This window comes from Sphingomonas sp. AC435, assembly GCF_979253005.1.
Map to the genome: position 1 here is coordinate 282,386 of NZ_CEEDCJ010000004.1, position 113,529 is coordinate 395,914.

Sequence of the window (113,529 nt, forward strand, 5' to 3'; positions counted from 1 at the left end):
ACGGTGTCGTTCGCCTGATCAAAAAGGGCCGCGGCTTCGATGAAGCCGCGGCCCTTTTGCTACCGCCCTGCGACGCGGGCCGTGGACCCGCAGCGCGTCAGCGCGTCAGCTTCTTGTACGCCAATCGCGTCGGACGATCGGCGGCGTCGCCCAGCCGACGGCGCTTGTCCTCTTCGTAGCTCTCGTAATTGCCTTCGAACCACTCGACATGGCTGTCGCCCTCGAACGCCAGGATGTGCGTGCACAAGCGATCAAGGAAGAAGCGATCGTGGCTGATAACCACGGCGCAGCCCGCGAACGTCTCGAGCGCCTCCTCCAGCGCGCGCAGCGTCTCGACGTCGAGATCGTTGGTCGGTTCGTCGAGCAGCAGAACGTTGCCGCCCTCCTTCAGCATCTTGGCCATGTGAACGCGGTTGCGCTCACCGCCCGACAATTGGCCGACCTTCTTCTGCTGGTCGGCTCCGCGGAAGTTGAACGCGCCGACATAGGCGCGCGTGCCCATCTCCTGCTTGCCGAAGCGGAAGATCTCCAGCTCGTCGGAGATTTCCTGCCAGACGTTCTTGTTCGGATCGAGGTCGTCGCGGCTCTGGTCGACATAGCCGAGCTTCACCGTCGATCCGACTTCGATCGTGCCCTCGTCCGGTTTTTCCTGACCGGTGATGAGCTTGAACAGCGTCGACTTGCCCGCACCGTTCGGCCCGATCACCCCGACGATCCCGCCCGGGGGCAGGGTGAAATCCAGCCCGTCGAACAGCAGCTTGTCGCCATAGGCCTTGGTCAGGCCCTTCGCCTCGATGACCTTGCCGCCGAGGCGTGAGGGAAGCTGGATCAGGATCGCGGCCTTGCCGGCGACGCGGCTCTCCTGCTTTTCCATCAGCTCGTCGAACGCACGGATGCGCGCCTTGGACTTGGTCTGGCGGGCCTTGGGCGTCTGGCGCATCCACGCCAGTTCGTCGGCGATCGCCTTCTGCTTGCCGGCTTCCTCGCGCTCTTCCTGCTCCAGCCGCTTGGCCTTCTTCTCCAGATAGCCGGAATAGTTGGACTCGTAGGTGTAGTAACGGCCGCGATCCAGTTCGAGCACCCAGTTGACGACGTTATCGAGGAAGTAGCGGTCGTGCGTCACGAGGATGACGTTGCCGGTATATTCCTTCAGGTAATTTTCCAGCCACGACACGCTTTCGGCGTCGAGATGGTTGGTCGGCTCGTCGAGCAGCAGGATGTCGGGCTTCTCCAGCAGCAGCTTGCAGAGCGCGACGCGTCGCTTCTCACCGCCCGACAGGTTCGTGACGGCGGAGTCGCCCGGCGGGCAGCGCAACGCCTCCATCGCCTGCTCCAGCTGGCTGTCGAGCGACCAGCCGTCGACCGCGTCGATCTTGGCCTGAAGCTCGCCCATTTCCTCCATCAGCGCGTCGAAATCGGTGTCGTCCTGCGGATCGCCCATCTCGGCCGAGATCGCGTTGAACCGATCGACCAGATCCGCGACCGGGCGAACGCCGTCCTTGACGTTGCCCATCACGTCCTTGGTCGGATCGAGCTGCGGCTCCTGCGCCAGATACCCGACACGGATGCCTTCGGCGGCCCAGGCCTCGCCGACGAAATCGGGGTCCATACCGGCCATGATCTTCATCAGGGTCGACTTGCCCGAACCGTTCGGGCCGATGATCGCGATCTTCGCCGACGGGATGAACTGCAGGTGGATGTTGTTCAGGACGGGCTTGTTCGCGCCCGGGAAGGTCTTGGTCAGACCCTTCATGACGTAGGTGTACTGGACGGCCATGCTGGCACGCGCTCCGTATTCGAGAAGTGGCGGAAGTGTTGCGCGCGAGATAGCGACGGCGCGGGTTTTTGGCAACGCAGGGGCGGGGTGGAACCCTAGCGCACCCGCTTCACGTATAACCGCCCACCTTCGCGCGATTCCGACTGGAAGTTGGGCACCGCCCTGATGAGATCGGCCAGATTGCGATAGCCATAGTTGCGCGCATCGAAGCTCGACCGGTTGGCGGCCAGCTGCCCCATCGCCGATAGGCTGACGAAGCCCTTGTCGTCGCGCTTAGTCGCGTCATAGGCGTCGATCAGCAGCTTCAGCAGGTCCTCGCCCACCGGTGCCTTGGCCTTAGGCGCGGCACGGCCGGCGATGGCGGGGGGTAGCGACTGCTCGATCGGCACGTCTTCCGATGTCGGCGGTGTGGCGGCGGCCGGGGCAGGGCGCTCGGTCAGCAGCGCACCGACATCGATGAAGCGCGTACACGCCTGCCGGAACCCCTCCGGCGTCTTCGACCCGCCGAAACCGTAGACGGGCAGCCCGTCCTGCCGGATCCGCATCGCCAGCGGCATGAAGTCGCTGTCCGACGACATGATTCCGAACCCCTCGACCCGACCCCGGAACAGCAGGTCCATCGCGTCGATCGTCATCTTCATGTCGGTCGCGTTCTTCCCCTTCGTCAGGTCGAACTGCTGCTGCGGTTCGATGCCGTGGCGGATCGCCATGTCCTGCCACGGCTTCAGCCCGGATTTGGTCCAGTTGCCGTAGACGCGCCGGACGTTGACGGTGCCGAGCTCCGCCAGCACTGTCAGCACGGGGTCGAGGGTCGCAGCGGACGCGTTGTCGGCGTCGATCAACAGAGCGATGTTGCGGGTGGAGGTGTCTTCCATCCCGCCCTTGTCGCCGACCCGGCCCGCTCCCGCAAGGCGACCGCACGATCCGGCTCTATTTCGCTTCGAAAGCCGTGATGATGCGATCGCCGTTCCGGCACTGGGGGAAAACATGATGGCCGACGACTTCGATCCAAGGGACGCCAAGGGCACCGTCGGCACGCTGTTGAACTTCGATCACATGATCGGTCCATTGCTCATCCGCTTCATCTATTTCGCCGGACTGGTGCTGGTCGTGGTCTATGCGGTCGTCATCCTCGTCGGCGGACTGGGCGCGATGGTCTATTCTCCGGTCGCGGGTCTGCTCGGCATCCTTGGCGGTGCGATCCTGCTGGTATTCGGCGCGGTGATGTGGCGCTTCACCTGCGAGTTGTGGGTGCTGATGTTCAAGATCCACGATCGGATCGGCGAAGTCCGGGACCGCCTGCCGCCGCGCTGAGGGCGCACGGCGGCAGACCGGACGGGCTATTGCCGGTCCGGGCCGCGGGTCGAGGGGCGCGCCTGCCCGGTGTCGATGTCGTCCTGCTTGGTCGCGCGGGTGTGGCCCTGTGGATCGGCGGTGGCGCGGGTCAGGTCGTCGCGGCTGCCGACATCGTGGGCCAGCGCGCCGCCGCCGCCACTGCCGCCGGTGTTGCCGGTCGGCTGACCGCCGTCCGCGGAGTCGGCCACGGCCTGCTCGATCATTTCGCGATCGTCGGTGTCGCGCGCGGTGGTGGTGCGGGGATTTTCGGCCATTTCTCGTCTCCTTCGAGTGAGTTAACGGCCATCTCTCCCGCCGCGTTCCTCATTCGGTCGGGTAGGAGAGGGCGATCACCTCATACTCGCGCGCACCTGCAGGCAACTCGACGCGGCGCACATCGCCCACCGCAGCCCCCCGCAGCGCGCGGGCCAGAGGTGCGTTCCAGCCGATCCGCCCGGCCCCCGCATCCGTCTCGTCGTCGCCGACAAGCGTCAGCACGCGCTCGTGGTCGTCCTCGTCGGCGATCGTGATCGTCGCGCCGAACCACGCGCGGCCGCGGTCCTCCTGCCGGGCGGGGTCGACGACCCTGGCCGCCTTCATCCGCTTCGCCAGCCAACCGAGCCGCCGGTCGATTTCGCGCAGGCGTTTGCGCCCGTAGATATAGTCGCCATTCTCCGACCGGTCGCCGTTACCCGCGGCCCAGCTAATCGTCTCGACCAGCGCCGGCCGTTCGGTCGCGAACAGCTGCTCATATTCCGCGCGCAGGGCGGCGTATCCAGCGGGAGTGATGTAGTTAGGGCGGTCCATGCCGCGTTCCTACGCGGACCGCCGCATTCATCAACCCGGACGGTTCTTGCCCAGATACCAGCTCAGTCGCGTCGTGCCGCGGCTCTGCGCGCGTGCCGGGTTCATCAGGTCGTACACGACCGCATTCTCCAGCACGCGCTGAACATAGTTGCGCGTCTCGGTGTAGGGGATCGCCTCCACCCAATCGACCCACTCGATCGCCCCCGTACGCGGGTCGCCGAACTGCCGCAGCCACTTGTTCACGTTGCCGCCGCCCGCATTGTAGGCCGCGATCGCCAGTGGATAGCTGCCGTAATTGTTGAAGACGCGCTGGAAATAGCTCGATCCCAGCATGATCGACAGGTTGGGATCGGTCGTCAGCTGATCGGGCGAATAACTCAGCCCCATCTTGCCCGCCTGCTCCCGCGCGGTCGCCGGCATCAGCTGCATCAGCCCGCGCGCACCCGCGCCGCTGATCGCCGCCCGGTCGAACTGGCTCTCCTGCCGCGCGATGGCGTGGATCAGCGTCCACTGGCCCTCATATCCGCTCGGCACCGGCACCGTGGGAAACCCCGCGGCGGAATACTCCGTCAGGCCGTTCTGCATCGCGCTACGCCCGACCATCACCGCCAGATCGGGTCGCGCGATCTGCCGCGACAGGTCGGCGGCCAGCCAATGATCCGTATCGGTCGTCGCATCCGCCGCGATCTGGCGGACGAAGGCGGTCTGATCCTTCCAGTCGCCGATCTGGCCGAGGAAGCGCACCGCCTGCACCGTCTCGCGCGCGGCGAAGGCGTCGCGCTGCGCCCGCGCGATCAACGGCACCGGCGGAGCCGGCGGCGCGACCAGCGCCTGTCCGGTCCGCTCCAGCGCCAATTGCCCGTAATATTGGTCGCGATAACCCGCCGCCTGCGCGTAGAAGCTCGCCGCCTGGGTCGCCAGTCCGGCTGCCTCCGCGGCGCGTCCGGCCCAGTAGAAGCCCTTGGCGCGGGTCTGTGGCGCCATGCTGCCACGGCCGTATCGCTCGAACAGCGGCATCGCGTCGGCGGGGCGGCCGAGCTGCTTCATCGCCGTCTGCCCGGCGAGCCACACCAGCGACGTGTAATCGTCGCGCTCGCCATACGGCTTCTTCGAGACGTCGGTGCCGGCCGGATACGCGTCGTCGACCTGCCGCGCGATGTCGTAGGCCACCTGCCACTGGTTGTCCGCCGCCGCTCCGCGGGCGTTGACCAGCAGCACCTCGTACCATTTCTCGACGTTACCCGGCCGCTGCGCCAGTACCGGCCGCGACGCGAGATAGGGCCGCACGCTGGGGCTCAAGGTGTTGCGCAGCCACGTCGCGCGGTCCGCGACATAGCCCGGATCGTTGGCGTACAGCGCCTGCGTTGCCGCGGAGATCGCCGCCGCGTCGGGCGCCTTCGTCCGGAACGCCAGCCTTGCCGCAAAGATCGGGCGCTGCGCGGCGCTGGTATAGCCCAGTTGGCGCTGCGCCGTGCCGGTAGCGTCCTGCCACAGCAGCGCGTCCATCCGCGCGTCGTGGTCTTCGGGCGTCAGCGCGCCGGCGAACTGCGTCAGCATCAGACCCTCGTCCTGCGTCGACAGTGACCCCATCCGCCACGCCGCTTTCGCTGCGGCATTCGCGCCCGCGATGTCGCCGCTGGCCGCCAGCGCGCGGGCCAGCGCGACGTTGCCGGTGGCCGATTGCGGCGGATAGCGGCGGAAGAATGCGACGACGTTGCCCGGCGCGGCGGTCTGCGCCTGACGCTCCGCCGCGCGACGGTTCGCGGTTTCGCCCGGCCAGCCCGGATGCGCCATGACGAACCCGGCATAGCTGTCGAACGGCAGCGCGTCGGTCTGCTGCAACGCCCGCCACTGCGCGATCGCCGAGGCCAACGCCGGATTGCCGATCGCCGGCCGAGCTTGCGGAGAGGTCGGCGTCACCCCGGCCGCAGCGGCGGCGGCGCGGTTCGCGGCCTCCACGCTGGCGCGCTCGATCTGCTCCTGCGTCTGGGGCAGGCCGGCGGTACCGGCGAACAGGGCAAGGAGGACGGTCGACTTCAGGGATGCGATCATGTGGACAATGTAGGGCCGCGACCCGTATCTGTCCTGAACGAATTGACGCCGACCGGCGCGAAGAAGGTCATTTTCCCATGTTTTCCGGATCGATCCCTGCTCTCGTCACGCCGTTCGATTCGAGCGGTGCCTTTGACGAGGCGGCATTTCGCGATCTGGTCGAGTGGCAGATCGCGGAAGGCTCGTCCGGTCTCGTCGCCTGTGGCACCACCGGGGAGGCGGCGACGCTGACCAAGGACGAGCATTTCGAGGTCGTTCGCGTCTGCGTCGATCAGGCGAAGGGCCGCGTGCCGGTGATCGCGGGGGCGGGATCGAACGATACCCGGGTCGCAGCCACCAACCTCGTGGCCGCGAAGGACGCCGGGGCCGACGCCGCGCTGATGGTGCCCCCCTATTACAACCGGCCGGGGCAGGAGGGGATCTTCCGCCATTTCGAGGCTCTGGCGGCCGACACGCCGCTGCCGATCATCCTCTACAACGTGCCCGGCCGCACCGTCACCGACATCCTGCCGGCAACGGTGATCCGCATCGTGCAGGCATTTCCGGCGGTATTCGTCGGGATCAAGGACGCCAGCGGCGTCCTGCCGCGCGTGACGCAACACCGGCTGGCGCTCGGTAGCGGCTTCGCGCAGTTGTCGGGCAACGACGATCTGGCGCTGGCCTATAATGCGCTCGGTGGAACAGGCTGTATTTCGGTAACGGCCAATGCCGCGCCGCGGCTCTGCGCCGAGTTCCAGGCGGCCTGCGCGCGCGGGGATCATGATGCGGCATTGGCGCTGCACGACCGGCTATATGCCTTGCACGATGCGATGTTCGTCGACGCCTCGCCGGGCCCGGTCAAGTACGCGATGACACGGGTCCGGCCCGGCTTTCCGCCGCACCTGCGCCTGCCGATGACGCCAGCGGGCGATGCGGCGACGACGGCCGTGGACGAGGGGCTGGCGACGGCCGGGATCGCCTAACTCACGTCCCGTTTCGGGACATGACTGGTGGCCCCAGAAAATAATCGAGGTTACCTGGGAACATTAACAACCTGAAAACGTACCGCTTCCAAGTCGTTAACAGGAGGTTAACGGCTTCAGGGAGAGTACCGCTTATGAAGACCTACATCCTCGCCGCCGTTGCGGCGGCCGGTTTCATCGCGGCGTCGCCGTCGTTCGCGCAGACCACGGTGAACTTCGATCAGAGCACCGATACCAGCTTCTACACCACCCAAGGCCTCGTCCTGAACGACTTCACCATCCTGCCGGACACGTTCGGCGGCGCAGTGAACGTTCCGTCGAGCCCGAACTACGCCAACGTCAATTCGAGCGGCTCGACGATCAGCTTCGTCGATCCGACGACGGGTCGCGCCACGACCTCGAACGGCTTCGGCCTGACGGTCGCTGGTCTGAACGCCAGCGGTGGGTATTTCGCCGGCGGAACGCTGACGTTCCTCGACGCAGCCGGCGCAACGCTCGGCACGCAGTTCTTTGCGCCGGTCGGACCGAGCGAAGGCCGTTCGCCGATCGAATACTCGAACATCTTCAGCAACATCTCGCTGATTACCTTCACCCGCGCAGAGAACCAGAACGGCCCTGCGCTGTTCCCGATCGACAACGTCACCTTCTCGCTGAACGCAGCGGGCGCGGTGCCGGAGCCGGCGGCATGGGCGCTGATGATCCTGGGCGTCGGCATGGTTGGCGGCTCGATGCGCCGTCGGACCATGACGGTCCGCTACGCGCGCTAAGCGCTTACGCGGACATCGTTGCGGACGGCCCCCGGTGCAAGCGCACCGGGGGCCGTTTGCGTATCGGCCGCGCCACGATGCCGTGGCCGCGGGCCGGATCGTGCGATCGCCGCTTCCCAGCGGGGCAGCCGCTGCCTACATCGGACTTCCATGTCGCGTCCCAAACCTGCAACCTTCGACAAGAAGAAGATCGTCGCCGAGAACCGCAAGGCTCGCTTCGAATACAGCATCGAACAGGTGTTCGAGGCCGGCATCGCGCTGACCGGCACCGAGGTGAAGTCGCTCCGCTTCGGCGAGGGATCGATCGCCGAAAGCTATGCCGAGGTGAAGGAGTCGGAGATCTGGCTGGTCAACGCCAACGTCCCCGAATTCAGCCACGGCAACCGCTTCAACCACGAGGCGAAGCGGCCCCGTAAATTGCTCCTTCATGAGCGCGAGATAAACAAGCTCCACGGCGCGGTCGCGCGGGAGGGCATGACGCTCGTCCCGCTGTCCGTGTACTTCAACAGTCGGGGGAGGGCGAAGGTGGAGCTGGCGTTGGCCAAGGGCCGCAAGGATCACGACAAGCGCGCCGCCATCAAGGAGCGCGAGTGGAAGCGAGAGGCCGGGCGCATCATGCGCGAGCGCGGCTGATGGCGCGCGGACCGGACGTCGTAGCCCCGCCGACCGTCTGGCAGCGTTCGGCGGCGTGGTGCCACCGCAACCTGCCGACGCGTGAGTCGATGGAGCGCAACCGCATGCTGCGCCCCGTTGCGCACCGGGTACTCGCGCCCGAACTGTGGCGCTTCACCCGCCGGTCGGTGCCGCGCGGCGTCGCGCTGGGAATGGTCGCCGGCTTCCTGTTCCCGGTCGCGCAGATCGCCATCGCCGCGATTTTCGCCCTGCCTTTCCGTGCCAACGTGCCCGTCGCGGCGCTGACGACATTCATCACCAACCCGCTGACCACGCCGATCCTGTGGATCATGGCGTATCAGATTGGCGCGTGGCTGCTGCGGACCGACGTGCCCATCCTCACCCAACCTGCGGCGGAGGCAGCGACCGGCTGGTTGCAATGGGCGACGCAGGCTTTGCACTGGCTTTGGGACAAGGGGCCGGCCTTTGGCCTCGGCCTGATCGTGATGACGGCGGCCGCGTCGGTCCTCGGCTATGCGCTGTCGGCGCTCGGCTGGCGGCTCTGGATCGCGCGCAAATGGCGGCACCGCCACGATCGCCACAAGCCGGTCTGACCTCGCCGTCACATTACGTGTTATTTAATTTCGTCCTGTTTGACGGGCCGTGATGGAAGAGTAAGACACCGCGCATTCACAGCCTTCAAGGGATGTTAGATGCGTAAGCCGGTCATTGGTTTCGTTCTGTTCGCTTCCACGGTATCCTCTCTCGCCATAGCCCAAACCACCCCGGCCCGTCAGGCGGAGCAAACGCGCACCGTCGCGCAGGCCGCACAGGGTCCGGTCGCTCCCGCCTCCGCCGACAAGCCGCAACTCGGCACCTTCGGGTTCGATATGGCCGGCCGCGACATGGCGGTTCAGCCCGGTGTCGACTTCTTCGACTATGCCAACGGCACGTGGTTCAAGAACACGGAGATCCCCGCCGATCGCTCCACCTACGGCATGTTCCACGTCTTGCAGGACCTGTCGCTGACCCGCACGCGCGGCATTCTGGAGGATGCGTCGAAGCGTCCCGGCGATAAGATCGGCGATTATTACGCCAGCTTCATGGATCAGGCCGCGGCCGATGCGAAGGGCGTCACGCCCGTCAAGCCGTGGCTGGCATCGATCAAGGCCGCGCCGACCAAGGACGCGCTGCTGCTGGAAATGGCGAAGCTTCAGCGTCAGGGTGTCGGCGGATTCTTCGGCATGGGCGTCGGCCCGGACGACAAGGACCCGAACACCTATGCGGTCAGCTTCGGTCAGGCCGGCCTCGGTCTTCCCGATCGCGATTATTATCTGAAGGACGACGCGAAGCTCGCTGCCGTCCGCACGGCTTATCAGGCCTATGTCGCGAAGATGCTCGGGTTCGCCGGCGAACCGGGCGCGGAGGCGCGCGCCGCTGCGGTCGTGAACCTCGAAAAGGCGATCGCGACGGCGCACTGGACGCGCATCGAAAGCCGCGACGCGGACAAGACCTATAATCGCTGGACCGCCGCCGACTTCGCCACAAAGGCTCCCGGCATCGCCTGGGCACCGTACATGACGGCGCTCGGCGTCGCGGGCCGCCCCTATTATATCGTGTCGCAGCCAAGCGCCGTGACCGGCGAGGCGAAGGTTTTTGCCGACGCGCCTCTGGCCGTGCTGCGCGACTACGCCGCGCTGCGCGTGATGCGGGCTTTCGCGCCCTATCTGTCGAACGACATCGAAAAGGCGAACTTCGCCTTCTACGGCACGACGCTGTCGGGCGCACCGCAGCAGCAGGATCGCTGGAAGCGTGGCGTCGGCACCGTCTCCGGCGGACTGGGCGAGGCGATCGGCCAGCAATATGTCGCGAAATACTTCCCGCCCGAGTCCAAGGCGGCGATCGACGCGCTGGTCAAGAACGTCATCGTCGCGATGGGCGATCGTCTCGACAAGCTGGAGTGGATGGCGCCCGAGACCAAGGCCAAGGCGCGCCGGAAGCTGGCCGCCTTCACCCCGAAGATCGGCTATCCCGAGACGTGGCGCGACTTTTCGGCGCTCCAGATCAAGCGGGACGACCTCGTCGGCAACGTCGCGCGCGCCAACGCCTTCGATTTCCAGCGCGACCTGAACAAGCTCGGCCGGCCGATCGATCGCGGCGAGTGGTTCATGACGCCGATGACGATCAACGCCTACGCCAACCCGGTGATGAACGAGATCGTGTTCCCCGCCGCGATCCTCCAGCCGCCCTTCTTCGACCCGAAGGCGGACCCGGCGGTCAACTATGGCGGCATCGGCGCGGTGATCGGCCACGAGATCAGCCACCATTTCGACGACCAGGGCCGCAAATATGACGAGACCGGCAAACTAACCGACTGGTGGACACCGCAGGACGTAACCCGCTTCAAAGCCTTCACCGATGCACTGGTGGCGCAGTATGACGCGTACGAGCCCTTGCCGGGCCAGCACATTCAGGGCGGCCTGACACTAGGTGAGAACATCGCCGATCTCGCCGGCCTGACGGTGGCGCTCGACGCGTATCACCGCTCGCTCGGTGGCAACCCCGCGCCGGTGATCGACGGCACGACGGGCGACCAGCGCTTCTATTACGGCTGGGCGCAGGTGTGGCGGATCAAGTTTCGCGAGCAGGCGCTGCAACAGACGTTGCTGTCCGACCCGCATTCGCCCGGTCACTATCGGGCCTGGACGGTCCGCAATCTCGATCCCTGGTATGCGGCGTTCGGTGCCAAGCCGGGGCAGGCGATGTATCTGCCGCCCGCCCAGCGCATCCGCATCTGGTGATGCCGCTATCCCCTCCCGCGGAGCTCCGCGGGAGGGGATATGCTTGACGAGCCCTCTACTTCCGCCCGAAGGCTGGCGCGATGACATCCCTCGGCCTGTCCCCCGTCCGTCTCGCTGCGCTGATCGCTGTCGCTGCCGGCATCGCGGCGGCGGTGCTGGTGCTGCTGCTGACCGGAAGCTGGATCGCAGCGGCGGGCTTTCTCGGCGGTGCGGTAGTGCTGATCGGGATCGCCGCGGCGTGGCGACTGCTTGCTCCGCCCCGCGCGCCGGAGGGCAGGGCGGTCGACTGGAACATCACGCGCGCCGTTGCCGCCGCTAGCACGGATGCCGTCGCGGTCACCGATCGCGCCGGACGGCTGGTGTGCGCCAACGATGCCTATGAACATCTGTTCGGCGACTTTCCCACGCCGCCCTCGCTGCCGATCGGGGAGAGTGGGGTCGACGCGCTCAGCCAGGCGGGGCGGCTCGCCTGGCGGGACGGGAACGCTACGATCGACCGCCTGGTGGTCGAGGGCAGCGTGATGATCGCCAGCGTCACCCGCGCCGGCGAGGAAGCGGACATGCTCGTCTGGCGCTTCGCCGCCGCACCGGAGCAGGATGTTACCACCACCGCCGAGCAACTGATCGCGGGCGAGTCCGGTGAGCGGCTGGGACAGGTCGGGATCATGGCCGCGCTGCTGCATAGCGACGGCCGGGTCCGTGCCGCCAATCGTGCGCTGACGCTGCGCGCGACCGGTGGCGAGGCAACGATCCGCCACCGCGACTTCGCGCATTTCCTGATCACCGACAGCCGTGGCCTGCTGCGGTTCGAGCGCGAGGGGCTGGAGGGCACACCGCTGCGCCTGTTGCAGGTGCCGTTCCTGGAGGGCGACGATTCCCCGATCCTGATCGTCCTGCTCGACGACCGCGAGGATGCGCCCGCGATCGGCGCGTCGGCGTCGGCGCATGTCCGCAGCCTGGTTTCGCTGATGCCGTTCGGCATGGCGCTGGTCGATCGCGACGGGCGCTTCCTGCAGATGAACGATTCGTTCGTCCGCGCCGCCTCCGTCGATCCGCATGCGCCGCCGCTCTATCCCGGTGATCTCGTGGTGCGGGAGGACAAGGCGGCGGTGGCTGACGCGATCCGCCGGTTCGCGGGCGGGGCGACGCACTCGGCCGACATGGCGGTGCGGCTGAAGGATCATCCCGACGAGCCGGTCGCGTTGACGATCGCCGGCGCACGGGGGCTGGGCGATGCCGCGGTGCTGCTGAGCCTGAAGGACAATAGCGAGGAGAGCCGCCTGAAGCGCGAGGTGGCGCAGGCGACCAAGATGCAGGCGGTCGGCCAGCTCGCCGGTGGTGTCGCGCATGATTTCAACAACATCCTGACTGCGATCCTCGGCCATTGCGACCTGATGCTGATGCGCCACTCGCCGGGCGACAGCGATTATGACGACATCCAGCAGATCCGCACCAACTCCAACCGCGCTGCCGGCCTGACCCGCCAGTTGCTCGCATTCAGTCGCCAGCAGACGCTGCGTCCGCAGGTGTTGCAGCTGCCGGACGTCGTCTCCGAGGTGTCGAACCTGCTCAAGCGGCTGATGGGCGAGACGGTGAAGCTCGACGTCACGCACGGCCGCAACCTGGGGCCCGTCCGCGCCGATCCGGGGCAGCTGGAGCAGGTCGTCGTCAACCTCGCGGTCAATGCGCGCGACGCGATCATGACCGCGCACCCGCGCGGCGGCGGCACGCTGACGATCCAGACCCGCTCCGTGACCGCGGCCGAGGTGCGGGCGATGGGGTCCGACATCCTGCCCGCCGCCGACTATACGACGCTATCCGTCACCGACACCGGCACCGGCATCCCCGCCGACATCCTGCCGAAGATCTTCGAGCCGTTCTTCACGACGAAGGAACTCGGCAAGGGCACGGGGCTGGGCCTCTCGACGGTGTATGGCATCGTCAAGCAGTCGGGCGGCTGGATCTTCGCGGACTCGCGGCCGGGGCAGGGCGCCACCTTCACCATGTACCTCCCCGTCCACACCGCACCGGAGGCACCCGTTCTCCCGACCAAGCCCGCCATCCGCGAGATGCCCAAGAGCGAGGCGTGGGCGCAGGGCACCGTGCTGCTGGTGGAGGACGAGGACATGGTCCGCGCAGTCGCCGAGCGCGCGCTCGCGCGGCAGGGCTATACCGTGGTCACCGCCGACAATGGCGAGGCGGCGCTGGAGGTGCTCGACCGGATCGATCGTCCAGACCTGCTGATTTCCGACGTGGTCATGCCGACGATGGACGGCCCGACGATGGTCCGCCACGCCCGCGAACGCTATCCCGACCTGCCCGTGCTGTTCATGTCCGGCTATGCGGAGGAGCAACTGCGCAAATCGATCGATCTCGATAACGTCGCATTCCTGCCTAAGCCCTTCTCCGTGCAGCAATTATGGGAAGCCGCTCGGGATGCGCTCGCCAATCGGTGACGTGCGTTACCGGGGCGGCGCGCAACCGTTGCGTCACCGTCCCAATCAAGGCTAAGGCATCAGGCGATGACTGCCCCGAAGCACATCCTCATCGTTGAGGACGAACCCCTGATCGCCATGATGCTCGAGGATTTCCTCGAGGTGCTCGACCAGAGCGTCGCCGGCAGCGTCGACAGCGTGGCGACCGCACTGGGCCGGATTGACGGTGGCGGCATCGACGCCGCGATCCTCGACGTCAACCTGCGCGGCGGTGAGAAGAGCACTCCCGTCGCCGAAGCGCTCGACGCGGCGGGGATCCCCTTCGTGTTCGCGACCGGCGGCAGCGATGACAGCGTCGACCAGCGCTTCCGCGATCGCCCGGTCCTGCAAAAGCCGTTCACGATGGACGGCGTCGCGAAAGCCCTCGCCGCATTGTAATCCGTTGCGATCGCCTGCGTTGGCGGCGATCCTCGTTCATCACAAATACCGCGCACGTAAAAAAGGCCCCCACCACAAGGGTGGAGGCCGCAAGTTGAGCCGTCGCTCGGGGGAACGACGGCTGTCCGTGATTAGAAATTCACCGATGCGCCCAGCGTGATCTGCCGCCCGAGCAAATCGTAACGGAAGACCGTGTTGGCGCGGAGCAGGCCGAGCACGGCCCGACTGTTGGGAACGATCGGCGGGGCTGTGTCAAAGACGTTGTTGACGCCAACCCGCAATGAGAACTGCTTGGCGATAGAGACGTTCATCGACAGATCGATGTAGTCATAGGCTGCGATGCCGGCAAAGGTATTCCGGAACTGGTTAGGGTCGATGGGAATGCCCAGATCTGGATCCGTGACGTTGGTGTCGAGCGTCGTCGGTGCGGTATGACGCCAATTGACGGACGTGTTGAAGTTGCCGTCTACCGTCGTCCAGGTCGTGCGAAGACTGTGCGACCATCTCGGCAGGCTCTCGCCGCACAACCGACCATAATAGCCACTGCAATTCCGTGATGCGACGTCAGGCGAGTCCTGACCGCCCACGAGTGTCGCGAGCGATCCGTTGAAGTCGAAGCTCAGGCGTCCCGCGCTGCTCAGGCCCAGGCCGTACTGGCCCTGAAAGTCCCAGCTGTGGAATTTGGACTTGAACCCGTTGGACAGCCCCTGAGCCAGGAAGCCGGTGGCCGGGTCGCCCGTCGTGGGGCTGGACAGCGTGAAGGTGCCAGGATTGCGGACCACCCCGCGGCAGTAATAGTCGATCCGGAATTCCAGGCATCCGTTCAGGAAGCTGGCCGCCGAGAAGAAGTTGATGGAGTCCCTCAGGTTGACGATGACCCGGTCGACCGACAGGCTCAGCCCCGGCAAAAAGCGGGGTCGCACCACCACGCCGAACGTCGTGGTATAGGCCGTCTCCGGCGTCAGTCCGAACCCGCCGTTGCGGATCGTGCAGGACTGATCCGGGCAATTCAGCGTCTGGCTGCCATAAAGGTTGTCGGGCAGTCCGGTCGCACGGCACTGCTCGATGGTCGCCGTCGGCGGCAGGAGCGCGTCGGGATTGTTCGGGTTGGGGGTGCTTGCGCACGGATCGTTTGGCGAATTGGTGTTTACGTAGTTGATATCGACTGCGGAACTCGCCTGCGTAATCGTCGGTGCGCGCTGCGCCTTGTTATAGGCACCGCGAAACGTGATGTCGTCGATCGGCGACCAGAGCGCCTCCAGCTTCCAGGTATTGAACCGTCCGCTCAGACGATTGTATTCGGACAGGCGATATCCGGCGTTGACCTGAAGCAATTGCGTCCAGCTCTTGTCCTCGACCAACGGGGCCTGAAGCTCCGCGTTCACCTCCCAAACATTTTGCGTCAGCGGTACCCCGTTGGTTCCGCCGAACGCGGCGCGATAGGCGGCGTTCGCCGAGTTCGCCTGCCGTTCGGCGCGGAACTCCGAGCCCACTGCGACCGCGACGCCCTGATTCGCGAAAGGCGACGTGATGCCGTATTTGCCGAGATCGCCGCTGAGGGTCGTCAGCACCTGCCACAGGCGTGGCAGGGTCGTGAACCGGGTATTGGAAAAGTTGAACTCCCCGGGCCCGAACAGATATTCGTTGAACGCGGTGTCGCTGTTGCCGGGAATGAACGCGTTGAACGGGACGCAGGCGGGATCGGTCCCGTTCACCACCGAGCGACACGTCGGCACTCCACCGACCAGCGTCACGTCCAGCGCGCGGTTGACGCGGGCATAATCGGGATTGGCGCGACCGAACGCGCTCTGCTTGCTCTTGGCGTAGACGAAGGCGACGTCGTAGTTCCAGACGTTGTCGAGGACGCGGCCTCTCAGCCCGCCCTGGATCCGCATGCCCTTGTTGACGAACCGGTCATAGACGGGCTGCGTCCCGTCGAACCGGTAGCGCAGGTCGATCGGGGCCACCGTCGCCGTGCCCGCGGCGGCGCCGCAGATCGTCTGGGCCTGCGCGGCGGAGAGGAACGGGTTGTTGCAGGGCAGCGAATAGGGCGCCAATCCATAGGCGCCGAAATTGAGCGTACGGTTGAGTTGAGGGTTGCGCGACTTGTCACGGTAGAACAGTGCCGAGGAATAAAGCTCGATATCGCTGGAAACCCTGACGTTCAAGAAGCCGCCGGTGTTGATCCGTTCGAATTCACGTTGAAAACTGAAGCCGTCGAAGGGGTTCGCGGCGGTTCCCGGCCGGGAATTGATCGGGACGAGGGTTCGCGAACCATCGGGGTTGTTGACGAGCACGCGACCGCGGTTCGGGCCCGATTGCGGAATGATGGTTCCCGCCCCCGTGAACGTCGCCGCCGAACAGGATAGCGGTCCGTCCCGGACGGATTGAACGGCTTCGCAGGCCGCGTAGGAGCGGTCGGCGAGGCGGAGAAGGTTCGATTGGCGGTAATTGGCGAACCCGGTCAGATTGACCGCGCCGCCGAACAGATTCTTGCCGAGCGACAGTGTGACGTTGGATCGACCGCCGTCGTTCGTCATGCCCGACACTGACGGAAAGAATGACCGCGCCGCGGCATCGGTAACGGCGTTCGGCTTGTTGTTGTGGTTGTAGAAGCTGTAATTGGCGTCCAGCCGGATGCCGTCGAAGTTCTTCTTCAGGATGAAGTTCACCACGCCCGACACGGCGTCCGACCCGTAAACCGACGACGCGCCGCCACTCAGTACGTCGATCCGCTCGACCAGTGCATTGGGTACGATCCCGACATCGCTGGATGCGTTGCCGATTCCGAGCCGCATGCCGTCGATGAGGGTTAATGTCCGCTCGTAGCCGAGGCTCCGGAGTTTCACCCGCTGCAGGCCGTTCGAATCGGCATAGTTCTGTTCGGAATTCGGCTGAACCTGGGGCAGACGGTTCAGTACTTCCTCGATCGTCGTCGCGCCCTGTGCCGCTATTTCCGCCGCGGTGACCGTGACGATGGGCGCGGCCGATTTTATGTTGGGGCGTACGATGCGCGTCCCGGTGACGATGATCTCGTCCGCACTTGGCGGTCCGGTGCGATCACGTTCCGCGATCAGCTTCGCGTCCGCGACCGGATCGCCCGTTACCGACGGCACCGTCTCTGCCGTCTGCCCCCAGCTCGGCGTCGCCGCCACCGCAACGAGACAACTCGTCGCCATCAACCTCATGATCGTCTTCACGTCGTTTCCCCCCTTCGGATCGACGCCCGCATCGCGGTGCGCCGATCCAGCGACCGCCCCCTGCGGCCGCTTGATCCGTCAACTTCGCCTGAGACTGTCGGCCGGCACGATCGTCGTCGCGCCGTCGCCGTCCGTCATTGCGTAAGTAAATCCCGGTTGCAGCGCGAACGCGCCGACGCCGCCATGCCGATCGATCGCCAGGAAGCCGACCTGCGCGTCCCGCACGGCATCGCCGCGCAGTCGCACGATATGCTCCACCGCTTCCCGGCAGGCCGCCTTGGCGCCCATCCCGCCGCGCATGGACGCGACGACGCGCGCCGTGCCTGCGATCCGTGTGACCTCTTCGCCGACACCCGTCGCGGTGGCCGCACCGACGCCGGCCTCCACGAACAGGCCGGACCCGACCTGTGGACTGTCGCCCACCCGGCCCCGCATCTTGAAGGCCATGCCCGATGTCGTGCACGCTCCGGCGAACCGGCCGTCCGCGCCGCGCCCGATGATGCCAATCGTATCGTGATCCAGCGCCGATCCGCGCGTCCCGCCGATGCGGTTCTCGATATTCGCTTCCGGTTTGTAGCGCGCGGTCTTCAGCCACTCGCGCCACGCCTTCTCCGACTCCGGTGTCAGCAGGTTGCGGGTGGGGAAGCCCTGCGCCAGCGCGAACTGCTTCGCGCCCGGTCCGACCAGGAAGGTGTGCGGCGTCTTGTCCATCACCGCGCGGGCGACAGACACCGCGTGCATCACGTCCTCCAGTGCGGCGACCGCGCCGACATGGCCGCGGTCGTCCATGATGACGGCGTCGAGCGTGACATGGCCGTCGCGATCGGGATAACCACTATAGCCCACCGAATGATTCGAGGGGTCCGCCTCCGGCACGCGAGCGCCCGCTTCGATCGCGTCGAGCAGTGTGCCGCCCGCCTTCAGCCGCGCGATCGCCGCCGCATTGGCGGCAGCGCCGAAGTCCCAGGTCGACACAATGACAGTGCTGCCCGACGATGTGTCTGCCGCTCCTGCCCGGGTGCCCCCCAGCACCGCGAGCGGGAGCGTTCCGATGGCCGCACCCAGCAGAACGCCACGGCGGGCAAGGCCGCTCACGCTGGCATCTCCCTCGTTGCGGCGCCCGGCCAGATCATTGCCCCTATTTCCCCTGCCAAGGTCGTTGGCGCGATCATTGATATACATTGGTTCTATCCTTTCAAGAGAAGAAGCCTGTTTCAAATAACAAAAGTGACGTGGCGTTCATCGGGGCGGGTCGATGACGCGCACCGTGAAAGAAGCTTGCGCCACGGACCCTCGGCGCGACATAGGCTGTCGCCATGACTCAGTTCGATAAGGCCCGGCTCCCCAGCCGTCATGTCTCCGTCGGTCCGGAACGCGCTCCGCACCGCTCCTATTACTACGCGATGGGAATCACCGAGGAGGAGATTGCGCGTCCGTTCGTCGCACTGGCCTCGGCCGGCAACAACTCCGCACCGTGCAACACCACGCTTGATGGGCAGGCGGATGCGGCGCAAGCCGGCGTGATCCAGGGCGGCGGCCTGCCGCGTCGCTTCAACACCATCACCGTCACCGACGGCATCGCGATGGGTCATCAGGGCATGAAGGCGTCGCTGGTCAGCCGCGAGGTGATCGCGGACTCGGTCGAACTATCGGTGCGCGGCCACTGTTACGACGCGCTGGTGGGCTTTGCGGGGTGCGACAAGTCGCTGCCGGGCATGATGATGGCGATGCTCCGCCTGAACATTCCGTCGATCTTCGTCTATGGCGGATCGATCCTGCCCGGCCGGTACAAGGAGCGCGACGTGACCGTCGTCGACGTGTTCGAGGTCGTCGGAAAATACGCCGCCGGCGCATGCCCGATCGAGGAGGTGCACGCGCTTGAAAAGGTCGCTTGCCCCGGCCATGGCGCATGCGGGGGGCAGTTCACCGCGAACACGATGGCCTGCGTCGGCGAGGCGATCGGCCTCTCGCTGCCCAACAGCAACATGGTGCCGGCGCCCTATTCCACGCGGGAGCAGATCGCGGTGGCGGCGGGTGCGCAGGTGATGGAACTGGTCGCCCGCAATCTCCGCCCGCGTGACATCTGCACGCGCGAAGCCTTCATCAACGCCGCGCGCGTGGTGGCCGCCACCGGCGGCTCCACCAACGCCGCGCTGCATCTGCCGGCGATGGCGAGCGAGGCGGGGATCGATTTCGACCTGTTCGACGTGGCGGAGGCGTTCAAGTCCACGCCCTACATCGCCGACCTGAAGCCCGGCGGGCAGTATGTCGCCAAGGATATGTACGAGGCCGGCGGCGTCTACATGCTGATGAAGACGATGCTGGCCGGCGGACTGCTGAACGGCGACTGCATCACGGTGACCGGCAAGACGCTGGGCGAGAATATCGATCAAGTGACGTGGAATCCCGACCAGAAGGTCATCTACGACGTCAAGACGCCGCTCAGCCCGACCGGCGGGGTCGTCGGCCTGCGCGGCAGCCTCGCCCCCGATGGTGCGATCGTGAAGGTCGCAGGCATGCATCGCCTCCAGTTCGAGGGCCCTGCGCGCTGTTTCGACTGCGAGGAGGACGCCTTCGCCGCGGTCGAGGCCCGCTCGATCGTCGAGGGCGAAGTCGTCATCATCCGCTACGAAGGGCCGAAGGGTGGCCCCGGCATGCGCGAGATGCTGTCGACCACCGCGGCGCTTTACGGATTGGGCATGGGCGAGAAGGTGGCGCTCATCACCGACGGCCGTTTCTCGGGCGCGACACGTGGCTTCTGCATCGGCCATGTCGGCCCCGAAGCGGCCGAGGGGGGCCCGATCGCCCTTGTCGAGGACGGCGACACGATCCGTATCGACGCGGAGGTCGGGACGATCGACCTGCTGGTCGACGATGCCGTGCTGACCGAACGCCGCGCCCGCTGGCAGCCGCGAACCAACGACTATCAGTCGGGCGTGCTGTGGCGCTACGCCCGCAACGTCGGCCCTGCTTACAAGGGCGCGCTGACGCATCCGGGCGCGCAGGCGGAGACGCATGTCTATGCCGACATCTGATATGTTTGCCCCCGAAGGCGGGCATCCAGTGAGGCAGGCAGGGCTGCGGACGGACGACCAATCGCAGTACTCCCGCCTGCGCGGAAGCATTGGGCCGGTGGTCGGCGCTCTTATGCTCGCCGCGTGCAGCCAGGGCAGCACCACCGACACGGAGGTGCTGGCCAACGCCGAGGCGCAGCAGGGTGTCGCCGCGGCGGAGGATGGCCGTATTCTCTGCGCGCGCGGCAACGCTCCGCTCGCGCGCAGTTGCACCGTCGAACAGACGCAGGGCGAAGCGGGGAAGGACGGCACCGTCCTGACGCTGCGCCACCCGGACGGCGCGTTCCGGCGCTTCACCGTCACCACCGACGGCCGCGGCGTCATTCCAGCGGATGGAGCCGAGGACGCCAGGGTATCGATCGTCGAGCCCGGCATCATCGAGGTGAACGTCGCCGGTGATCGCTACCGCTTGCCGGCCACGGTGAAGGCGAACCCGTGATCCCGCTCGCCGGGCGCCCGATCCTCACCGCCGTGCAGATGCGGGCGGCGGAAGCGGCGCATGGCGATCTCGCCGGACTGATGGAGCGGGCCGGGCAGGGGGTGGCCACAGCCGTCCGCCGCCTCGCTGCGGGGGCGGAAGTCTTGATCCTCTGCGGCCCCGGCAACAATGGCGGCGACGGCTATGTCGCGGCGCTTCGGCTTGCGGAGTCGGGGCACCCGGTGCGCGTGGCCGCGTCCGCTCCACCCGCCACCGATCTCGCCCGCGCCGCTGCCGACCGCTGGACCGGCGCGGTCGAGCGGCTGGCGGATGCCGCGCCCGCACCGATCCTTGTCGACGCGCTGTTCGGCACCGGCCTGTCGCGCCCGCTCGCCGACGATGTCGCGCACCATCTTCATCGGCTGGCCGCGTCCGCGCGCCTGTTGATCGCGGTCGACCTGCCCAGCGGCGTCGCCACCGACGACGGCGGCGTCCTGACCAAACCGCCCGCCGCCGACCTGACGCTGGCGCTCGGCCACGCCAAGCCCGCACACCTCCTCCAGCCCGCCGCCCGCTACAGCCGTAACGTTCGCATCATCGACATCCTGGCTCCCTCCGGGAAAGGGGAGGGTGAGGGCAGCACAACCTTCGTCTTGTCGGCCCCCGATCTCCCAGAACCCGGGCCCGACTCGCACAAGTTCACGCGCGGCATGGTCGCGGTCGTCGCGGGCGCGATGCCGGGCGCGAGCGATCTCGCCAGTCTCGCCGCGATGCATGCCGGCGCGGGCTACGTCCTGCATCTCGGCGACGCCGACGGCATCCCGCACGCGCTCGTCCGCAAGACCTACAGCGACGCCGCCCTCGACGATCCCCGCATCGGCGCGGTCGTGATCGGCCCCGGCCTCGGCCGCGACGATACCGCCCGCGCGCGCCTCACCGCCGCGCTCGCCAGCCGCCGCCCGCTGGTGATCGACGGCGACGCGCTGCATCTGTTCGACCCCGACGCATCGCGCCATGCGCCGGCGATCCTCACACCCCATGCCGGCGAGTTCAAGGCGCTGTTCGGCCACACCCATTCGAGCAAGATCGACCGTGCCCGCGCCGCCTCCGCCCGCGCCGACGCCATCGTGATCTACAAAGGCCCCAACACCGTCATCGCCGCACCTGACGGCCGCGCGGTGGTCGCCGGCGACGCCAACGACTGGCTCTCGACCGCCGGCACCGGCGACGTGCTGGCCGGCGCGACCGGGGCGATGCTGGCGAGCGGCCTCGATCCGTTCGCCGCCGCCTGCGCCGCGGTATGGCTGCACGGAGAGGCCGCGAGGCGTTGTGGACGGTCCTTCATTGCCGACGACCTCGCCGCCGCGCTATCGCGCGTCCGATGAGCACCATCCTCCGCGTCGCCGCGCCCGGCGACGGCGTCGCCGACGACGGCCGCCACGCCCCCTTCGCCGCCCCCGGCGACACGCTGACCGACAATTTCGAGGTCATCCCCGGCCCGCACCATCAGGTGCCGCCATGCCGCCATTTCCCGCAATGCGGCGGCTGTCAGCTCCAGCATCTCGACGAGGAGAGCTATGCCGGCTTCGTCACCGACCGCATCGCATCGGCGCTGGACGGGCAGGGGCTGAGCGCACCGATCCGCCCCGCGATCGTCTCGCCGCCCAACACCCGCCGCCGCGCGACGCTCCACGCGGAACGCGGAGTGCTCGGCTTCACCGCCGAGGGCAGCCACCGCGTCGTCGACATGCGCGAATGCCACATCCTCGCGCCCGAACTGTTCGCCCTCGTCGCCCCGCTGCGTGCGCTGTTCCAGAAGCTGGGCCTCAAGCGGCGCGCCGATGTGCACCTGACGCTGTCCGATCAAGGGCCCGACGTCCTCGTCAGCGGCTTCGCGCCGGAGGGACTGACCGCCGCCGAGGCGCTCACCAGCTTCTGCGACCGGCACAAGGTCGCGCGCTTCTGCGTCGACGACGGCCAAGGTCCCGAAGCGCGCTGGGAGCCGCAGCCGGTGACGATCACGCTCGGCGGCATCCCTGTCGCGCTGCCCCCCGGATCGTTCCTGCAAGCCACGCGCGAGGGGGAGGACGCGCTGGTCGCCTCCGTCCGCGAAGCGACGGCCGGAGCGCGCACCGTCGCCGACCTGTTTGCGGGCCTCGGCACCTTCGCGCTCGCGTTGCCGTCAAAGGTCTACGCGGCGGAGGGCGCCCGCGACGCGCTGATGGGGCTGAAGGCCGCCGCGCATGCCCGCCAGTTGCCGGTCTTCACCGAACATCGCGACCTCTATCGCCGGCCCCTGACGGTGGCGGAACTCGATCGCTTCGATGCAATCGTCATCGACCCGCCCCGCGCCGGTGCGCGCGAACAGGCCGCCGCGCTCGCCGCCTGCAAGACGCCGCGTCTCGCCTATGTATCCTGTAATCCCGCGACGTTCGCCCGCGATGCGAAGTCGATGGTCGAGGAGGGCTGGCGCATCGACTGGGTCCAGCCGGTCGGCCAGTTCCGCTGGTCCACCCACGTCGAACTCGCAGCCTGCCTGAGCCGTTGATCCAGACCCGACCGATCCCGTCGGGGAGATTGTCACGCACGACGTAAAGGCAGGAAAGAGGTTCTGGGTAATCAGGCCGAAGGAAATCTTGGCCCTTGGCGGCCCGTTCCTATTCCTTTTCGCGCAAAACCTCGCAGCGTGGTCACATCGGCTTGATCCGTTCGCGGTGAGCCTGTTGAAGCACAGATGATGCGCGAACCCCTCGACAAGTTTGGTGCGCTCCGACCGGATGGGCCAACGTCACGTCGTTACGCTATTGGGATACACCGCCCCGACAAAGAACAACCCGTCGGGCGGCGCATTCAGCCCCAGCCGCGACCGGTCGCGCGCCGCCAGCGCAGCCCCTACATCGTCCACCGCCCACCGCCCCATGCCGACCAGTGCCAGACACCCGACCATCGACCGCACCTGATGATGCAGGAACGACCGTGCCGCCGCCTTCACCGCGAGCCGGTCGCCGTTGCGCTCCACCGCCAGCACGTCCAGCGTCCGCACCGGGCTGTCCGCCTGACAATGCGCCGACCGGAAGGTGGTGAAGTCATGCCGCCCCACCAGCATCGCCGCCGCTGCCGCCATCGCGTCCTCGTCCAGCGGCTGCGGGACCTGCCATGCCAGCCCGGCCTCCCATGTCAGCGGCGCACGCCGGTTGACGATCCGATACTCATACGCCCGCCCGATGCAGGAGAAGCGCGCATGCCAATCGTCCGCGACCTCCTCGCACGCCATCACCGCCACCGGATGCGGCCGCAAGCGCGCATTCAGCGCCTCCATTAGGCGGAACGCCGCAAACGGCTTCGCGACATCGCAATGCGCCCGCATCGCAAGCCCATGCACGCCGGCATCGGTCCGCCCCGCAGCATGCACCGCCACCTCTTCGCCAGTCACCGCGAACGCCGCCGCCTCCAGCGCACCCTGAACGGACGGTCCGTGCGACTGCCGCTGCCAGCCCATGAAGGGCCGGCCGTCAAACTCCACCGTCAACGCGAACCGCGTCAAAGCTGGGTCCCGACGGGGATCGGAAAGCCCCGCAGCAGATCGTCGGCAGAGGTCACCCCGCGCCCGGCCCGCTGCACCAGCGTCGGCCGGATCGCGCCCGAGCCGCACGCGATCGTCAGCGCGTCGTCGAGGGTGATGCCGGGGCCTATAGCGATCCCGTCATCCCCGCTCTCCCCGTCACAGCCGCCGTCACCCCAGAGAAAGCTGGGGTCTCGCGCGGCAGTCGTCTCGCTCTTCCCGGAAAGACCCCAGCTTTTGCCGGGGAGACTGGCGGAGTGACCGGGATGGCTAAGCGCGGGGATCGCACCCATCACCTCCGCCGCCAGCACCTTGACCCGCTCGCCCGCCACCTCGAACCACGCCCCCGGCGCCGGGTTCATCGCCCGCACCAGCCGCTCGATCTCCACCGCATCCTGCGCGAAGTCGATCCGCGCCTCGGCCTTGTCGATCTTCGCGGCATAGGTGACGCCGTCCTCCGGCTGCGGCACGGGCGGGTGCCCGGCAAGGTCACCCAGCACCGCGACCATCAACCGCGCGCCGAGCGTCGCCAACTCGGCCGTCAGTTCACCCGCCGTCTTGGCGTCGATCGGGGTCCGCCCCTCCAGCCGTACGGGACCGGTATCCAGCCCGGTCTCCATCTGCATGATCCCGACGCCCGTCTCGGCATCGCCCGCCAGGATCGCCCGCTGCACCGGCGCCGCCCCGCGCCACCGCGGCAACAGCGATCCGTGCACGTTCAGACAGCCATGCACCGGCGCATCCAGTACCGCGCGCGGCAGGATCAGCCCGTACGCCGCGACGACCGCGACATCGGCGTTCCAGCCCGCGAACTCCGCCTGCGCCTCCGCGGTCCGGAGCGACACCGGCGTCCGCACCGCGATGCCGAGCACCTCGGCGCGTCGCTGCACCGGCGACGCGACCAATTCGCGACCGCGTCGTCCGCCCGGTCGCGGCGGTTGGCTGTATGTTGCCACCACGTCGTGTCCGGCCGCGACCAGCGCGTCGAGCGTCGGCACCGCAAATTCCGGCGTTCCCATGAAAACGATCCGCATGGGCACGCTCTCGACACGCTGGCGGAGGCGGACGCAACCCCCTATCTGTTCCCGACATGGCCTCTCCCGAGATCGAAGCATTGACCCAGGCGCTCGCCCGCCTGCCCGGGCTCGGCCCCCGATCCGCCCGTCGCGCGGTGCTGCATCTGCTCAAGAAGCGGGAGGCGGCGCTCGGTCCGTTGCTGACCGCGCTGGCTGCGGTCGAGGAGCGGCTGGCGACCTGCTCCACCTGCGGCAACGTCGACACCACGGATCCCTGCTCGATCTGCGCCGACCAGCGCCGCGATTCCCGCGCGTTGTGCGTGGTGGAGGAGGTGGCCGACCTCTGGGCGCTCGACCGCTCGCGCCTGTTCCCCGGCCGCTTCCACGTGCTCGGCGGCCGGCTGTCCGCGCTCGAAGGTGTTCGCCCCGAGGACCTGTCGATCGACGCGCTCGTCCGCCGCATCGAACAGGGCGGCATCGACGAGGTCGTGCTGGCGATGAACGCCACGCTGGAGGGGCAGACGACCGCCCACTATCTCGCCGAGCGGATCGAGCGCTTCCCGGTGCGCGTCACCCAGCTCGCCCACGGCCTGCCGGTCGGCGGCGAACTCGACTATCTCGACGAAGGCACGCTGGCGCAGGCGCTCAGAGCGCGGCGCCCCGTATCCTGACCGACGCGCGTCGACGGATCGCGCCGCCGACCATCCCGAACCCGGCGATCATCAGTGCCCAGCTCGCCGGCTCGGGAACCGTTGCGGCGTCGGTGATGGCGATCGAATAGCGGCTGTTGAGCGTCTTGCCCGTCGATGCGCCCAACGCGTCGTCGGGATCGTTGCCGACCACATTCGTCGTCAGGTCGCCGACGAACATACTGTAGCGACCCGCACCCAGCGTCACCGTCGAGGCGAACGGGCCAGCGATCCGGCCGCTGTCGAACAGCGCAGCGCCACCGCTGCCCGTAATGCCGATCCTCTGCCCCAGCGGCACCGCGTCTTCGCCGCTGGTCGCGACCGTTCCGTTCAGCAAGATGTCGGACCGCGTCGTCAGCACGAAATCGTAGAACAGCACGCCGACCGCCACTGCGACGGCGGTGCCCGGTCCGGTATAGCCCGTCGCCTGATCGAAGGCGATCGTCGCCGACGCGGACGACGTAAACTCCGCGATGATGCTGGACGCCGCACGGGCGGTCGAGGATGTTCCCATCCGACTGGCCGCATCGACGATCGACAGCGTTCCGGGGGCGGTGATCCCGTCATTGATCGACGACACGTCGGGACGGCCACCATCGACCCGCACGACGATGTTGGTGGCGCCCGTGGCGCGTTCGAAGATCACCGCCGCCGTGGCCGTACCCGGGACCACGACCGACGCTGCGCTCATGGCCGCAAGTTTGAATAGCCTGTTCATTGATGAAACCCCTTTGCACGGCCGCCTACAAATGATCGTGTACCGGGTAAAGCAGGATGATCGCGGCCGGTCCCGGAACGGGGCATGCTTGACGGTTCGGCGGTTCGTCGGCATCCGGCGCGCATGACCGTCCTCACCATTCTCGAAGTTCCCGATCCCGGCCTCCGCGCCGTCGCAGCACCGGTGGAGACCGTCGACGACACCGTCCGCACCCTCGTCGCCGACATGACCGAGACGATGTACGCCGCGCACGGCATCGGCCTCGCCGCGACGCAGGTCGGCGTCGAACGCCGCGTCGTCGTCATCGATCTCCAGTCGGAGGAGGACGAGGAGGGCAAGCCGGTCCGCGACCCGCACGCCTATATCAACCCCGAACTCCTGTCGGTCAGCGAGGATGTCGCCCGCTACAACGAGGGCTGCCTGTCGATCCCGGAGCAATATGCCGAGGTCGAGCGCCCCGCGCGCTGCCGGGTCCGCTGGCTCGATCTCGACGGCCAGACGCATGAAGAGGAACTGGACGGGCTGCTCTCGACCTGCATGCAGCATGAGATCGACCATCTCGACGGCATCCTCTTCATCGACCACATCTCCCGCCTGAAGCGCGACATGCTCATGAAGAAGCTGACGAAGATGCGCCGCAACGGCTGACGCGGTTTTGCGCTGTCGCACCGGCGGCGTTCCTGCTACGTTCCCTGCGCCGGTCCGATATCGGACGGGTCGCGTCCCTGCATGCCGCGAACGAAAGACGAAACGATGCGCCAGACCCTCCACTTCCTCCACTTCGGGGCCTGACGCATGACCCCGGACCTTTTGATCGTCGGCATCCTCGCGGTGCTGGTCGGCCTCGCGATCGGCTGGATCGTCGCCAGCCGCAGCGTCGCCAAGCTCGCCAGCGACCTCGCCGTCGCCAACACCCGCGCCGCCGATCTCGACATCGTCCGGCAGGCGCGTGACGCGGTTGAGCGCGAACGCAACGACGCGCTGCAGGAACTCGCCTGGCACCGCGCGCAGGCGGCCGAACGCATCGCCGCGCACGAAGCGGTCGTCGATCAATTGGAGCAGGCCCGCGGCGCGATGCAGGACCTCGCCTCCTTGCGCGCGCAGAGCGAGGAGCGTCAGGCCGCCGCCGAACAGACGATCCGCCACCTCGTCGAGGCGCGCGAAGCCATGACCGCGCAGTTCGGTGCCGCCGCCGCCCGTGCGCTGGAGGGTGCACAGGCGCAGTTCCTCGAACGTGCGCAGGCCCGCTTCACCGAATCCGAGCATACGTCGGGCCAGCGGCTTGCCGCGCTGCTGCAACCGGTCCACGACCGCCTGCAACGCTACGAGGAGGGCGTCGGGAAGGCGGAGGCGGAGCGCCGCGACGCGTTCGGCAATCTCACCGGTTTGATGGAATCGATGCGTGTCGGACAGGAAACCGTCCGCAACGAGGCATCGAAGCTGGTCAACGCGCTGCGCAACGCCCCCAAGGCACGCGGTCGCTGGGGCGAGCAGCAGTTGCGCAACGTGCTCGAGAATTGCGGCCTTTCAGAACACACCGACTTCCAGACCGAGGTCAGCGTGTCGGACGGGGAGGGTGGTCGCCTCCGCCCCGACGCCATCGTCCGCGTGCCCGGTGGCAAGTCACTGGTGATCGACGCCAAGGTGTCGCTCAACGACTATCAGGACGCGTTCGGCGCGGTCGACGATGCCGAACGGCAACTCGGGCTCTCGCGCCACGCCGCCTCGATGCGCGCGCACGTCAACGGCCTTGGCAACAAGAGCTACTGGAACCAGTTCGACGACGCCCCCGATTATGTCGTTATGTTCGTCCCCGGCGAACATTTCCTGTCCGCCGCGCTGGAGCATGACCCGACCCTCTGGGACTTCGCCTTCGACAAGCGCGTGCTGCTCGCCACCCCGACCAACCTCATCGCCATCGCCCGCACCGTCTCGGCCGTCTGGCGACAGGAAAAGCTGGCCAAGCAGGCGGAGGAGATCGGCGCGCTTGGAAAGGAGCTTTACATCCGCCTGTCCAAGATGGGCGAGCACATCACCAAGCTCGGCCGCAACCTCGAAACCGCAAACACCGCCTACAACGCATTTGTCGGCAGCCTCGAAAGCCAGGTCCTGACCTCCGCGAAGCGGTTCGAGGCGCTGAATATCGATACGGCCGGCAAGACGATCGAACCGTTGCCGCTGGTCGAGAGCAGCCCGCGCCCGCTCGCCAAACTCATCAGCGCGGTGGAATAGGGATGGCGCGGGGCCGTCACACCACGCTCCCGCCACCCTATCTCAAGCGCGTGTGGATCGACCCGGACGCCTTGGTCGATCACGCCGCCTACCCGTTCTGCCTGCCGCTGTTCGCGCGCGGGCCGTTCGAGCTGCAATTCGACGCACCCGTCACGATCCTCGTCGGCGAGAACGGCGTCGGCAAGTCGACGCTGCTCGAAGGGATCGCCGTCCTTGCCGGATTTGACGAGGGCGGCGGCGGTCCCGGCTATCGTGCCGTCGACCACAGCACCGCCATCGAACGTGGCGGCGGCGACCTGGCCCGTGCGTTGAAGGCCGCATGGCTGCCCCGGATCGGGCAGGGCTGGTTCTTCCGCGCCGAGAGTTTCTTCACCGTCGCCCGATATCTGGACGCGGCCGGCAGTCCGTCAGCGGACTTCCTGTCCCACTCCCACGGCGAAGGCTTCCTGCGCTTCTTCGAGGAACGCTGTACCCGCCCCGGTCTTTTCATCTTCGACGAACCCGAGTCCGCACTGTCGCCCAAGCGCCAGTTCGACTTCCTGAAACTGCTGCGACGGATGCAGAACGAGGGCCGGACGCAGGTCATCATGGCGACCCACTCGCCCATCCTGATGGCGCTGCCGGGCGCGGCGCTGCTCCAGATGTCGCGCGGCGGCCTCGACGCGGTGGAACTGGAGGAGACCGATCATTATCGCCTGACCCGCGAATTCATCCTCGACCCGCACGGCATCACCTCGGCGATGCTGGACGAGTGATTACCCCCGCTGCTGGGCCAGCACCTCGTACGCCATCACCGCCGTCGCGACCGCGGCGTTCAGGCTGTCCGCCTTGCCCAGCATCGGGATCTTGACCAGCAAATCGCACGCCGCGGCATAGCCGTCCGGCATCCCCTGCGCTTCGTTGCCCGTCAGCAGAAAGGTCGGTGCGGCGTATTCAGCGGCACGGTAGTCATCTTCGGTGTCGAGGCTCAGGCCGACCAACTGCCCCGGACCCTTTCGCAGCCACACGAGAAAATCCCCCCACTCGCACCGGACGACCGGCACCGTGAACAGCGCCCCCATGCTCGCGCGGACCGCCTCGACAGAAAAAGGATCGACGCACTCGCCAACCAGGATCAGCCCCCCCGCACCGACAGCGTCGCCGGTGCGCAGGATCGTGCCGAGATTACCCGGATCGCGCAGTCGCTCCGCAACCAGCCAGATGCCCGCCTGCGTCCGGTCGAGATCGGCCAATCCGATCTCGAACTCCTCGAACACCCCGACCACCGCCTGCGGATTATCCTTGCCCGACAATTTCGACAGGATGTCCGGCGTCGTCTCGATCGCGTCGCCGCCCGCGCGCTCCACCTCGTCGACCAGCGTGCGGACTAGCGGATGCCCCGCGCTCGCCGCGGCGAAGAACAGCATCACCGGCAACCGCCCGGCCTCGCGTGCCTCGGTCAGGATGCGCAGTCCCTCGGCCAGGAACCGCCGCTGCTCCCGCCGGTGACGCTTGTCGCGCAGGTCGCGGACGCTCTTCACGAGCGGGTTGGAATAGGCGGTGATCTGGCGCGGCATGACGGTGACGATCGGAGAGGTCAGTCCTCGCCGAACTTGGCCTCGACCAGTTCGGCGAGCTTGCCGACCGCTTCCTCGGCGCCGTCGCCGGTCGCGCGGATCGTGATGCTGTCGCCCATCGCGGCGCCCAGCATCATCAGCCCCATGATCGACGTGCCCGTCACCGAACCGTCGTCCTTGCAGACATGGACCTCGCACGGCAGCGCGGCGGCGAGCGTCACGAACTTGGCGGAGGCGCGCGCATGAAGGCCACGCCGATTGGTGATCTGCACCGTGCGCTGCACGCTCATGCCGCGGCCTCTCCCAGAACCTCGGACGCCACCGAAATATATTTACGACCCGCCTCGCGCGCGGCGGCGACCGCATCGACCACCTTCATGGATTTGCGCGCGGAGCCCAGCCGGATCAGCATCGGCAGGTTCATGCCCGCGATCACCTCGACCCGGCCACGTTCCATCAGGCTGATCGCGAGATTGGACGGGGTGCCGCCGAACAGGTCGGTCAGCACGATCACGCCGCGGCCGGCATCGACCGCCGCGATCGCCGCGGCGATGTCGGCGCGGCGTTCCTCCATATCGTCGTCCGGACCGATCGCGATCGTCGCCACACGCTCCTGCGGGCCGACGACGTGCACCATCGCGGTCACGAACTCGTCCGCGAGTCGCCCGTGGGTCACAAGAACCAACCCGATCATAAACTGGCTATTCTATCCTTGCCGACGCAACCGTGGACCCTCCAGCGAGTCCTGCGGTGCCGCCTCCAAATCACGATGCCGGACCGTGGGGGAAAATCCGCGTCCGCGCAAGAAGCCGCCGATCCGTTCGGCGACATGGACCGACCGGTGTCTCCCTCCGGTACACCCGATCGCCACCGTTACGTACGCCTTCCCCTCCGCGCGGTAGCGGGGGATCAGCAGCGCCAGCAGTCCCTCGATCCGCGATACCGCCTCCTCGTACGCCGGGTCCGCGGCAACATAATCGGCCACCGCCGCGTCCAGCCCGGTGCCCGGCCGCAGGTCCGGCACCCAGTGCGGGTTGCGCAGGAATCGCATGTCGAACACCAGATCGGCATCGCGGGGCAGGCCGCGCGAAAAACCGAACGACATCACCGACAGCACCGGCTCGCCACCCTGCTCGTCTCCGAACGACCGCCGCACCTGCAAGCCCAATGCGTGCGCGTTCAGGCTGGTCGTGTCGATCAGGCGGTTGGCGAAATCCCGCAAGGGCGCGAGCAACTCGCGCTCATACGCGATCCCGTCCGCCGCCGGGCGATCGAGCGCCAGCGGATGCCGCCGCCGCGTTTCCGAATAGCGCCGCTCCAGTTCCGCGCCGGCGCAGTCGAGGAACAGCATCCCGACCTCCAGCCCGTGATCCTCACGCATCCGCCCGATCCGGTCGACGATCCGCGCCGGATCGAAGTCGCGTGTCCGCGCACCGATCCCCAGCGCCAGCCGCTGCCGCCGCCCGTCCACACCCGCCGGCAGCGGCGCGTCGAGCAACCGGTCGAGCAGGACCAGCGGCAGATTGTCGACGACCTCCCAGCCCAGATCCTCCAGCGTCTTCAACACCGTCGACTTGCCGGCCCCCGACAGGCCGGTGACGAGCAGGACTTCCTGGCTCATGCTGCCTGACTCATGCTGATGGTATCCCGCCCACTTCGCGTCGCAACGCCATCTCCAGCTTGATCGGCGCGCTGGCCTCGAACGGCGCGAGCGCCACCTGCGGCACCTCGATGCCGGCGAGCCGCCGCGCACGCCGCTCGGGCATCCGCAGCACGTCGTCGTCGATCCGCACGATCAGCACCACCGGCACATCCTCGACATGCGGCATCGGCAGGATGCCGAGACCGCGCACCTCGATTCGTCCCGCGATCGTCGCGGGCGGTCGCGCCAGCAACCGCCCGTCGCGGCGGACGAGGAGGGTATAATCGTCACTGACCAGCACCGCACCACGATCGATCAGTCTCAGCGCGAGATCGGACTTGCCGCTGCCAGACCGGCCCTCGATCAACACGGCGTGGCCCTCGATCGCGATGCTCGTCGCGTGCAGCGTCTCGGACGACAGCGAAGTCATGGCAGCATCCTCAAGTCGCGTCGGCGAGCGGCAGGCGAACGACGAACCGCGCACCGGCGACGCCGTTCCCGCGCGCCTCTACCGCGATCGTGCCGCCATGCCCATCGACGATCGCCCGCGCGATCGCGAGACCGAGGCCGGAATGCTGCCCGAATGCTTCCCCGGCCGGGCGGATCGACTGGAACCGGCGGAAGATCGCCTCGCGCTCCTCCTCCGGTACGCCCGGCCCGTCATCCTCGACCGCGACCACCAGCTCGTCGCCATCGGCCTCTGCGGCGATCGTCACCAGCCCGTCATCGGGAGAGAAGGACACGGCATTGTCTAGCAGGTTCTCGAATACCCGCTCCAGCCGCATGCCTTCCCCCAGCGCCACCAGCGGCTCGTCATGATCGTCCAGCCGGAACCGCACGCCGCGCTCGGCCCCGCGCGCCTCGCGCTGGTCGAGCAGGCCGGCGATCATCCGGCCGATGTCGACCGGCTCGAACTTGGCGCGGCTGAGCTGCGCGTCGAGCCGCGACGCCTCCGAGATATCGGTGATCAGCCGATCGAGCCGGCGCACATCGTCCTGCACGATCGCCAGCAACTGCGCCTGAAAGCCGGGGTCCTTGACGCTCGCCAGCCCATCGACGGCGGAGCGCAGGCTGGCGAGGGGGTTCTTCAATTCGTGGGTCACGTCCGCCGCGAACGCCTCGGTCGCGTCGATCCTGACCCGCAGGGCGCTGCTCATATCCGACAGCGCCCGTGCGAGCATCCCGAGCTCGTCGCGCCGCGACGGCAGGCGGGGCACCACCACTTCGCGCGCACGTCCCCGCCGGACCCGCACGGCCGCCCGCGCCAGCCGTCTCAGCGGCCGCACGATCGTCCGCGCCAGGAACAACGACAGCAGCACCGACACGAGGGTCACGACCAGCAGCACGACGCTGAGGCGGAACCGCTCGATCCGCACCGTCTGCGTGATGTCGCGCGCGTTGACCGTGGTCAGCACGGCGGTGCCGCGCGTCAGCGGAGCCGCGGCGGTGATGACCGGCGTCCGGTCCGGCGCGCGCCAGACCGTCGCGGCGACGCCGGTGCCGGCCAGCGCCAGCTTCACCTCGTCCCAGCCGGTCGGGGCGGTGCGGTCGCGGTACAGGGGAGGGCGGGGCGCCGCGACGACGGTGTCGATCACTCCGTCCAGGAACCGCGCGATCCGCTGGTCGTACCAGTCGCGGTCGGGGTCCTGCAGCACGAAGTTGCGCAAGCCCAGCCGCCGGCTGTCCGCGAACGTACCGTCGGCGCCCACCAGCCTCAGTCGCGCCCCGGTTTCCGTCGCCAGCCGCAGGATCAACGCGTCGCGATCGTCCGGCCGACCCGCGCGGATCGCCTCCGCGATCAGCCGCGCCTCGCGCGTCGCTTGCTCGACCCGGCTGTCGACCACCCGGCTGCGGTACGAATCGAGATAGAAGAAGCCGCCCGCCAGCATCAGCAGCGCGATGATGTTCACGGCGAGGATCCGCTGCGTCAGCGAAATCCGCCCCGACCACCGCAGCGACAATTCGTGCGTATCGTCCGGGCCGTCACCATCCATCTCGGACGGCCGCGCGCTATTCCTCGGAGAAGCGATAACCGGCACCGTAGAGCGTTTCGATCGCGTCGAACTCCGGATCGATCTGGCGGAACTTGCGGCGGACGCGTTTGATGTGGCTGTCGATCGTGCGATCGTCGACATAGATGTCGTCCTGATAGGCGGCATCCATCAATTGGTTACGCGTCTTCACGATGCCCGGTCGCTGCGCCAGCGTCTCCAGGATCAGGAACTCGGTCACGGTCAGCGTCACCGCCTGTCCGTCCCACGTCGTGCGGTGCCGCGCCGGGTCCATCGCCAGCCGGCCGCGCTCCAGCGGCTTGGCCGCCGCCTCGGCCTCGCCGGTCGGCAGGATCGCCTCCGTCCGGCGCAGGATGGCGCGGACGCGGGCGATCAGCAGCCGCTGGCTGAACGGCTTGGCGATATAATCGTCCGCGCCCATTGCCAGCCCCAGCGCCTCGTCCAGCTCGTCGTCCTTGCTGGTCAGGAAGATGACCGGCATCGCGCTCTTCTCGCGCAGGCGCCGCAGCAGCTCCAACCCGTCCATCCGCGGCATCTTGATGTCGAAGATCGCCAGGTCGGCCGGGTTCTCCAACAACGCCTTCAGCGCCGCCTCGCTATCGGCATAGACCCGTGTCAGGAAACCCTCCGCCTGAAGCGCGATCGACACCGAGGTCAGGATGTTGCGATCGTCGTCGACGAGCGCGATGGTGGCCGTCATGATCCCGCCCGGATGTGTCAGGGACACTCCGCCTAGTCCAAACCGGGACACGCCTCAACATAAGCTAGACAACACGCGTTTGACGGTCTCCTCGCCGCTGCCTATGCGATGGGACTTAGGCATACGTATGCGGCGAAGACCGCGACGTGGGTAGGGAAAAGGACAGGATCTTGAACGAACGCATCCCGGAATCGGGCCTCGAGGCGCAGGGTATCGAAACGCGCGCCGACCTCCACTGGAACCTCGTGACCGCGCGGCTGGTCGAGGCCTCGGTCGCCCGCAAGGAAGGCAAGCTCTCCGCCGACGGCCCGCTGGTGGTCGAGACCGGCGCGCACACCGGTCGCTCCGCGCAGGACAAGTTCATCGTCCGCGATGCGGAGACGGAGGATACCGTCTGGTGGGGCAAGTCGAACAAGGCGATGACACCCGAGCATTTCGCCGTCCTGAAGGCCGATTTCTTCACCGCGCTGAAGCGTCGCGAGGACCTGTACGTGCAGGACCTGTACGGCGGTTCGCAGCCGGGCAACCGCGTCCGCGTCCGCGTTCTGAACGAGCTGGCGTGGCACAATCTGTTCATCCGCACGATGCTGGTCCGCCCGGAGGAGCATGAACTGCGCGGCTTCCGGCCCGATTACACGATCATCGACCTGCCCAGCTTCCGCGCCGATCCGTCGCGCCACGGTACGCGGTCGGATACGGTGATCGCGGTCAACCTGACCGAGAAGCTGATCCTGATCGGCGGCACGCGCTACGCGGGCGAGATGAAGAAGTCCGTCTTCGGGCTCCTCAACTATCTGCTCCCGCCGAAGGGCGTGATGCCGATGCATTGCTCGGCCAATATGGGCGCGGACGGCCGCACCGCGGTATTCTTCGGCCTGTCCGGCACCGGCAAGACGACGCTCAGCGCCGATGCCAGCCGCACGCTGATCGGCGACGACGAGCATGGCTGGTCCGACGACGCTGTCTTCAACTTCGAGGGCGGCTGCTACGCCAAGATGATCCGCCTGTCCGCCGATGCGGAGCCGGAGATTTTCGCGACGACCAAGCGGTTCGGCACCGTGCTCGAAAACGTCGTCATGGACCCGGTCACGCGCCAGCTCGACCTCCACGACAACAGCCTCGCGGAGAACAGCCGCGGCGCCTATCCGATCGACTTCATCCCGAACGCGTCAGAGGAGAATATGGGCGGCGTGCCGTCCAACATCGTCATGCTGACGGCCGATGCGTACGGCGTGCTGCCGCCGATCGCCAAGCTGACCCCCGACCAGGCTATGTATCACTTCCTGTCGGGGTACACCGCACGCGTGGCAGGGACGGAGATCGGCGTGACCGAGCCGGACGCGACCTTCTCGACCTGCTTCGGCGCGCCGTTCATGCCGCGCCACCCGTCGATCTACGGCAACCTGCTGAAGGAGCGCATCGCCCGCGGCAATGTCGATTGCTGGCTGGTCAACACCGGCTGGACCGGCGGGAAGTACGGCGTCGGCAACCGGATGCCGATCAAGGCCACCCGCGCGCTGCTCAACGCCGCGCTCGACGGCAGCCTGAACGATGCCGAGTTCCGCACCGATCCAAACTTCGGCTTCAAGGTGCCCGTCGCGGTGCCGGGCGTCGATACGGCGATGCTCGACCCTCGCGAGACGTGGGCGGACAAGGCAGCCTACGACGCCACCGCCGCCAAGCTGGTCGACCTGTTCGTCGAAAACTTCGCGCAGTTCGCAGATCATGTCGACGAAGGGGTTCGTCAGTCCGCCCCGAAGATCGCCGCCTGACCCAACCCTCCCTCCCTTTTCCTCGCGGGAAAGGGAGGAAGGCACGGAGCGCCGGACGTGTGAGGGTCACTGCGGCGGAAGCAATTCCACCACCGCGACCCCATGCTCGACCCGCACCACCCGCACCCGCGTGCCGGCCGCCGCATCCGGCCCTCGCGCCGGCCACGACCCGTCGCCCACGCGAACCCGCCCGTGGCCGTCGACGATCGCCACCTCCACTGTCACGACCTCGCCGATCATCCGGCCCGCCCGGTCGTTCAGCCGCACGTCGCCGCCACCGACCGGATAGTCGGTGTACCAGCGCCGCCCGATCAGCACCGTCACGACGCTCCACACCGCGAAGCTGCCGATCTGCACCGCGCCCGGCAGGTCGGGCAGCGCCCATGTCGCGATGCCGGTGATCGCCGCCGCGATCGCGACGAACACCAGGAACACGCCCGGGATCAGCAGTTCGGCGATCCCCAGTACCAGCGCCGCCGCGAGCCACGCCCCAGCGGGTCCGCCGATGGCGTCAAGACTCATGGCTTGGGCAGTTCAAACGGCCCCCGCTTGGGTGTGGGCGCGTCCGTCTTGGCGTTACGCTCGCCCAGTGCATCCTTCGCCAGTTCGCCGATCCCGCCCAGCGTGCCCATCAGCTGCGTCGCCTCGACCGGGAACAGGATCGTCTTCGCGTTCGGGCTGGTGGCGAATTTGCCGATCGCCTCGACATATTTCTGCGCGATGAAATAGTTGATCGCCTGCGTACCGCCGGACTCGATTGCGTCGGATACGACCTGCGTCGCCTTGGCTTCCGCTTCCGCCGCCCGCTCGCGCGCTTCGGAGTCTCGGAACGCCGACTCACGACGGCCCTCGGCTTCCAGAATGCGTGCCTGCTTCTGGCCCTCGGCGCGCAAAATCTCCGACGCGCGCGTGCCCTCGGCTTCGAGGATGTTGGCACGCTTCTCGCGCTCCGCCTTCATCTGCCGGCCCATTGCGGTGACGATGTCGGCGGGCGGGCGGATATCCTTGATCTCGACGCGGGTGATCTTCACGCCCCACGGCACTGTCGCGTGATCGACCACCGACAACAACCGCGCGTTGATCTCGTCCCGCTTCGACAGGGTTTCGTCCAGATCCATCGACCCCATCACCGTGCGCAGGTTCGTCGTCGTCAGCTGCAACAGCGCGACGTACAGGTCCGACACCTCGTACGCCGCCTTCGCTGCGTCCAGCACCTGAAAGAACACCACGCCGTCGGTGGATACGATGGCGTTGTCCTTGGTGATGATCTCCTGACCGGGAATGTCGATCACCTGCTCCATCATGTTCACCTTGCGGCCGACGCGATAGAAGAACGCCGGGTAGAAGTTGAAACCGGGCGCGGCGGTGGTCGTGTACCGCCCGAAATGCTCGATCGTGTACTGATAGCCCTGCCGCACGATCTTGATGCTCGTGAACAGATACAGAAGCACCAGCAGCAGCCCCAGTGCGGCGACGGTCAGGCCCATAGCGCGATCCCCTCGATGATGCCGACACCCTAGCGATACAGGCGTCGCGGGGCTACATGGCCCGCAACCCATTTAGCAGGACGCCCATGACCATCCGCCTCGGCCTCACCTTCGACGATGTCCTTCTGGTCCCCGCGGAGTCGGACGTGCTGCCGAGCGAGGCGGATACCCGCACCCGCGTGACGCGCGGTATCGCGTTGAATATCCCGGTATTGTCCGCCGCGATGGATACGGTGACGGAGGCGGACATGGCGATCGTCATGGCCCAGCTCGGCGGCATCGGCGTGCTCCACCGCAACCTGACCGTCGAGGAACAGGTCGCCGCGGTGCGACAGGTCAAGCGCTTCGAAAGCGGCATGGTCGTCAACCCCTACACGATCGCGCCGACCGCGACGCTCGCCGAAGCACAGGCGCTGATGGCCCGCCACCGGATCAGCGGTATTCCCGTCGTGGAGGCGAACGGTCGCCTCGTCGGCATCCTGACCAACCGCGACGTCCGCTTCGCCGAAAACCCGAAGCAGCCGGTCGCCGAACTGATGACGCGCGACAATCTCGCGACCGTGTCGACCGGTGTCGGGCAGGAGGAGGCGCGCCGCCTGCTCCATCAGCGCCGCATCGAAAAGCTGCTGGTCGTCGACGACAACTACGCCTGCGTCGGCCTCATCACCGTCAAGGACATCGAGAAGGCGGTGACCTATCCCACCGCCACGAAGGACGCCGCCGGCCGCCTGCGCGTCGCCGCCGCCACCACCGTCGGCGACAAGGGCTTCGCGCGCACCGAGGCGCTGGTCGATGCCGAATGCGACCTCATCATCATCGACACCGCGCATGGCCATAATCGCGAAGTCGCCGCCGCCGTCGCCCGCGTGAAGAAGCTGTCCAACTCGGTTCAGGTCGTCGCCGGCAACGTCGCGACGGGCGAGGCCACGAAGGCGCTGATCGACGCGGGCGCGGACGGGATCAAGGTTGGCATCGGCCCCGGATCGATCTGCACCACGCGCGTCGTCGCCGGCGTCGGTGTGCCGCAGTTGACCGCCGTGATGGACTGCGCCGAGGAAGGTGCGAAGGCCGGCGTGCCGGTAATCGCCGACGGCGGCCTGCGCACGTCGGGCGATCTCGCCAAGGCGCTGGCCGCCGGCGCGTCCACCTGCATGGTCGGATCGCTGCTCGCGGGCACCGAGGAAGCACCGGGCGAGACGTTCCTGTATCAGGGTCGCGCCTACAAGTCGTATCGCGGCATGGGCTCGGTCGGCGCGATGGGCCGCGGCTCGGCGGATCGCTATTTCCAGGGCGATATCAAGGACCAGATGAAGCTGGTGCCGGAGGGGATCGAGGGTCAGGTCGCCTTCAAGGGACCTGCGCGCGACGTCATCCATCAGCTCGTCGGCGGCGTGAAGGCGGCGATGGGATACACCGGATCGCGCACCATTCCCGACCTCCAGAGCCGCGCGCAGTTCGTCCAGATCACCGGCGCGGGCCTGAAGGAAAGCCACGTCCACGACGTGACGATCACGCGCGAGGCCCCGAATTATCCGACGCGCTGATGCTCAGCGTGACGTTCGGCGCTGTCCTACACGGTGCCGATCTGTCACGGGTTGCGGCATGAGCGTGCGTGCGAGGGCAGCGTATCGTCATGCCGCGAAATCTACTGGGAATGGCAGGCGGTCAGAGATGCCAACTCTTCCAACGGTCCACCGCGTTTTCGCGGACCAACCGCTCCGCACATCCCTTCGCGAAACGTCGCGTTGGACTAACCTTAGGCTAACCTTCCGATGACCCCCGCCGCCAGAACCCAGGCCGCGATCGACCTGCTCGATCAGATCATCACCGCCGCCCGCGAGGGCGGTGCGGCGGCCGACACCCTCGCGACGCGGTTCTTCGCCCAGCGTCGGTATGCCGGATCGAAGGACCGCCGGGCCGTCCGCGAACTCGTCTACGCCGCGATCCGCCGCGCCGGCGACCTTCCGGTGAGCGGCCGCGCCGCCATGCTGGCGCTGACCGACGAGGACACGGACCTCGCCGCCACGTTCGACGGCTCGCCCTACGGCCCCGCGCCGATCGATGCTGGCGAACCGCGCGCCACAAGCGGCATCGCGCCGGCTTGGCTAGAGGCGTCGCTCGCCAAATCCGACGTGCCGCTGCAATCGCTGGTCGACCGCGCGCCGCTCGATATCCGCGCCAACAGCCTCAAGCCGGCGCCCGACCTTCCCGACGCCGTTGAACTCCGCGTCAGCGGCGGCTGGCGATTGCCGTCCGGCACCAATATCGAACAACTGCCCGCCTTCGCCGACGGCGCGATCGAGGTGCAGGACGAGGGCAGCCAGATCGTCGGCCTCGCGCTGCCGGCACAACCGGGCATGAACATCGTCGACCTGTGCGCGGGTGCCGGCGGCAAGACGCTGGCGCTCGCCGCGCGCATGAACAACGAGGGCGTACTGATCGCCTGCGATACCGACCGCACTCGCCTGTCGCGCCTCGCCCCGCGCGCCGAGCGCGCCGGCGTATCGATCGTCCGCACCCGCCTGCTCAATCCCGGCCAGGAAGACGATATGCTGGCCGACCTCGTCGGGCAGGCGGACGGCGTGCTGGTCGATGCGCCCTGCTCGGGCACCGGCACGTGGCGCCGCAATCCGGAGGCGCGCTGGCGGCTGACGCCCGATCGCCTGACCAAGCTGCAGGCATTGCAGGCGCACGTCCTCGATCTCGGCGCGGCCTTGGTGAAGCCCGGTGGCCACCTCGTCTACATCGTCTGCTCGCTCCTCGACGAAGAGGGCGCGGGGCAGGTGGACGCCTTCCTCGCCCGCCATTCCGGCTGGACCGTGGACCTGCTCGGCCTGCCGGCCGGGCGTCCGCGCGGGAAGGGGCTGCGGCTCGATCCCGGCACGGATGGCACGGACGGGTTTTTTGTCGCGCGCCTCCGGGCTGCGTGGTAGCCGTCGTCACAATGTCGCCTTCGGAGACGATCATGCGTGTTTCGTGCCTCGCCCTTGCCGGTCTGCTGGCAACCGTGAGCCTGTCCACTTCGCTTAGCGGCCAGCGGCCCGACGACCAGATCGACGCCCGATCGATGCAGTTGCTGACCGAGGGGCGCGCGGCCAAGGCTGCCGGCAATCTCGACGGCGCGACCGACCTGCTCGAAACCGCCGTCGCAGTCGATCCGCGCAACCGCGGCGCGTTCGTCGTGCTGGCCGAGGTTGCCGACGCCCGCGACCTGCCGGGCAAGGCGATCCGCCTCTACCGCGAGGCGTTGCTGCTGGAGCCGAACGACCGCGCCGCGCTGGCCGGGCAGGGGACCGCGCTGGTCCACAAGGGCGCCCTGACTCAAGCGCGCGCCAACCTCACGAAGCTCAAGACGCTCTGCAAGGGCCAGTGCCCCGAAGCGACGACGCTGGCCGCCGCCATCCAGAAGGGCCCGCCGATCACCACAGCACAGGTCGATCCGAAACCCGGCGTGTCCAAGGAATAGTCACAGCAGCGCGGCGATCACCCCAGAACCCGCGCGACCTCCACGAACTCCGACACCGACACCGTCTCGGCGCGACGTGTCGCCTCGATCCCTACTGTATTCAAAGCGTCCAGCGCGCCCGGCACCCCCTTCAGGCTCTGCCGCAACATCTTGCGCCGCTGCCCGAACGCCGCCGCCGTCACCCGCTCCAACGTCGCCAGCCGCACGCCAGCCGGCGGCTCGACCGGCACGATGTGGACCACCGCGGACATGACCTTCGGCGGCGGGGTAAAGGCCGACCGGTGCACCGGCATCGCGATCCGCGGCACGCTCCGCCACTGCGCCAGCACCGCCAGCCGGCCGTAAGCCGGGCTGTCGACGCCGGCCACGATCCGGTCCGCGACTTCCTTCTGGAACATCAGCGTGCAACTCTGCCACCACGGCTGCCACTCTGCGGAAAGCCACCCGATCAGCAGCGCCGTACCGACATTATAGGGTAGATTGCTGACGATATGCGGCTTGCCCTCGAACAGCGTCGGCATGTCGATCGCCAACGCATCGCCCTCGATCACGCGCAGCCGCCCCGGAAACGCCTCGCTCAGCTCGGCCAGCGCCGGCATGCAGCGCGCATCGCGTTCGATCGCGGTGACCCGCGCCCCGGCCTTCAACAGCGCCCGCGTCAGCCCGCCCGGACCGGGGCCCACCTCCAGCACCTCGGCATCGGTCAGGTCGCCCGGCACCGCCGCGATGCGGTCGAGCAACTGCCCGTCGAACAGGAAATTCTGACCCAGCGCCTTCGACGCCGACAGGCCGTGACGCGCGATCACGTCGCGCAGCGGCGGCAACGGGGTGAGGGGGGTCATATCCCCGACGCGGCGCGGCGGTCCGCGGCCTCCGCTGCCATCGCGATCGCCGCGATCATCGCACCCGGCTCCGCGCGGTTTTGTCCGGCGATGGCGAAGGCGGTGCCGTGGTCGGGCGACGTCCGCACGATCGGCAGGCCCAGCGTCATGTTCACCCCGTCGTCGAAGAACAGCGTCTTGATCGGCACCAGCGCTTGGTCGTGGTAACAGCACAGCGCCGCATCGTACCGCGCCCGCGCTCTGGGGTGGAACAGCGTGTCCGCCGCATAGGGCCCGGTCACGTCCAGCCCCTCCGCCACCAGCTGCGCGATCGCCGGCTCCAGCACCTCGATCTCCTCGCGGCCCAGCGCACCGCTCTCCCCCGCATGCGGGTTCAGCCCGGCAACCGCCAGCCGTGGCCGTTCGATGCCGAAATTGCGCGTCAGCCCACGCGCCGTCGCCCGTGCCTTCGCCAGCACGAGGTCTACCGTGATCAGGTCCGGCACCGCAGAGAGCGGCACATGCGTGGTCATGGGCACGACGCGCAGGTCCGGTCCGGCCAGCATCATCACCGCGTTCTCGCCAGCGATGCCGCACCGCTCCGCCACGAATTCGGTCTGGCCCGGATACTCGAAGCCGATCGCATACAGGTGGATCTTCGCGACAGGCCCGGTCACCAGCGCTCGTGCCGCCCCCGACCGTACCAGCCCGACCGCCAGCTCCAGCGATTGCAGCGCACAGCGCGCACCCTCCACATCGGGTACACCCGGCGTGATCTCGCCCGCATCATGGACGGTCAGCACCGGCAGGGCTTGATCGAACGCGTCCAGCGCCGCCTGCGGATCGTCGATCTCCGCGATCGGTCCGGCCCAGACGCGGGCGATCGACCGCGCGTCACCGACGACGAAGAACGGCGGCAAACCGCGCGACGCCCGCGCATCCCAAGCCTTGGCGACGATCTCCGGCCCGACGCCGGCCGGATCGCCGATCGACACCGCGAGCGGAGTCACACCCGCGGCCTCAGCGATACTCGACGACGGCGTCGCGTCGCAGATCGCGCAGCTTCTGCTGCGCGCGCAGGTTGACGCGCTGCGACTGAAGCTGGTTCTCGACCTGATCGCTCGTCGGCAACTGCCCGCTCTTGGGATCGTCGCGACCACACAGCACCAGCGCGCGCACGCCCTGTTCGGGCGAGCCGAATGGCGGCGTCGACTGACCGATCTGCAACTTCAGCATGATATCACCCAGCTGCGGCGGCAGGTCGCGGACGCGCACCGTGTCGTTGTCGACGACTTCGGCGCCGACGCTGCCGGCCACCTTCGCGACCGTACCGCAACCCTGGATGTTCGCCAGCGCCTTGGTAAACGCCTCTGCGCGCTGAGTCGCCTGCGCCTGCGTGGTGCCGTCCGGGAAGCGTAACGTCAGCTGCTTCAGGCTCAGCTTAGCATCGCGCGGATCGGCGGTCAGCACCTGCCGCTTGTCAGTCAGGTACAGGATCGATACGCCGCCGGGTACCTCGATCGGTCCGGCGACCTGCCCGACCTGCATCTGCTGCGCCGCCGCCGCCAGTTCGGCCGGCAGCACCGCGGTGCGGACCCAGCCGAGGTCGCCCCCGACCGCACGCGTCGACGCTTCGGAGAATTGCCGCGCGAAATACTCGAACGGCTGCTGGCCTTTCTGGATTTCGGTGATGATCCCACGCGCGTTGGTCACGACCTGCTGCGCCGTGGCATCGTTCGCCGACAGGTAGATCTCGCGGAGGTTATATTCCTCGGTACCCTTGCTGGCCTCCAGCCGGTCGAGGATCGCCTTTACTTCCTGATCGCCGATGTTGACGAACGGCTCGACCTTGCGACGCAGGAACCGCTGCCACGCGAGTTCGCCCTCGATCTGGCGCTTCAGCGACTTTTCCGATGATCCCGCCTCGCGCAGGAATGCCGCCATCTGCTGCGGGTTGCGATTGAAGTTGCGGGCGACCCGGTCGTAGCTCTGGTCAATCTCCGGCTTGGTGATCGTGATGTCGTTCGTTCGCGCTTCCTGGATCTGGAGCGTCTCGTCGATCAACTGGCGGAGCACCTGCAACTTCAGCCGCTCGCGATCCTCGGCGCTAACCTGTCCGCTGTTGTTCGCGGCCAGCACCAGTCCGACGCGCTGATCGACATCGGTTCCGGTGATGACCGTGTTGTTGACGATCGCGGTCGGCTTGCGGACGTTGGGATCGAGCTTGCCGAAGATCTGGAGGTTGGCGGGAATATCCAGCGGCGCCTGCGGCACGCTATTGTCCTGGACGGTCTGCGCGACCGCGCTTGCGGCGACGGCGGCGATGCCCATCAGGCTACCCGCCAGGAGGGTCCAACGACGATGCTGATTCACTCGGCCTACCTGTCCCACTTGCGCGATCATCTCGAAAGACGACGCGACTACCCCGGCGATACTGAACCCGCGCTTAGCGGCCGAGGTTCGTCAACGCCAGCGTCAACAGGAAGTTGTTCCCCTTCCGCGCATCGCCGATCTGCCGGTAATCGCGCCGCCACGTCACGCCCAGCCGGATGCAGTCGTCCTCATACTGCACGCCCAGCCGGTGGCGGATCGGATCAAAACCGTCGGCCAGCGACAGCACGTCCTCGTCGCGATTCGTCAGATCGACGATCGCCGAGCCGAACACCGACCAGAAGCGTGCGATCTGAACCCGGCCGCCGACGCGAACCTCCTCGCGGTCGCGCAGATCCTCGGTCTGGTCGATGTCGCGGTTCAGCTTCAGATAGCCGACCAATGCATAGGTCGAACGACTGCCGACGGTCGCATCCACCTCGTTCCGGCGCACCCGGAAGCTGTCTTTATCCAGACGGTAGCGATGCACGATCGACACGAAGTCGCGGAACCGCGCCTCGGTGCGTCCCGTGTAGTCGGAGAACCGGTCGCTGAGCCCGGTACCGTCCGGCAGGATCGTCGCGCGCGTCGACAGCCGATAACTCTGACCGATGACTGTATCCAGGCTGAAGCCCGGCAGGTCGAGCGCGTACTCCGCACCGTAAGTGGCGCGCGACGAATCCTCGAACCGGTCGTACCCAGGGAAACGGTTGAGCGCGAACAGGTTGGTGTCGTCGAGGTCGACCGCGCGCGAATCCTCGTTCGGGATCGACAGGTTCTTGATCCGCGGTGCCGCAACCAGCTGCACGCGCGGGGTCAGCCGCTGCGTTCCGCCGAGAAAGCTGCCGACGAACGGCCACTTCACGTCCGCCGCCAGCGCCCCGATCGCCCGGCCCTGAAATCCTTCTGTGCCGCGATAGGTGACGACCGCGGTCGAGAGCGTATCGTTGGTGTTGTAGGCATCACCCCGCGCAAAGGCGGTGAACGTCACCTCCTGCCCCCAGTTGGTCAGCCGCCGGACGTCCCATTGCAGGCTGGCGAACGCGCGCTGCGTGTCCTGTCCGTCCGTCCGCGCCAGCGCGAGGCTGTTGACCTGCAACTGGATGCGCCCGCCCAGCAGCGGATCGGCGAAGAGGCGGCGGTAGTCGATCTCGGGCAGCGCGATCGGCTGAAGGCCCTGCCTGTCGTTGACGCGCAGCGTCTGCACAGCCCAGCCGCTGATCGCAAAATAGCTGTCGGTGCCGATCCGCTGCAACGTCGCCGTATTCCGCAGCCGGTCGTCGCGCGAAATATCGTACCGGCGCAGGAACGTGCGGTCGGTCGCCAGCCGCAGCGATCCGCTCGCGCTCCACTCCGGTGTGAACTGGTACCGTGCAACACCGTCGATATAGCCGCGCAGTGCCATCTCGGTATCGGTCGGATCGACCGTGTTCAGGTCGTCGCTCCGCCGGCTTTCGGTGACATAGCCATGCAGCCGGAACGCCCCCCGCTCCGACAGTTGCGAGTAATCCGCCTCCGCCATCGGCAGCACGCTGGAATAGATATGCGGCGTCAGCGTCAGGCCGCGATTGGGCGCGAGCTTGATGAAATAGGGCGTCGCCAGTTCCAGCCCGTTGACCCGGCTGTAGCTGAACTGCGGACTGAGAAGTCCACTGTCGCTCGACCCGCCGACCGGATGCGAAAAACGCGGCAGCGGCAGCGCGGGCAGGCCGAACAGGTCCAGCCGCCCACCGGCGTAATAGACGCGCTGCCTGTCCGGCCGATACGTCACCTTGATCGCGGTGATCTTCCAGCTCGGCTCCTTCGGGCAGCCTTTCGACGTCTCGACCGCGCAGGGGGTGTAGGCGGCGGTCTCCAGCGTAACCGTGCCGTCCTCCGACCGCGTACCCTTCGCGGCCGCGAGCCGTCCGCCCTGTTCCAGCACGACGAGCATGTTGTCGACCACGCCGTCCTTCAGCGTGTCGGTCAGGTCGATGCGGTCGCCGTAAGCGATGTCGCCCTGCGGATTGGTGACGGCGATGTCGCCGGTCGCCACGACCTTGCCCGTCTTGCGGTTCCAGACCACCTGATCGGCGCGCAGCCGTTGCCCCTGGCGGATCATCCGCACGTCGCCCCTGGCGGTGACGATATCGCCTTCGGAGTCATACTCCAGCGCGCCGGCCGCGAACTGCACTTGATCGTCGGCGGCGGGCGGGGCGCCCGCGATCGGGTCGCCGGCCGGCGGCGCGACAGGACGGTCCTGAAGGTCCTGCGCGGTGGCGCTGGTGGTCAGGCCGACCGCGCACGCCATCACGGCACACCCGGCGAACAGGTCGATACGCGGCAAGAAACCCGTCCCCTTCAACACGTCGACGCGGGCCTCCTGACAGGACAGCGACACGCTCTGCGCCTATCGCACCCCGCGCGGTCCCGCAACGTCGTGCTTTATCGCCCGCTGCCGTCCCGGCCACGCCGCGCTTGTCATCCCACTCCGCAATCCTAGATGTGATGTTCATCAACCGAGGACTTCATGCAGATTCATTTCGCGCCCGCTGCGGCCGCCGATGCGGCCATTCTCGTCATCCCCGTCGAGAAGGACGCGCTGGCCCGAACCCGGTGGACCGGCGACGCCACGCGTCGCGTCGCGGAGGCGGCCTCATCCGCGTCGCGCTTTTCGGGTGAAGCGGGCTCCACCGTCGAGCTGTTCGTCAGTGCGGGAGAGGCCGAAACCGTCCGGCACATCTTGCTCGTCGGCGTCGGCAACGACGAAACCGGCTGGCGCAAGGCGGGTGGCGCGATCGTGGCGAAGCTGCTGACCTCCGGTGCGACGGAGGCGACCGTCGACCTGTCGGCGCTGGCGAACGCGCCGTCGCCAGCGGCGGTGGCGAAGCTGGCCGCAACCGCGGCGCAGCGCGCATGGCGGCATGACGTGTACCGAACCAAGCTGGCCGAAACCGCCAAGCCGACATTGACCGCGTTGACCATCGCCGGCGCGCCCGAGGGTACGGACGCGGCGTGGCTGCATCAGGATGCACTAACCAAGGGGCTGGCGCTCACCCGGACGCTCGTCGCGGAGCCGGCGAACATCATCTACCCCGAAACCTTCGTCGAGCGTGTCCGCGCCGATGTCGAGGGGCTGGGGCTGGAAATTACCGTCCTCGACGAGGATGCGATGCGCGAGCTGGGCATGGGCTCGCTGCTGTCGGTCAGCCTCGGCTCGGCACGCGAGGCCCGTGTCCTCGCCTTGCGCTGGAACGGAGCGGGGGAGGGCGATCCCGACCTTGCGCTGGTCGGCAAGGGCGTGACGTTCGACTCCGGCGGCATCTCGATCAAGCCGGCCGCCGGTATGGAGGACATGAAGTGGGACATGGGCGGCGCCGGTGCCGTCGTCGGTGCGATGCGCGCCCTTGCCACGCGCAAGGCGAAGGCGAACGTGGTCGGCGTCTGCGGTTTGGTCGAGAACATGCCGGACGGCCTCGCGACGCGGCCGGGTGACGTCGTGACGTCGATGTCCGGCCAGACGATCGAGGTGCTGAACACCGACGCCGAGGGGCGGCTGGTGCTGGCGGATGCGATCACCTGGACGCAGCGCACGTTCCGTCCGAAGACGATCGTCGATCTCGCGACGCTGACCGGCGCGATGATCGTCGCGCTCGGCAACGAATATGGCGGGCTGTTCTCCAACGACGACGATCTCGCCGCGCAGCTCGCCGCAGCGGGTCTGGCGACCGACGACAAGCTCTGGCGGTTCCCGCTGTCGGCGACCTACGACAAGCTGATCGACAGCCCGATCGCCGACATGAAGAATGTCGGCCCGCGCGGTGGCGGATCGATCACCGCGGCGCAGTTCATCAAGCGCTTCGTCGACGAGGGCGTGAAATGGGCGCACCTCGACATTGCCGGCATGGTCTGGTCCGACAAGCCCGGCCCCGGCTATGACAAGGGCGCGACCGGCTACGGCGTGAAGCTGCTCGACCGCTTCGTGGCGGACAATTTCGAGAAGTAGGGGCGTACGCTCCGGCGCTCGGCGCGAACGGGATCGTCCCTGATCCGTCCGCGCCGAGCCGACTTGAAGGCAGCGCGATCGGCTCCACCTGCAAATCCAAGCGTCATGCCGGCACATGCCGGGCATGACGGCGGGTATCTTCCCGCCACGCCACGCCGCCGCTAGACCGCCCGCATGCAGGTCGACTTCTACCATCTCACCGCCACTCCGCTCGACCGCGCGCTTCCCCAGATCGCGGAGAAGGTGGTGGCGAGCGGTGGGCGCCTGTTGATCGTCGCGAGCGAGCCTGCCCAGCGTGACGCGCTCGACCGCCTGCTGTGGAGCTACGCACCGACCAGCTTCCTTCCACACGCACAACTGGGACAGGCGGATGATACCGTTCAGCCGGTACTGATCGCGCCCGACGTCAACGCGGCCAATCGTGCGCGCAACGTCGCGCTGGTCGATGGCGTCTGGCGCGACGACGCGCTCGATTTCGATCGCGCCTTCCATTTCTTCGACGACGATCGCATCCGCGAGGCACGGTTGGCGTGGAAAGCGCTCGCCGATCGCGAGGGCGTCCAGCGCCGCTATTGGAAGCAGAACGACGCGGGGCGCTGGGAACAGGCCGCCTGACCAGCGGGTGTTGTTGCCTTCCGCTCCGCCCCCGACTAGGGGCGACGCGACTTTCCTCCCCATCAGACAGGAGCCCGTGACCGTCATGGCCGCGAACCGTACCTTTTCGATCATCAAGCCCGACGCCACGCGTCGCAACATCACCGGCGCCGTCACCAAGATGCTGGAGGAAGCCGGTCTGCGCGTCGTCGCGTCCAAGCGCATCCAGATGAGCCGCGAGCAGGCCGAGGGCTTCTACGCCGTTCACCGCGAGCGTCCGTTCTTCAACGATCTGGTCGAATTCATGATCTCCGGCCCGGTCGTCGTGCAGGTGCTGGAGGGCGAGAACGCCATGCAGCGCAACCGCGACATCATGGGCGCGACCAACCCCGCCAATGCCGAGCCGGGCACGATCCGCAAGGAACTGGCCGAGTCGATCGAGGCGAACACCGTCCACGGTTCGGATTCGGACGAAAATGCCGAGATCGAGATCGCGTACTTCTTCAAGCCGGAAGAGATCGTCGGCTGATGCCGTGGCGGCTGCGACGGGCGGAGGCAGGCGATGCGCCGGCCCTGTCGCTCGTTGCGGCCGCCAGCTTCCTCGAGACGTTCGCCGGCACCCTGTCCGGCGACGACATCGTCGCGCACGTGACGAACAAGAGCGCACCCGCGATGTTCGCCCGCTGGATCGCCGATCCCGTCAGCATCGCGACGCTCGCGACCCATCCGGACGGCGATGCGCCCGTAGGTTACACCGTCCTGACCACGCCCGACGCGGTTGGCGACATCATGCCGGGCGACATTGAATTGCGCCGCATCTACACGCTATCGACGGCGCGCGGCACGGGGCTGGGATCGGCGCTGATGGACCGCGCGATCACAGATGCCCGCGCCCTCGGCCACACCCGCATGCTGCTGGGCGTCCTCGCGACCAATCACCGCGCCTGCGCCTTTTACGAGCGGCAAGGATTCAGCGTCGTCGCCGATCGCCGCTTCAAGGTCGGCGCGACCTGGCACGACGACCGCGTCTACGCGCGGGCTCTGACTGGAAGCTCGTCCGGGTAACGATGATCGGGGGCCACGGCTCGATGTCGAAGCATCAGCGCAACGCCGTCACCTCGAGCATCGGGTGACATTCATAAACACCGAGGCCGGCCTTCATCAGCGGATCGTCCGCGAGCAATGCGGTGATCTCTTCGTCGTCCGACAGGGTGTAGAGTGCCACGCCGTACGCGCCGTTCGGGTCCAGCACCGGCCCGCACGCCACGATCCGGCGCTTTTTCGCCAGCCCCTGCTGCCAATAGCGCTGCATCATCAGCAGCTCGACTTCCACGGCTGACAGCGTGTCTAGGAAGTCCGAACGCGGCGGAATATACTTGCAGAAAAAGTGGTTCATGTGAATTCCGGGCATGGCGTTGTTGAGGACGTCTTTATGGCGCACCCGGGCGGTAAAGACCGCCGACGAGAGCAAATGTTGTCAATGTTTATCGAGCCTTAACTTACATGGGTTTATAAGGCGCAGTGTTCATTCGTGGAATATGTGCTCAGCGTGACAGCGCCATTTAGGTCGGCGGCTGTTTCCGCCCGACCAACACTCACCTTCGTCCGTTTTCGCAATGATGCTAATCCGAGCGTTCCGTTTGCAGGGCGGCGGAGGCGTACGCTCCCAATGCTCGCGGGAAGTTGATACTCGCTCTTCGCGGGAGTGCGGCGCAAATACAACATGTCAATAGGAAAGGTGTGTAGTCGTTGAGCGATTCGACTTTGAACCTCGATCTGAACGACATAGGCCGATCCGATGGTCGCGGAGCCTTGCGTAGGTCGGCGATCTGGCGGCCGCAACCGCGCTTCGTTCACGAGATCACCACCACTCTGCAACTCGACGCCGTCAACGATGCCGGCGGTATCGCCGTGCAGTTCGAACCAACACCCAGAAGTGCGGTTCATCTGGCATTCGAGGGTAGCCAAAGCGAGACGCTTAGCATCTGGACGACGCGAGCCCGCCACGGCTTCATCAGTCGCCCGAAGCTCGCGGCCGATCTCATCACCATCCGCTTCGTGCGGACCGGCTTCATGCTTCGCGACGACAAGCGCGGCGAAGGAACGGTCGTGGGGTTCGATCAGGCGATGTGCGCGTCCTTTGGGGAAATGCACCACGAGCAGGCGTCAGCTGGATTCTCGGCTACGACGGCGAGCATCGGCCGTGACGCCGTCGAACGCGCCTGCCGAACGCTAAGCGGTTCGGAGTCCGTCCTTCTCCCTCGGTTCCTATCGGTCGTCGATGCAAATAGTCCCGGTCTGGCAGCGTTGCGACAGACGCTGGCTGTCCTGCAGGACCAACTTGTCCGCCGGATCGATAACGACCTGACCGTGCCGTTGCTTCAGGAGCTTCTCGTCTACCAGTTCGTCAGTGCGTGGCCGTCGAGCGGCGGGTCGATGACGCCGAAGCCGGCGGACATCTCGGTCAGACCGATCAAGCTCGCGCTGGACTTCATCGAAGCGAACCTCCGCCGGGCGATCCGGATATCCGATATCGCGCACGCCGCCGGCCTCAATGCTCGCGCCTTGCAGACGGGTTTCAGGCGGCATGTCGGGTGCAGTCCGGTGCAATACCTCATCTCGCGCCGGTTGGATCGGGTGCATGCGGCCTTGCAACTCGAAAGCGACCTCAGCATTCAGGATATCGCCACCATCTGGGGCTTCACGCATATGAGCGACTTCGGCCGGCGTTATCGTCAAAGGTTCGGACGTTCGCCTCGCGATACCGTCAAGCCAATCCGGCAGTAGTTTACGCGGGCGTTACCGGGTTCAAATCTTCTCGCGCGCCCACAAGGCATCGACCCGCGCCTGATTACCGCCGCGTTCATGGAGGCGCATGCCTTCGAGTCGCAACGTCCGACCGCGCAGCACGCGTCCCTCGGTCCGCCAGATCAGGTCATAGATCGCCGTCGACGTGCGCGCCGCATCGCCGTCCCAGTACCGCACCGTCAGCAGCACCGGCAGCCGCCCGGCGCGATCGTCCGCACCGCCGTCCGTCAGCTTCAGCATCGGTGCTTCGATCGCACTCACATCGATGGCGATATCCGCAACCGGTCGCTCCGGCGCGACACCCAGCGCCTTGGGGAACAGCACCGCCAGATCCTGCAAGTCGTGCTTTTCGTCCTTGATCGCCAGGCGCTTGCCGCCATCCTCGACCGTCGCGACCAGATCGACGCGGGCTCGCTCGCGCGCTTCGCTCGATTTGTCGGCGACCCGCGCTTCCTGATCGGCGCGCCGGTCGGCCCAGCCGGTGTAGAAGGTCAGGCCGGCGATCACGACGCCCGCAACCGCGACGACTTCCGCCAGCGTCACCCAGCGGCGGCGGGTCGCCTGTTCCGACGTCTCGCTCACCGGCCACCCGCTTCCAGCAAGCGGGCGGGGGCGGCCAGTTCCCAACTCCGCGCGATACGATCGTCGACCAGCGTCCAATCGACATCGCCCGACAGGGTCACGTCGACCCATCCGGAAGCAGACAGCGAACGGGTGTCGGGCGCCGCCTCCGGCAACATCGCCCGCTCGTCGTCACCGCTCGTCCGCACGCGCATGATGTACAGGCCATCGCCGTGATGATCGTCGCGAACCTGTGCGAACAACTCACCGTCCACAAAGAAGCCCACCCTCTCATCACTCGGCCGCTCCTCCGTCTCGGGCAGTCTCAACGCGGTCTCACGGATACGATCGATGGGCGTCATCACGAACTCCGACAGGATGCGCGGGTATAACGCATGTTCGGCCGCCAGAACCCGCGCCGCCAGCGTCTCGGCGTCGTCGTCCGGCAAAACCGCCACCCGCGATTGCCCCAGCACCGCGCCGCCGTCCAGTTCCTCGGTCACGACATGCACTGAACAGCCAGCATACTCGTCGCCGGCCGCGATCGCCCGCGCGTGGGTGTCGAGGCCTTTGTAGAGGGGCAGCAGTGAGGGATGTATGTTGACGATCCGTCCGCGCCAGCGCGCGACGAAGTCGTCGGAAATCAGGCGCATATAGCCGGCAAGCGCGATCGTCCCGACCTCTGCCTTTCGCAGCGCCGCGTCGAGTTGCGCCTCGTACGCCGCTTTTCCAATCCCTTTCGGGCTCGACGCAAACGTCGCAAGCCCACGTTCGCGCGCCCAGACCAGGCCGGCAGCCTCCGGCTTGTCGGAGGCGACCAGCACCACCTCGTAACCACGCGCCTGCTCTACAAGCGCCATCATGTTCGATCCCCGACCGGAGATCAGGATGGCGACGCGCTGGCTATTGGACATGGCTCGCCGTCCAGTCGCCACGGGCGCTCCAGGTCTCGGCGGAGCCGCGCACAGTGCAGCCGCGTGGCCCCGCCTCGATCCGGCCGATCGTCGCGACGCTCTCGCCGGCGGCGGTCAACGCCGCCGTGACGGTGTCCGACTCATCGGCGGCAACGATCACGGCCATGCCGATTCCGCAGTTGAAGGTGCGCGCCATCTCTTCCGGCTCGATCGCTCCCTGCGCCTGCAGATACGCCATCAGCCGCGGCTGCTCCCAAGCGTCTGCATCGATAACGGCATGCGCTTCCGCCGGCAGAACGCGCGGGATATTCTCCAGCAGCCCGCCGCCCGTGATATGCGCCAAACCCTTGATCCGTCCCTCGCGCAGCAGCGGCAGCAGGCTCGCGACATAGATTCGCGTCGGCGCCATCAAATGGTCGATCAGCAGCCTGTCCGCGTCGAAAAGCGCCGGACGGTCCAGCTTCCATCCCTTGTCCGCCGCCAGTCGCCGTACCAGCGAGAAGCCGTTGGAATGCACCCCGCTGGACGCCAGCCCCAGCACCACGTCGCCAGCCGCAATCGTCTGGCCGGTCAGCAACCGATCGCGCTCGACCGCGCCGACGCAGAAGCCCGCCAGATCGTAATCGCCGGGTGCGTACATACCCGGCATTTCCGCCGTCTCTCCACCGATCAGCGCGCAGTCTGCCTGCCGGCATCCTTCCGCGATGGAGGCGATCACGCGTTCGGCGATCCCCGCCTCCAGCTTGCCGCTGGCATAATAATCGAGGAAGAACAGCGGCTCCGCACCCTGCACGATCAGGTCGTTCGCACACATCGCGACCAGATCGACCCCGACGCCCTCATGCCGGTCCCACTCGATCGCCAGCTTCAGCTTGGTGCCGACGCCGTCGTTCGCCGCGACCAGCAGCGGATCGACGAAGCCTGCCGCCTTCAGATCGAACAGCCCGCCGAATCCCCCGAGATCGGCATCCGCTCCAGCGCGCCGGGTCGAGCGGGCGAGGGGACCGATGGCGCGCACCAGCGCATTACCGGCAGCGATCGAAACGCCGGCATCGGCGTAGGTGTAGGAGGGGTTCTCGCTCATACCGATGCGCCTAGCCACATCGCGCTTGGATTTCCACGCCCGCTTCTGCAAAAGGCGCGGCACCATGCGCCGCTCCATCGCTCTTGCCGCCGTAGCCGCGCTCGCTCTCGCTTCCGCCACGGTTGCGCAGATGGACGATACCGGCCGCGGCGTCGTGCCGGTCGACAGCGCCGGCGCGTTCGAAGTTTCCGGCGTCACCGTCGATGTCGCCGCGAAGACCGCGGACGGTGCCCGGCTGGGCGGCTGGCGGCTGGCGCAGAGGAAGGCGTGGGTGCAGCTCTCGCGACGGCTCGGCGGCGGCGGAGGACTGGTGTCGGACGGCACGCTCGACCAGCTCGTGTCGGGGATCGTCGTCGAGAACGAGCAGATCGGGCCGACGCGCTACATCGCGCGACTGGGCGTGCTGTTCGACCGGGGGCGCACGGGCGCCGTTCTGGGCATCGCAACCTCCGCCGGCCGCTCGACGCCGATGCTCGTCGTACCGGTCCTCTGGTCCGGCGGGATCGGTCAGGTGTTCGAGCAGCGGACGCCGTGGCAGGAGGCGTGGGCGCGGTTTCGCACCGGCAATTCTTCGGTCGATTACATCAGGCCGTCCGGAACGGGTGCCGACCCGCTGCTGCTGAACGTCGGCCAGATCCAGCGGCCCGGCCGCGGCTGGTGGCGGACGATCATCGATCAGTATGGTGCATCGGACGTGCTGATCCCCACTGTCCGGTTGACGCGGCAATACCCCGGCGGGCCCGTGATCGGCGCGTTCGAGGCGCGGCATGGCCCGGACAACGACCTGATCGGGCGGTTCCTGCTGCGAGTCGGCACGTCGGCGGGCGTGCCGCAACTGCTCGACACGGGTGTGCAGCGGCTCGACGCGATCTATCAGCAGGCGCTGCGCAGCGGCCGGCTGGAGCCGGACGTCGCCCTGTCGCCACCGCCGAAGCCGGAGGACACGCAGGCGCCGGTTCCCACCGGTGACATCGACACGGTCATGGCCAATCTGGGTACGCCCGCCATCGGCGCCGGCGCGACGCTGACGATCCAGTTCGACACGCCCGGCACCGCCAGTGTCGCCAACACGGAGGCGCTGGTGCGCGCGATCCCCGGCGTGCGGTCGGCGGCGACGACTAGCCTCGCGCTTGGCGGCGTATCGCTGATGCGCGTCGTGACGGACGGCGGGGCGGCAGCGCTCACCGCTGCGTTGGAGGCACGCGGCTATCAGGTGCAGGGCGCAGGCGACACGCTCCGCATCCGGCGTGCGCCGCAGGTCGTACCGCCCGATGTTCCAGCGGACGGCCAGACGGCCGGCTGAAGGCGTGGCGCGCAGCCTCTTCCCCAGCCAGATGGCCTTGCCGCTGGCGCTCCCCGCCGACCCCCGCGACGATTCGTTTCTCGTGACACCATCGAATGCGCGCGCCGTTCACCTGCTGGAGCGCTGGGGCTCGTGGCAGGTGCGCGTCGCGATCCTCACCGGTCCGCGCCGCTCGGGCCGCAGCACGCTCGCTCGCCTGTTCGCCGCGAAAAGCGGCGGCGCGATCATCGACGATGCTCATGCAACGTCGGAGGAAGCGCTGTTCCACGCCTGGAATGGCGCGCAATCGAGCAGCCGGCCATTGCTGCTGGTCACCGACGCGCCGCCACCCTTGTGGGATGTCGCGCTTCCCGATCTGCGCTCACGCCTTGCCGCCAGCGTGCATGTCGAAGTCGGCGCGCCGGACGATGCGCTGGTGCGGTCGCTGCTCGACTATCGCCTCAATCGGCTGGGTCTCGATTCGCGACCGGACCTCGTCGACTGGCTGTCTTCCCGGATCGAACGCAGTCATCTGGCGGTCGAGCGGACGGTTGATGCGCTCGACCAGGCCTGTGCGGAACGTCGCAAGCGCCTGACCATTCCGCTTGCCCGAGCCACCCTGATCGATGCCGGCCTGATCGCCGGCAAACCGGAGATGCCATGACCCGCCCAGCGCATATCGTGACGATCGCGGAGGCCGATGACGACGCATTCGTCGCCGAGCCGAACGACCGCTACTTCAACCGCGAACTGTCGTGGCTGGCGTTCAACCGCCGGGTGCTGGAAGAAGCGTGCAATTCTGCGCACCCGCTGCTCGAACGGCTGCGCTTTCTGTCGATTTGCGGGTCGAACCTCGACGAATTCTTCATGGTCCGCGTCGCGGGGTTGAAAGGACAGCAGAAACAGGATGTCGAGCGGCGTTCCGTCGACGGCCTGACACCGGGGCAGCAGCTCGGTGCGATTGTCGCGGAGGCCGACCGGTTGATGGAGAGCCAGCAGGCGGTGTGGGGCGACCTGCGGGTGCTGCTCGATCAGGCCGGTCTATTCATCCTCCGCCGCGACGCGATCGACGGCGAGGCCGACGAGTGGCTTGCGACGCATTTTCGTGAGCAGATCTTTCCGATCCTGACGCCACAGGCGCTCGATCCCGCCCACCCATTCCCCTTCATTCCCAACAAGGGGCTGTCGGTCATCTTCGATCTGGAGCGGAAATCCGACAAGGAGCCGATCCGCGAGATCGTCATGCTGCCCGCGACGATGCCGCGCTTCGTCCGCCTGCCGGGTGACAAGGCGCGGTACGTCTCCGTCGAGACGATCGTGAAGCGGTTCGCGCCCGTGCTCTTCCCCGGTTACGAGGTCCACGGTGCCGCTGCCTTCCGCGTCCTGCGCGATAGCGATATCGAGATCGAGGAAGAGGCGGAGGACCTCGTCCGCTATTTCGCCAACGCGATCAAGCGCCGCCGACGCGGACGTGTCATCCGGCTGGAGCTGGAAACCGGCATGCCCGACGCGTTGGAAGGCCTGTTGAAGGAGGAACTCGGCGGCAGCGACACCATCGTCACCGAGAGTGGCAACCTGCTCGGCATCACCGACCTCGACATGCTGGTCGACGAGGACCGCCCCGACCTGAAGTTTACGCCATTCACCCCGCGATTTCCCGAGCGAATCCGTGAGTTTGGCGGCGATTGCTTCGCCGCGATCAGAGCCAAGGACATCGTCGTCCATCACCCCTATGAAACATTCGAAGTGGTGCTTGCCTTCTTGAAGCAGGCTGCGAACGATCCCGACGTGGTGGCGATCAAGCAGACGCTGTACCGCGCCGGAAAGCAATCCGCCGTCATCAACGCGCTGATCGCCGCGGCGGAGGCGGGCAAGTCCGTCACCGCCGTCGTCGAGCTGAAGGCGCGCTTCGACGAGGAACAGAACCTCGTCTGGGCTTCGGCGCTGGAGCGCGCCGGCGTGCAGGTCGTCTATGGGTTCATCGATTGGAAGACGCATGCCAAGGTGTCGCTGGTCGTGCGCCGTGAAAGCGGTGGTTTTCGCACCTACTGCCATTTCGGGACCGGCAACTACCACCCGGTGACGGCAAAGATTTACACCGATCTCAGCTACTTCACGGCTGATCCTGTGATCGGGCACGATGCCGCGCAGATGTTCAACTACGTCACCGGCTATGTCGAGCCGCAGGACATGAAGATCGTCAGCCTGTCGCCCGGCGACCTCCGCCAGCGGCTATTGCGGCTGATCGACGCAGAGATCGCCCATGCGCAGGCGGGACGACCGGCATCGATCTGGGCGAAGATGAACAGCCTGGTCGATCCCGCGTTAATCGACAAATTGTACGAGGCATCAGGAGCGGGGGTCGAGGTCGATCTCATCATCCGTGGCATCTGTTGCCTCCGCCCGCAGGTGCCCGGCCTGTCCGACAATATCCACGTCAAATCGATCGTCGGCCGCTTTCTCGAACACAGCCGCATCTGCGTCTTCGGCAACGGCAAGAAATTACCCAACGACGGCGCGAAGCTGTACATTTCGTCCGCCGACTGGATGCCGCGCAATTTCGACCGGCGAGTCGAATATATGCTGCCGATCACGAATCCGACCGTCCACGACCAGATCCTCGATCAGGTCATGGTCGCCAATCTGCTGGATAACGAGCAGAGCTGGATATTGGGGCCGGACGGTGACTACACGCGCGTCGATCCGGGCGACAAGCCCTTCAACCTGCATCGGTATTTCATGACGAACCCGTCGCTGTCCGGGCGTGGTGCGGCCCTGCAGAAGGTGCCGACGCTGTCGCTGCGGGCGGCACCATGAACATCTTCGGCAAGCGTTCGGATCCGTCGCGTAGGGCGATCGTCGACATCGGCTCCAACTCGGTGCGGCTCGTCGTCTATCAGGGCCCGGCACGGCTGCCGGCGACGCTGTTCAACGAAAAGGTCATGGCCGGGCTTGGGCGTGGTCTTGCACAGACCGGGCGGATGGAGCCGGGCGCGCTGGCCGCAGCGCAAGTCGCCCTCGCGCGCTTCGCTGCCGTGACTCGCGAGATGGAGGTGGCGACCGTCCGCACCGTCGCTACCGCCGCCGTGCGCGATGCGGCGAACGGTCCGGAACTGATCCAGGCAGCCGAGTCGCTGGGCCTGAATGTTGAAATCCTTTCGGGGGAGCAGGAGGCGCTGGGGGCCGGCTACGGCGTCCTGTCCGGTATGCCCGCTGCCGACGGGGTGGTCGGCGATCTGGGCGGCGGCAGCCTCGAACTCGTGCGCGTGCGCCGCGGCGAGGTCGAGGACCGCGTGTCGTTCCCGCTCGGCGTCCTGCGCATCGCGGGCACCCGCGGCAAGCCGCTGGAGAAGCGGGTCACCGACCTTATCGCCACGGCAGGTTGGCGAAGCCGGGGCAGGGGGCTGCCCTTCTATCTCGTCGGCGGATCGTGGCGGGCGCTCGGGCGGTTGCACATGGGGTTGTCGGACTACCCGCTGCCCGTGGTCCACCAGTACGAACTATTACCCGCGACGATCGCGTCCCTCGCCGCACAGCTTCCCGGCATGACCAAGCAACAGTTGCGCGACATCCCCGGCCTGTCCGCCGGACGCGCTGCGACGCTGGCCGATGCCGCCGCGCTGCTGGAGATCGTCATCCGCGAACTCGGGTCGACCGGTACCGTCATTTCCGCGTTCGGTCTGCGTGAGGGGCTGTTGTTCGAGATGCTGGACGCCAAAACGCGCGTGCTCGACCCGCTGATCGTCGCCGCGCGGGAGGAGGGGCGGCTGCTGGGACGGTTCCCCGAACATGGCGACTTGCTCGACCGTTGGATCGCGCCACTGTTCGGGCACGAATCGCCTGCGCAGGCGCGTATCCGCCACGCCGCCTGCCTGCTCGCGGATGTCGGCTGGCACGCGAATCCCGAGTTCCGCGCCGAACGCGGTGTTGAGGTCGCCTTGCATGGCAACTGGGTGGCGATCGATGCCTGCGAACGCGCGCAACTGGCGCAGGCGCTGTTCACCAGTCTGGGGGGCGGCACGATCTCGCCGGAGCCGCTGTCACGCCTCGCCGATCCGCGATCGCTGGCGACCGCTGTCGCGTGGGGGCTCGCGATCCGGCTTGGCCAGCGTCTGTCCGCCGGTCTCGCCGGTCCGCTTCAGCGCACCCGCCTGACCGGCGATGCCGGGACCGTCGCGCTCACGCTGCCGAACGACGACCGCGCGTTGTACGGCGAAACCGTGGAAAAGCGTCACGCCGCGCTGGCCGCGCTGCTCGGTCGCAAGCCGGTCCTCAGCTAGGCGGCTTTTACCCGCAGCGGAGCCCGTCGATCCGCCCGCCATCGTCCAACACGACGTTCAGCCGATCCTCGCGCAGGTCCATCGTCGCCGCTTCATCCGGCCGCAGCACGCGCAGGATGCGGGAGTTCGTCCGCGCCTGCATCTCGTCGCGCATTTCGCTGTCGAACTTCGTGCCGACGAAGCGCATGCGGGTCGGCTCGTCGACCACGCAGGGGCCGGTGGGCTGCGGCGCGGGCGGCATCGTCGTGCATCCGGCCAGCAGAACCGCCACCGACACCGGCAGCATCAACAGGCTCCTCATGCGACTTCCTCCTCGGTTCGCGTCATCTTCAAGCGGCCGTTGATCACCGCGAAGGCCAGCCGCCCCTCGACCAGATCGACCGCGTCGCGCCCGAACTGGTCGTAGCGCCAGCCCTCCAGCATTGGCAGCCCGGTGCGAACCCCGGCGGCCAGCGCCTCCAGCTCGTCGGACCGCGCCAGCAGCTTCGACGCGACGTCGATGTCACGCGACCGGATTTTCAGCAGCAGCTTGAGCAGGTCCGCAACCAGCGATCCTTCCTTACCCAGCCCCGGCTTGCGATCGTCGCGCGGCGGCAGCTCATCCCCGTCGAGCGGCGTCGCCCCCTCGATCGCCGCCATCAATCGCGCACCGATGTCGTTGCCGGCCCATGTCGCGGACAGGCCGCGCACCCGGGCGAGATCGGCTTGCTTGCGCGGTGGATGGCTGGCGAGATCACCCAGCGTCTCGTCCTTGACGATGCGGCCGCGCGGCAGGTCCTTCGCCTGCGCCTCCAGTTCGCGCCAGCGCGCGATCGCCTTCAGCCGGCCGAGCATGTCCGGCTTGCGGCCTGACACGCGGACGCGCTTCCATGCGACATCGGGGTCGTTGGCGTAATTGGCGGGATCGCCCAGTCGCTCCATCTCCTGATCCAGCCACGCACCACGCCCGGTTTTGCGCAGCCGCTCCAGCATCTTCGGGAAGATCGCGGCGAGGTGCGTCACGTCGCCGATCGCATACTCGATCTGTCGCGCATCCAGCGGCCGCCGCGCCCAGTCGGTGAAGCGCGCGCCCTTGTCGATCTGGATGCCGAGCCAGCTGTCGACCAGATTGGAATAGCCGATCTGCTCCCCCTGGCCGAGCGCCATCGCCGCAACCTGCGTGTCGAACAGCGGGTGCGGCGTCTTGCCCGTCAGGTTATACACGATTTCAAGGTCTTGCCCGCCCGCGTGGAAGACCTTCAGCACGTCCTCGTTATTGACCATCAGTTCGAGCAGCGGCGTCATGTCGAGCCCCGGCGCCTTCGGGTCGATCGCCGCCGCCTCGTTCACGTCGGCGATCTGGATCAGGCACAGTTCGGGATAATAGGTGCTCTCCCGCATGAACTCCGTATCGACCGTGACGAAGTCGGCCTGAGCGAGGCGATGGCAGAGATTGGCGAGTGTCGCGCTGTCGGTAATCAACGGATGGATATGCATCGTCCGGTTCATAGCGAGGGTCGCGCGGGTTGACAAAGAGGGATAGGGAAGGGAAGCGCCCTCCACCTATTCCAGCCGCCACCCCGGCGAAGGCCGGGGTCCAGTTGCGAGCAGCCCGAGACTGGACCCCGGCCTTCGCCGGGGTGGCGCGTATGCGAGATGAAACCCATGCACGCCTATCGCTCCCACACCTGCGCCCAGCTCACCGCCGCGGACGTCGGCCAGACCGTCCGCCTGTCGGGCTGGATCCACCGCAAGCGCGATCATGGCGGCGTGCTCTTCGTCGACCTGCGTGACCATTACGGCATCACCCAGGTCGTCGCCGATGCCGATTCGCCCGCGCTGCCGGTGCTGGAAGCGGCGCGAACCGAGTCGGTCATCACCATCGACGGCATCGTGAAGGCGCGCGCGGAGGGCACCGCCAACGCCAACCTCGCCACGGGCGCGATCGAGGTCTTTGCCCGCGCGGTGACGGTGCAGAGCGTCGCGCAGGAGCTGCCGCTGCCGGTCGCCGGCGACGCCGAATATCCGGAGGACATCCGCCTCCGCTATCGTTTCCTCGATCTCCGTCGCGAGCGGCTGCACGCCAACATCATGCTTCGCAGTCAGGTGATCGCCAGCGTCCGCCAGCGGATGATCGGGCAGGGCTTTACCGAATTCCAGACGCCGATCCTGACCGCGTCGTCGCCGGAGGGTGCGCGCGATTATCTCGTTCCCAGCCGCGTCCATCCGGGGAAGTTCTACGCGCTGCCGCAGGCGCCGCAGATGTTCAAGCAGTTGCTGATGGTCGCGGGGTTCGATCGCTATTTCCAGATCGCGCCCTGCTTCCGCGACGAGGACGCGCGTGCCGATCGTTCGCCGGGCGAGTTCTATCAGCTCGACTTCGAGATGAGCTTCGTCACGCAAGAGGATGTGTTCCAAGCGATCGAGCCCGTGCTGCATGGTCTGTTCGAAGAGTTTGCCGACTGGCAAGGTAAGGGTCGTCAGGTTTCGGCATTGCCGTTCCGTCGCATCCCGTATCGGGAGTCGATGCTGAAATACGGCAACGACAAGCCGGACCTCCGCAACCCGATCCTCATCAGCGATGTCAGCGCGCATTTCACCGGCTCCGGCTTCGGCCGCTTCGCCTCGATCGTCGAGGCGGGCGACGTGGTCCGCGCGATCCCGGCACCGGCGACGGCGGACAGGAGCCGCAAGTTCTTCGACGACATGAACGCCTGGGCACAATCGGAAGGGTTCGCGGGCCTCGGCTATGCGACCCGCAAGGGCGGCGAGTGGGGCGGCCCGATCGCCAAAAATCACGGCGAAGAGGGGATGGCGAAGCTGGCCGCGGCGCTCGATCTCGGTCCCGACGACGGCGTGTTCTTCGCCGCGGGCAAGGAAGCTCAGGCCGCCAAGCTCGCCGGCCTCGCGCGCACCCGCGTCGGCGAGACGCTCGGCCTGATCGATCCGAACCGCTTCGAATTCTGCTGGATCGTCGACTTCCCGATGTTCGAATATGACGAGGACGCGAAGAAGGTCGACTTCAGCCACAACCCTTTCTCGATGCCGCAAGGCGAGATGGAGGCGCTGGAAACCAAGGACCCACTCGACATCCTCGCCTACCAGTACGACATCGTCTGCAACGGCGTGGAGCTGTCGTCCGGCGCGATCCGGAACCATCGTCCGGAAATCATGTACAAGGCGTTCGAGATCGCCGGCTACACGCAGGCCGATGTCGATACGAACTTTGCGGGTATGATCAATGCCTTCAAGTTTGGCGCGCCTCCGCACGGCGGCTCCGCTCCAGGCATCGATCGCATGGTGATGCTGCTGGCCGGCGAGCCGAACATCCGCGAGGTCGTCGTCTTCCCGATGAACCAGAAAGCGGAGGACCTGATGATGGGCGCGCCCAACTTCGCCAGCGCCAAGCAGCTTCGCGAACTCAACCTCCGCTCGACCGCAGAGACGAAGAAGGACATCGACAAAGCTGTCGCGCCAAACGCCGGATAAGAAAACGGCCCGGCGGGGAGTACCGCCGGGCCTGATCGTTCAGGCGGCCTCGAACGCGTCGTTGTCCTGCAACACCTTCAGCTTCCCATCGGCGATCGCAAAGACGGCGCCGTGAATCTTCAGCGATCCGTCGGCGACACGTTCCTGGATGAACGGGAATGTCTGAAGGTTGGCGATCGACACGCGGACGCACTCCTGCTCCAGCGCCGTCTGCCCTTCGGCACCGGTGCCGTGCTCGGCCACCACCTTTTCGCGCGCACCGTCGAGCAGCGTGATCCAGTCCTTCACGAAGCCACCATCGCCGTGGCTCGACTGCGCCAAGCTCTGCGTCAGCGCGGCGTTCACGCCGCCGCATGCGCCGTGGCCCAGCACGACGATCTCCGCCACCTTGAGCTTCGTGACGGCGAATTCCACTGCTGCCGACACGCCGTGATAGCCGCCGCCCGTTTCATACGGGGGGACAAGGTTGGCGACGTTGCGCACGACGAACACTTCGCCCGGGTGCGTGCCGAAGATCGTTGCCGGATCGACGCGGCTGTCGGAGCACGCGATGACCATCACTTTCGGCGACTGGCCCGAGGCGAGTTCCGTCCACCGCTCGCGCTCGGTCAGCCATTCCGTACCACGGAACTTGTAGTAACCCTCGATCAGGTCGGAAAAGTCGGTCATCTGCACTGAAGCTCCATCTTGGGCCGAATCGGCCGTTGGCATCCTAACCGGTGTTGGTCCGTCCGGTTCCTGGCTTGCGACGCGCCGTTACCGCATTGCGACAAATAATGACAAGTCTGTCATGTTCCGTATCGCCGGATGCACTTTCATGTGACATTTGGCCGGCGCAATCCTATCTGCACCTCATGAACGACATGACGCCGCTCGCCCCTATGGATGGTCGCCCGGAACGCGTCCGCAAGCCCGACTGGATCCGGGTGAAAGCCCCGACGAGCGCCGGCTTCGCCGCCACGCGCGAACTGATGCGCTCGAAAAGCCTGACCACCGTCTGCGAAGAGGCGGCGTGCCCGAACATCGGCGAATGCTGGTCGAAGAAGCATGCGACGGTCATGATCTTGGGCGACACGTGCACCCGTGCCTGCGCCTTCTGCAACGTCAAGACGGGCATGCCGCGCGCGGTCGATGCACGGGAGCCGCAGAACGTCGCGGAGGCGGCGGCGCAGATGGGCCTGCAGCATATCGTCGTCACCTCCGTCGATCGCGACGACCTCCCCGATGGCGGCGCGTCGCAGTTCGTGAAGGTGATCCACGCGATCCGTGCCGCCAACCCCACCACCACGATCGAGATTCTGACCCCCGACTTTCGTAACAAGGCGCAGGCGGCGATCGAGTCGATCGTCGAGGCGCGGCCCGACGTCTACAATCACAATCTCGAAACCGTGCCCCGCCTGTATCCGACGATCCGCCCCGGCGCGCGCTACTACGCGTCTTTGCGGCTGCTCGAATCGGTCAAGCGCCATGACCCCTCGATCTTCACCAAGTCCGGCGTGATGCTGGGCTTGGGCGAGGAGCGGCTGGAGGTGCATCAGGTGATGGACGACATGCGCTCGGCGGACATCGATTTCCTGACGATGGGGCAGTACCTCCAGCCGACGCCGCGCCACGCGAAGGTTGCGGAGTTCGTCACGCCCAAGGCGTTCGACGCCTATGCCGGCATTGCACGCGCGAAGGGCTTCCTGCTCGTCGCGTCGTCCCCGCTGACCCGGTCGAGCTACCACGCCGGCGACGACTTCGCGAAGCTGCGCGCCGCGCGCGAGGCGAAGCTGGCACCACGGCCGCGGGCCGTGATCGCGGTATGACCGCCTATGCCTAAGCATCAGGAAACGCGGCATCTTCCGTACAGTGCGGAGCAGATGTTCGACCTCGTCGCCGACGTGAAGCGCTATCCCGAATTCCTACCCTGGGTCACCGCGATGCGCGTCCGCAAGGACGGCGAGACGGAGACGCTGGCCGACATGATCGTCGGTTTCAAAGGGCTCCGCGAGACGTTCACCAGCCGCGTCGAAAAGGCGCGGCCGGAGACGATCCGCGTCGACTATGTTGAAGGGCCGCTCAAATATCTCCGCAACGACTGGCGTTTCCGACCGGAGGAGCAGGGTTGCGCCGTCGACTTCGCGGTCGATTTCCAGTTCAAGAACCGCGTGTTCGAGATGCTCGCTGGGCAGGTGTTCGGCACCGCTCTCCGCCGCATGATCGGCGCGTTCGAAGACCGCGCCGCCGTCCTTTACGGTGCCTCCAACTCGGCTTCCGGCTCCAGCGGCATCAGCAGTTCGAGCGCGCACAGCGCCGCCTGAAGCCGCACGCCGCCCCGCCCGGTATCCGGGAACAGCCGGCGGTCGGCATGCACGTCGTTGGGATCGCTGTCCTTTTCGGCTCGCGCGAAGACCACGGTACCGACCGGTTTCTTCTCGCTGCCGCCGCCCGGTCCTGCGACGCCGGTGATCGCGACCGCAACATCCGCACCGGTCTTCTCGACGGCGCCCCGCGCCATGCCCCACGCGACCGCGATAGACACCGCGCCGAACGTCTCGACCAGATCGCGGCCGACCTTCAGCAGATCGGTTTTCGCCTCGTCCGAATAGGTGACGATCGACGCAACGAACACGTCCGACGATCCCGGCACCTCGGTCAGCGCCGCCGCGACGAGGCCGCCGGTGCAACTCTCTGCGACCGCGATCCTGCGCCCCGCCTTGCGGTTCGCCTCGACGACGCGCTGCGCCGACTCGACGAGCTGCGCGGGGAGGAGCGTGTCCGTCACGCTGCCGGGCACAGCGGCAGGGCGGGGACGCCGGACTTGCCGCCGCCGCGCTCGTTCATCTTCAGATACTGGAGCACTGTCACGACGATGCTCGCCGTGTTACGCGCTGGCAGCGGCTCCAGTTGCGTGACGAGCCGGTCGATCGTGCCGCAATCGTTCAGGTCGATGCGCCCGACGATCAGCGGCACGACGATGCTGGTCAGCACCGGCCGCGCATAGTCGGATGCCAGCAACAGATCGGCGGCCGGATCGCTCAACTTGATGATCGCCGACTTGGCACCCGGCCAAGCCCGGTCGGCGGCTTGTTGATATTTCAGGATCAGCGGCCCGTCGGGACGACGGATCAGGCTGGCGGAGGGCAGGCGCGCGGTGCACACGCGGCCCGTCTCGCGGATGATCTCCGGCAAGGCCACGAGCGCGAGCGACTCCGCCTCCGCATTGTTGAGGCAGGGCTTGGCCTGCGCCGCCGCGGGTGCGGCGAGTAGCGCCATCGTCACGAACATGGTCGTAAGGCGCATCATGCCTGTCCTCCACGGCCCACGCGCGGCACGCTGATCGTGGCGATCGCCTGCGCGGCGATGCCTTCTTCGCGGCCCGTGAAGCCCAGCCGCTCGGTGGTCGTCGCCTTCACGCTGACCCGGTCGGGGGTCAGGTTCAGGATGTCGGCGATGCGCGCGACCATCGCCGCCCGGTGCGGCCCGATCTTCGGCGCCTCGCACAGGATGGTCAGGTCGACGAAGTCGATGCGACCACCCTTGTCGGCGACCAGCTTCGCCGCATGCGCCAGAAACTGGTCCGATGCCGCGCCGCGCCACTGCGGATCGCTCGGCGGGAAATGCGTGCCGATGTCGCCCGCCGCGATCGTGCCGAGTACGGCATCGGTCAGCGCGTGCAGGGCGACGTCGGCGTCGCTATGCCCCGACAGCCCTCGATCATGCGGGATCAGCACACCGCCAAGCCACAATTCCTCGCCCGCCTCCAGCCGGTGGACGTCGAAGCCGCTGGCGGAACGGCTTTCCCACGCGAGGCGCGCCTCGGCGGCCGCGAAATCATCGGGATAGGTGATCTTGTCGAGCATCGCGTCGCCCTGCACCAACGCGACGCGTCCGCCAAGCCGTCGCACCATCTGCGCGTCGTCGGTCGCCTCTTCGTCGGCGGGCCAGCCGGCGTGCGCAGCGCGCAGCACGTCCAGGCGAAAGCCCTGCGGCGTTTGCACCCTGTGCAACCCGGCGCGCGGCACGACCTCTCCCAGCAGCGCGTCGCCGCGCACCAGCGTGTCGGCCACGGCCAGTACCGGCGTCGCGCCATCGTGATCGTCCAACGCGGCGACGACGCGGGCGATGACCGCGGGCGACAGGAACGGCCGGGCCGCGTCGTGGACCAGCACGCGCTTCACATCGGCAGACAGGGCCGCCAGTCCATTCGCGACCGACTCGCGCCGTGTCGCGCCACCTTCGACGAGCTGCACATCGGCTCCAAGCGCCGATCGCGCCAGCGCGCTTTGACCGGGACCAATCACCAACACCACCTCATCGACCTGACCGGCCAGCGCGGCGAAGGCATGCGCAACCAGCGGCCGGCCCGCGACCGTCGCGAATTGTTTGGGTACGCCGCGCCCCGCCCGCGTGCCGGACCCGGCGGCGACGATCAGTGCTGCGGTGCGATGACGGAGCATTGGGCAGCGGTAGCGCGCACCGCGGACGACCGCCAGCCTTGCGTCGAGAGGCCCTTTCCGCTAGGCGATGCCCGGTTTTCAGGTACATGCAAAAGCTTTCCCCCATCCAGATCGGGCCCGTCCGGATCGATTGTCCCGTCGTGCTCGCGCCGATGACGGGCGTGACCGATATGCCGTTCCGCACCCTCGTGCGTCGCTATGGCTCGGGGCTCAACGTCACGGAGATGATCGCCAGCCAGGCAGCCATTCGCGAGACGCGTCAATCGATCCAGAAGGCCGCCTGGCATCTGTCCGAAGAACCCGTCTCCATGCAGCTCGTCGGCTGCACCCCTTACGAGATGGGCGAAGCGGCCAAGCTGGCGGAGGATCGCGGCGCGGCGATCATCGACATCAACATGGGCTGCCCGGTCCGCAAGGTAACGAACGGCGACGCCGGATCGGCGCTGATGCGCGACTTGAAGCTGGCCACGCAATTGATCGATGCGGTCGTGAAGGCGGTCTCCGCCCCGGTGACGCTGAAGATGCGCATGGGTTGGTGCCACGACAGCCTCAACGCGCCCGAACTCGCCCGCATCGCCGAGGATCTCGGCGCGAAGATGATTACGGTCCACGGTCGCACCCGCAACCAGATGTACAAGGGGCAGGCCGACTGGCGCTTCATCGCGAGCGTCAAGCAGGCGGTGTCCATCCCGGTCATCGCGAACGGCGACATCAACTCGATCGAGGACGCTGAGGCTGCGCTCGAACAATCGGGTGCGGACGGGCTGATGATCGGGCGTGGCGCGTACGGGCGTCCGTGGTTGCTCGGGCAGGTGATGGAATGGCTGGAGACCGGTCGCCGCCGGCCCGATCCTGATCTCGACGAGCAATATCGCGTTATTACAGAACATTACGATGCGATGCTGGAGCACTATGGCACATTCACCGGCGTCAACATGGCACGCAAGCATATCGGCTGGTACACCAAGGGGCTGACCGGATCGGCCGAGTTCCGCAACGCCGTGAATCAGGAGCCGGATGCGAACCGGGTCAGGGCGATGCTCGCAGAGTTCTACGCCCCCTGGCGTCGCCTTGCCGCAGCCTGACGGGCGACCCGGCGGTGGGCAGGGTCGGCCCGGCTTCGGCGACCTGTTCGCTGCCTTGCCGGTCGCGGTCGTCGTCATCGACCCCGACGATCGCATCGCTCACGCGAATGCGCTGGCCGAGCAGCTGCTGAACCTGTCCGAGCGCGTCATGCGCGGGCAGCCGCTGACCGCGATCCTGCCCCCGCCCGAAGCGACTCATGACCGGGGCGGCTATGGCTATGCCGTCTACGACACGGAGATCGCGACGGCTCGGGGCGTCCGCATCCGCGTCGATTTCGTGGAAGCGGCCGTCGCGGATCATCCCGGCTGGCGGACGATCACGCTGCATACCGCGGCCGGCTCCCACCGGCTCGGCCACACCGCCGACCGGATCGGTGGCGCGCGCGCGGCCGAAGGGGCGGCGGCGATGCTGGCCCACGAGATTCGCAATCCCCTGTCCGCCATTCGCGGTGCCGCGCAATTGCTGGGACCAAGCGAACTCACGCATCTGATCGTCACCGAGGTCGATCGCATCGCAGCACTGATCGACCGGATGCAGGAGTTCGGCGACACCCGGCCCCTGCCGCTGACCGCCGAGAACATCTATCCTTTGCTCGATCATGCCCGTGCCGTTGCGCTGGCCGGTTTCGCGCGCGGCGTGGCGATCGAGGAACGCTTCGATCCCTCGCTCCCGCCGGCGCTGATCAACCGCGATGCGCTGACTCAGGTCATCATCAACTTGTTGAAGAACGCCCGCGAAGCCGTTCGTAGCGAACGTGATCCCCGGCTGGTGATGAGCACCGCCTATCGCCACGGCATCACGCGCAGCGCCGCGATTGGCCAGCCGCGCGTGCCGCTGCCGATCGAGATCTGTGTCATCGATAACGGGCCGGGCGCGCCGGCCGATATCGCCGACCATCTGTTCGAACCGTTCGTGTCCGGCCGTCGGGAGGGGCAGGGGCTCGGCCTCGCGCTCGTCGACAAGCTGGTCCGCGACATGGGCGGCATCGTCCAATATGCGCGGGAGGGTACGCCGGAGGCGACGGTGCTGCGCCTGCTCCTGCCGAGAGGAACGATATGAGCCGCGTCCTGCTGGTCGATGACGATGCCGCGATCCGCACCGTCGTCGCGCAGGCGCTTCGCCGCGCCGGCCATATCGTCACTACCGCCGACAGCCTCGCCCAACTCGACCGCGCGATCGCCACCGAGGTACCGGACGTGCTCATCACGGACGTGATCCTGCCGGACGGTGACGGCATCGACCATGTTCGCAGCCTGCTGACGCTGCACCCGCAATTGCCGGTGATCGTGCTGTCCGCACAGAACACGCTCACCACCGCTGTCCGTGCGGCCGACCTTCAAGCCTATGATTATCTGCCCAAACCCTTCGATCTGGACGTGCTGGCACGAGCCGTCGACGGTGCGCTGACTCGCGGCAAGGGGACTGCGGAAGATTCTGTGGCAGAGGATGCGACGCTCCCGCTGATCGGGCGATCGGCGGCGATGCAGGACGTCTATCGCGTGATCGCCCGCGTCGTCTCGACCGATCTGACCGTGCTGGTCTCCGGCGAGTCGGGCACCGGCAAGGAACTGGTCGCCCGCGCGATCCATGATCTCGGCAGCCGTCGCGCTGCGCCGTTCGTCGCGATCAACATGGCCGCGATCCCGCGCGAACTGATCGAGGCGGAACTGTTTGGGCATGAACGCGGCGCCTTTACGGGCGCGGCCGCGCGCAACGCCGGCCGCTTCGAGCAGGCATCGGGCGGCACGCTGTTCCTCGACGAGATCGGCGACATGCCGATGGAGGCGCAGACGCGGCTGCTGCGCGTGCTCCAGACCGGCGAGTTCACCACCGTCGGCGGCGCGCGGACGATCCGCGCCGATGTTCGCATCGTCGCCGCGACCAACCGCAACCTCGCCGATCAGGTCGCGGCGGGGCTTTTCCGAGAGGATTTGTTCTACCGCCTGAACGTCGTACCGCTCAGCCTTCCGCCGCTGCGTGAGCGTGGTGACGATGTCGTGATCCTTGCCCGCCACTTCCTTGATGCCGCCGCCGCCGAGGGGCTGCCGCGCCGCCAGCTCGCCGCCGACGCTGCCGAGGTGCTGCGTGCGCACGATTGGCCGGGCAACGTCCGCGAGCTGGAGAATCTGATGCGCCGGCTGGCGGTGCTGACCCGGGACGAGGTGGTCGGCGCGGACGCGATCACGGCGATTCACGGCACCCGCGTCAGCGCAGCGCCGCAGGTCAGCGTCGACTTCGATGAGGCCGTCCGCACGCTGGTCGGCCGGATCGCGCGCGAGCGGCCGGAGGCGCTGGAGGACGGCACGCTCTACGATCGCGTCATTGCGGAGGTGGAACGCCCGCTGATCGAGACTATGCTGGCACGGCACGGCCAGAACCAGCTTCGTGCGGCGCGGGCGCTGGGCATCAACCGGAATACGCTGCGCAAACGGCTCGACGCCCTGGGGCTCGATCCGCGGAAGCCCTGATCGCGAAAAGCTCCGTCTCACCAAGATTGTGGTTTTCATGCAACGGTCGACCTTGTAGGGCGGCGATAATGATCGCCACCGCGACGCCGTTCCAGCTCGACGACACGCCCTCGCGGCGGCTTCGGGTGACGCCCGCAGTAGAGGTCGCGGTGCTGGTGCTCGCGGTGTCGATCGCCGTCGCCAGCTACTTCATCCTGTCGGGATTCGATGCCCCCGAACGGCTGATAGCGCCGCCGCTGGTCGCGCTTCTGCTGGTCGCCAATCTCGTCCCCGGTATCGCGCTGCTGATGCTGCTCGGCCGTCGCATCGCCCTGCGCCGCGCCGCCCGGTCGCCTGTTGGCGGAGAGGGGCGATTGCACGTTCGACTGGTCGCCATCTTCTCCGTCATGGCCGCCGTCCCGATGCTGCTCGTCACCATCTTCGCGTCGCTGCTGTTCCAGTACGGCGTGCAGTTCTGGTATTCGGATCAGGCGCGGACGATGATCAACAACGCCACCGATCTGGCGACGACCGCATACCAGATGAGCCTCGACCGCTGGACGAGTGAGGCGACGGCGATGGCGAACGACCTTTCCGGCACACTCGGGCAGGTTCCGGTCGATAGCGAGCAGTTCAAGGAGTATTTCGGCCGGCAAGTCTATCAACGCAACTTGAACGAAGCCGCAATTTACTATGATTCCCCCAAAGGGGAGGTGCAGACGATCGCGCTGGTCAATCCCTATAATCGTGATCTGCGACAAGTAATCGATCGAGCTAAAATCAAGTTGCTGCTTGCCGGCCAGCCGTTCGTTGTAACCGACACGGGTCAACGCATCCAAGTCATCACCAGAATGCCAGAAATTGACGGCGCTTATCTATACGCTGGCCGATTTACCAACTTGGCGTTCATGAACGACCAATCGAAGCGCGCGCGCGCCGTGCGCGGGGATTACCGTACCCTGCTGGCGCAAGCGCGCAGCCTGCAGCTGAAATTCAACGCCGCCCTGCTGGCGATCTCCTTCCTCATCGTCGGCGTGGCGGTCTGGATCGCCTTGAACGTCGCGGATCGCCTCGTCCGGCCGGTCGGCGAACTCGTCGCTGCCGCGCGCCGGGTTGCGGACGGGGACCTCGCGGCGCGCGTTCCCGACCCGCGCAGCCGCGACGAGGTCGGCACGCTCGCCCGCGCGTTCAACCAGATGACCGGCCGGATCGAGGCGCAGAACGGCACGCTGCTGTCGGTCAACGAACAGCTCGAAAGCCGGCGCGCGCTGATCGAGGCGGTCATGGCGGGCGTCTCCGCCGGCGTCGTCGCGACCGGGCCGGACCGCAGCGTCAGCATCGCCAACGCCTCCGCCGTCCGCCTGCTCGGTCGCCCGGGCGAGGACGGCGTGGTCGGCCAGCCGCTGCGTCACATCGCGCCCGAACTCGATGCGCTCGTCGATGCCGGCGCGCGCGAGGCGGTGGTGCAGGTGGGGGAGGGGGCGGATGCCCGCACACTGGCGGTGCGCATCGCGCATATCGACCGCGGACCGATCCTGACCTTCGACGACGTGACGCAGCAACTGGTGGATCAACGCCGCGCCGCCTGGTCCGACGTCGCCCGCCGCATCGCGCACGAGATCAAGAACCCCCTGACCCCGATCCAGCTTGCCGCGGAACGGCTCCAGCGACGCTATGGCAGCAAGATCGAGAATGACGACGGTACTTTCGCTCGCCTGACGGAGACGATCGTCCGGCAGGTCGGCGACCTCCGTCGGATGGTCGATGAGTTCTCGTCCTTTGCGCGCATGCCCAAGCCGGTGTTCCGCGAGGAATCGCTGATCGACGCTGCGCACGAGGCGCTGTTCCTGCACGAGGTCGCGCACCCGAACGTCCGCTTCGCGCTGGTCCATGACGATCCGCCCCCAGGCCTCGTCTGCGATCGTCGCCAGATCGGGCAGGCGCTGACCAATATCGTCAAGAACGCCGTCGAGGCGATCGAAGCCACCGGGCGCGATGGTGGCGAGGTGACGATGACGCTGGGCGAGGACGCGGGCACCGTCATCGTCTCCGTCGCGGACGACGGCGTCGGCCTACCCGCCGCGCGCGAACGCATCGTCGAGCCCTATATGACGACCCGCGCGCGGGGCACCGGCCTGGGCCTCGCGATCGTCAAGAAGATCGTCGAGGAGCATCTCGGCACGATCGAGTTCGCCGACCGAGACGGTGGCGGCACGATCGTGACGATGCGGTTCGACGCCGCCGGCCTGTCGCGGCTCGATCAGGGGGCGACCACACCGGAGCCGGCCGGGGAGGGCCAGCTTGCATCGCTGACTTCACACCGAACATGAACAACTGGCGGACATAGTATAATGGCGCTCGACATCCTGGTCGTTGACGATGAGACGGACATCCGCGAACTGGTCGCGGGTGTGCTGGAGGACGAGGGCTACGGCACGCGTGCCGCCGCGCACAGCGATGCCGCGCTGGAGGCGATCGCCGAACGTCGGCCGTCGTTGGTGCTGCTCGATGTCTGGCTGCAGGGGTCGCGGCTCGACGGACTGGAGCTGCTCGACGAGATCAAGCGCCGCGACGCGTCGATTCCGGTGCTCGTCATCTCCGGTCACGGCAGCATCGACACCGCCGTTGCCGCGATCCGCAAGGGCGCGGTCGATTTCATCGAGAAGCCGTTCGAGGCCGAACGCCTGCTGCTGATGGTCGCGCGGGCAACCGAGACGGAGCGGCTGCGTCGCGAAGTCGCATCGCTGCGCGCCTATGCCGGTCGCGATACCGACCTTACGGGTAGCTCCGCCGCGATCAACGGCGTCCGCGCGACGTTGAAGCGCGTCGCGGCGACCGGTAGCCGGGTGCTGATCGTCGGCCCCGCCGGGGTCGGCAAGGAAGTCGCGGCGCGGCTGCTGCACGGCTGGAGCCAAAGAACCGCGGCACCATTCGTGATCGTGTCGGCGGCGAACATGACCCCTGAACGCGTCGAGGAGGAGCTGTTCGGGGTGGAGGAGGGCGGCGACCTCGTCCGACCGGGGCTGCTCGAACAGGCACATGGCGGCACGCTGTTCCTGGACGAGATCGCCGACATGCCGGTGGCGACGCAGGCGCGCATCCTGCGCGTGCTGACCGACCAGAGCTTCACCCGAGTCGGCGGCAGCCGCGTGGTGAAGGTCGACGTGCGGGTCGTCTCCGCCACCTCGCGCAACCTGACAGAAGAGATCGCCGAGGGGCGATTCCGCGAAGACCTGTATTACCGCCTGAACGTCGTTCCGGTGATCCTGCCGCCGCTCGCGGATCGGCGCGAGGACATCCCGCCTCTGGTCCAGCATTTCATCGCGCACTATGCCGCCGAGCGTCGGGTTCCGACCCCGGAAATTGCGCCGGATGCGATGGTTGCGCTGCAATCCTATGAATGGCCGGGCAATGTCCGCCAGCTTCGCAACGTTGTGGAGCGGACCGTCATCATGGCTCCCGGCGATCGCATCGGCCGGATCGATCTCGATCTGCTGCCCGCCGAAGTGCTCGGGCAGGGTGCCGGTAGCGGCGGCGGATCGACCGCGATTATGGGCGCACCCCTGCGGGAGGCACGGGAGTCATTCGAGCGGGAATATCTTCGCGTCCAGATCCGTCGCTTCTCCGGCAATATCTCGCGCACCGCTAGTTTCATCGGCATGGAACGCTCCGCCTTGCATCGCAAACTGAAGTTGCTGGGCATTACGGAAACACGCGAGGACTGACCTGAATTGGTGAAGTGACGGTAAAAACGCCTTCCATCTCGGTCGCACGACCTTCACTTCTCGGGTGGTCGTCGCCATAACGGGATGGCCGGACGCAGCGTCCGGTTTCCGACGCCGGAAAACGGCGCATCGCGGGGCATCGCTCCGCCAACAAGAAGGGTGCCGCATGGCCGAAAAACAGACTTCGCTTCAGGACCTGTTCCTGAATGCCCTCCGCCGTTCCAAGACACCGGTGACGATGTTCCTGGTGAAGGGCGTGAAGCTTCAGGGCATCGTCACCTGGTTCGACAATTTTTCCGTGCTCCTGCGCCGCGACGGGCAGTCGCAGCTGATCTACAAGCATGCGATCTCCACGATCATGCCGGGCGGCACGTTCGATCTCGATCCGATCCTCGACAGCATCGGCGAAGCGCAGCGCAAGTCGCCGCTGTTACAGGAGTTGTTTCTGAACGCCGTACGCAAGTCCGAGGACAGCGTGACGATGTTCCTCATCAACGGCGTCATGCTGCAGGGCCAGATCGCCGGGTTCGACCTGTTCTGCATGCTGCTCCAGCGCGAGGGTATGGTGCAGCTCGTCTACAAGCATGCGGTGTCGACGATCCAGCCGGCGCGCGCGCTGAACCTGTCGGACGAACAGAACGAGCCGGTCGAGGATTGAGGAAAGAGTCTTGAGCACAGGGTTCGATCGCGATCGTGACGACGTCGCCCGCGGCGCGCGCGCCGTCGTCGTTTTGCCGGACCGCGGCGACTCGTCGCGCGACGTGGATGCGCGGCTGGAGGAATGTGCCGGCCTCGCCGCAGCGATCGGGCTGGAGGTCGTGGATCGCGTGGCGCTTCGCGTCCGGACACCTCGACCTGCGACGCTGATCGGCAGCGGCCAGATGGCAGAGCTGGCGACCCGCGTAACGATGGAGGAGGCGACCCTGGTCGTCTTCGATGCGGCATTAACGCCGGTGCAGCAGCGCAATCTGGAAACCGGGCTGTCCGCCAAGGTCATCGATCGCACGGGCCTTATTCTCGAAATCTTCGGTGAACGCGCTGCAACGGCCGAGGGGCGGTTGCAAGTCGAACTAGCGCATCTCGACTATCAAGCGGGACGGTTGGTGCGAAGCTGGACCCATCTCGAGCGGCAACGTGGTGGCTTCGGCTTCCTCGGCGGCCCCGGCGAGACGCAGATCGAGGCCGACCGTCGCATGATCCGCGACCGCATGGCGCGGCTGCGGCGCGAGCTGGAGCAGGTCAGCCGGACCCGCGGGCTCCATCGTGACCGCCGGCAACGCGCACCTTGGCCGGTGATCGCGCTGGTCGGATACACCAACGCTGGCAAGTCCACGCTGTTCAACCGCCTGACCGGGGCGGATGTAATGGCCGAGAATCTGCTGTTCGCGACGCTCGACCCGACCCTACGGCAGATTTCGCTGCCCGGAATCGACAAGGCGATCCTGTCCGACACCGTCGGCTTCGTGTCCGATCTGCCGACGCAACTCGTCGCCGCGTTCAAGGCGACGCTGGAAGAGGTGGTGTCGGCCGACCTGCTGATCCATGTGCGCGACATTGCGCACCCCGATACCGAGGCGCAGCGCGCCGACGTGGAGGCGGTGCTGGAGGAGATTGGCGTCACCGCGTCGACGCCGCGGTTCGAGGCCTGGAACAAGCTCGACCTGCTCGACGCGGACCGCCGTTCGGATGCGCTGGAGCAAGCCGCGCGGCGCAGCGACGTGAAGGTGATCTCGGCGCTGACCGGGGAGGGGGTGGACGATCTGTCGACGGCGGTCGCCGCGCGCCTGACGGAGGGGCATCGCCGCTACACGATCACGCTGGACAGCTCGGACGGGGCAGGCGCTGCGTGGCTGCACGCCAATGGCGAAGTGCTGGCGCAGGCGACGGAAGACGATTCGACGACATTCGATGTCCGGCTCGGCGAAGAGGATTACGCCCGGTTCAACCGTCGCTTCGCTTGACTGCGGCCCACAGCTCTTCCTTCTGGTCGAGCGACAGTTCCACGAACGCCGAACCGCCCAACGACTCCATACCGGCGAAACGCCGCTCGAACTTGCCGTTGGCATCGCGTAACGCCGCTTCGGCGTCGATACCCTTGTGACGTGCATAGTTGACGACGCTGAACAACAGATCGCCGACTTCTTCCGTCAGCGTGTCGGGCGTCGCCTGATCGATCTCGGCGAGTTCCTCGTCGATCTTGGCGCGCGGCCCTGCGGCGTCCGGCCAGTCGAAGCCGACACGGGCCGCACGCTTCTGTAGCTTCTCGGCCCGGCTGAGCGCCGGCAGACCGAGCGCGACACCCGCCAGCGCCCCTGCGTCGGCAGCGCGTTCCGCCGCCTTCATCCCGTCCCAATCGGGGCGACCCTGCGCTGTACCGAAGATGTGCGGATGACGGCGTTCCATTTTGTCGGCGATCGCCGTGGCGACATCGTCAAAGGCGAACAGGCCGTCTTCCTCGGCGATCCGGCTTTGGAACACGACCTGGAGCAGCAGGTCGCCGAGTTCGTCGCGGACATCCTCCACCGAACCGCGGGCGACGGCGTCCGCCACCTCATACGCTTCCTCGATCGTATAGGGCGCGATCGTCGACCAGCTTTGCGCGATGTCCCAATCGCAGCCGCCGTTCGGATCGCGAAGCCTCGCCATGATCGCAAGCAACCTTTCAAGCGGCTGACGAGAGTCGTCGATAATATGCATTATGTAAAACTACGCCTCGTTTGGCTGCAGGATCAAGATGCGTCCCTCGACGCGCCACGATGCCAACCGCAACAGGAAGTTCATGCCGATGATGTCCTGATCGCCGAACGCCTCCGACACCACGGCAGCGATGTCGGTAACGGTGACGCTGCCCACCTTGAGCGTCTTGATCGTCACGCGGTGAGCGACGATTCGGCCGTTGGCGGTGTCGATCATCACCGGGAACGCGCTCTCGTTCAGGTCCAGCCCGGCGGCCTTGGCGGTCGCGACCGACAACGCGATCGTTGTCGCGCCGCTGTCGACCAGCATCGGCGCGCGCACGCCGTTGATCGACGCGACAGCGTGGAAATGCCCATCCTCGCCCATACCGATCCGAGTCTCCGAACCGCTGACCTCCTGATCGTCTAGGACGCGGCTTAGCGACGGCAATTTGTCGCGCTGACTTACGAGCAACAGCCCGACCGCGAAGATGCCGATCCACGCCGCCGCCATCTTCATCGTCTGCCCGAATGGCGGCCGCCGCGCGATCAGCGCTGACAAGGGCAGCAGGATCATCAGCCCGTAGAACAGCATGTCCACGGACCGCTCGCTCACAAGACCAGTCCGTCATAGCCCGGCTCGACACCCGCCGGCAGCGCCGCCGCCAGCGTCGCGTAGTCGAGCGTATGATCCATATGCACGGTCGCCGCCCGCGTCGGCTTCAGCTCCGCGATCCAGTCCACTGCCTGTGCGACGGTCGGGTGCGTCGGGTGCGGCTCGTGGCGCAGCGCGTCGATGATCAGCACGTCCAGGTCCTGATACAGCGTGCGCATAGCGCCGGTCATGGCGCTGAGATCGGTGGCATATCCGATCCGCTTACCGCCCGCATCGAAGCGTAGCCCGGCGCTGGTGATGCGCCCGTGCGGCTGATCCGCGACCGCAACGTCAATTCCGCCGATCGTCAGCCGGTCCGGCAAGATGTTCGCCGCGACCGTCGCCGGATAGCCGCCCTTGCCAGCAAACACATAGGCGAACCGATCCTTCAGCACCGCCAGCGTCGGACCCCGCGCGTAGCCGGGCACTGGGTGGCCGAGCACATGATAGAGCTGCCGCAGGTCGTCGATTCCGTGGCAGTGATCGGCGTGGTCGTGGGTCCAGATCACCGCGTCGATCCGCCCGACACGCGCTGCCAGCAACTGCTCGCGCATGTCGGGACTGGTATCGACGAGGATGCGTGTGTCCTCATGCTCGACGACGATCGACGCGCGCGAGCGGCGGTTGCGCGGATCGCTCGGGTCGCACGCTCCCCATTCGTTGCCGATCCGCGGCACGCCGGTCGACGTGCCGGAGCCGAGGATGGTGACCTTCACGCGCGGGTCTTGGCGAACAGCGCGTGGAAGTTCTGCGCCGTCCGCTCCGCCAGCATCGCCGGATCGTCACCGCGCAGCTTGGCGACGAACGCCAGCGTGTCGGCCACGAACGCCGGCTCGCCCGGCTTGCCCCGATGCGGCACGGGCGCTAGGAACGGCGCATCGGTCTCGACCAGCAGCCGCTCGACCGGCAGATCGCGCGCCGTCGCCTGAAGGTCGACGGCATTCTTGAACGTCACGATTCCCGAAATCGAGATATAAAACCCTAAATTCAGCGCCGTGTCGGCAAATGCTCGGCTCGCGGTGAAGCAGTGGATGACGCCGGGATAGGCCCCCTTCCCCATTTCGTCCGCCAGGATCGCGGCAGTATCATCCTCCGCATCGCGCGTATGGACGATCAACGGCAGGCCGGTATCGCGACACGCGGCGATATGGGCGCGGAAGCTGGCCTGCTGGCGTTCGCGATCCGAATGGTCGTAGTAGTAATCGAGGCCGGATTCACCGATGCCGACCACCCGAGGATGTGCGGCCCGCTCGACCAGCTTGGCGGTGTCGATATGCGGATGCTGGTCGGCCTCGTGCGGATGGATGCCGACCGTCGCCCAGACATCGGGCTCGCGTTCCGCGGTCGCGAGCACGGCATCCCACTCGCGTTCACGCGTCGCGATGTTGAGCATCGCCGTCACCCCGCGCGCACGGGCCCGCGCCAGCACCGCCGGCTGATCTTCGACCAACCCCTTGTAGTTCAGGTGGCAATGGCTGTCGGCGAGCATCAGGCGACCTCCGCCGGCAACTCCAGCCGGGGGAAGGCGGGCGTTGGTGCGGCGAGGCGGAAACCGCTGGCAACCTGTGCCGCGTACCAGCCGTCATCGTCGATCGCCGCATGATCGCGGGCGTCCGCGCCCAGCAGGTCGAGGATCGTCGCCGCGCCCGTCGGCACCACCGGCAGGATCGCGATCGCCAGCATCCGGATCGCGCGAACCAGCGTGCCGAGCACGGCGTGCATCCGTTCCGGGTCGGTCTTGCGGAGCGACCACGGGGCCTGCACGTCGATATACTGGTTACAGGCATAGACGCCGCGCATCCACGCCTCGATACCCTGGCTGAGCGAAAGGTCGCCGAACGCCGCCTTCAACGCGGCGCACGCCACGACGACTTCCTCGGTCAGGACCGCATCGGCATCGTCGCGCCGGCCGGTATCTGGAAATGCGCCGTCCAGATTCTTGGCGATGAACGACAAGGTCCGCTGGGCGAGGTTGCCGAACGCGTTTGCCAGTTCCGCGTTGACGCGCGTGACGATCGCCTCGGGCGAATAGGAGCCGTCCTGTCCGAAACTGACCTCGCGCAGGAAGAAATAGCGGAGGGCGTCGATCCCGAATGCGTCGGCCAGCGCCATCGGATCGACGACGTTGCCGACCGATTTCGACATCTTTTCGCCGCGGCTCAGCAGGAAGCCGTGGCCGAACACGCTCTTGGGCAGCGGGATCTTCGCCGACATCAGGAACGCCGGCCAGTACACCGCGTGAAACCGGACGATGTCCTTGCCGATCAGGTGCAGGTCCGCGGGCCAGAACCGCGCGTTCGGTGCGCCCGTATCAGGATAGCCCGTGCCGGTCAGATAGTTGGTCAGCGCATCGACCCACACATACATGACGTGCCCCGGGCTGCCCGGCACCGGCACGCCCCAGTCGAAGCTGGTTCGCGAGACCGACAGGTCCGACAATCCGCCTTCGACGAAGCGCATCACCTCGTTGCGGCGGCTGTCCGGCCGGATGAAGTCGGGCTCTGCCGCGTACAGGTCGAGCAGCGGCTGCTGATATTTCGACAGCCGGAAGAACCACGTCTCCTCGGCGGTCCACTCGACCGGCGTGCCCTGCGGCGACAGGCGATCATCGCCCTCCCCCGTCAGTTCCTTCTCGTCGTAGAACGCTTCGTCGCGAACGGAATACCAGCCCTCGTACCGGTCGAGATACAGGTCGCCCGAGTCCACCATCGCCTGCCAGATCGCTTGGCTTGCGACGTAGTGGTCCGTATCCACGGTGCGGATGAACCGATCGTACGAGATGTGAAAGCGATCTGCCATCTCGCTGAAATGCGATGACATTTCATCAGCGAAGGCACGGGTATCCAGCCCCCTCGCCCGTGCCGCCTGCGCCATTTTCAGCCCGTGTTCGTCCGTGCCGGTCTGGAACAGCACGTCGCGTCCGGCCTGCCGCTGAAAGCGGGCAATGACGTCGGCGGCGACCATCTCGTACGCATGGCCGATATGCGGCCGCCCGTTGGGATAATGGATCGCGGTGGTAATATAGAAGGGGTCACCCATAGTGGCTGTCCCTACGGCGCAGGCCCCGCACTGGCAATGTCCGAACCGCGCGGCGGTGTATACATCGGCACGGGATCAGGCGGCGTGCAGCCTCGCGACAATCCCCGCCATCTCGAACACCGTTCCGCTCGCATCGAGCGACAGGCCGCGGGCGGCTCCGGCGAGATCGCGCGCGGCGGCATGGGCGTCGAGCGCGGTCCGCAACGGCTCGCCCGACCGCGCCTTCGCCACGCCGGCGATGAAGGCCGGAACGCGGTCGAGGAACGCTTCGTAACGGGCCTGCGCCGGCTTGCCCGCTAGTTGCTTCGCCAGTGCCGCACGTCGACCATTGTCGGGATCGCCGTCGGCCGCGATCGCGGCGATCGCCTGATCCACGTTGGCGAGATCGAGGCCCGCGAAGCGCAGCCCCCGTCCCGGCGCGCCGTCAGCGGCGGTCACCAGCGCGGCGATTTCCGCCTCGTCCGCCTCGGGCAACTGCGCGCGCAGAACGGTCGCAACCTCCGCGTCGGTCAGTCGCTCGAATCGCAGCAACCTGCACCGGGACCGGATCGTCGGCAGCAGCTTGCCGGGTGCGTGACTGACCAGCAGGAAGATCGTGCCGACCGGCGGTTCCTCCAGGTTCTTGAGCAAGGCGTTCGCGCCGTTGCGCTCCAGATCGTCGATCGCGTCGATCACCACCACGCGACGGCTGCTCATCGCGGGCGCGGTGGCGAACATCGGCTGAAGCGTGCGGACCTGCGCGATCGTGATCGACCGCGCCAGCTCCGGCTTGTCCGGGTCCTTCTGCAACCGCTCCAGCAGCCGGTAATCGGGATGCGAGCCCGCGGCGAACAGCGACGCGGTACGATGGCCCTCGGGTACCGCGAACCCCCGCGGCAGCGACGGATCGACCGCCTCCGCCAGCATCCGCAGTGCCGCGGCGCGGGCAAAGCTGGCTTTGCCAACCCCCTCCGGCCCCGCGATCAGCCACGCATGATGCAGCGAGCCACTATCCAGCGCCGCGCGGAAGCTCGCCTGCGCCGCCGCGTTGCCGAGGGGTGACGTCACCGCGTCACCCGAAGAACGAGGTCAGCCCGTTCCACGCGCGGCGGAAGAAGCCCGCCTCTCCGACATCGGTCGCCGCGACTAGCGGCAGGCGCTGTTCGGGCACGTCCGGTGAGGAGACGACGAGGTCGGCGATGTGCTGACCCGCCTTGATCGGCGCCTTGATCGGGCCGCTATACACGACGCGGGCCTTCAGTTCGGGGGCGAGGCCGGCGGGCAGTGTGACGGTCAGCGCCCTTGGCGCGACAAGGCCGACGGTGGACGAATCGCCCATCTGCACGTCGGCGGTCTCGACCTGCTTGCCCTTCGCAGCAATCGGCTTGGCCTGCCACGCGCGGAAACCCCAGTCCATCATCCGCACCGACTCCTCGGCACGCTGTCCGAAGGTGTTCAGTCCGGCGACCACCATGACGAGGCGTCGGCCATTCTGCTCCGCCGAGCCGGTGAAGCCGTAACCTGCCTCGTCGGTATGGCCGGTCTTCAGGCCGTCGGCGCCGGCGACGCGGCCCAGCAACGGATCGCGATTGGCCTGCGTGATCTCCGCGCCGCCCATCGTCTTGCCCCAGGTGAAGTCCCGGCGCGAATAGAACTGCTTGTAGAGTTGCGGGAAGTTGGTGATCGTCGCGTCCGCCAGCTCGGCCAGATCATGCGCCGTGACGAAGGTCACGCCATTGTCCGGCCAGCCGTTGGAGGTGCCGAAATGGCTGTTCTTCAGGCCGATCTGCCCCGCCATCCGGTTCATGCGTTCGGTGAACGACTGTTCGGAGCCGGAGATATGTTCCGCCAGCACGACGCACGCGTCGTTCCCCGACAGCGTGACGATCCCGTAAAGCAGGTTGGCGACGCTGACCTGTTCGTTCGCCGACAGGAACATCGTCGATCCCGCCGCCGGGCCGTGCCAGCGCTGCCACGTCTCCGGGCGCACCGTGACCATGTCGTTCAGCTTCAGCTCACCGCGCTTGATGAGGTCGAACGCGACGTAGACCGTCATCATCTTCGCCATCGATGCGGGCGGCATGCGGCGATCGGCGTCGCGCGCGAACAGCACCGCGCCCGTCGACAAATCCTTCAGATACGCGATCGGCGCGGGCGTCTGGAACTGCGGCGCGGCCGCGATCGAGGGCACGGCCAGCGCCGCGAGAGCGAGCGGTGCGGCGAACGGAGCGAGGTAAAGCCTGGTCATGTCACGGTCCTTAGCCGCGCTTCGCGGCGACGTCAGCCCTCCACCGCATCGGCGAGCAGGCCCACCGACAGGGCGTAGAAATTCGAACAATTATAGTCGAGGATGACGCGGTAATTGCCGGTCAGCAGGTACGCCGTCGTACCCTCTCCGTCAGGCTCCATCAGCGTCGCCTGAACATCGTCCGCCGGGAAGGCACGCCCCTGCGGCAGGATACCGAGCGCGCGCCACTCCGCCATCGAGCGCCAGCCGCTGTGCCGCTGGAACACGCGCGGGCAGCGCGGGCTAACCAATGTGTTGCGGATCGCGCTGCGGTCGAACGTCGACGGCACCGACACCGCTACGCCCCAGGGCTGCCCCGGTCGCCAGCCGGCATTGGCGAAGTAGTTGGCGATCGAGGCCAGCGTATCCGGCTGGCTCGACCAGATGTCCGCACGGCCATCACCGTCGCCGTCGCGGGCGAGGCGCAAATAGATCGACGGCAGGAACTGCGGGTTGCCCGTGGCCCCCGCCCAACTGCCCTTCAACTGCGAACGGGGCACCCCGCGGTCGATCATCTTCAGCGCCGCGATCAACTCGCCCTCGAACAGCGCGCGGCGACGCCCTTCGTAGGCTAGGCTGGCGAGCGACCGGATCAGGTCGAAATTGCCGGTGTAGCTGCCGTAATTCGTCTCGTGGCCCCAGATCGCGACCATGATTGATTCGGGCACACCGGTCTGTTGCTCGATGCTCGACAGCCGGCTGCGCTGCGCCTGATAGACATTCCGGCCACGCCCGATCCTCGCCGCGTCGACATGCTGCGCGCGATAGGGCGCAAAGGGAGAGAAGCTGGTGCTCTGCGGGTTTCCCGGCTGGCCGCGATCGAGGTCGATGACGCGGGTATTGACGGTCAGCCCCAGAAACTCGCGATCGACGGTGGCGGGGTTCACCCCTTGCGCCACCGCCCGCGCCTTCACTTGCGCCAGATACGCGTCGAACGCGGCATCCTGCGCCGCGACGGGCGTGACGTTGGCCATAACGGCGATGACGGCCAGCGCCGCTTTCTGTCCCCACATCCCGTCGTAATCACGGGTAAAGCCGGTTGGGACAACCCCCGATCGTCGACGGGCTTGCACGGGCCGGCGCGTACGCTATCGGGGGCGCACCGGAGAGATGGCCGAGTGGTTTAAGGCAGCGGTCTTGAAAACCGCCGTGGGTTCACGCCCACCGTGGGTTCGAATCCCACTCTCTCCGCCAACCGTTCTTACCGATAACGAAAAAGGCCGGGCACCCTGTCGGGTACCCGGCCATTTCGGTGCAAGCCGTAGGGCTTACTTGCGGAGCGTGAGCCCGCCGCCGAAGCGCTTGTTGAAGCGGGCGACCTGGCCACCCGTGTCGAGCATGGTGCCACGACCGCCGGTCCATGCCGGATGCGCGAGCGGATCAATGTCGAGCGTCATCGTGTCGCCTTCCTTGCCCCAGGTGGAGCGGGTCTCGAACACGGTGCCGTCCGTCATCTGGACCTTGATCATGTGGTAGTCGGGGTGGGTATCGGCCTTCATGGGTCACGCTCCTGATGTGGCTGGTTCCGACCAGCCCGAAGAACAAGGCGCGGCCCTTATCGGGCCGCGCCGTCGATGTCAAAGTTTAGTGTAAGGTTAGGCCTAAGCGGCCTTGGGCGGGTCGGCGATCATCGCCGTGAACTGCGCCTCGGCAACAAGTTGGCCATCGATCTTCGCACGACCTGCGAACTTGCAGACGCTGCCCCGCTTCTGCACGAACTCCGCCTCCAGATGCAGGAGGACGCCCGGCTCGACCGGCTTGCGGAACTTCGCGCCGTCGATCGCCATGAAATAGACGAGCTTGCCCGAACCGGCGAGGCCGAGGCTCTCGACGGCGAGGATGCCCGCCGCCTGCGCCAGCGCCTCGACGATCAGCACGCCCGGCATGATCGGCCGACCGGGGAAATGCCCCTGGAAGAACTGCTCGTTGATCGTCACCGCCTTGATCGCGACGATCCGCTCGTCCTTCACCAGCTCGGCGACGCGGTCGACGAGCAGCATCGGATAGCGGTGCGGCAACGCCGCCATGACGTGCCCGATCTCGAGCGTCGTCATGGCGGTGCTGGCCGGCGCGGACGCCGAGTCGCTCACCGGCCGGTGTTGGCCGGACGCGTCGCCGGCGTGGTCGGACGCGCGGCGGGCGTCGTCGCGGCGGGAGCGGCACCGGCTGCGGGCGCGGCGGCACCCTGCTGCTGGCCCGGTTGCCAATTGGCGGGCGGCGTGATGCCGACGGTCGGGACCAGGCGATCGAGCTCGGTCGTGATCGCCGCGGTCACGTCGGACGCCGGCGCGGCGAACAGCGCCGCGTCGGGACGCACGAGCAGCGACACGTTGCGCGCACGCACGACGGCCTGAACGGCCTCTGGCAGCCGACCCGAGATCTGCTCGACCACATAGGCCTGCGCACGCTGTGCCGGCAGGGTGATGCGGCCCAGTTCCTGCTGAGCGGCCTGCTCGCGGGTCTGGATCTGCTGTGCCTGCGTCTGCAAGGCGGCCTGATTGACGTTCGGGGCCGCGCGGGCGGTGTTGAACGCCGTCACGAGCGGCTGAAGCTCACGGCCGATCGCCTCGCGACGGGCGTTCGCCTGATCGATCTGCGCCTTGTAGGTCGTCTCGATCTGGGTGCGGGCGGTGGCCCATGCGCGCGAATTGGCGACCGCCTGATCCGGGTTGGCGACGGCGACGGTCTGCGCCGAGGTCGAGGTGCCGACGGCGATCGCGGGAACCGCGACCACAGCGGCCAGCAGCAGCTTCTTGAAATTGGTCATCAGAACGAAGTCCCTACGTTGAAGGTGATAAGTTTGTCGTCGTCGCCCCGCTGTTTGACGAGCGCCTTGGCGATATCGATGCGCAGCGGGCCGAAGGGCGAAGTCCAGTTCACGCCAAAGCCGACGGAGATACGCGGCTTGGCGGAATTGCCGAGGAACTGCTCGGAGAATGGCGGGGTGATAATGGCGATGTTGTTCGACGAGCCGGTGCAGGCACCACCAACCGTTGCCGAGTACCCCGTCTGACACGTGGTCTGCCGGCCGCCGTTGACCGTGTCGGTTGCGGCAACGGTGTAGAGCGGGAAGCCCCCCGACGTCACCGGATTGCCGATCAGCGTGGGCGACCCATCCGGGTTGAAGCGCGGGTTGCCACTCGCATCGACAGCCTGCTGGAACGTCGTCGTGGGCTGCGGCCTGGTAACACCGAACAGGCTGCCCGCCTGAACATAGACGGTCGGACGCAGGCCGAGTTCGCGGGCACCCGCACCCAGCGGCAGCTCCAGTTCGGCACGCGCCAGATAATAGGCCCGCCCGCCAAGCGCGTCGTCCTGAATCTGATTGCGGTCGGTCTGCAATGCCTGCGTACCGTCGGCATTGGTGATGTACGGGATGCGCAGGATCCGCGGCCCAACGCCGCGGATGTCGAATCCGCGAAAGTTAGGCTCGCCGAGATAAAAGCGATCGATGATGCGGACCTTGTCGATCCCGATCCCGCGGCTCCGTTCCAGCGACTTGATGTAGCCGCCCTCGCCTTGCAGCGAGAATACGAAGCCCGACCCCAGACCGTAGTATTTCGCCGCCTGCGCAGTGGTCTTGATGTACTTCACGTCGCCGCCCAAGCCCGCGAAATCCTGGCTGAACGAGAAGCGCGTACCGGCGGTCGGCCGCAAGCCGCTGTTGAGGCTGTTGTAGATCAGCGAATAGCCGACCGACGACGTCCACCGGTTCCCCAGCGAATCGCAGAGGTAACGGCCCGCCAGCGATGGGTTGCACGACCCGTCCGCATTCAGGAACGAACTCGCCAACCCGACCTCGTCGTACGACAGCTTATACCGGCCGGCGAGCTGCCAATATTCGGTCAGCGGCACGCCAGCACGAAGCTGGAAACCGGTCGACACCTGACTGAACGTCGTGTTGCGGTCACTACCGATGTAGTTGAACTGGTTGTAATCCTGGCGAAACACGTCGAACCCGACCGCGATGTTCTTGTCGAACAGGTACGGCTCAGTGAAGCCCGCCTGGATCGACTTCGAATAGGTCGAGTAGTTGACACCGAAGCTGAGCGTCTGGCCCTTGCCGCGGAAATTGTTCTGCGTGACGTTGGCCTGAATGATGAACCGTTCGAGGCTGGAGAAGCCCGCCGACAGCTGAAGCTCACCGGTCGACTTCTCCTCGACCGGTGCCTCCAGCACGACGCGGTCCGGGGCGCTGCCCGGCGTCTGCTTGATCTCGAACTTGTCCTGGAAGAAGCCCAGCGAATTGACGCGGTCCTGCGAACGCTTGACCTGGAACGTGTTGAACGCATCACCCTCGCCGAGACGAATCTCGCGACGGATAACCTTATCCTGGGTCTGCGTATTACCGTTGATCTCGATCCGGTCGACATAGGTGCGCTGCGCCTGACCGATGTGGAAATTGATCCCCATCGTCAGCGTGTCCTTGTCCCGCTGATACTCGGGATCGACCTGCGTGAACGCATAACCGAATAGGCCAGCTGCCTGGCTCAGGCTGTCCAGCGCATCCTCGACCAACTTGGCGTTGTACCAGTCGCCCTTCTTGATCGGCAGCGACGCCGCGAGCTTCGTATTGTCGAAATCGCGGATTTCGCTGTCGACGGAGACGTCGCCGAACTTGTAGCGCGATCCCTCCTCGACAACGTAGGTGATGATGAAGTCGCGCTTGTCCGGCGTCAGTTCGGCCACCGCGCTCGTCACGCGGAAATCGGCATAACCTTCCGTCAGGTAGAACTGGCGCAGCTTCTGCTGGTCGTAGTTCAGCCGATCCTGATCGTACGTCGTGTTCGACGACAGCAGGCGGAACCAGCGCGACTGCTTGGTCGCCATCTCGCCGCGAAGCTGATCGTCGGTGAACTGCTCGTTGCCAAGGATGTTGATCTGGCGGACCTTCGACTTGGCCCCCTCCGCGATCTCGAACACCACGTCGACGCGGTTCTGATCCAGGCTGACCTGCTTAGGCTCGACGATCGCGGCGAAGCGACCCTGCCGGCGGTACAACTCGACGATGCGCCCGACATCGGCACGGACCGCAGTGCGCGTGAAGATCTGGCGAGGCGCGAGCTTGATCTCTTTCGTGATCTTGTCGCTCTTGATCGCCTTGTTACCCTCCAGGATCACCCGGTTGATGATCGGATTCTCGCGGATGCGCAGGACGATGTCGCCCGTTTCCACGCCGGAGATCGAGTAGTCCGCGAACAGGTCCGAAGCCGCTAGGTCGACCAGCGCCTGATCCAGCGAGGCGGCGGTGTACGGCGCTCCGACCTTCAGCTTCGTATAGGAGAGGACCGTGTCGGCCTCGATCCGCTGCGATCCCTCGACCCGCAGCGTACGGATCGTTCCCGCGGCCGTTGCGGGAACGGTTGCGACTGGAGCGACAGGCGGAACGGCCTGACGCGTGCCGGCGGGCGGCACTGCCTGACGCGTGCGCGCCTGACCCGCGGGGCGGGCCTGAGCATAGGCCACGCCTGCCAGCATGGATGTCGCCAGCAGGGACGCGCCGATGCCGACGACCTTGAAACCGTTATTCTTCACACACCCACCCCGAAAGATACGCCGGCCCCTGCGCGGGTCGCCCTGCCCCAGACTTGTCACCCGATCAAGTCTGGTCACCCGATCAGGCCGGCGATGCCGCGCCACAGCCCGAAGGCACCGAGATCGTTGAACGTCACGAGGATCATCAACGCCAGGATCGCCGCCATGCCGCCGCGGAACGCCCATTCCTGCACCGCGATGCTGACCGGCCGCCGCCGGACCGCTTCGATCGCATAGAATAGAAGGTGGCCGCCATCGAGCATCGGCACTGGCAGTAAGTTGATGAACCCGAGATTGATGGAGACGAGCGCGATCAGGCCGATGAAGGCCGGCCAGCCGAGCGACATCTGCTCGCCCGACACTTTCGCGATGCGGATCGGCCCACCCAGTTCGTCGACAGAACGGCGACCCGTGATGATCTGCCCCAGCGTGTCGAGCGTGCCCCGGACGATGTCGCCAACCTGACGCGCCCCGACCAGGGGTGCCTCCAGCAGCGATACGGGCTGGTATTCGGCCGGCGGACTGGCGATGCCGATCCGGCCGATCCGATATGCGTTACCGAAGCGGTCCTTCTCGGCGACGACGCCGATCGCCAGCGTCGTGGTGCCGCGCGTGCCGCCGCGCTCGTAGATCACGGACACGGTTTCCGCCGGCCGCAGCATCGCGAACTGCGCGATATCGGCGAAGCTTTCCATCGTGCGTCCATCGAGCGCGATCAGGCGGTCGCCCGCCTTCAATCCCGCCACAGCGGCGGGGCTGCGCTGCACGACATCACCCACCACTGGCGGTGCAGTACGGGCGCCGTAGAAATGCGCGAAGCCTGCGAGGATCAGGATCGCGGCCAGAAAATTGACGAACGGCCCCGCCGCCACGATGATCGCGCGCTGCCACACGGGCTTGGCCTGGAAGGTGCGCGCCCGCTCCTCCGCCGGCAGCGCCAGCCACTCCGCCGTCGGCTGGCTGGCTGGCGTCATGTCGCCGGCGAAACGGACATAGCCGCCGAGCGGGAGCCAGCCGAGTTTCCAGCGAGTGCCGCGCGCGTCGGTCCAGCCGGCGACCTCGTTGCCGAAGCCGATCGAAAACGCCTCCGCTTTCACGCCGAACCAGCGGCCGGCAAGGTAATGGCCCATCTCATGAATGAAGACGAGCGGGCCGATGACGCCGATGAAGGCGAGGAGGGTGAGCGGAACGCCCGGGGTATCGATCAAGCCAAATCCTCTATGCGCCGACCCGCGTGACCGGTGTCGCCTGGCATCGTTCGCCCGCAATAACTCTCGCCTCGGCGTCGATCGCGAGAACCGCGTCGAGCGCCGCCGGCGCGGGCGGGTCGTAACGGTCGAGGATATCGCTGACGATTGCGGCGATTTCGAGGAAGCCGATTTGACCGGCGAGGAAGGCGGCCACCGCGACCTCGTTCACCGCATTGAGGATCGCCGGCCGCGCACCACCGGCCTTCAGCACCTCGCGCGCCAACCGCAGCGCCGGGAATCGCTTCTCGTCGGGAGCGGCGAAGTCGAGCCGTCCGAGCTTGACGAGGTCGAGCGGTTCCATCGGCGTCGCCATCCGCTCCGGCCAGGCGAGGCAGTGGGCGATCGGCACGCGCATGTCGCTCGGACCGAGCTGTGCCAGCATCGATCCATCGATATAGTCGACTGCGGAATGGATGACCGATTGCGGGTGGATGACGATCTGGATGCAGTCGGGATCGACCGGGAACAGCCGCGCGGCCTCGATCAGTTCCAGCCCCTTGTTCATCATCGTCGCAGAATCGACGCTGATCTTCGCGCCCATCGACCAGTTCGGGTGGGCGACCGCCTGCTCGGGGGTGACCGCGGCCATCGCCTCACGCGACCATTCCCGGAACGGTCCACCGCTTGCTGTCAGGACGATGCGGCGAACGGCGCGCGTGTCGTTGGCGGCGAGACACTGAAAGATGGCGTTGTGCTCGCTGTCGGCCGGCAGCAGTGTCGCACCCGCGGCCTTGGCGGCAGCGAGCACGATCTCACCGGCGGAGACCAAAGGCTCCTTGTTGGCGAGGACAACGGTGCCCCCCTGCCCAACCGCGGCCATCACCGGCTCCAGTCCCGCACAACCGACGATCGCCGCCATCGTCCAGTCCGCGCCCGAGCCCGCCGCAGCGATCACCGCATCGCGGCCGCCTTCGACGCGCGTCGCCGTGCCGGCGAGTGCGTCGCGCAATGCCGGCAGGCAGGCTGCATCGGCAACGACGGCCAGTTCGGCGTTCGTGCGGCGGGCGGCTGCGGCGAGGCGATCGACATCGCAATTTGCCGTCAGCGCACGGACGCGGAACCGCTCCGGCTCGCGCTCGATCAGGTCGAGCGTCGACGTGCCGACCGAACCGGTCGCGCCCAGAACGGATACGGTCTTCACGCCAGCAGCGTCAGCAGCATCGCGATGGGCAGCACCGGCACCACGCCATCCAGCCGGTCGAGCACGCCACCGTGACCGGGCAGGATGTTCCCCGAGTCCTTGACGCCGGCGCGACGCTTGAGGGCGCTTTCGAACAGGTCGCCGGCCTGGGCCAGAACCGCGAGCACGGGCGTCGCGAGGACCAGCATCGGCGACAGGCCATAACCGACTTGGATCGCATAGGCGACCAAGCTCGCCAGCAGCACTCCTCCGATCAATCCGGACCAGGTCTTCGCCGGACTGATTGCGGGTGCCAGTTTCGGGCCACCTAGCGATCGCCCCGCGAAGAACGCGCCGATGTCCGTCGCCCAGACGAGAGACAACGCCCATAGTGCGGAAACCAAGCCTGTGTCGGGCTGCTCCCGGATCAGCAGCAGCGCGAACACCGGCAGTCCGCAATACAGCGTCCCCGCCGCCAACCGGGCGTTGCGCGTAACGATCGCCACGAAGAAGAACGCCGCTCCGAGCACGCCCAGCACGAAGAAATGCGGTCCCGCCGCCAGAGGCGACATCAGCGCCAGCGGTACCGACAGGGCGAATTGGCTCATCCGCTTGGTCTTGCGGTCGACCTTGGCCAGATCGGCCCACTCCGCCATCATGAACAGGCACACGATCACGGCCAGCAACCACATGCCGACGCCGCCGAGCAAGAGAGCCACCAGCGCAACCGCGATCATGCCGATGCTGGCGACCATGCGGAGACGAAGGTTCGATGGCGTCCGCAGCTTTGCGTCGGGCGTGGCCATCGCGGCAGGATCGTGCGGACTGTCGCTCACAGGCCGCCGTAACGCCGCTGACGGCGCGCGAACACCGCTACCGCGTCGCTGAGCGCCTGACCGTCGAAGTCCGGCCACAAGGTGTCGACGAACAGCAGTTCCGCATAGGCCGACTGCCATAACAGGAAGTTCGAAAGACGTTGCTCGCCAGACGTACGGATGACGAGGTCGAGCGGCGGCAAGCCAGCCGTATCGAGCTCGGCCTCGATCGCCGCCTCGTCGATCTTCTCAGCGGGCATCCGCGCCGCCAGCCGCCGCGCAACCCCCGCAAGCTCGGCCTGCGCACCGTAGTTCAACGCGATCGCCAACAGCGGCCCGGTGTTTGGCGCGGTGCGCGCTATCGCATCGTCCACCAACGCAACGAGGTCGGGCGAAAATGCCCGATAGTCACCGATCACGCGCAGCCGGACATTCTCTCGCGACAGTTCTGCAAGATCGGAGCGAATGAACAGCCTCAGCAACCCCATCAGGTCGCTGACCTCCTCCGCCGGGCGACGCCAGTTTTCGGAGGAGAAGGCGTAAAGCGTCAGCGCCTCTATGCCCATGTCGCGTGCCGCACGCGTGACGCGCCGGACCGCTTCCACTCCGGCGCGGTGGCCGGCCAGGCGCGGCAGGTGCCGCTGTTTCGCCCAGCGACCATTGCCGTCCATGATGATCGCGACGTGACGCGGCACACCCGCCTGCCCGTCGGTAACGATGGGCAGCGTCACGGCCGGGGACGCCAGGGCACCCGATGGGCTCACTTGCCCAGGATTTCCTTTTCCTTCGAGGCCGAGGCGGCGTCGATATCGGCGATGGTTTTGTCGGTAATTTTCTGAAGCTCGGTTTCGTGCCGCTTGCGCTCGTCCTCGCCGAAGACGTTCTTCTTCTCGTCGACCTTCAAGCTGTCCATCCCGTCGCGGCGGACATTGCGCGCGGCGATCCGTGCCTTCTCGGCATACTGGCTGGCGAGCTTAGCGAGCTCCTTGCGGCGCTCCTCCGTCAGGTCCGGGATCGGCAGGCGCAGCGTCTGTCCGTCGTTGATCGGGTTCAGACCCAGCCCGGCCGAACGGATTGCCTTTTCAACGGGGCCGACATTCGACTTGTCCCAGACCTGCACCGACAGCATCCGCGGCTCCGGCGCCGACACCGTCGCGACCTGCGACAGCGGCATATGGCTGCCGTAGACCTCGACGTTGACGGGATCGAGCAACGTCGTCGACGCGCGACCCGTGCGCAGACCGCCGAGATCGTGCTTGAGCGCGTCGACTGCACCGGTCATGCGGCGCTGGATATCGGCCTTGTCATAGGCAGGCATCAGTTCGTCTCCTGGTTCTGCACGATCGTCGAGATGCCATCACCGGCCAGCACGGCAGCGAAATTGCCGTGCTGACGGATATTGAACACCACGATCGGGATGTCGTTGTCTCGACACAGCGCGATGGCCGAGGCGTCCATGACCTTCAGGTCGTCGGACAGCACCTTGGAATAGCTGACAGTGTCGTAGCGCGTGGCGGTAGGTACCTTCTTCGGGTCGGCATCATAGACGCCGTCGACCGAGGTACCCTTGAACAGCGCATCGCATTTCATCTCGGCGGCACGCAGGGCAGCGCCCGAGTCGGTCGTGAAGAACGGACTACCGACGCCCGCCGCGAAGATCACGACACGACCCTTTTCCAGGTGGCGCTCGGCGCGGCGGCGGATGAACGGTTCGCAGACGCTGGCCATCGGAATCGCCGACTGAACGCGCGTATCCACACCGATCTGCTCCAAGGCATTCTGAACCGCGAGCGCGTTCATGACGGTGGCGAGCATACCCATGTAATCGGCTGTCGCCCGCTCGATGCCCTTGGCTGCGGCGGACAGCCCGCGGAAGATATTTCCGCCACCAACGACGACGCAAAGTTCATATCCCTGCGCCCGGACATCGGCGATTTCCTGCGCGACACGTGCTGTCGTTTCCGGGTCGATGGCGAGACCGCCCTCGCCCATCAGGACTTCGCCCGACAGCTTCAACAGGATGCGTTTAAATTCTGGCATGATACTCGAAAGGCTGTGTAAGCGGTGCAGACCTTAGGCGGGGGGGCATCGCGGGGCAACCCGACGCCTTCATCTGCACCGGAAAATCACGGGCGGCATCATCGGCGACCGAGCCGATCGAAGCACCTCATCGTGACGAAGGGCGGCGGCCGGCTTCATCGCCGGTCGCCGCCCCTTGTAATCACAGGGCCGCCGTTCCCGCTGCGCGGGAGAGGCTTATCCTTATGCCGTCGGCTGCGGAACGCCCGAGACTGCCGCGACTTCTGCGGCGAAGTCGGAAGCTTCCTTCTCGATGCCCTCACCCAGCTGGAAGCGGACATAATCCTTCAGCACGATCGTCGCGCCAGCGTCCTTGCCCGCCTTCGCTACGACGTCGCTGATCTTGGTCTTGCCGTCCATGACGAAGAGCTGACTGACCAGCGCATGCTCCTTGCGGTACTTGGCGATCGAGCCTTCGACCATCTTCGCGACGATCTCGGCGGGCTTGCCGCTCTCGCCGGCTTTTTCGGCGGCAATGGCGCGCTCGCGCTCGATCTCGCCCTCGTCGAGATCCTCTTCGTTAAGGGCCTTCGGGAATGCGGCAGCGATGTGCATCGCGAGCTGCTTGCCGAGCGCCTGAAGCACATCGTCCGCTGCGTCCGACTCCAGAGCAACAAGCACGCCGATCTTGCCCAGACCCGGGGACTGCTGGTTGTGAACGTAGGACACGACCGCGCCCTTCGACACCTCGAGGCGCTTGGCGCGACGAAGCGACTGGTTCTCACCGATCGTCGCGACGTTGTTGGTCAGCACGTCGGCGACGGTGGTGCCCGATGGCATCGCCTCACCCTTCAGCGCGTCGATGTCATCGCCCGTCGCCAATGCGATCTGGGTGACTTCGCGGACGAAATCCTGGAACTGATCGTTCTTGGCAACGAAATCCGTTTCCGAGTTCACCTCGACCGCAGCACCCTTCGTGCCCGATGTCGCGACGCCGACCAGACCCTCGGCCGCGGTGCGGCTCGATTTCTTCTGCGCGGCTGCGAGACCCTTCGTACGCAGCCAATCGAGCGCGGCGTCCATGTCGCCAGCGGTTTCGTTCAGTGCCTTCTTGCAGTCCATCATGCCCGCGCCGCTCTTCTCGCGCAGGTCCTTGACCATCGCTGCCGTGATATCGGCCATTGTCGTGATCCTTCTCATTGTCCGAATATGTTTGCGGGCGGGGTGGAGCCATCATGCCCCGCCCCGCCCGCTAGACTTCGTGCGTGACGGTTACGCGTCGATCTGGCGCTCGGCCTCCACGGCCTGACCCGCATCGGCGCTCGACACAGGGTCGGTGCCGGCGTCGGCCGCCGGGGTCTCGATCGTCTGCTCTTCCGCCGGCGGCTCCATCATGGCACCGATATCGGCACCCGAGCGGCGCTGCTGCTCCTGGCCGCCACGCGTCGCGGCGATCGCGATCGCCTCGCAATACAAGCGGATGGCGCGGGCGGCGTCGTCGTTCGCGGGAACCGGGAAGGCGATGCCGTCCGGCGACACGTTCGAATCGAGGATCGCCACGACGGGAATACCCAGCGTGTTGGCTTCCTTGATCGCCAGCTCTTCCTTGTTCGCGTCGATCACGAACATTACGTCGGGAACGCCGCCCATATCGCGAATGCCGCCCAGCGACATTTCAAGCTTGTCACGCTCGCGCGTCAGCTGAAGCACTTCCTTCTTGGTCAGGCCGTGGGTGTCGCCGGAAAGCTGCTCTTCCAGCGTCTTCAAACGCTTGATCGAGTTCGAGATCGTCTTCCAGTTGGTGAGCATGCCGCCCAGCCAGCGGTGGTTGACGAAATGCTGGCCCGAGCGACGCGCTGCATCCGCGATCGGCTCCTGCGCCTGGCGCTTGGTGCCGACGAACAGGACCTTGCCGCCGCCCGCAACCGACGACGACACGAATTCCAGCGCGCGCGCGAAGAGCGGCACCGTCTGCGACAGGTCGAGGATGTGGACGCCGTTGCGATCGCCGAAGATGTAAGGCTTCATCTTCGGGTTCCAGCGATGGGTCTGATGACCGAAGTGCGCGCCGGTTTCGATGAGCTGCTGCATGGAGACGACAGGAGCCGCCATAATGAAATTCCTTTGCCGGTTATGCCTCTGGGAAGCGGATGACGCAGCCTGGAAGGCCGACGCACCGGTATGTGGTGCTTCCCATGCGGAGTTGAGGCGAGCCGCTTAGCCGCGATCGGTCCACGACGCAACATAAGAACATTTCACGTACAGGCTCTTGACGGTAGAACGCTACAGGAACATAAGCGGCTCAGATCGGAACGCCGGTCGGCGGGGTTAACTCATGTCGTTCGGCGAAAGCAAAACGGTTTGGGCTGGCAGCAGTTTTCGGAACCGAACGAATCCAGACCGGTTTAGATCGGTCGAGGGGTTCGCATGGAGGCGGACATGGTGATGATCGTGGTGAGTGCGCTCGTATTCTCGTCGGCCTTGGCCGTCTCGGTAGCTGTGATCGCATTGGCGATAGGTCCGCAATGGCGTCGTATTGCGCGTATGGCGATGGGGCACGTGGAGCCGTCGTTCGCGCCGTTGGAGGCGTTGGCGCTAGCCGAGCGTCGCATCGCCGTTAGGCGGTGGGCGTCGGCTCCGGTGCCTTCGCCGATTCGGCGGCTGCGCGAAGTCGCCTGACCTTGGCGTAGCTCGTGACGCTGAACGGGATCAGCGCGACATAAATCACGCTGATGATGCTGAGCGTGTGCCATGGCGCGGTTACGAGCGCCGCTCCCAACAACACTACGACGGCTAGCGCTTCGAACCGGATGCGGCGTCTGAGTCGCATCGAGCTCCATGAGAACGTGGCGACGCTCGACACCATCAGCGTCGCGACCAGCACCGTCCACGGTGCAACCACGTATGGTGAGGCGAAAAGCGGCTCACCGGACCACAGCCAGATGAACAGGGGCAGCAACGCCAGGCCAGCACCGGCTGGTGCAGGTACGCCGGTCAGGAAACCGGCGGATTTATGCGGCTGCTCCGTCTCGTCGATCTGGGCGTTGAAGCGTGCCAGCCGGAGCGCACAGAACACAGCGAGGATGAGCGACGCCATCCAGCCGAACCGCGGCAATGCGGACAGCGACCATAGATACAGGATCAGCGCGGGGGCAACGCCGAAGGATATTGCATCGGATAGCGAGTCGAGTTCCGCGCCGAAGCGGCTTTCGCCGTGCAGCAGCCTTGCAATACGGCCATCGATGCCATCGAGGACGCCGGCAACCATGATCATGGCCGCCGCCATTTCCCAATTTCCGCCGATCGCGAAGCGCACGCCAGATAAGCCAGAGCACAAGGCGAGTGCGGTCACCGCATTGGGCGCGATCGCCCGCAGCGGCAGTCCGCGCGGTGCGCGCCGGACGCGACGACGTTCTGGCCGGAACGCCATCAGCGGAATGCCGGGCGGTTGGCGGTCGCAGGCCGAACCCTCACTGTGCGATCCCGAACGCAGCGACACCACCGACACGGCCCAGGACTGTTTCGCCCGCAATCGAGCGCTGCCCGAGGGCCACCTGTGGCGCGCAATCGTCGGGAAGGTAGACATCGACGCGGCTGCCGAAGCGGATCAGGCCGACGCGCTGACCGACGGCGACCATGTCCCCCGGCTTGACGAAGCCTACGATGCGGCGCGCGACGAGGCCGGCGATCTGCGTGAAGCCGATCTTGCGGCCGTCCCGGCCCTCAACAACGAAGTGCTGGCGCTCGTTTTCGTCGGAAGCCTTGTCGAGGTCGGCGTTGAGGAACTTTCCAGAGATATAGACGACCTGCCGGATCGTGCCGGCAATGGGGGTGCGATTGATATGCACATCGAACACCGACATGAAAATAGACACTCGCACCAGCGGCGCTTCGCCGAGTTCGCCGACGAGTTCGCGGGGGATGGCGACGCGCTGGATCATCGTCACCAGCCCGTCGGCGGGCGCGACGATCAGGTCTTCGCCTTGTGGTGTGGTGCGGATGGGGTCCCGGAAGAAAGCGGCGACCCAGATGGTCAGCCCGACCAGGGGCCAGAACAGAACGTTGGAGACGATCGTCAGCAGCAGCGTGATCCCGGTAGAAATCGCGACGTACTTGCGACCTTCCGGGTGGACGGAGGGGAATCGCCACTTCACCGTGGTGGTGACGAGGGGCGGTTTGTCGAGTGAGGTCATGGCGAGGGTCTACCGGCCAACACTTCGCCTGACAATCGCGCCGCCGCACCCGGTAGGTCCGGCAGCGCGATCGGATCAGCCGAACGCCACCGCAGTCCGGCGGCGACGATAGCGAAGCGCGCCCCCCGTCAGCGCAACACCGACGATCATCATCGCCCACGTCATCGGCTCCGGCACTGCGGCCAGACCGAGCTGGTCCGTCAGACCGCGGCTAATGGCGCGGTGAATCTGAGTGGTGGGATGAACGGTGTCGAAATACACGAAGCCGCTGCACGTGGGCGCTGCGCCCGGCACCTGCAGACAGGCGCGGCGTGTGTCGAGCGTTGCCGGCAGGCCGAACCTTGCCGGATCGGCGTAGATAGTACGTTGAAAGCCGAACAGGTCAAAAAACTGAGCGTTGCTGCCGCTCGACTGCGCGAAGTCGCCGACCAGCGCCTCGAAATCATCGTTCAAGCCGCTCGACAGGCCGGTCACCCGCGCCGACAGGCCGGGGATCGGAAGCTGGGTCACGGCGGGAATTTGGCCGATATCAGGCAAGCCGGTGACGATGAAGTTGCGCGCGCCGCGAGCGTAGAGCGCCGTCAGCCCCGCTGTCATGGCGTCGAGCGTGGCGGTGAAATCGGGGACGTAGCCCGGGATCGTGGCCAGGCTGGGTATCTGCGACCGGATGTCGTTGCCGCCCAGCGTGATGAGCACGAGCGATTGCGAGTCGAAGCGCGCGGTGCCGATATCGTACATGCCGATCTGCTCGGCGAAGCTTGGGCTGGCATCGCCGGACATCTCGCGCGCTTGGGCTCCACCGACGGAATAGTTGCGGCCGCCATAGGCTGACGCGACGGTGGGCCCGCCGTCGACCGCGCGGCCGAGATAATCGGCGAAGGTGAAGCCGTTGGAAAAGCGGCCGTGGAAATATCCCGCTGCCGCCGGAGCCGGATCGGCGCCGCCGACGGCGCGGCGGAATGCCTGGGCGTTACCGGCATCCACGAGGCTGTCGCCGAATACGAACAGGTTGCTGTAGCTCTGTGCCGAAGCCGGTGAGGCCAAGGTCAGCGCCGCGGCGACGAGCGCGCAACCAAGATACTTCGAAGCCATGATTCTTCCCCACCCCATCATTGTTGGTCCCGCGTTTACCATCATTCCGTCGCAGCGGGAACGTCGTACCACCCGCCCGAGGTCGACGCCCGACGTTTACAGGCCGCGACCCGCATCCTAGACGGCGCCCAACCCCATCAGCTTCGAAGGACGAGACCACATGGCCAAGATCAAGGTGAAGACGCCCGTCGTGGAGATCGACGGCGACGAGATGACGCGGATCATCTGGGAATGGATCCGGGAGCGCCTCATTAAGCCGTATCTCGACATCGAACTCGATTATTACGACCTCGGCATCGAGCACCGCGACGCGACCGACGATCAGGTGACGATCGATGCCGCGAAGGCCACGCAGAAGTACGGCGTTGCGGTGAAGTGCGCGACGATCACTCCGGACGAGGCGCGCGTCGAGGAGTTCGGCCTGAAGAAGATGTGGAAGTCGCCCAACGGCACGATCCGCAACATCCTGGGCGGCGTCGTGTTCCGTGAGCCGATCGTCATCAAGAACGTGCCCCGCCTGATCCCCGGCTGGACCCACCCGATCGTCGTCGGCCGTCATGCGTTCGGCGACCAGTACAAGGCGACCGATTTCAAGGTTCCGGGTGCCGGCAAGCTGACGATGAAGTGGGTCGGCGAGGATGGTCAGGAGATCGAGCACGAGGTGTTCGACTTCCCCGCCGCCGGCGTCGCGATGGGCATGTACAACCTCGACGAGTCGATCCGCGACTTTGCCCGTGCGTCGATGCACTATGGCCTCAACCTGAAATGGCCGGTGTATCTGTCCACCAAGAACACCATCCTGAAGGCCTATGACGGGCGCTTCAAGGACCTGTTCGCCGAGATCTTCGAGGCGGAGTTCAAGGACAAGTTCAAGGAAGCGGGCATCGTCTACGAGCATCGCCTGATCGACGACATGGTCGCATCGGCGCTGAAGTGGAGCGGCGAGTTCGTGTGGGCGTGCAAGAACTACGACGGCGACGTTCAGTCGGATCAGGTCGCGCAGGGCTTCGGCTCACTCGGCCTGATGACGTCGGTGCTGCTGACGCCGGACGGCAAGACCGTCGAGGCGGAAGCGGCGCACGGCACGGTGACGCGGCATTATCGCCAGCACGAGCAGGGCAAGGCCACCTCGACCAACCCGATCGCTTCGATCTTCGCCTGGACGGGCGGCCTGAAGTATCGCGGCAAGTTCGACGATACGCCGGAGGTGACCCGGTTCGCCGAGACGCTGGAGCGCGTCTGCATCCAGACGGTCGAGAACGGCCATATGACCAAGGATCTGGCGATCCTGATCGGCCCGGATCAGCCCTGGATGACGACGGAGCAGTTCTTCGAGCAGGTTCGCCAGAACCTCGAAGCGAAGATGGCGGTCGCCGCCTGATCGGGTACGAGGGGCGGGCTGGTCCCGCCCCTCACCTTCCGCCGTGGAGGCGGTCAAAATACAAAAAAGCCTGTTTTCTCAACGACGGTTGCGCGGAAGGCTAGGCTAAGGTTAGTCCAACGACGCTTCTTGGCGACGGTAGCGATCCGACCGGCGCAGCTTCCGAACACGTTCAGAGAACGCAGCGACGCATCGCTCCCGCTGAGCGGACCAGCATAATTGCCCCGTCTCCTGTAGGACAGCGTAGCAGCGATTTCGTTGGAGATGTGGCCGCAGTACGGACACGCCGTGCACCTCCAGCAGTGGAATGGCCGTGTTGGCGGCGATCAAGCCTAGCCTCATCCGTGTTCGACTGGTTAAGTCGCCGGCATGGCACTCAGGTTGGACAATGAAGGTTTTTCGGACGCTCTGGTGATCCTCGGCGCGGCCGGTTTGGTGATCCCGGCGTTCGCGCGGTTCCGGATCAGCCCCGTGATCGGGTTCATTCTGGTCGGCGTCGCGGTGGGCCCGGCCGGGCTGGGCCAGCTGACGGCGTTGTTCCCGTGGCTTTATTACGTGACGATCAGCGACCCGGCGTCGATCGAGCCGTTCGCCGAATTCGGCATCATCCTGCTGCTGTTCTCGATCGGGTTGGAACTGTCGTTCCGGCGTTTATGGGGCATGCGGCAACTGGTGTTCGGCACCGGTGCCGCGGAGCTGTTCGGATCGGCCGCACTGATCGCGATCGCGCTTCATTTCATCGGGCAGGATTGGGCGGGCGCCGCCGGGCTCGGGCTGGCCTTGGCGCTGTCGTCGACGGCGCTGGTGCTGCCGCTGGTCGGGACGACGAGCCCGGTCGGCCGCGGGGCGTTCGGCATGTTGCTGTTCGAGGATCTGGCGCTGGTGCCGATCATCTTCGCACTCGGCGCGATGGCACCAACCGCGAGTGCCGAAGGGTGGAGCGGGATTGCCGGTGTCGCGCTGCGCGGAGGTGCAACGGTCGTTGTCATGTATCTGGGCGGGCGAATCGTGCTGCCGCGACTGTTCGCCCAAGCGGCGCGCACGAAGAGCCCGGAGCTGTTTCTGGCGGCGTCGCTGCTGGTCGTGATCGTCGCGTCGGTCGCGACGACCGCCGCAGGGCTGTCGCCGATCGTCGGTGCGCTGCTCGCCGGGCTGCTGATCGCCGAAACGGAGTATCATAGCGAGGTCGAGGTGATGACCGCGCCGTTCAAGGGGCTGGCGCTGGGCGTGTTCCTCATCACGGTGGGCATGAGCCTGGACCTGAGATTGATCGGGCAGAACTGGTCGGGGCTGTTGCTGGCGGTGGCGGGGGTGGTCGCGGTCAAAGCCGTGGTGACGTACCTGCTGTTACGGGTGGGGCATGCACGAGCGGGCGTGGCGGCGGAGACCGGACTACTGATGGGCAGCCCGTCGGAGACGACGCTGATCGTGCTGGGCACGGCCGCGCAGGCGCAATTGATCCTGCCGTCGACCGCCGCGTTCTGGCAGACCGTAACGGCGATCGGCCTGACGATCACGCCGCTGCTGGCGAAGGTCGGGCGGATCGCGGCGCGCCGGATCGAGGCGCGCGATATCGCCTCCGCGGTACCGGACGTGGACGACGGTGGCAGCCGCACAGTGCTGATCGGGTTCGGCCGGGTCGGGCGGATGATCGCCGACATGCTCGCGACACACGGGCAACCGTATATCGCGGTCGAGGCCGACATCGACGCGGTGTCGCGGGCGCGGGCGGAGGGGTATCCGGTGCTGTTCGGCGACGTGGCGCGCGGCGAGTTGATCGACCGGTTGAAGCTGACAGAATCGCGGGCGCTGGTCCTGACGATGGACGATCCCGTGCTGACGGCGCGGTTGACGCGGCGGTTGCGGGCGGCGGCCCCTGCCCTGACGATCATCGCGCGCGCGCGGGATGCCGGGCATGCGGCGGAACTGTACCGGGCGGGTGTGACGGATGCGGTGCCGGAGACGCTGGAGAGTTCGCTGCAACTGTCGGAGGCGGTGCTGGTCGATCTGGGGGTGGCGATGGGTCCGGTGATCGCGTCGATCCACGAAAAGCGCGACGAACTGCGGCAGTTGATCCGGCGCGAGGCGGCGATGGAGCGGGAGCCACGAATCCGGCGGGTGCGCCGGACGAGCGATCTCGTTTGATCGCTATTTAGGCTTGTACCAACCGAACGGGAGCAGGCGGTCGGCCAGCGCCTGCGCCTGTTTCGTATTGCCCTGACGCAGCATGGCGGCGACCTGTGCAGCGCTGCGCTGGACGATGCGATCGAGCGGGGTGGGCGTGGGCGCGCGGGCTGCGGCCTCCACCAGGGTACGGCCGCGGGGATCGTCGGCGTCGAGTTCGATCAGCATCAGCCCGGCGAGCCCGGAGAACATCGCGCGGTTGCCGCCGAGCGTCACCGCTTTTTCGATCGCGGCGATGCCGGTGCCGCGTTGCGCCCCGACGACTCGGCCGACCAGCCGGCCGACGCGGTTGATGACGCCGAGATGCCAGGCACCATAGCCGAGCTGTGCCTCCGGATTGCGCGGATAGCGGGCGCAAACCGTTTCGAACTCCTTGCGCGCGGCGGTCGCCTCCGACCGGCTGCCGGTCAGCTTCGCGCGGTAGCCCAGCGCGACGGCGGCGAGCACGGCGGCATCCTCATCTTCGGGATGGGCCACAGCGAAGGCGCGGACGCGGTCGACCTTCACCAGCGCGACGTCCCGGCTACGATCCTCGAACGCCGCCTGCGTCAGCACGTCGCGGGCGGACTGGGCGACGGCGGGGACCGCGAGCGTCATGCAGGCCACGACGCCCGAACCGATCCACCATCCCCGCATTCGCATCCCTCGCGTCAAAGTCTCGTCACCCAAGCCGAACCATCGGGGTTGCGAGAAGGATGCCTGACGCGGATCAGGACGCAAGCGCCGCGCGAATGGCGTCGAGCGCAGCCGCGGCCTTGTCACCGTCGGGACCGCCACCCTGTGCCATATCGGGACGCCCGCCGCCGCCCTTGCCGCCGACCGCAGCGACCGCGACCTGCAGCAGTTCCACCGCGTTGCGAGTACCGACGAGGTCGGGGGTGACGCCGACCGCAACCGATGCGCGGCCGTCGTTGACCGCGACGATGGCGGCGACGCCGGAGCCGAGCCGCTGCTTCGCCTCGTCCACCGCGCCGCGCAGCCCCTTCGCATCGAAGCCGTCGAGCACCTGACCGATGAAGGCGGTGCCGCCGATATCCTCCGGCCCGGCAGGTGCTCCGGCACCGCCACCGGTCGCGATCGCCTTCTTCGCCTCGGCCAATTCACGCTCCAGCCGCTTGCGGTCGTCGAGCAGTGCGGCGACGCGCGCGGGGACTTCGTCCGGGGTGGTGCGGAGAGTCGCGGCGGCTTCGCGCAGCACCTCGTCGCGGTGCGAGAACCATGCGCGGGCGGCTTCGCCGGTCAGCGCCTCGACGCGGCGGACGCCGGACGACACGGCGCCCTCGCCGATCACCTTGAACAGGCCGATCTCTCCCAGTGCGCCGACATGCGTGCCGCCGCAGAGTTCGAGGCTGTAGGTACCCTCGTCGTCCTGTCCCATCGACACGACGCGAACCTCGTCGCCGTATTTCTCGCCGAACAGCGCCATCGCGCCTTCGGCGATGGCTTCGTCGGGCGTCATGAGGCGAGTGACGACGGGACCGTTGCCGCGCACCTGCTCGTTCACGCGCGTCTCGACCTCGGCGATGTCGGCCGGGGTGACGGCGACCGGCTGCGAGAAGTCGAAGCGCAGCCGGTCCGGCGCGACCAGCGAGCCCTTCTGCGCAACGTGCGTGCCGAGCCGCTGGCGCAGCGCCTCGTGCAGCAGGTGCGTCGCGGAGTGGTTGGCGCGGATCGCGGCGCGGCGGGTGAGATCGATCGCCAGCTTCACCGCGTCGCCCACCCTGATCTCGCCGGACCGGATGTCGGCGTGATGGACCCAGATGCGGCCGAGCTGCTTCGTGGTGTCGGTGACGAGCGCGTGCAGGCCGGCGTCGCTCGACACGGCGCCGGCATCGCCGACCTGACCGCCGGATTCGGCGTAGAACGGCGTCTGGTTGACGACGATCGCAACCGTTTCGCCAGCGGTCGCATGATCGACGCGCGCGCCGTCCCGGATCAGGGCGACGACCTCCGCCTCGCCGGTGTCGTTGGCGTAGCCGGTGAACTCGGTCGAGCCGGACTGTTCGGCGATGTCGAACCACAGGTCGTCGGACGCCTTGGCGCCGGAGCCCTTCCATGCGGCGCGGGCGGCGCGTTTCTGTTCGGCCATCGCCGCGTCGAAGCCGGCGCGGTCGACCGCGAGCCCTTGCGCGCGCAGGGCGTCCTCCGTCAGGTCGTACGGGAAGCCATAGGTGTCGTAGAGCTTGAACGCGGTTTCACCGGCCAGCGTGCCGCCCTCGGCCAATCCCGCCGTCGCCTCGTCGAGCAGCTTCAGGCCGCGGTCGAGCGTCTGGCGGAAGCGCGTTTCCTCCTGCTGGAGCGTCGCCTCGATCAGCGGTTGCGCGCGGACCAGTTCGGGGAAGGCCGCGCCCATTTCGGCGACGAGCGCCGGCACCAGCCGGTGCATCAACGGCTCCTTCGCGCCGATCAGGTGGGCGTGCCGCATCGCGCGACGCATGATCCGGCGCAGGACATAGCCCCTGCCCTCGTTCGCCGGCAGCACGCCGTCCGCGACGAGGAAACCGGCCGAGCGCAAATGGTCGGCGATGACGCGGTGCGACGCCTTCCACTCGCCGTCGGGCACGGTGTGGGTCAGTGCGGTCGAGGCTGCGATCAGCGCCTTGAACGTGTCGGTGTCGTAGTTGTCGTGGACGCCCTGCATCACGGCGGCGACGCGTTCGAGGCCCATGCCGGTGTCGATCGACTTCTTCGGCAGTTCGCCGACGATCTCATTCGCGTCCTGCTCATATTGCATGAACACGAGGTTCCAGATCTCGACGAAGCGGTCGCCGTCCTCGTCCGGCGAGCCGGGAGGGCCACCAGCGATGTGGTCGCCGTGGTCGAAGAAGATTTCCGAACAGGGACCACAGGGGCCGCTGTCGCCCATCGCCCAGAAATTGTCCTTGGTCGGGATACGGATGATGCGGTGATCGGGCAGGCCGGCAATCTTCTTCCAGAGATCGAACGCCTCGTCGTCGGTGTGGTACACGGTAGCCGTCAGGCGATCCGGGTCGAGGCCCCATTCCTTCGTCAGCAGGGTCCAGGCGTGGACGATCGCCTGTTCCTTGAAATAGTCGCCGAACGAGAAATTGCCGAGCATTTCGAAGAAGGTGTGGTGCCTCGCGGTGTAGCCGACATTGTCGAGATCGTTGTGCTTGCCGCCCGCGCGCACGCATTTCTGCGACGAGGTGGCGGTGACGTAGGGTCGCGTCTCGAGGCCGGTGAACACGTTCTTGAACGGGACCATGCCCGCGTTGACGAACATCAGCGTCGGATCGTTCTGCGGCACCAGCGGCGCGGACGGCACGATCCGGTGCCCGGTCGAGCCGAAGTAATCGAGGAAGCCGCGGCGGATGTCGTTCGTGGATGTCATGGGGCAGCGGCTTAGGCGAGCGACGGGATCGGCTCAAGCGCCCGATTCGCGAGGGACGAGACACCGAAGTGGAGGAAGTGGAGGCGCTGGATGGGTGTCCTCCACTTCAACGCGGTGGGGCAGTTGGTGGGCGATGTTTGCTGTAGGGGCGCGAGGGCGGGCATGGCGTCGTTGTAGGGGAAGGGGGGTGTGTAGGACAGGATGGGAGGCCGACGCATCCTGTTCGTCTCGCTCAGGGATCGAGCGTAGTGGTGGTGAGCTCATATTGAGAGAGGTGGTTTGGGGCCTGTCTCTCGATGCGCCGTCTCGACGGGCTCGACGGCTACTCGAGACCAACGGAGGGTGGGAGAGGACAGGTTCACGGTGAGCCACCCCCCGGCTCGATCACCCGCGCCGCATCACACCGGCGCGTCGAGCGACCGGGGTGGTTCGCTGAACCACTTCGGGCCGGTCGGGGTCATGTGGAAACAGTCCTCCAGCCGGATGCCGAACTTGCCGGGCAGGTACAGGCCGGGTTCGTCGGAGAAGCACATGCCGGCTGCCAGCGGCGTCGCCTCGCCGTGGACGAAGTTGACCGGTTCGTGGCCGTCCATGCCGATGCCGTGGCCGGTGCGATGCGAGAGGCCCGGCAGGCGGTAGCCGGGGCCGTAGCCGGCGCCTTCGTAATAGCGGCGGACAGCGTCGTCGACGCTGCCGGCGGGAGCGCCGATTTTTGCAGCGGCGAAGGCGATCTGCTGGCCGCGCGCGACGGTGTCCCAGACCTTGCGCTGTTCCGGCGTGGCGGTGCCGTGGACCCAGGTGCGCGACACGTCCGACTGGTAGCCCAGGACGGTGCAGCCGCAATCCATCAGCACGACCTGTCCGTCTGAAACGCGGATGACCTCCCGGCTGCCGTGCGGCAGGGCGGCGGCGGGGCCGATCAGGGCGAGCGCGAATTCGGGACTGCCACCGAGCTTGCGCGTCGCGGCGTTCATCAGCGCGCCGATCTCCGCGCCGGTCATGCCCGCCTCCACGCGCGGATGCGTCCAGCGATAGGCGGCGATCGTCACGTCGGTGGCGACCTGCATCAGTGCGATCTCCGCCGGGGTCTTGACCATGCGACAGCCGCGCACGACCGGGTTGGCGCTGGTCAGGCGGGCGCGGGGGAGTGCGGCGGCGAGCGCCTCGACCGCGAAGAAGCGTACGGTTTCCTCGATGCCGATCGGGCGCGTGCCGAGACGGCGATCGGTCAGGAAGCCGGCGACGGTGCGCAGCGGGTCCTGATCCTCCTGCCACACGCGTACGTCCGCCGGGATGGCGAGCGTCTGGCGGACGGACGGCTCCTCGAAGAAGGGCGTGACGATGCAGGGGCGGCCCTCCGCCGGGATGACGACCGCGGTCAGCCGTTCGCTGCGGCCCCAGCGGACGCCGGCGAAATAGGTCATCGACGATCCCGATTCGATCAGGATCGCGCCGAGGCCGTTCGCCTTCATCAGCGCCTGCGCACGCGACAGGCGGCCGGCATATTCGGTGGCGCCGACCGGCACCGCGCCAATGGTGAGATCGCGCAACTGCGACAGGTCCGGCTCGGCGGCGCGCAGCACGCCGGCGACGGACAGGACGGGCAGCGTGGTGGCTGCGGCGAGCAGATGGCGGCGGGTCAGGAACATGATCGAGGTGGGTAGGCCCCTTGACCGCGCCGCCGCAATCCCCTTCCCTTCCCTGCACGTATCGGGAGTTCGGAATGGCCATGCGCCTCACTTACTGGATTTTGGGCGCGCTCGTTCTGGGGCTGGTCGTCGGTTGGGGGCTGCATGTCGCGATCGACGACGGCAGCGCGGCGTCGGCTGAACGGCTGACGACGATCGCGGGATATTTCTCGATCCTGACGACGCTGTTCCTGCGCCTCATCAAGATGATCATCGCGCCTTTGGTGTTCTCGACGCTGGTCGTCGGCATCGCGCATATGGGCGACACGGCGGCGCTGGGGCGCGTGGGGCTGAAGAGTCTGGGGTGGTTTGTGACGGCCAGCCTGTTGTCGCTGACGCTGGGGCTGATCCTGGTCAATGTGCTGCAACCGGGTGTCGGGCTGGCGCTGCCGTTGCCCCCGGCCACGGCGGATGCGGGACTCGGACGGGCGGCGTTCGATCTGAAGACGTTCGTCAGCCATATCGTGCCGGCGTCGATGATCGAGGCGATGGCGACGAACGAGATTTTGCAGATCGTCGTCTTCTCCGTCTTCGTCGGCGTCGCGATCACGGCGGTCGGCGAGAAGGCCGCGCCGCTGGTGCGCGCAGTCGAGGCGCTGGTTGCGGTGATGTTGCAGATCACCAATTACGTCATGCGGTTCGCGCCGATCGCGGTGTTCGCGGCGGTCGCCTCGACGCTCGCCGAGCGTGGTCCGGGCGTGCTCGGCGACCTCGCCTATTTCATGGGGTCGTTCTATCTCGGGCTGGCGCTGCTGTGGCTGATGCTGATCGGCATCGCGTTCGTCCTGCTCGGGCGGCGGACGCGGTTCTTGGTGCGGTATATCCGCGATCCGCTGATCCTCGCCTTCTCGACCGCATCGTCGGAGGCGGCGTATCCGCGGACGCTGGAGGCGCTGGACAAGTTCGGGGTGCCGCCGCGGATCGCCAGCTTCGTGCTGCCGCTCGGCTATTCGTTCAACCTCGACGGATCGATGATGTACATGACGTTCGCGTCGCTGTTCATCGCGCAGGCGTACGGCATCCATCTGTCGATCGGCGAGCAGATCACGATGCTGCTGGTGCTGATGGTGACGTCGAAGGGCATTGCCGGCGTGCCGCGCGCGTCGCTGGTGGTGATCGCGGGGACGCTGTCGCTGTTCAAGATCCCGGAGGCGGGATTGCTGCTGATCCTGGCGGTGGACCATTTTCTGGACATGGGGCGGTCCGCCACGAACGTCATCGGCAACGCCATCGCGGCGTCGGTGGTGGCGAAGTGGGAGGGTGGCCTCGATCCGCGGGAGGACCCGGATGTTATCGCGGCCACCGCCCCGGCGGGACATGGTCCGGCGGTGGCGGTGGAGCGGTTCGAGGACATCGCGCCGCGATCGTGACGGCTCAGGCGTAGCGGTAGGGGCCGCCCTCTTTCAGTGCCGCCTGATAGGCCGGACGGGCGTGGATCCTGTCGAGCCACGCGATCGTCGCCGGGCGGCTGGGGTCGAGGCCGGCGCGGTTGCGGGCGGCCTCCAGCGGAAAGCTCATCATGATGTCGGCGGCGGAGATGACGTCGCCGGCGAACCACGGGCGTTGCGACAGTTCGCTTTCGACGTAATCGAGATGGCGGTCGACCATCGGCTGGATGCGCCCGGCGATCTTGCCGCCGACCAGCGGGATGCGGCCGACGATCAGCTTCACGAGCAGCGGCGGCATCAGCGACCCCTCCGCATAATGCAGCCAGAAACGATAGCGCAGCACGGCATCGCGGTGTGCGGGCGGGCCGAGGCGGCCGTCCGCCTTTTCGACCAGATATTCAACGATCGCGCCGGTTTCCGCGACCACGACTCCGTCGTCCTCGATCACCGGCGACTTGCCGAGCGGGTGGACGCGGCGGAGTTCGGGCGGGGCGAGCATCGTCTTGGGATCGCGGGCGTAGCGCTTCACCTCGTAGGGGAGGCCAAGCTCCTCGAGCATCCAGAGGATGCGCTGCGATCGGGAATTTTCGAGGTGGTGGACGATGATGGTCATGATGGCTCCCCTGCCTGTGCGCGCCAGATCCATGCCGATGCTGGCAGGACGACGCGGTTGTCGAGGACGTAACGCGCGAGGGCGTCGGACAGACGCGCGAGCAGGCGGTCGCGGTCGGCGGGGCCGGCGTCGGCGATGCTGCGCGAGAGGGGGCCGATGCGCGTGAGGAAGGACGTTGCGTCGGCGACGGGGTCTTCGCCCTCGCCCGCGACATAGTCGAAGTCGATCGACGCGGCGGTAACTGCGCTCCAGCCCGTCCGGGTCAGCAAGTCGTAGACGAACTCCATGTTCGCAAAGGCGAACGGACCGCGTGCGTAGCCGGCGGGATCGGAAAGGGCTTCGCCGGTGACCTGCTCGACCAGCGCGGCGGCGAAAGCGTTGCGGGAGCGGTCGCGAAAGCAGGAGAAAACGAGTGGCGCGCCGGGGTTTGCGGCTTGTCGGAGGCGGGTGAAGGCGGCGGCGGGGTCGGCGAAGAACATGACGCCGTGGCGGGAGTAGAGGAGGTCGAACCCGCCCGGCAGCGGATCGGTCGCGGCGTCGGCGACGTGGAAGGTGGCGGTGCGGACCCGAGCTTTGGCGATGGCGATCAGCGGTTCGGACAGGTCGATGCCGGTGATGCGGAGCTCCGGGCGGGCGGCGGCGATCGTGGCGCTGGTGGCCCCTGCCCCACAACCGATATCGAGGGCGGTGCCCGTTGCCGGGGCCGCAGCGAGGACAGCGGCATCAAGGTGGCGGGCGAGGTCGGCGAGACTGCGATCGGTGCGGCGATGCTCGGCGGCCCAGATGTCGCCGACGCGGGTTTGCCAGTCGGTGGTCGTGGTCATCGGGCGGGCCTTTGTCGGGGGCTGGGATGAACCGTCGCGTCGCGCCGCTGCTCGCGGCGACGGTGGAAGGGGGATAGTTCGTTATGCCGGGCGTGTTCCGGCATCTACCGCGCCCCGCGATTCGATACATGTCGCCTGCGGGACCGTGGATGCCGGGACGAGCCCGGTATGACGGTGGAGGAGAAGGTTGAACGGCGGCTGGGCGCACGTTCGGCTCTTTCCGGCACTGGGCCCCCGCCTGCGCGGAGCACGGCGGGGTGCGGGGCGTGGCACCGAAGTGGAGGAAGTGGCGGCGTCGGCGGGATCCTCCACTTCGCTCCAAAAAAAAAGGGGCCGCCGTTGCCGGCAGCCCCCCGATCGACACGCGACGAGCGTGGCAGGATCAAATGTCGTCGTCCTCTCCGGGACCGACCATCAGCTCCTCGGCGACCTTGTCGGTGCGCTGGCGGATCGCCTTTTCGAGGCGGGCGGCGAGTTCCGGATTGTCGCGGAGGTAGGTCTTGGCATTCTCGCGACCCTGACCGATACGGATCGAGTCGTAGCTGAACCACGAACCCGACTTCTCGACGAGGCCGGCCTTCACGCCAAGATCGAGGATCTCGCCGATCTTGGAGATGCCCTCGCCGTACATGATGTCGAATTCGACCTGCTTGAACGGCGGCGCGACCTTGTTCTTCACCACCTTCACGCGCGTGGCGTTGCCGACGATGTCTTCCTTGTCCTTGATCTGCCCGGTGCGACGGATGTCGAGGCGGACCGAGGCGTAGAACTTCAAGGCGTTGCCGCCCGTCGTCGTCTCCGGATTGCCGTACATCACGCCGATCTTCATGCGCAGCTGGTTGATGAAAATGACCATGCAGCGCGAGCGGCTGATCGAGCCGGTGAGCTTGCGCAGCGATTGCGACATCAGGCGGGCCTGAAGGCCGACATGGCTGTCACCCATTTCGCCCTCGATCTCCGCGCGCGGCACGAGTGCGGCGACCGAGTCGACGACGAGCACGTCGATCGCGTTGGAGCGGACGAGCGTGTCGACGATCTCCAGCGCCTGCTCACCGGTATCCGGCTGCGACACGATCAGCTCGTCGATGTTGACGCCCAGCTTCTTGGCGTAAACCGGGTCGAGCGCGTGTTCCGCATCGACGAAAGCGGCGGTGCCACCACCGCGCTGCGCCTCGGCAATGACATGCAGCGCAAGCGTGGTCTTGCCCGAGGATTCAGGGCCATAGACCTCGATCACGCGGCCGCGAGGCAGGCCGCCGACGCCGAGGGCGATGTCGAGGCCGAGCGAGCCGGTGGAGATCGTTTCGACCTGCATCGTCTCTTTCGAGCCGAGCCTCATCGCGGAGCCCTTGCCGAAGGCACGGTCGATCTGGGCCAGCGCGGCGTCGAGCGCCTTCTGCCGGTCTGCGTTAGCGGTTGCCATGCCGGTATCGATCACTTTCAGATTGGCGGCCATCAGGGGCTCCCATCGCTAGAGCAAGCGCGTGGCGGGGGCAACGCGTCTGGTTCCATGTATATGGTTTGTTCTCGTGGAACAAGATAGGAACTCGAAGAAGTTTCGTTTGTGCGACGCGGATAAGACAGGAAGGAATTTGTTTGTGGACTGCGCGTGGCTCGTTCTCCGCGTTATCGCGGCGTGGCTTTTCAGGTCATGAACGAGGCGAGCGACCACCAGCCTCTCGCAGCGGCCGCAGTGGCGGCGGTGTCGCGGGCTTCGGGCGTGTCGAACAGCGCGAAGCAGGTGGCGCCGGACCCGGACATGCGCGACAGGATTGCGCCGGGAGCGGCGTCGAGCAGTCTGCGGACTTCCCCGATGACGGGGGCGAGCGACCGGGCTGGGGATTCCAGGTCGTTGCGGGCGGCGCGGGCGCGATCGAGCAACGGCCCCTCCCCCAGCGCGCCGCGATCGATGCCGTCCCAGCCGGCGAAGACCGCGGCGGTGGAGACGGCGACGTTCGGGTTGACGAGCAGCAGCGGCGTGCCGGGCGCGCCCTCGATCGGGACCAGCGCCTCGCCTTTGCCGGTGCCGAGCGTGGTGCGGCC

Annotated in this window: 105 protein-coding genes, 1 tRNA gene and 2 pseudogenes (2 of these 108 only partly in view); 44 read left to right on the plus strand and 64 right to left on the minus strand. The window is 66.9% G+C overall.

What is annotated here, in order from left to right; all coding sequences use genetic code 11:
* On the plus strand, nucleotides 1–18 hold the 3' end of the coding sequence (locus AC0CH8_RS10375; RefSeq protein WP_465239814.1) for a PEPxxWA-CTERM sorting domain-containing protein. Its footprint begins 552 nt before the window's first position; the window shows 18 of its 570 coding nt (coding positions 553–570); the start codon falls outside the window, past its left edge; the stop codon is at nucleotides 16–18.
* Between the two features lie 79 nt (nucleotides 19–97).
* On the opposite strand, the gene ettA is transcribed toward AC0CH8_RS10375, so the two are convergent.
* Together ettA and AC0CH8_RS10385 are read right to left on the minus strand one after the other, a co-directional pair.
* Nucleotides 98–1,777 (minus strand): energy-dependent translational throttle protein EttA, encoded by a 1,680-nt coding sequence (gene ettA / locus AC0CH8_RS10380; protein ID WP_465239815.1) that lies wholly within the window; start codon nucleotides 1,775–1,777, stop codon nucleotides 98–100.
* 95 nt (nucleotides 1,778–1,872) lie between these two features.
* The gene (locus tag AC0CH8_RS10385; protein ID WP_465239816.1) at nucleotides 1,873–2,652 is read right to left on the minus strand and encodes an NYN domain-containing protein; all 780 of its coding nucleotides are present in this window, start codon (nucleotides 2,650–2,652) and stop codon (nucleotides 1,873–1,875) included.
* A gap of 112 nt (nucleotides 2,653–2,764) precedes the next feature.
* Between AC0CH8_RS10385 and AC0CH8_RS10390 the strand changes: the two genes are divergently transcribed.
* Nucleotides 2,765–3,091 (plus strand): DUF4282 domain-containing protein, encoded by a 327-nt coding sequence (locus AC0CH8_RS10390; RefSeq protein ID WP_465239817.1) that lies wholly within the window; start codon nucleotides 2,765–2,767, stop codon nucleotides 3,089–3,091.
* 26 nt (nucleotides 3,092–3,117) lie between these two features.
* On the opposite strand, the gene AC0CH8_RS10395 is transcribed toward AC0CH8_RS10390, so the two are convergent.
* Genes AC0CH8_RS10395 through AC0CH8_RS10405 form a run of 3 tightly spaced genes read right to left on the minus strand, consistent with a single transcriptional unit; the run spans nucleotide 3,118 to nucleotide 5,971 of the window.
* Nucleotides 3,118–3,387 carry a hypothetical protein gene (locus AC0CH8_RS10395; RefSeq protein WP_465239818.1) on the minus strand — a complete coding sequence of 90 codons (270 nt, stop codon included), beginning with the start codon at nucleotides 3,385–3,387 and terminating at the stop codon, nucleotides 3,118–3,120.
* Nucleotides 3,388–3,436: 49 nt separating this feature from the next.
* Entirely contained in the window at nucleotides 3,437–3,919 is a 483-nt protein-coding gene (gene greB, locus AC0CH8_RS10400; RefSeq protein WP_465239819.1) for a transcription elongation factor GreB, read from the minus strand.
* A 30-nt stretch (nucleotides 3,920–3,949) separates the two neighbouring features.
* Nucleotides 3,950–5,971 carry a transglycosylase SLT domain-containing protein gene (locus AC0CH8_RS10405; protein WP_465239820.1) on the minus strand — a complete coding sequence of 674 codons (2,022 nt, stop codon included), beginning with the start codon at nucleotides 5,969–5,971 and terminating at the stop codon, nucleotides 3,950–3,952.
* Nucleotides 5,972–6,048: 77 nt separating this feature from the next.
* On the opposite strand from AC0CH8_RS10405, the gene dapA reads away from it, so the two are divergent.
* From dapA to AC0CH8_RS10440, 7 genes are all read left to right on the plus strand, one after another.
* The gene (dapA, locus tag AC0CH8_RS10410) at nucleotides 6,049–6,933 is read left to right on the plus strand and encodes a 4-hydroxy-tetrahydrodipicolinate synthase (RefSeq protein WP_204196058.1); all 885 of its coding nucleotides are present in this window, start codon (nucleotides 6,049–6,051) and stop codon (nucleotides 6,931–6,933) included.
* Nucleotides 6,934–7,067: 134 nt separating this feature from the next.
* The gene (locus AC0CH8_RS10415; RefSeq protein ID WP_465239821.1) at nucleotides 7,068–7,700 is read left to right on the plus strand and encodes a PEPxxWA-CTERM sorting domain-containing protein; all 633 of its coding nucleotides are present in this window, start codon (nucleotides 7,068–7,070) and stop codon (nucleotides 7,698–7,700) included.
* A 150-nt stretch (nucleotides 7,701–7,850) separates the two neighbouring features.
* Nucleotides 7,851–8,333 carry an SsrA-binding protein SmpB gene (gene smpB, locus AC0CH8_RS10420; RefSeq protein WP_055843293.1) on the plus strand — a complete coding sequence of 161 codons (483 nt, stop codon included), beginning with the start codon at nucleotides 7,851–7,853 and terminating at the stop codon, nucleotides 8,331–8,333.
* Nucleotides 8,333–8,926 carry a DUF2062 domain-containing protein gene (locus AC0CH8_RS10425; protein ID WP_465239975.1) on the plus strand — a complete coding sequence of 198 codons (594 nt, stop codon included), beginning with the start codon at nucleotides 8,333–8,335 and terminating at the stop codon, nucleotides 8,924–8,926. The genes smpB and AC0CH8_RS10425 overlap by 1 nt, the downstream gene beginning before the upstream one ends.
* Before the next feature lie 99 nt (nucleotides 8,927–9,025).
* Nucleotides 9,026–11,113: a M13 family metallopeptidase gene (locus tag AC0CH8_RS10430; RefSeq protein WP_465239822.1), complete on the plus strand. Its 2,088-nt coding sequence runs from the start codon at nucleotides 9,026–9,028 to the stop codon at nucleotides 11,111–11,113.
* A gap of 80 nt (nucleotides 11,114–11,193) precedes the next feature.
* The gene (locus AC0CH8_RS10435; RefSeq protein ID WP_465239823.1) at nucleotides 11,194–13,569 is read left to right on the plus strand and encodes a hybrid sensor histidine kinase/response regulator; all 2,376 of its coding nucleotides are present in this window, start codon (nucleotides 11,194–11,196) and stop codon (nucleotides 13,567–13,569) included.
* A gap of 66 nt (nucleotides 13,570–13,635) precedes the next feature.
* Nucleotides 13,636–13,986: a response regulator gene (locus AC0CH8_RS10440; protein ID WP_465239824.1), complete on the plus strand. Its 351-nt coding sequence runs from the start codon at nucleotides 13,636–13,638 to the stop codon at nucleotides 13,984–13,986.
* Between the two features lie 131 nt (nucleotides 13,987–14,117).
* Here the strand turns inward: AC0CH8_RS10440 and AC0CH8_RS10445 are convergent, their stop codons facing one another.
* Nucleotides 14,118–17,186, minus strand: coding sequence for a TonB-dependent receptor domain-containing protein (locus tag AC0CH8_RS10445; protein WP_465239825.1), 3,069 nt, complete (start codon nucleotides 17,184–17,186; stop codon nucleotides 14,118–14,120).
* Between the two features lie 78 nt (nucleotides 17,187–17,264).
* Nucleotides 17,265–18,368: a N(4)-(beta-N-acetylglucosaminyl)-L-asparaginase gene (locus AC0CH8_RS10450; protein ID WP_465239826.1), complete on the minus strand. Its 1,104-nt coding sequence runs from the start codon at nucleotides 18,366–18,368 to the stop codon at nucleotides 17,265–17,267.
* A gap of 134 nt (nucleotides 18,369–18,502) precedes the next feature.
* Here AC0CH8_RS10450 and ilvD point away from each other — a divergent pair, with 134 nt between their 5' ends.
* The 4 genes from ilvD (at nucleotide 18,503) to AC0CH8_RS10470 (ending at nucleotide 23,226) form a co-directional block, all read left to right on the plus strand.
* Complete coding sequence (ilvD, locus tag AC0CH8_RS10455) at nucleotides 18,503–20,221, plus strand: dihydroxy-acid dehydratase (protein WP_465239827.1); 1,719 nt, start codon at nucleotides 18,503–18,505, stop codon at nucleotides 20,219–20,221.
* A gap of 97 nt (nucleotides 20,222–20,318) precedes the next feature.
* On the plus strand, nucleotides 20,319–20,699 hold the full coding sequence (locus tag AC0CH8_RS10460) for a hypothetical protein (protein WP_465239828.1): 381 nt from the start codon (nucleotides 20,319–20,321) through the stop codon (nucleotides 20,697–20,699).
* Nucleotides 20,696–22,063: an NAD(P)H-hydrate dehydratase gene (locus AC0CH8_RS10465; RefSeq protein ID WP_465239829.1), complete on the plus strand. Its 1,368-nt coding sequence runs from the start codon at nucleotides 20,696–20,698 to the stop codon at nucleotides 22,061–22,063. Before AC0CH8_RS10460 ends, AC0CH8_RS10465 begins: the two co-directional genes overlap by 4 nt.
* Complete coding sequence (locus AC0CH8_RS10470; protein ID WP_465239830.1) at nucleotides 22,060–23,226, plus strand: class I SAM-dependent RNA methyltransferase; 1,167 nt, start codon at nucleotides 22,060–22,062, stop codon at nucleotides 23,224–23,226. Before AC0CH8_RS10465 ends, AC0CH8_RS10470 begins: the two co-directional genes overlap by 4 nt.
* A gap of 240 nt (nucleotides 23,227–23,466) precedes the next feature.
* Here the strand turns inward: AC0CH8_RS10470 and truA are convergent, their stop codons facing one another.
* The gene (truA, locus tag AC0CH8_RS10475) at nucleotides 23,467–24,222 is read right to left on the minus strand and encodes a tRNA pseudouridine(38-40) synthase TruA (protein WP_465239831.1); all 756 of its coding nucleotides are present in this window, start codon (nucleotides 24,220–24,222) and stop codon (nucleotides 23,467–23,469) included.
* Nucleotides 24,219–25,274, minus strand: a complete 1,056-nt coding sequence (fmt, locus tag AC0CH8_RS10480) for a methionyl-tRNA formyltransferase (protein ID WP_465239832.1) — start codon at nucleotides 25,272–25,274, stop codon at nucleotides 24,219–24,221. Before fmt ends, truA begins: the two co-directional genes overlap by 4 nt.
* A 56-nt stretch (nucleotides 25,275–25,330) precedes the next feature.
* On the opposite strand from fmt, the gene recR reads away from it, so the two are divergent.
* Complete coding sequence (gene recR / locus AC0CH8_RS10485) at nucleotides 25,331–25,927, plus strand: recombination mediator RecR (RefSeq protein WP_465239833.1); 597 nt, start codon at nucleotides 25,331–25,333, stop codon at nucleotides 25,925–25,927.
* On the opposite strand, the gene AC0CH8_RS10490 is transcribed toward recR, so the two are convergent.
* Entirely contained in the window at nucleotides 25,902–26,636 is a 735-nt protein-coding gene (locus AC0CH8_RS10490) for a PEPxxWA-CTERM sorting domain-containing protein (protein ID WP_465239834.1), read from the minus strand. The genes recR and AC0CH8_RS10490 overlap by 26 nt on opposite strands.
* 150 nt (nucleotides 26,637–26,786) lie before the next feature.
* On the opposite strand from AC0CH8_RS10490, the gene def reads away from it, so the two are divergent.
* The 3 genes from def to AC0CH8_RS10505 all read left to right on the plus strand — a co-directional run bounded on the left by def (nucleotide 26,787) and on the right by AC0CH8_RS10505 (nucleotide 29,650).
* A complete protein-coding gene (gene def, locus AC0CH8_RS10495) occupies nucleotides 26,787–27,311 on the plus strand; it encodes a peptide deformylase (protein ID WP_465239835.1) in 525 nt (174 codons plus the stop codon).
* A gap of 147 nt (nucleotides 27,312–27,458) precedes the next feature.
* On the plus strand, nucleotides 27,459–28,895 hold the full coding sequence (locus AC0CH8_RS10500) for a DNA recombination protein RmuC (protein ID WP_465239836.1): 1,437 nt from the start codon (nucleotides 27,459–27,461) through the stop codon (nucleotides 28,893–28,895).
* 50 nt (nucleotides 28,896–28,945) lie between these two features.
* Nucleotides 28,946–29,650 carry an AAA family ATPase gene (locus AC0CH8_RS10505; RefSeq protein WP_465239837.1) on the plus strand — a complete coding sequence of 235 codons (705 nt, stop codon included), beginning with the start codon at nucleotides 28,946–28,948 and terminating at the stop codon, nucleotides 29,648–29,650.
* Here AC0CH8_RS10505 and AC0CH8_RS10510 read toward each other — a convergent pair whose 3' ends face one another.
* The 7 genes from AC0CH8_RS10510 to AC0CH8_RS10540 are packed head-to-tail and all read right to left on the minus strand — an operon-like array spanning nucleotide 29,651 to nucleotide 34,805.
* Nucleotides 29,651–30,451 (minus strand): TrmH family RNA methyltransferase, encoded by an 801-nt coding sequence (locus AC0CH8_RS10510; protein WP_465239838.1) that lies wholly within the window; start codon nucleotides 30,449–30,451, stop codon nucleotides 29,651–29,653.
* Between the two features lie 20 nt (nucleotides 30,452–30,471).
* The gene (locus tag AC0CH8_RS10515) at nucleotides 30,472–30,741 is read right to left on the minus strand and encodes an HPr family phosphocarrier protein (protein WP_204193231.1); all 270 of its coding nucleotides are present in this window, start codon (nucleotides 30,739–30,741) and stop codon (nucleotides 30,472–30,474) included.
* Nucleotides 30,738–31,145, minus strand: coding sequence for a PTS sugar transporter subunit IIA (locus tag AC0CH8_RS10520; RefSeq protein ID WP_465239839.1), 408 nt, complete (start codon nucleotides 31,143–31,145; stop codon nucleotides 30,738–30,740). The genes AC0CH8_RS10515 and AC0CH8_RS10520 overlap by 4 nt, the downstream gene beginning before the upstream one ends.
* 12 nt (nucleotides 31,146–31,157) lie before the next feature.
* The gene (gene rapZ / locus AC0CH8_RS10525; RefSeq protein ID WP_465239840.1) at nucleotides 31,158–32,072 is read right to left on the minus strand and encodes an RNase adapter RapZ; all 915 of its coding nucleotides are present in this window, start codon (nucleotides 32,070–32,072) and stop codon (nucleotides 31,158–31,160) included.
* Nucleotides 32,073–32,082: 10 nt separating this feature from the next.
* Nucleotides 32,083–32,523 (minus strand): HPr kinase/phosphorylase, encoded by a 441-nt coding sequence (locus tag AC0CH8_RS10530; protein ID WP_465239841.1) that lies wholly within the window; start codon nucleotides 32,521–32,523, stop codon nucleotides 32,083–32,085.
* A gap of 10 nt (nucleotides 32,524–32,533) precedes the next feature.
* Entirely contained in the window at nucleotides 32,534–34,087 is a 1,554-nt protein-coding gene (locus tag AC0CH8_RS10535) for a sensor histidine kinase (protein WP_239473915.1), read from the minus strand.
* A gap of 16 nt (nucleotides 34,088–34,103) precedes the next feature.
* Complete coding sequence (locus tag AC0CH8_RS10540) at nucleotides 34,104–34,805, minus strand: response regulator transcription factor (protein WP_204193239.1); 702 nt, start codon at nucleotides 34,803–34,805, stop codon at nucleotides 34,104–34,106.
* A gap of 170 nt (nucleotides 34,806–34,975) precedes the next feature.
* On the opposite strand from AC0CH8_RS10540, the gene AC0CH8_RS10545 reads away from it, so the two are divergent.
* On the plus strand, nucleotides 34,976–36,577 hold the full coding sequence (locus AC0CH8_RS10545) for a phosphoenolpyruvate carboxykinase (RefSeq protein ID WP_465239842.1): 1,602 nt from the start codon (nucleotides 34,976–34,978) through the stop codon (nucleotides 36,575–36,577).
* 66 nt (nucleotides 36,578–36,643) lie between these two features.
* Here AC0CH8_RS10545 and AC0CH8_RS10550 read toward each other — a convergent pair whose 3' ends face one another.
* A complete protein-coding gene (locus AC0CH8_RS10550) occupies nucleotides 36,644–37,099 on the minus strand; it encodes an NfeD family protein (RefSeq protein ID WP_465239843.1) in 456 nt (151 codons plus the stop codon).
* A complete protein-coding gene (locus AC0CH8_RS10555; protein WP_465239844.1) occupies nucleotides 37,096–38,064 on the minus strand; it encodes an SPFH domain-containing protein in 969 nt (322 codons plus the stop codon). Before AC0CH8_RS10555 ends, AC0CH8_RS10550 begins: the two co-directional genes overlap by 4 nt.
* 86 nt (nucleotides 38,065–38,150) lie before the next feature.
* Here AC0CH8_RS10555 and guaB point away from each other — a divergent pair, with 86 nt between their 5' ends.
* The 3 genes from guaB (at nucleotide 38,151) to AC0CH8_RS10570 (ending at nucleotide 41,530) form a co-directional block, all read left to right on the plus strand.
* Entirely contained in the window at nucleotides 38,151–39,608 is a 1,458-nt protein-coding gene (gene guaB, locus AC0CH8_RS10560; RefSeq protein ID WP_204193245.1) for an IMP dehydrogenase, read from the plus strand.
* 228 nt (nucleotides 39,609–39,836) lie between these two features.
* Nucleotides 39,837–40,997, plus strand: a complete 1,161-nt coding sequence (locus AC0CH8_RS10565) for an RsmB/NOP family class I SAM-dependent RNA methyltransferase (RefSeq protein ID WP_465239845.1) — start codon at nucleotides 39,837–39,839, stop codon at nucleotides 40,995–40,997.
* Nucleotides 40,998–41,029: 32 nt separating this feature from the next.
* Nucleotides 41,030–41,530 (plus strand): tetratricopeptide repeat protein, encoded by a 501-nt coding sequence (locus AC0CH8_RS10570; RefSeq protein ID WP_465239846.1) that lies wholly within the window; start codon nucleotides 41,030–41,032, stop codon nucleotides 41,528–41,530.
* Nucleotides 41,531–41,547: 17 nt separating this feature from the next.
* Here the strand turns inward: AC0CH8_RS10570 and rsmA are convergent, their stop codons facing one another.
* The 4 genes from rsmA to AC0CH8_RS10590 form a co-directional block, all read right to left on the minus strand.
* Nucleotides 41,548–42,372, minus strand: coding sequence for a 16S rRNA (adenine(1518)-N(6)/adenine(1519)-N(6))-dimethyltransferase RsmA (rsmA, locus tag AC0CH8_RS10575; protein WP_465239847.1), 825 nt, complete (start codon nucleotides 42,370–42,372; stop codon nucleotides 41,548–41,550).
* Nucleotides 42,369–43,361, minus strand: coding sequence for a 4-hydroxythreonine-4-phosphate dehydrogenase PdxA (gene pdxA / locus AC0CH8_RS10580; RefSeq protein ID WP_465239848.1), 993 nt, complete (start codon nucleotides 43,359–43,361; stop codon nucleotides 42,369–42,371). The genes rsmA and pdxA overlap by 4 nt, the downstream gene beginning before the upstream one ends.
* A 10-nt stretch (nucleotides 43,362–43,371) precedes the next feature.
* Nucleotides 43,372–44,682, minus strand: a complete 1,311-nt coding sequence (locus AC0CH8_RS10585) for a peptidylprolyl isomerase (protein WP_465239849.1) — start codon at nucleotides 44,680–44,682, stop codon at nucleotides 43,372–43,374.
* 115 nt (nucleotides 44,683–44,797) lie between these two features.
* Nucleotides 44,798–47,011: an LPS-assembly protein LptD gene (locus tag AC0CH8_RS10590; RefSeq protein WP_465239976.1), complete on the minus strand. Its 2,214-nt coding sequence runs from the start codon at nucleotides 47,009–47,011 to the stop codon at nucleotides 44,798–44,800.
* Nucleotides 47,012–47,230: 219 nt separating this feature from the next.
* Between AC0CH8_RS10590 and AC0CH8_RS10595 the strand changes: the two genes are divergently transcribed.
* From AC0CH8_RS10595 to AC0CH8_RS10610, 4 genes are all read left to right on the plus strand, one after another.
* Entirely contained in the window at nucleotides 47,231–48,706 is a 1,476-nt protein-coding gene (locus AC0CH8_RS10595; protein ID WP_465239850.1) for a leucyl aminopeptidase, read from the plus strand.
* 174 nt (nucleotides 48,707–48,880) lie between these two features.
* Nucleotides 48,881–49,321, plus strand: coding sequence for a DNA polymerase III subunit chi (locus AC0CH8_RS10600; RefSeq protein ID WP_204193254.1), 441 nt, complete (start codon nucleotides 48,881–48,883; stop codon nucleotides 49,319–49,321).
* 85 nt (nucleotides 49,322–49,406) lie between these two features.
* Nucleotides 49,407–49,829 (plus strand): nucleoside-diphosphate kinase, encoded by a 423-nt coding sequence (ndk, locus tag AC0CH8_RS10605; RefSeq protein ID WP_055843352.1) that lies wholly within the window; start codon nucleotides 49,407–49,409, stop codon nucleotides 49,827–49,829.
* Complete coding sequence (locus tag AC0CH8_RS10610) at nucleotides 49,829–50,365, plus strand: N-acetyltransferase family protein (protein ID WP_465239851.1); 537 nt, start codon at nucleotides 49,829–49,831, stop codon at nucleotides 50,363–50,365. Before ndk ends, AC0CH8_RS10610 begins: the two co-directional genes overlap by 1 nt.
* Nucleotides 50,366–50,399: 34 nt before the next feature.
* Here AC0CH8_RS10610 and AC0CH8_RS10615 read toward each other — a convergent pair whose 3' ends face one another.
* Entirely contained in the window at nucleotides 50,400–50,741 is a 342-nt protein-coding gene (locus AC0CH8_RS10615) for a YciI family protein (RefSeq protein ID WP_204193256.1), read from the minus strand.
* 308 nt (nucleotides 50,742–51,049) lie between these two features.
* On the opposite strand from AC0CH8_RS10615, the gene AC0CH8_RS10620 reads away from it, so the two are divergent.
* Nucleotides 51,050–52,087, plus strand: coding sequence for an AraC family transcriptional regulator (locus tag AC0CH8_RS10620; RefSeq protein WP_465239852.1), 1,038 nt, complete (start codon nucleotides 51,050–51,052; stop codon nucleotides 52,085–52,087).
* Between the two features lie 21 nt (nucleotides 52,088–52,108).
* Here the strand turns inward: AC0CH8_RS10620 and AC0CH8_RS10625 are convergent, their stop codons facing one another.
* From AC0CH8_RS10625 to purM, 3 genes are read right to left on the minus strand one after another with little or no spacing between them, the layout of a single operon-like run.
* Entirely contained in the window at nucleotides 52,109–52,690 is a 582-nt protein-coding gene (locus AC0CH8_RS10625) for a hypothetical protein (RefSeq protein ID WP_465239853.1), read from the minus strand.
* Nucleotides 52,687–53,583: a phosphoribosylglycinamide formyltransferase gene (gene purN, locus AC0CH8_RS10630; RefSeq protein ID WP_465239854.1), complete on the minus strand. Its 897-nt coding sequence runs from the start codon at nucleotides 53,581–53,583 to the stop codon at nucleotides 52,687–52,689. Before purN ends, AC0CH8_RS10625 begins: the two co-directional genes overlap by 4 nt.
* Nucleotides 53,573–54,667: a phosphoribosylformylglycinamidine cyclo-ligase gene (gene purM / locus AC0CH8_RS10635; RefSeq protein WP_465239977.1), complete on the minus strand. Its 1,095-nt coding sequence runs from the start codon at nucleotides 54,665–54,667 to the stop codon at nucleotides 53,573–53,575. Before purM ends, purN begins: the two co-directional genes overlap by 11 nt.
* A gap of 64 nt (nucleotides 54,668–54,731) precedes the next feature.
* Here purM and AC0CH8_RS10640 point away from each other — a divergent pair, with 64 nt between their 5' ends.
* The 4 genes from AC0CH8_RS10640 to AC0CH8_RS10655 are packed head-to-tail and all read left to right on the plus strand — an operon-like array spanning nucleotide 54,732 to nucleotide 60,229.
* A complete protein-coding gene (locus AC0CH8_RS10640) occupies nucleotides 54,732–55,970 on the plus strand; it encodes a heavy-metal-associated domain-containing protein (RefSeq protein WP_465239855.1) in 1,239 nt (412 codons plus the stop codon).
* A gap of 31 nt (nucleotides 55,971–56,001) precedes the next feature.
* Nucleotides 56,002–56,613 carry an HdaA/DnaA family protein gene (locus AC0CH8_RS10645; protein WP_465239978.1) on the plus strand — a complete coding sequence of 204 codons (612 nt, stop codon included), beginning with the start codon at nucleotides 56,002–56,004 and terminating at the stop codon, nucleotides 56,611–56,613.
* Entirely contained in the window at nucleotides 56,610–58,766 is a 2,157-nt protein-coding gene (locus tag AC0CH8_RS10650; protein WP_465239856.1) for an RNA degradosome polyphosphate kinase, read from the plus strand. Before AC0CH8_RS10645 ends, AC0CH8_RS10650 begins: the two co-directional genes overlap by 4 nt.
* On the plus strand, nucleotides 58,763–60,229 hold the full coding sequence (locus AC0CH8_RS10655; protein WP_465239857.1) for a Ppx/GppA phosphatase family protein: 1,467 nt from the start codon (nucleotides 58,763–58,765) through the stop codon (nucleotides 60,227–60,229). The genes AC0CH8_RS10650 and AC0CH8_RS10655 overlap by 4 nt, the downstream gene beginning before the upstream one ends.
* 7 nt (nucleotides 60,230–60,236) lie before the next feature.
* Here AC0CH8_RS10655 and AC0CH8_RS10660 read toward each other — a convergent pair whose 3' ends face one another.
* Together AC0CH8_RS10660 and rnd are read right to left on the minus strand one after the other, a co-directional pair.
* Nucleotides 60,237–60,530: an I78 family peptidase inhibitor gene (locus AC0CH8_RS10660; RefSeq protein ID WP_465239858.1), complete on the minus strand. Its 294-nt coding sequence runs from the start codon at nucleotides 60,528–60,530 to the stop codon at nucleotides 60,237–60,239.
* Nucleotides 60,527–61,705: a ribonuclease D gene (gene rnd / locus AC0CH8_RS10665; protein ID WP_465239859.1), complete on the minus strand. Its 1,179-nt coding sequence runs from the start codon at nucleotides 61,703–61,705 to the stop codon at nucleotides 60,527–60,529. The genes AC0CH8_RS10660 and rnd overlap by 4 nt, the downstream gene beginning before the upstream one ends.
* A gap of 168 nt (nucleotides 61,706–61,873) precedes the next feature.
* Between rnd and aspS the strand changes: the two genes are divergently transcribed.
* Nucleotides 61,874–63,697: an aspartate--tRNA ligase gene (gene aspS / locus AC0CH8_RS10670; protein WP_465239860.1), complete on the plus strand. Its 1,824-nt coding sequence runs from the start codon at nucleotides 61,874–61,876 to the stop codon at nucleotides 63,695–63,697.
* A gap of 39 nt (nucleotides 63,698–63,736) precedes the next feature.
* Here aspS and AC0CH8_RS10675 read toward each other — a convergent pair whose 3' ends face one another.
* Nucleotides 63,737–64,366, minus strand: coding sequence for a carbonic anhydrase (locus AC0CH8_RS10675; protein WP_204193275.1), 630 nt, complete (start codon nucleotides 64,364–64,366; stop codon nucleotides 63,737–63,739).
* Nucleotides 64,367–64,551: 185 nt separating this feature from the next.
* Here AC0CH8_RS10675 and lipA point away from each other — a divergent pair, with 185 nt between their 5' ends.
* A complete protein-coding gene (gene lipA / locus AC0CH8_RS10680; protein WP_211534338.1) occupies nucleotides 64,552–65,505 on the plus strand; it encodes a lipoyl synthase in 954 nt (317 codons plus the stop codon).
* A 6-nt stretch (nucleotides 65,506–65,511) separates the two neighbouring features.
* On the plus strand, nucleotides 65,512–66,000 hold the full coding sequence (locus AC0CH8_RS10685) for a type II toxin-antitoxin system RatA family toxin (RefSeq protein WP_465239861.1): 489 nt from the start codon (nucleotides 65,512–65,514) through the stop codon (nucleotides 65,998–66,000).
* Here AC0CH8_RS10685 and AC0CH8_RS10690 read toward each other — a convergent pair.
* From AC0CH8_RS10690 to AC0CH8_RS10700, 3 genes are read right to left on the minus strand one after another with little or no spacing between them, the layout of a single operon-like run.
* A complete protein-coding gene (locus tag AC0CH8_RS10690; RefSeq protein ID WP_465239862.1) occupies nucleotides 65,931–66,464 on the minus strand; it encodes a CinA family protein in 534 nt (177 codons plus the stop codon). The two genes, AC0CH8_RS10685 and AC0CH8_RS10690, sit on opposite strands and share 70 nt — an antisense overlap.
* On the minus strand, nucleotides 66,461–66,985 hold the full coding sequence (locus AC0CH8_RS10695) for a hypothetical protein (protein ID WP_465239863.1): 525 nt from the start codon (nucleotides 66,983–66,985) through the stop codon (nucleotides 66,461–66,463). Before AC0CH8_RS10695 ends, AC0CH8_RS10690 begins: the two co-directional genes overlap by 4 nt.
* Nucleotides 66,982–68,139 (minus strand): bifunctional 2-C-methyl-D-erythritol 4-phosphate cytidylyltransferase/2-C-methyl-D-erythritol 2,4-cyclodiphosphate synthase, encoded by a 1,158-nt coding sequence (locus tag AC0CH8_RS10700; protein ID WP_465239864.1) that lies wholly within the window; start codon nucleotides 68,137–68,139, stop codon nucleotides 66,982–66,984. Before AC0CH8_RS10700 ends, AC0CH8_RS10695 begins: the two co-directional genes overlap by 4 nt.
* A gap of 86 nt (nucleotides 68,140–68,225) precedes the next feature.
* Here AC0CH8_RS10700 and dusB point away from each other — a divergent pair, with 86 nt between their 5' ends.
* From dusB to hflX, 7 genes are all read left to right on the plus strand, one after another.
* Nucleotides 68,226–69,224, plus strand: a complete 999-nt coding sequence (gene dusB / locus AC0CH8_RS10705) for a tRNA dihydrouridine synthase DusB (RefSeq protein WP_465239865.1) — start codon at nucleotides 68,226–68,228, stop codon at nucleotides 69,222–69,224.
* Complete coding sequence (locus AC0CH8_RS10710; protein ID WP_465239866.1) at nucleotides 69,211–70,284, plus strand: two-component system sensor histidine kinase NtrB; 1,074 nt, start codon at nucleotides 69,211–69,213, stop codon at nucleotides 70,282–70,284. Before dusB ends, AC0CH8_RS10710 begins: the two co-directional genes overlap by 14 nt.
* A complete protein-coding gene (gene ntrC, locus AC0CH8_RS10715) occupies nucleotides 70,281–71,693 on the plus strand; it encodes a nitrogen regulation protein NR(I) (RefSeq protein ID WP_465239867.1) in 1,413 nt (470 codons plus the stop codon). The genes AC0CH8_RS10710 and ntrC overlap by 4 nt, the downstream gene beginning before the upstream one ends.
* Before the next feature lie 68 nt (nucleotides 71,694–71,761).
* Nucleotides 71,762–74,002 (plus strand): sensor histidine kinase, encoded by a 2,241-nt coding sequence (locus tag AC0CH8_RS10720; RefSeq protein ID WP_465239868.1) that lies wholly within the window; start codon nucleotides 71,762–71,764, stop codon nucleotides 74,000–74,002.
* 21 nt (nucleotides 74,003–74,023) lie between these two features.
* Nucleotides 74,024–75,397, plus strand: a complete 1,374-nt coding sequence (gene ntrX / locus AC0CH8_RS10725; RefSeq protein ID WP_465239869.1) for a nitrogen assimilation response regulator NtrX — start codon at nucleotides 74,024–74,026, stop codon at nucleotides 75,395–75,397.
* Nucleotides 75,398–75,461: 64 nt separating this feature from the next.
* Complete coding sequence (gene hfq, locus AC0CH8_RS10730; RefSeq protein ID WP_318293449.1) at nucleotides 75,462–76,055, plus strand: RNA chaperone Hfq; 594 nt, start codon at nucleotides 75,462–75,464, stop codon at nucleotides 76,053–76,055.
* Nucleotides 76,056–76,065: 10 nt separating this feature from the next.
* Nucleotides 76,066–77,358: a GTPase HflX gene (hflX, locus tag AC0CH8_RS10735; RefSeq protein WP_465239870.1), complete on the plus strand. Its 1,293-nt coding sequence runs from the start codon at nucleotides 76,066–76,068 to the stop codon at nucleotides 77,356–77,358.
* Here the strand turns inward: hflX and mazG are convergent.
* The 8 genes from mazG to AC0CH8_RS10775 form a co-directional block, all read right to left on the minus strand.
* On the minus strand, nucleotides 77,339–78,043 hold the full coding sequence (gene mazG, locus AC0CH8_RS10740) for a nucleoside triphosphate pyrophosphohydrolase (RefSeq protein ID WP_465239871.1): 705 nt from the start codon (nucleotides 78,041–78,043) through the stop codon (nucleotides 77,339–77,341). The two genes, hflX and mazG, sit on opposite strands and share 20 nt — an antisense overlap.
* A gap of 60 nt (nucleotides 78,044–78,103) precedes the next feature.
* On the minus strand, nucleotides 78,104–78,688 hold the full coding sequence (locus tag AC0CH8_RS10745) for a retropepsin-like aspartic protease family protein (RefSeq protein WP_465239872.1): 585 nt from the start codon (nucleotides 78,686–78,688) through the stop codon (nucleotides 78,104–78,106).
* A complete protein-coding gene (locus tag AC0CH8_RS10750; RefSeq protein ID WP_465239873.1) occupies nucleotides 78,685–79,443 on the minus strand; it encodes an MBL fold metallo-hydrolase in 759 nt (252 codons plus the stop codon). Before AC0CH8_RS10750 ends, AC0CH8_RS10745 begins: the two co-directional genes overlap by 4 nt.
* Complete coding sequence (locus AC0CH8_RS10755; protein ID WP_465239874.1) at nucleotides 79,440–80,216, minus strand: TatD family hydrolase; 777 nt, start codon at nucleotides 80,214–80,216, stop codon at nucleotides 79,440–79,442. Before AC0CH8_RS10755 ends, AC0CH8_RS10750 begins: the two co-directional genes overlap by 4 nt.
* Nucleotides 80,216–81,766 (minus strand): methionine--tRNA ligase, encoded by a 1,551-nt coding sequence (gene metG / locus AC0CH8_RS10760; RefSeq protein WP_465239875.1) that lies wholly within the window; start codon nucleotides 81,764–81,766, stop codon nucleotides 80,216–80,218. The genes AC0CH8_RS10755 and metG overlap by 1 nt, the downstream gene beginning before the upstream one ends.
* Before the next feature lie 75 nt (nucleotides 81,767–81,841).
* On the minus strand, nucleotides 81,842–82,813 hold the full coding sequence (locus AC0CH8_RS10765) for an AAA family ATPase (RefSeq protein ID WP_465239876.1): 972 nt from the start codon (nucleotides 82,811–82,813) through the stop codon (nucleotides 81,842–81,844).
* Nucleotides 82,814–82,817: 4 nt separating this feature from the next.
* Nucleotides 82,818–83,993 carry a D-alanyl-D-alanine carboxypeptidase family protein gene (locus AC0CH8_RS10770; protein ID WP_465239877.1) on the minus strand — a complete coding sequence of 392 codons (1,176 nt, stop codon included), beginning with the start codon at nucleotides 83,991–83,993 and terminating at the stop codon, nucleotides 82,818–82,820.
* A gap of 32 nt (nucleotides 83,994–84,025) precedes the next feature.
* Nucleotides 84,026–85,045, minus strand: coding sequence for a lytic murein transglycosylase (locus AC0CH8_RS10775; protein ID WP_465239878.1), 1,020 nt, complete (start codon nucleotides 85,043–85,045; stop codon nucleotides 84,026–84,028).
* Nucleotides 85,046–85,136: 91 nt separating this feature from the next.
* Here AC0CH8_RS10775 and AC0CH8_RS10780 point away from each other — a divergent pair.
* A tRNA-Ser gene (locus tag AC0CH8_RS10780) sits at nucleotides 85,137–85,226 on the plus strand.
* A 74-nt stretch (nucleotides 85,227–85,300) separates the two neighbouring features.
* Here AC0CH8_RS10780 and rpmE read toward each other — a convergent pair.
* From rpmE to AC0CH8_RS10860, 16 genes and pseudogenes are all read right to left on the minus strand, one after another.
* Entirely contained in the window at nucleotides 85,301–85,531 is a 231-nt protein-coding gene (gene rpmE / locus AC0CH8_RS10785) for a 50S ribosomal protein L31 (protein ID WP_204193312.1), read from the minus strand.
* A 102-nt stretch (nucleotides 85,532–85,633) separates the two neighbouring features.
* Nucleotides 85,634–86,086 carry a 3-hydroxyacyl-ACP dehydratase FabZ gene (gene fabZ / locus AC0CH8_RS10790; RefSeq protein ID WP_465239979.1) on the minus strand — a complete coding sequence of 151 codons (453 nt, stop codon included), beginning with the start codon at nucleotides 86,084–86,086 and terminating at the stop codon, nucleotides 85,634–85,636.
* 32 nt (nucleotides 86,087–86,118) lie between these two features.
* Nucleotides 86,119–86,799, minus strand: coding sequence for an OmpH family outer membrane protein (locus tag AC0CH8_RS10795; protein WP_465239879.1), 681 nt, complete (start codon nucleotides 86,797–86,799; stop codon nucleotides 86,119–86,121).
* The gene (bamA, locus tag AC0CH8_RS10800; protein WP_465239980.1) at nucleotides 86,799–89,510 is read right to left on the minus strand and encodes an outer membrane protein assembly factor BamA; all 2,712 of its coding nucleotides are present in this window, start codon (nucleotides 89,508–89,510) and stop codon (nucleotides 86,799–86,801) included. Before bamA ends, AC0CH8_RS10795 begins: the two co-directional genes overlap by 1 nt.
* 131 nt (nucleotides 89,511–89,641) lie before the next feature.
* Nucleotides 89,642–90,775 (minus strand): RIP metalloprotease RseP, encoded by a 1,134-nt coding sequence (rseP, locus tag AC0CH8_RS10805; RefSeq protein ID WP_465239880.1) that lies wholly within the window; start codon nucleotides 90,773–90,775, stop codon nucleotides 89,642–89,644.
* A gap of 10 nt (nucleotides 90,776–90,785) precedes the next feature.
* Nucleotides 90,786–91,958 (minus strand): 1-deoxy-D-xylulose-5-phosphate reductoisomerase, encoded by a 1,173-nt coding sequence (locus AC0CH8_RS10810; protein ID WP_465239881.1) that lies wholly within the window; start codon nucleotides 91,956–91,958, stop codon nucleotides 90,786–90,788.
* Complete coding sequence (locus tag AC0CH8_RS10815) at nucleotides 91,955–92,743, minus strand: phosphatidate cytidylyltransferase (protein ID WP_465239882.1); 789 nt, start codon at nucleotides 92,741–92,743, stop codon at nucleotides 91,955–91,957. The genes AC0CH8_RS10810 and AC0CH8_RS10815 overlap by 4 nt, the downstream gene beginning before the upstream one ends.
* A gap of 26 nt (nucleotides 92,744–92,769) precedes the next feature.
* The gene (locus AC0CH8_RS10820; protein WP_465239883.1) at nucleotides 92,770–93,483 is read right to left on the minus strand and encodes an isoprenyl transferase; all 714 of its coding nucleotides are present in this window, start codon (nucleotides 93,481–93,483) and stop codon (nucleotides 92,770–92,772) included.
* A gap of 29 nt (nucleotides 93,484–93,512) precedes the next feature.
* Entirely contained in the window at nucleotides 93,513–94,070 is a 558-nt protein-coding gene (gene frr, locus AC0CH8_RS10825) for a ribosome recycling factor (protein WP_204193322.1), read from the minus strand.
* A complete protein-coding gene (pyrH, locus tag AC0CH8_RS10830; protein ID WP_465239884.1) occupies nucleotides 94,070–94,792 on the minus strand; it encodes a UMP kinase in 723 nt (240 codons plus the stop codon). The genes frr and pyrH overlap by 1 nt, the downstream gene beginning before the upstream one ends.
* Before the next feature lie 222 nt (nucleotides 94,793–95,014).
* A complete protein-coding gene (gene tsf, locus AC0CH8_RS10835) occupies nucleotides 95,015–95,953 on the minus strand; it encodes a translation elongation factor Ts (RefSeq protein WP_204193326.1) in 939 nt (312 codons plus the stop codon).
* Nucleotides 95,954–96,043: 90 nt separating this feature from the next.
* Nucleotides 96,044–96,883 (minus strand): 30S ribosomal protein S2, encoded by an 840-nt coding sequence (gene rpsB / locus AC0CH8_RS10840; RefSeq protein WP_465239885.1) that lies wholly within the window; start codon nucleotides 96,881–96,883, stop codon nucleotides 96,044–96,046.
* A 505-nt stretch (nucleotides 96,884–97,388) separates the two neighbouring features.
* Nucleotides 97,389–98,201, minus strand: coding sequence for a CDP-alcohol phosphatidyltransferase family protein (locus AC0CH8_RS10845; RefSeq protein ID WP_465239886.1), 813 nt, complete (start codon nucleotides 98,199–98,201; stop codon nucleotides 97,389–97,391).
* Nucleotides 98,202–98,241: 40 nt separating this feature from the next.
* Nucleotides 98,242–98,964: a phosphatidylserine decarboxylase gene (locus AC0CH8_RS10850; protein WP_465239887.1), complete on the minus strand. Its 723-nt coding sequence runs from the start codon at nucleotides 98,962–98,964 to the stop codon at nucleotides 98,242–98,244.
* Between the two features lie 75 nt (nucleotides 98,965–99,039).
* Nucleotides 99,040–99,150: pseudogene (locus AC0CH8_RS10855) on the minus strand (PEPxxWA-CTERM sorting domain-containing protein); the annotation flags it as partial.
* Between the two features lie 36 nt (nucleotides 99,151–99,186).
* Nucleotides 99,187–100,101, minus strand: a pseudogene (locus AC0CH8_RS10860) (SGNH/GDSL hydrolase family protein); the annotation flags it as partial.
* Between the two features lie 115 nt (nucleotides 100,102–100,216).
* On the opposite strand from AC0CH8_RS10860, the gene AC0CH8_RS10865 reads away from it, so the two are divergent.
* Nucleotides 100,217–101,437 carry an NADP-dependent isocitrate dehydrogenase gene (locus tag AC0CH8_RS10865; protein ID WP_465239888.1) on the plus strand — a complete coding sequence of 407 codons (1,221 nt, stop codon included), beginning with the start codon at nucleotides 100,217–100,219 and terminating at the stop codon, nucleotides 101,435–101,437.
* Nucleotides 101,438–101,806: 369 nt separating this feature from the next.
* A complete protein-coding gene (locus AC0CH8_RS10870; RefSeq protein WP_465239889.1) occupies nucleotides 101,807–103,582 on the plus strand; it encodes a cation:proton antiporter domain-containing protein in 1,776 nt (591 codons plus the stop codon).
* A gap of 3 nt (nucleotides 103,583–103,585) precedes the next feature.
* Here AC0CH8_RS10870 and AC0CH8_RS10875 read toward each other — a convergent pair whose 3' ends face one another.
* The 3 genes from AC0CH8_RS10875 to AC0CH8_RS10885 form a co-directional block, all read right to left on the minus strand.
* Nucleotides 103,586–104,257 carry a hypothetical protein gene (locus AC0CH8_RS10875; protein ID WP_465239890.1) on the minus strand — a complete coding sequence of 224 codons (672 nt, stop codon included), beginning with the start codon at nucleotides 104,255–104,257 and terminating at the stop codon, nucleotides 103,586–103,588.
* A 73-nt stretch (nucleotides 104,258–104,330) separates the two neighbouring features.
* On the minus strand, nucleotides 104,331–106,973 hold the full coding sequence (alaS, locus tag AC0CH8_RS10880) for an alanine--tRNA ligase (protein ID WP_465239891.1): 2,643 nt from the start codon (nucleotides 106,971–106,973) through the stop codon (nucleotides 104,331–104,333).
* Between the two features lie 398 nt (nucleotides 106,974–107,371).
* Entirely contained in the window at nucleotides 107,372–108,622 is a 1,251-nt protein-coding gene (locus tag AC0CH8_RS10885) for a M24 family metallopeptidase (RefSeq protein WP_465239892.1), read from the minus strand.
* Between the two features lie 74 nt (nucleotides 108,623–108,696).
* Between AC0CH8_RS10885 and AC0CH8_RS10890 the strand changes: the two genes are divergently transcribed.
* Complete coding sequence (locus AC0CH8_RS10890; RefSeq protein WP_465239893.1) at nucleotides 108,697–110,031, plus strand: dicarboxylate/amino acid:cation symporter; 1,335 nt, start codon at nucleotides 108,697–108,699, stop codon at nucleotides 110,029–110,031.
* Nucleotides 110,032–110,035: 4 nt separating this feature from the next.
* Here AC0CH8_RS10890 and AC0CH8_RS10895 read toward each other — a convergent pair whose 3' ends face one another.
* From AC0CH8_RS10895 to AC0CH8_RS10910, 4 genes are all read right to left on the minus strand, one after another.
* On the minus strand, nucleotides 110,036–110,662 hold the full coding sequence (locus AC0CH8_RS10895) for a glutathione S-transferase family protein (protein WP_465239894.1): 627 nt from the start codon (nucleotides 110,660–110,662) through the stop codon (nucleotides 110,036–110,038).
* Nucleotides 110,659–111,486, minus strand: coding sequence for a class I SAM-dependent methyltransferase (locus tag AC0CH8_RS10900; RefSeq protein WP_465239895.1), 828 nt, complete (start codon nucleotides 111,484–111,486; stop codon nucleotides 110,659–110,661). The genes AC0CH8_RS10895 and AC0CH8_RS10900 overlap by 4 nt, the downstream gene beginning before the upstream one ends.
* Nucleotides 111,487–111,868: 382 nt before the next feature.
* A complete protein-coding gene (recA, locus tag AC0CH8_RS10905) occupies nucleotides 111,869–112,942 on the minus strand; it encodes a recombinase RecA (protein WP_211534340.1) in 1,074 nt (357 codons plus the stop codon).
* A gap of 188 nt (nucleotides 112,943–113,130) precedes the next feature.
* Nucleotides 113,131–113,529, minus strand: the 3' portion of a protein-coding gene (locus AC0CH8_RS10910; RefSeq protein WP_465239981.1) for a 4-(cytidine 5'-diphospho)-2-C-methyl-D-erythritol kinase. It continues 441 nt past the right edge of the window; only the last 399 of its 840 coding nucleotides appear in the window; the start codon falls outside the window, past its right edge — the gene reads right to left on this strand; its stop codon occupies nucleotides 113,131–113,133.

Coding starts and splice junctions, on each gene's coding strand:
- ettA (WP_465239815.1), bottom strand. CDS start 1,777: ATGGCCGTCCAGTACACCTACGTCATGAAGGGTCTGACCAAGACCTTC.
- AC0CH8_RS10385 (WP_465239816.1), bottom strand. CDS start 2,652: ATGGAAGACACCTCCACCCGCAACATCGCTCTGTTGATCGACGCCGAC.
- AC0CH8_RS10390 (WP_465239817.1), top strand. CDS start 2,765: ATGATGGCCGACGACTTCGATCCAAGGGACGCCAAGGGCACCGTCGGC.
- AC0CH8_RS10395 (WP_465239818.1), bottom strand. CDS start 3,387: ATGGCCGAAAATCCCCGCACCACCACCGCGCGCGACACCGACGATCGC.
- greB (WP_465239819.1), bottom strand. CDS start 3,919: ATGGACCGCCCTAACTACATCACTCCCGCTGGATACGCCGCCCTGCGC.
- AC0CH8_RS10405 (WP_465239820.1), bottom strand. CDS start 5,971: ATGATCGCATCCCTGAAGTCGACCGTCCTCCTTGCCCTGTTCGCCGGT.
- dapA (WP_204196058.1), top strand. CDS start 6,049: ATGTTTTCCGGATCGATCCCTGCTCTCGTCACGCCGTTCGATTCGAGC.
- AC0CH8_RS10415 (WP_465239821.1), top strand. CDS start 7,068: ATGAAGACCTACATCCTCGCCGCCGTTGCGGCGGCCGGTTTCATCGCG.
- smpB (WP_055843293.1), top strand. CDS start 7,851: ATGTCGCGTCCCAAACCTGCAACCTTCGACAAGAAGAAGATCGTCGCC.
- AC0CH8_RS10425 (WP_465239975.1), top strand. CDS start 8,333: ATGGCGCGCGGACCGGACGTCGTAGCCCCGCCGACCGTCTGGCAGCGT.
- AC0CH8_RS10430 (WP_465239822.1), top strand. CDS start 9,026: ATGCGTAAGCCGGTCATTGGTTTCGTTCTGTTCGCTTCCACGGTATCC.
- AC0CH8_RS10435 (WP_465239823.1), top strand. CDS start 11,194: ATGACATCCCTCGGCCTGTCCCCCGTCCGTCTCGCTGCGCTGATCGCT.
- AC0CH8_RS10440 (WP_465239824.1), top strand. CDS start 13,636: ATGACTGCCCCGAAGCACATCCTCATCGTTGAGGACGAACCCCTGATC.
- AC0CH8_RS10450 (WP_465239826.1), bottom strand. CDS start 18,368: ATGTATATCAATGATCGCGCCAACGACCTTGGCAGGGGAAATAGGGGC.
- ilvD (WP_465239827.1), top strand. CDS start 18,503: ATGACTCAGTTCGATAAGGCCCGGCTCCCCAGCCGTCATGTCTCCGTC.
- AC0CH8_RS10470 (WP_465239830.1), top strand. CDS start 22,060: ATGAGCACCATCCTCCGCGTCGCCGCGCCCGGCGACGGCGTCGCCGAC.
- fmt (WP_465239832.1), bottom strand. CDS start 25,274: ATGCGGATCGTTTTCATGGGAACGCCGGAATTTGCGGTGCCGACGCTC.
- recR (WP_465239833.1), top strand. CDS start 25,331: ATGGCCTCTCCCGAGATCGAAGCATTGACCCAGGCGCTCGCCCGCCTG.
- AC0CH8_RS10490 (WP_465239834.1), bottom strand. CDS start 26,636: ATGAGCGCAGCGTCGGTCGTGGTCCCGGGTACGGCCACGGCGGCGGTG.
- def (WP_465239835.1), top strand. CDS start 26,787: ATGACCGTCCTCACCATTCTCGAAGTTCCCGATCCCGGCCTCCGCGCC.
- AC0CH8_RS10500 (WP_465239836.1), top strand. CDS start 27,459: ATGACCCCGGACCTTTTGATCGTCGGCATCCTCGCGGTGCTGGTCGGC.
- AC0CH8_RS10510 (WP_465239838.1), bottom strand. CDS start 30,451: ATGCCGCGCCAGATCACCGCCTATTCCAACCCGCTCGTGAAGAGCGTC.
- AC0CH8_RS10515 (WP_204193231.1), bottom strand. CDS start 30,741: ATGAGCGTGCAGCGCACGGTGCAGATCACCAATCGGCGTGGCCTTCAT.
- AC0CH8_RS10520 (WP_465239839.1), bottom strand. CDS start 31,145: ATGATCGGGTTGGTTCTTGTGACCCACGGGCGACTCGCGGACGAGTTC.
- rapZ (WP_465239840.1), bottom strand. CDS start 32,072: ATGAGCCAGGAAGTCCTGCTCGTCACCGGCCTGTCGGGGGCCGGCAAG.
- AC0CH8_RS10530 (WP_465239841.1), bottom strand. CDS start 32,523: ATGACTTCGCTGTCGTCCGAGACGCTGCACGCGACGAGCATCGCGATC.
- AC0CH8_RS10535 (WP_239473915.1), bottom strand. CDS start 34,087: ATGGATGGTGACGGCCCGGACGATACGCACGAATTGTCGCTGCGGTGG.
- AC0CH8_RS10540 (WP_204193239.1), bottom strand. CDS start 34,805: ATGACGGCCACCATCGCGCTCGTCGACGACGATCGCAACATCCTGACC.
- AC0CH8_RS10550 (WP_465239843.1), bottom strand. CDS start 37,099: ATGAGTCTTGACGCCATCGGCGGACCCGCTGGGGCGTGGCTCGCGGCG.
- AC0CH8_RS10555 (WP_465239844.1), bottom strand. CDS start 38,064: ATGGGCCTGACCGTCGCCGCACTGGGGCTGCTGCTGGTGCTTCTGTAT.
- guaB (WP_204193245.1), top strand. CDS start 38,151: ATGACCATCCGCCTCGGCCTCACCTTCGACGATGTCCTTCTGGTCCCC.
- AC0CH8_RS10565 (WP_465239845.1), top strand. CDS start 39,837: ATGACCCCCGCCGCCAGAACCCAGGCCGCGATCGACCTGCTCGATCAG.
- AC0CH8_RS10570 (WP_465239846.1), top strand. CDS start 41,030: ATGCGTGTTTCGTGCCTCGCCCTTGCCGGTCTGCTGGCAACCGTGAGC.
- rsmA (WP_465239847.1), bottom strand. CDS start 42,372: ATGACCCCCCTCACCCCGTTGCCGCCGCTGCGCGACGTGATCGCGCGT.
- AC0CH8_RS10585 (WP_465239849.1), bottom strand. CDS start 44,682: ATGGGCATCGCCGCCGTCGCCGCAAGCGCGGTCGCGCAGACCGTCCAG.
- AC0CH8_RS10590 (WP_465239976.1), bottom strand. CDS start 47,011: ATGGCGTGCGCGGTCGGCCTGACCACCAGCGCCACCGCGCAGGACCTT.
- AC0CH8_RS10595 (WP_465239850.1), top strand. CDS start 47,231: ATGCAGATTCATTTCGCGCCCGCTGCGGCCGCCGATGCGGCCATTCTC.
- AC0CH8_RS10600 (WP_204193254.1), top strand. CDS start 48,881: ATGCAGGTCGACTTCTACCATCTCACCGCCACTCCGCTCGACCGCGCG.
- ndk (WP_055843352.1), top strand. CDS start 49,407: ATGGCCGCGAACCGTACCTTTTCGATCATCAAGCCCGACGCCACGCGT.
- AC0CH8_RS10610 (WP_465239851.1), top strand. CDS start 49,829: ATGCCGTGGCGGCTGCGACGGGCGGAGGCAGGCGATGCGCCGGCCCTG.
- purN (WP_465239854.1), bottom strand. CDS start 53,583: ATGTCCAATAGCCAGCGCGTCGCCATCCTGATCTCCGGTCGGGGATCG.
- purM (WP_465239977.1), bottom strand. CDS start 54,667: ATGAGCGAGAACCCCTCCTACACCTACGCCGATGCCGGCGTTTCGATC.
- AC0CH8_RS10640 (WP_465239855.1), top strand. CDS start 54,732: ATGCGCCGCTCCATCGCTCTTGCCGCCGTAGCCGCGCTCGCTCTCGCT.
- AC0CH8_RS10645 (WP_465239978.1), top strand. CDS start 56,002: ATGGCCTTGCCGCTGGCGCTCCCCGCCGACCCCCGCGACGATTCGTTT.
- AC0CH8_RS10650 (WP_465239856.1), top strand. CDS start 56,610: ATGACCCGCCCAGCGCATATCGTGACGATCGCGGAGGCCGATGACGAC.
- AC0CH8_RS10655 (WP_465239857.1), top strand. CDS start 58,763: ATGAACATCTTCGGCAAGCGTTCGGATCCGTCGCGTAGGGCGATCGTC.
- AC0CH8_RS10660 (WP_465239858.1), bottom strand. CDS start 60,530: ATGAGGAGCCTGTTGATGCTGCCGGTGTCGGTGGCGGTTCTGCTGGCC.
- rnd (WP_465239859.1), bottom strand. CDS start 61,705: ATGCATATCCATCCGTTGATTACCGACAGCGCGACACTCGCCAATCTC.
- aspS (WP_465239860.1), top strand. CDS start 61,874: ATGCACGCCTATCGCTCCCACACCTGCGCCCAGCTCACCGCCGCGGAC.
- AC0CH8_RS10675 (WP_204193275.1), bottom strand. CDS start 64,366: ATGACCGACTTTTCCGACCTGATCGAGGGTTACTACAAGTTCCGTGGT.
- lipA (WP_211534338.1), top strand. CDS start 64,552: ATGAACGACATGACGCCGCTCGCCCCTATGGATGGTCGCCCGGAACGC.
- AC0CH8_RS10685 (WP_465239861.1), top strand. CDS start 65,512: ATGCCTAAGCATCAGGAAACGCGGCATCTTCCGTACAGTGCGGAGCAG.
- AC0CH8_RS10695 (WP_465239863.1), bottom strand. CDS start 66,985: ATGATGCGCCTTACGACCATGTTCGTGACGATGGCGCTACTCGCCGCA.
- AC0CH8_RS10700 (WP_465239864.1), bottom strand. CDS start 68,139: ATGCTCCGTCATCGCACCGCAGCACTGATCGTCGCCGCCGGGTCCGGC.
- dusB (WP_465239865.1), top strand. CDS start 68,226: ATGCAAAAGCTTTCCCCCATCCAGATCGGGCCCGTCCGGATCGATTGT.
- ntrC (WP_465239867.1), top strand. CDS start 70,281: ATGAGCCGCGTCCTGCTGGTCGATGACGATGCCGCGATCCGCACCGTC.
- AC0CH8_RS10720 (WP_465239868.1), top strand. CDS start 71,762: ATGATCGCCACCGCGACGCCGTTCCAGCTCGACGACACGCCCTCGCGG.
- ntrX (WP_465239869.1), top strand. CDS start 74,024: ATGGCGCTCGACATCCTGGTCGTTGACGATGAGACGGACATCCGCGAA.
- mazG (WP_465239871.1), bottom strand. CDS start 78,043: ATGGCGAGGCTTCGCGATCCGAACGGCGGCTGCGATTGGGACATCGCG.
- AC0CH8_RS10755 (WP_465239874.1), bottom strand. CDS start 80,216: ATGCTCGCCGACAGCCATTGCCACCTGAACTACAAGGGGTTGGTCGAA.
- metG (WP_465239875.1), bottom strand. CDS start 81,766: ATGGGTGACCCCTTCTATATTACCACCGCGATCCATTATCCCAACGGG.
- AC0CH8_RS10770 (WP_465239877.1), bottom strand. CDS start 83,993: ATGACCAGGCTTTACCTCGCTCCGTTCGCCGCACCGCTCGCTCTCGCG.
- AC0CH8_RS10775 (WP_465239878.1), bottom strand. CDS start 85,045: ATGTGGGGACAGAAAGCGGCGCTGGCCGTCATCGCCGTTATGGCCAAC.
- rpmE (WP_204193312.1), bottom strand. CDS start 85,531: ATGAAGGCCGATACCCACCCCGACTACCACATGATCAAGGTCCAGATG.
- fabZ (WP_465239979.1), bottom strand. CDS start 86,086: ATGACGACGCTCGAGATCGGGCACGTCATGGCGGCGTTGCCGCACCGC.
- AC0CH8_RS10795 (WP_465239879.1), bottom strand. CDS start 86,799: ATGACCAATTTCAAGAAGCTGCTGCTGGCCGCTGTGGTCGCGGTTCCC.
- bamA (WP_465239980.1), bottom strand. CDS start 89,510: ATGCTGGCAGGCGTGGCCTATGCTCAGGCCCGCCCCGCGGGTCAGGCG.
- AC0CH8_RS10815 (WP_465239882.1), bottom strand. CDS start 92,743: ATGGCCACGCCCGACGCAAAGCTGCGGACGCCATCGAACCTTCGTCTC.
- frr (WP_204193322.1), bottom strand. CDS start 94,070: ATGCCTGCCTATGACAAGGCCGATATCCAGCGCCGCATGACCGGTGCA.
- pyrH (WP_465239884.1), bottom strand. CDS start 94,792: ATGCCAGAATTTAAACGCATCCTGTTGAAGCTGTCGGGCGAAGTCCTG.
- tsf (WP_204193326.1), bottom strand. CDS start 95,953: ATGGCCGATATCACGGCAGCGATGGTCAAGGACCTGCGCGAGAAGAGC.
- rpsB (WP_465239885.1), bottom strand. CDS start 96,883: ATGGCGGCTCCTGTCGTCTCCATGCAGCAGCTCATCGAAACCGGCGCG.
- AC0CH8_RS10845 (WP_465239886.1), bottom strand. CDS start 98,201: ATGGCGTTCCGGCCAGAACGTCGTCGCGTCCGGCGCGCACCGCGCGGA.
- AC0CH8_RS10850 (WP_465239887.1), bottom strand. CDS start 98,964: ATGACCTCACTCGACAAACCGCCCCTCGTCACCACCACGGTGAAGTGG.
- AC0CH8_RS10865 (WP_465239888.1), top strand. CDS start 100,217: ATGGCCAAGATCAAGGTGAAGACGCCCGTCGTGGAGATCGACGGCGAC.
- AC0CH8_RS10870 (WP_465239889.1), top strand. CDS start 101,807: ATGGCACTCAGGTTGGACAATGAAGGTTTTTCGGACGCTCTGGTGATC.
- AC0CH8_RS10875 (WP_465239890.1), bottom strand. CDS start 104,257: ATGCGGGGATGGTGGATCGGTTCGGGCGTCGTGGCCTGCATGACGCTC.
- alaS (WP_465239891.1), bottom strand. CDS start 106,973: ATGACATCCACGAACGACATCCGCCGCGGCTTCCTCGATTACTTCGGC.
- AC0CH8_RS10885 (WP_465239892.1), bottom strand. CDS start 108,622: ATGTTCCTGACCCGCCGCCATCTGCTCGCCGCAGCCACCACGCTGCCC.
- AC0CH8_RS10890 (WP_465239893.1), top strand. CDS start 108,697: ATGGCCATGCGCCTCACTTACTGGATTTTGGGCGCGCTCGTTCTGGGG.
- AC0CH8_RS10895 (WP_465239894.1), bottom strand. CDS start 110,662: ATGACCATCATCGTCCACCACCTCGAAAATTCCCGATCGCAGCGCATC.
- AC0CH8_RS10900 (WP_465239895.1), bottom strand. CDS start 111,486: ATGACCACGACCACCGACTGGCAAACCCGCGTCGGCGACATCTGGGCC.
- recA (WP_211534340.1), bottom strand. CDS start 112,942: ATGGCCGCCAATCTGAAAGTGATCGATACCGGCATGGCAACCGCTAAC.